The sequence below is a fragment of the Paraburkholderia sp. BR10923 genome, assembly GCF_040948765.1.
Classification (GTDB): domain Bacteria; phylum Pseudomonadota; class Gammaproteobacteria; order Burkholderiales; family Burkholderiaceae; genus Paraburkholderia; species Paraburkholderia youngii.
In genome coordinates this window covers 1-113170 of sequence record NZ_JBFPKO010000024.1, presented here as the reverse complement: position 1 = coordinate 113170, position 113170 = coordinate 1, and the positions used below count along the sequence as shown (strand labels likewise).

Below are 113170 nucleotides of genomic sequence, written 5' to 3'. Positions count from 1 at the left end.
CTTGTCGGCCGCGCCGGCGTAGAACTCGAAGTAGCGGGTGAGGGCGGCGGCGTCGGCGCGCGCCTGCTTGAGCGGCTTGCCGGTGTCGCGCGCTTCGAGCTGTGCGAGGTCTTCCTGGCGCGCGGCCACCAGCAGCGACAGCCGGTACAGCACACGGCCGCGCTCGGCGGCGGCGAGCGCGCCCCAGGCTCCGTCGAACGCGCGGCGCGCCGCGTGCACGGCGGTGTCGATATCGGCCTCGGTGCCGCGCGCGATGCGCGTGAACGGCTGGCCGTCCGAAGGATCGAGTACGGCGATCGATTCGCCTCCGGAAGCGGCGCACCACTCGCCGCCGATGAAATGCCGTGCTTCTTCCATGCATGCTCCTTGTTGACGTGCGGCCGGCGTGCGGCGGCGCGGGTTCGAAGGGGAGACACAAAACGGTAGAGACGCTAAGCGAGACTCGCCAGACGATTATCGCGCCGATCCGACCGCGGATGCCACCTGCCGATTGGCTATAATGGCGCATTCCGTACGGTCCGGTGCGCGGCCCCGTCGTTCGGGGCGAGAGGGCTTCAGGGCCTGGCGTTCGCGGTTCGCACGCAGTTCGCACCGCATCCGCAGCCCGCGCGCCGTTCGCCGCCTTCCGATTTCCATCCCCTTCAGAGAGCGCTCATGAGCTTCAATCACGTTCCCGCAGGCAAAGACCTTCCGCACGATTTCAACGTCATCATCGAAATCCCGGCGCAGAGCGACCCGGTGAAGTACGAAGCCGACAAGGAGCTGGGCCTGCTCGTCGTCGACCGTTTCATCGGTACCGGCATGCGCTATCCGGCCAACTACGGCTTCATTCCGCAGACGCTGTCGGGCGACGGCGATCCGGTCGATGTGCTGGTAATCACGCCGTTCCCGCTGCTGGCAGGCTCGGTCGTGCGTGCCCGCGCGCTCGGCATGCTGCAGATGACCGATGAATCGGGCGTCGACGCGAAGCTGATCGCCGTGCCGCACGACAAGATCTGCCCGATGACGGCGAACCTGAAGTCGGTCGACGACGTGCCTGCTTACCTGAAGGACCAGATCAAGCACTTCTTCGAGCAATACAAGGCGCTCGAGAAGGGCAAGTGGGTCAAGGTCGAAGGCTGGGCCGACGTCGATGCCGCCCACAAGGAAATCAGCGAAGGCGTGGCGAACTACAAGAAGTAAGCGCACCACGGTTCATCCGCTCGCTGCATGCAGTACGAAAACCGCGCCAGTCCGCAAGGACCGCGCGGTTTTTTTATGCGCTTTGCGGCGCGCATAACCTGAACGCATCGCTTCGATGAACGGAACGCATTTTTATATTTAGGTGTAAACCCTTATCATTCGCCGCACGAGCTCGCGCGCGAACTCACGGCATCCACGCGCGTTTCCATCACTTCAACGAGCACTATCCGGATGATGAACCGCAGCAAGTCCCACTCGACATCGCCGCGCTGGTCGACCCGGCTGAATTCGGTCGTCAGCGCGATCTATCGCAAGCGGCCGGTCTGGATGGTGTCGTTCGCGGCGAGCGAGGCGAATCTGTCGGAGGGCTTGAGGGCCGCGTGCGCATCGACGGCGATGCTCGCGCTCGGCAACGTGCTGCACGATCCGGTGTTCGCGTGGGCCGCAATTGGCGCGTTCTGGACCTGCCTCGCCGATGCGGCCGGCTCGAACCGCGCGCGCTTCATGTCGATGATGGGCTTCGCGCTGCTGTCGACGCTGTGCGGGGGCATCGCCGCGTTCGCATCCGCGTCGGGCACCGCGTGGGCCGCGCTCGCGGTGCTCGCGTTCACGACGCTCGGCGCGTTCGGCCGCATCTGGGGCGCGGCCACGTCGCAGGTGACGATCCTCGCGGCGACCGCTTGCGTCGTGATGGTCGATCGGCCGATGCATGACGCGCGAGCCGGTGTCGAGTTTCTCGGCGTCTATCTGCTCGGCTGTCTGTTCGCGATCGTGCTGAGCCTGACCGTGTGGCGCATCCATCCGTTCGGCGCGAGCCGCGCGTCGCTGCGCACGGTGTATCTGCGCCTCGCCGATATCGCGTTCGATAGCGCGCGGCTCGTCGGCGGACGAGCCGCGCCGCGCGAATGGGCCACGCATGCCGCGCGCTTTCGCGCCGATGCGCGCGCGTCGCTCGAACGCTCGCGCGATGCGCTCGCGAACGTGCCTGCATCGAAAGCGGGCGGCGCGGCCGTCTATGACACGCTGCTCGGCTTGCTGACCGATGGCGAAGCGTTGTTCGCTTATCTGATCGCGGTGTCGGGCGCGGGCGAGAAAGTGCCCGACGATCCGCGCCGCACGCAACGCGCGGTGCGCCTGCTCAATGCGATCGGCGAAGTGCTGAGCGACATCGGCAGCGCGACCGGCGACGCGCGCTGGGAACGTCTGGCGCAGCCGCAGGCGCGTCTGCGGCGTTTCGCGCATCGGCTCGAAAGCGCGCTGCTCGAACCGGTGAAGCTGCAATCCGGTTTCGAGCTCGTCGATTTCGCGCCGCGTGAGGTGCATGCCGAGCCGTGGAGCGCATGCGTCGCGCGTTATACGGCGCGCGCGTGGTCGGCGCTGAAGGCGAACCTGTCGTGGCAGTCGGTCGGCTTGCGCCATGCGGCGCGTGTCGGCGTGACGACGACCGCGGGCTTCGTCGTGATTCGGGCGCTCGGTCTGCCGTTCGGCTATTGGGCGACGATGGCCACTCTTCTGATCCTGCAGCCGTCGATCGCCGCGACCTGGCCGCGCAGCATCGAACGCGCGGCGGGCAGTATCGTCGGCGGCGTGCTCGCGGCGGCGATCGGCTACGCGATTCATTCGCCGCTCGGCATCTCGCTCGCGGTGTTCCCGCTCGTGATGGCGACGATGGCGCTGCGCCCCGTCAGCTACAGCCTGTTCGTGCTGTTCCTGACGCCGACCTTCGTGCTCGTCGCCGACTTCGCGACGCCGGGCGCCAACGAACTGTCGTTCGCGCTGACGCGGCTCGGCAACAACGTGCTCGGCTGCGTGCTCGCGCTCGTCGCGACCTTCCTTCTGTGGCCGACGCGCGAGAAGCTCGACCTGCGCGTCTATCTCGGCGACGCGGTGCGCGCGAATCTCGCGTATCTGCGCGCGTCGCTCGAAGCGCCGCGGCACAGCGGCAAGGAGATCGAGCAATTGCGCCGCGCCGCGGGTCTCACCAGCAACAACGCGGAAGAAGCGATCGGCCGCGTGCGGCTAGAAAAGCTCGAGGACTCGATGGCCGATACCGTCACGCTGACGGTGCTGAGTCTGCTGCGGCGGATGGCCGGCACCGCGACGCAGTTGCGCCTTACCGCGAACCGTCGCGACGTGCATAGCGAACTCGACGAATGGGTCGTGGCGATGAGCGCGGCGATCGAGGCCGCGCTGAACCGCACGTTGCGGCCAGTGCGGCTCGAGTTACCCGCGCGCGAGCGGTTGACGTCGCTGGAAGCGGATGTGGTGGGCGAGCTCGCGCGCGTGCATCGGCTGTTGACAGAGAGGATGCGGGAGGCGAGGGGGTAGCACGACTCAGCCGTCGGAGCTCGCGCCGTCGTCAGCGGCGTCGTTCACTGCCACCGCCGGCAACACCGACTGCAGCGTGAACACCCCGGCCGCGAGCGCCCGCTTATCGGCGGCCGTGAGCCGCTTGACCCAATACTCGGCGCTCGACGCGCTCGAGCGGTCCGCCAGCTCGAACGACGCCAGCACCCGCACCGGCTTGCGCGAGCGCGTATAACGCGCGCCCGTGCCGCTCACGTGTTTGTCGAAGCGGGCGGCGACATCGGTAGCGATGCCGGTATAGACGCTGCCGTCCGAGCATTCGAGCAGATAGAGAAACCACGCCATAACCGCGCTTCTAGCCTTTGAACGGATTGTGTTCGCGCAGCTCGTCCACGTATGCGTGAATGCTGTTCTTTTCGTTGTCGAGGAAATGGCCGACCGCATCGGCGAACGCCGGATGCGCGAGCCAATGCGTGGAGCGCGTGACCGTCGGCAGAAAGCCGCGCGCCATCTTGTGCTCGCCCTGCGCGCCGCCCTCGAATGCGCCGAGCTTTTCTTCGATGCAGAATTCGAGCGGCTGATAGTACGCGGTTTCGAAGTGCAAGCACGGCACGTGTTCGAGCGCGCCCCAGTAGCGGCCATACAAGGTGCCGCCGGTTTTGTCGTCGCGCTGATAGACGACGAGCGAGCTCGCGATCGGCTTGCCTTCATATTCGGCGATCACCAGCAGCAGATTCTCCGGCATCGACGCGCCGATCATCCGGAAGAAATCTAGGTTCAGATACGGACTCGAAAAATGCTCGCGATAGGTTTGCCGATAGCACTTGCTGAAGAAGCGCCAGTCGGCATCCTTGATGTCTTCGCCGCGGATGCGCCGCATCGTGATGCCGGCCTCGTGCACCTTGCGACGTTCGGCGCGAATGTTCTTGCGCTTCTTCTGTTCGAGCGTCGACAGGAAGTCGTCGAAGTCGCGGTAGCCGTCGTTGAGCCAGTGAAACTGCACGCCTTCGCGTTGCATCATGCCGATATCGGTGAGCGCGTCGGCTTCGCTCTGCGTCGGAAACAGCACATGCAGCGACGACACCTCGGCCTGCTCGGCGAACGCCATCAACGTGGCCGCGAGATGGCGCAACGCGTGCTCGTTCGCCGATAGCAGGCGGTTGCCCTGCACCGGCGTGAACGGCACCGCGCATAGCAGCTTGGGGTAGTAGGGCAGGCCGTTGCGCTTGTACGCGTCGGCCCAGGCCCAGTCGAACACGTACTCGCCGTAGGAGTGACCCTTCAGATAGACGGGGGCCGCCGCCGCGAGCTTGCCCGTGCGTGCGTCGGTCAGTGTGACGAATTGCGGCGCCCAACCGGTGTCGGGAACCGCGCATTGCGTCGCGTTCAGCGCACTCAGGAACTCGTGCCGCAAAAACGGCGTGGGCTGCGGCTGCGCGGCAAGGAGGGCGTTCCACTCGGCGGCGTCCACCTCGGAGGGCGATGCCAGAATGCCCGTGCGATAATCGATACGTTGCTGGTTCAATCTGAGTGACTGTTTGCAATGACCGGCGCGGCGCGATGAAGCTGAAGCTGCCACGTCGTTCGTTGAGTTCGTTTATCCGGTTTGTTCAATTCCGTCGAGCCATCGAGCCGCGGTACCGCGAGCCGTGAAGGCTTGCCTGTCGATCCTGCCATGAAGACCCGAATCGCTCTTGCTCAAATCAATGTCACCGTCGGCGACTTCGCCGGCAACGTCGCGAAGATCGTCGCCGCCGCGCGCGCCGCGCACAGGGATGGTGCGAAGCTGCTGGTCGCGCCTGAACTCGCGTTGTCGGGTTATCCGCCCGAAGACCTGCTGCTGCGCCCCGCGTTCTATACCGCGAGCGCGGCCGCGTTGGCCGATCTCGCCGCGCAGTTGAAGCCGTTCACCGGTCTGCATGTGATCGTCGGTCATCCGCTGCGCGACGGGTCGGACAACCTCGCGCACAAGCTCGTGCACAACGCGGCGAACGGCCATGTTAATGCAAACGCGCCGATCGAGCGCGGCGTGCCGCCGGTCGATACCTTCAACGCGGCGTCGCTGATCGTCGACGGCGAAGTGAAGGGCACCTATCGCAAGCAGGATCTGCCGAACACCGAGGTGTTCGACGAAAAGCGCTACTTCGCCGCGGACCCGCAGCCGTTCGTGTTCGAACTGGATGGGATCAAGTACGGCGTCGTGATCTGCGAGGACGCATGGCATGCGTCGGCCGCGCAGATGGCGAAGGCCGCGGGCGCGCAGGTGCTGCTGATTCCGAACGGCTCGCCATATCACCTGAACAAGGAAGCGGTGCGCTTCGACATCTTGCGCGCGCGCATTCGCGAGACGGGCATTCCGATGGTCTATGTGAATATGGTCGGCGGGCAGGACGAACTCGTGTTCGACGGCGGCTCGTTCGTGCTCGACGCGCAGGGCGCACTCGTCGCGAAGCTCGCGCAGTTCGAGGAAGCCACGGCGATCGTCGAGTTCGAGGACGGCAAGCCGTTGCCGGCCGCGATCGCGCCGGAGCAGTCGATCGAAGCGCAGGTGTACGCGGCGCTCGTGATGGGCGTGCGCGACTACATCGGCAAGAACGGTTTTCCGGGCGCGCTGATCGGTTTGTCGGGCGGCGTCGATTCGGCGCTCGTGCTGGCCGTTGCGTGCGACGCGCTCGGCGCCGACAAGGTGCGCGCGGTGATGATGCCGTCGCGCTACACGGCCGACATTTCCACGACCGACGCCGCCGAGATGGCGCGCCGCGTCGGCGTGCGTTACGACGAGATCGCGATCGCGCCAATGTTCGATGCGTTTCGCGCGTCGCTCGCCGAAGAGTTCGCGGGCCGCGCCGAAGACGCGACCGAAGAGAACATTCAGGCGCGCATTCGCGGCACGCTGCTGATGGCGCTGTCGAACAAATTCGGCTCGATCGTGCTGACCACCGGCAACAAGAGCGAGATGGCGGTCGGCTACTGCACGCTGTACGGCGACATGGCCGGCGGCTTCGCGGTGATCAAGGACATCGCGAAGACGCTCGTGTACCGGCTGTGCCGCTATCGCAACGCCGCCACGACGTTTGCAAAGCGCGACGTGATTCCCGAGCGGATCCTGACGCGTGCGCCGTCCGCCGAGCTGCGCGAGAACCAGACCGACCAGGACAGCCTGCCCGAATACGAAGTACTCGACGCGATCATGCGCATGTACATGGAGGAGGACCGTTCGCTCGCGGAAATCATCGCGGCTGGCTATCGGGTCGACGACGTGAAACGGGTCACGCGCCTGATCAAAATCAACGAGTACAAGCGCCGTCAGGCGCCGATCGGCATCCGCGTCACGCATCGCGCGTTCGGCCGCGACTGGCGCTATCCGATCACGTCGCGCTACACCGAACCGGTGGAGTGAAAGACGGCACCCGCGCGCGGATGCCGCAATGCATCCGGCGCGGCGTAGAATAAAAATCATCTTTTCCCTTTTCACTCTTCCCATCAAGAGACGAGGTCGCCATGAAGCGCATCACCGCAGTCATCAAACCGTTCAAACTCGACGAAGTGCGCGAGGCGCTCGCGGAAGTCGGCCTCACCGGCCTGACCGTTACCGAGGTCAAGGGGTTCGGCCGCCAGAAAGGGCATACCGAGCTGTATCGTGGCGCGGAGTACGTGGTCGACTTTCTGCCGAAAGTGAAGATCGAAGTCGTGGTCGCGGACAGCCAGTGCGATCAGGTCATCGACGCGATCATCGGCGCGGCGCGCACCGGCAAGATCGGCGACGGCAAGATCTTCGTCGCGGATGTCGAGCGCGTGATCCGCATCCGTACCGGCGAAGAGAACGAAGCGGCCGTCTAAAGCCGCGCAAGCACGCACCGGCCCGGTGCGCGCAAGAACTCAAATTCGGCCGCCGAAGAAAAAACGGTGCAATACCCTTGCGGATATTGCACCGATACGCGCCTCTCGCAGCAGCGTGAAAAAGATTCTCTTGAAGAAACCTGTGTTACACCCCGAGGTGTGACCCTCGGGGCGCACCGTTCGATTAGAACGAGTGCTGGATACCTGCGTACACGCCGGTTTGCTGGCGGCCTTGCAGCGGGTTGTCCGTTGCAGCGGCGAAGCCCGCATTGTTCGCGTTCAGACCGAAGTTAGCATTGCGGCTGTTGCGCACCGTTGCCGCCTGCAGGTCGAGCAGCGTGCGCTTCGACAGGTTGTACGAACCGCCAACCGTGTAGATCGTCGCATTGCCCGCGCCGTTGTTGCCGTTCACGTGATAGACCGCCGCGATCAGCGCTGCAGCCGGCGTTGCCTGCCACGTCACACCGCCCCATTCGTGATCCAGGGTGGTCGGCTGACCAGGAGCAACGTTCGTCGCACCTGCCGAGCGGACTGCCTGGTAAGCGGCCTGAATCTTGAACTGGCCGAGGAACACGTTCACCAGAGCTGAGTACTCGCGCGATGCCGCGAATACGCCGTTGCTCGTGTTAGCCGTGTTGATGCCGTTGTTGGCGACCGGGCCACCCCACAAACCGCCGGTCGTCGGGTTGCGAATTTCGTCGTACAGACCGCGGATCTGGAACAGCGAGGTCGTGTAGGTGACCTGCGCGCCAGCTTCGCGACCTTGCGGCGTCGTGCCGTTACCGTTCCAGCTCGTCGCGTTCGACAGCGCGTATTGACCGTAGAAGTCAAAGCCCGCGATCTTCGGCGACTGGTACGCGAAGTTGTTGCTCGACTGCGGCCAGTTGCGGCCACGCACGAGCGATGCCGACGACCAGTCGGACTGACCGAACGGGTCGAAGTCCCACACGCCGTTCGAGATGAAGAGCATGCGGCCCATCGTGAACGTACCGAACTGGTCGTTCGAAATGCCGACCGTTGCCCAGCGATTGAAGAGACCACCGCCGCCAGGACCCGCGCCCGTCATCGTGTTGAACGAGCCTTCCAACTGGAACAGAATCTTGTTGCCAGCGCCGATGTCCTCGACACCCTTCATGCCCCACAGGCTGGTGCCCCAGTCGCCGCTTTCCGCCTTGAAGCGGTTCGAGCTGGTGTTGGCCGCGCCGTTGGCGTTAGCGCCGGTCGGGACGCCCGACATGTACTCGAGACCTGCATCCAAACGGCCATACAGCGTGACGCTGCTCTGAGCGTGTGCAACAACGCCGGCCGACATCAGCGCAGCGACGAGCAAAGCTTTCTTCATCTTCTCCTCCATACCCTGTCAAAAAAAGAAACCCAGTACTGCGAGTGGTGTTCGGACGCGATCAGCGCCGAACAGAAAGCGGTACCAGGGGAGAGTGGCGGGTGGATAGGGGTGCTCCTGCCATGACATGTAGCGTCGAGCTATCTTTGCGTCATGCCGATCCCACGCCGACCGGTTCTCCTCTGTGTTTTGAAGTGAAACTACTTTTAATCAACTTTGTTTTGCTACTTTGGTTACCAATTTATCAAAAATAACTTTAACTGGGAGAAGAAATTAGTACCGTCCACAGGCGGTGTCGCCAAATTGCAATACGAATGTGCGGCGGAACCCGGAGGAACCCCTCGGAAAATGGCGCAGAGCCTTGTCCGGCAAGGGAAGCGCGGCTCAGAAGGGGACGCATTAAGGATTGTCACTATTGACGAGTCAAAAGTGGCAGGTTAGGGCGAAAACCAGGCCGGAATAGCCCGTTTTGTGGGATTTTCGGCGCTTTTCGTCGTTCGAATGGCCGGGGGAAGGGCGCGGTAGAAATGAAAAAGGCGCTCGTAAGCGCCTTGTAAAACTACATTGACTACATTTTCGATGTTATTCGCATCGTAAGTCGCGGGGCAATTTTTATTACTTGAGACTGCCCGACAGGAATTGCTTCAGACGCTCGCTTTTCGTGTTTTTGAACACTTCGTCGGGATGGCCTTCTTCCTCGACGCGGCCCTGGTGCAGGAACATCACATGGTTCGACACGTTGCGCGCGAAGCCCATTTCGTGTGTGACGACGATCATCGTGCGGCCTTCCTCGGCGAGCTTTTGCATCACCTTGAGCACTTCGCCGACGAGCTCCGGGTCGAGCGCCGAGGTCGGTTCGTCGAACAGCATCACATCCGGGTGCATCGCCAGCGCCCGCGCAATCGCCACGCGCTGCTGCTGGCCGCCCGACAGATGCGACGGATACTGCTTCTCGAGACGCGGCGCGAGGCCGACTTTCTCCAGATATTCGCGCGCGCGGTCCTCGGCTTCCTTGCGCTTCAGACCGAGTACATGCACCGGCGCCTCGATGATGTTCTCGAGTACGTTCATGTGCGACCACAGGTTGAAGTGCTGGAACACCATCGAAAGCTTGGTGCGCACGCGCTGCAACTGTTTCGGGTTCGACACGCGCAGCGCGCCGTCTTTGGCGGTCTGCGTGCGCACTTCCTCGCCGTCGACGAAAATGCGCCCCGCGTTCGGCTGTTCGAGAAAGTTGATGCAGCGAAGCATCGTGCTCTTGCCGGAGCCGGACGAACCGATCACGCTGATCACGTCGCCGGCATTGGCTTTCAGCGACACGCCCTTGAGGACTTCGTTGTCGCCGTACTTTTTGTGAAGCTCGTCGACGAAGAGCTTCTGCTTCTTGGAGTTCATCAGGATCCTTAACGAGCTTGCTTGTCTATGGACGCGCAGTTACTTGCCTTGCGGCCGCAGGTAAGCGAGCCAGCGACGCTCGGCGCGGCGGAACAGCCACACGAGCGCGAAAGAAATACACAGATACAGCAGCGCGGCGATGCCGAACGCGTTGAACGACTGATACGTCGCGGAGTTCACGTCGCGCGCGATCTTCAGGATGTCCGGCACCGTGGCCGTGAACGCGACCGTGGTCGCGTGCAACATCAGGATCACTTCGTTGCTGTAGTAGGGCAGTGCGCGGCGCAGCGCCGACGGCAGAATCACGCGCCGGTACAGCGTGAACGACGACATGCCGTACGCGCGCGCCGCTTCGATCTCGCCGTAAGGCGTCGCCTTGATCGCGCCCGCGAAGATTTCGGTCGTGTACGCGCAAGTGTTCAGCGTGAACGCGAGCAGCGTGCAGTGCATGCCGTCGCGGAAGAACGCGTTGGTCAGCTCGTTGTTGCGGATGATCTCGAGGCTGTAGAGACCCGTGTAGCACAGCAGCAGTTGCACATAGAGCGGCGTGCCGCGGAAGATATAGGTATAGAGCCACACGAGGCCCGCGAGCCATTTCTTCTTCGACACGCGCGCGACCGCGAGCGGCACCGACAGGCAGAAGCCGAGGCCGATCGACACGACCAGCAGCCACAACGTGATTGCGACACCGGTGAAGCGATAGCCATCGGTGAAAAGATAGTTGCGCCAGTATTGCTGAATGATCTCGATCATAGGTCCGCCTTTCGCACGCCGGTCGAGTAACGCTTTTCGAGGTACATCAGCACGAAGTTCGATACTGTGGTGATGACGAGATAGATCGCCCCCGCGAGCAGGGTGAAGAAGAAGAACCGCAGGGTGCCCTTGCCGGCGTCCTGCGAGGCCTTGACGACGTCGGCGAGACCGATGATCGACACGAGCGCGGTCGCCTTGACCATCACCTGCCAGTTGTTGCCGATGCCCGGCAGCGCGAAGCGCATCATCTGCGGGAACATCACGCGCGAGAACACCTGCCAGCTCGTCATGCCGTAGGCCGCGCCCGCTTCGAGCTGGCCGCGCGGCACCGCGAGAAACGCGCCGCGGAACGTCTCGGTGAAGTACGCGCCGTAGATGAAGCCGAGCACCGCGACGCCGGCCACGAACGGGTCGATGTCGATCTGGTCCCAGCCCATCGCGTCGGTCAGGTTGTTAAGCCAGATCTGGATGCTATAGAACAGCAGCAGCATCAGCACGAGATCGGGCACGCCGCGCACGAGCGTCGTGTAGACGGTGCCGATGCCGTTCGACAGGCGGTTCTTCGACAATTTCGCCGCCGCGCCGAGCAGGCCGAGCACGAACGCGAGCGCGAGCGAGAACACCGCCAGCTTGACGGTTTGCCAGGTGCCGCTGAGGAGTAGCGGGCCGTAGCCTTGAAGGAACATAGGAAGTCCTCGACGATGCGTTTCTCGCGCACCGCGAAAGACGCGGCCCGCGATGCGCCGCGTCGGGGTCGAGCGCCTGGCTCGCCGTGATCCGCGGCGCACAGCGTGCCGCTGTGCAAATCATGCCGCAGGAACGTTGGTGGCTCCTGCAGCGCGCTTTTGGGACTTTCGTCTCGGATTGTTTTGAATCTACTGCCTGGTATTGCCACCTTCGGTTGTCACCTTCGGTGCCACTTGCACGACGATGTCGCGATTAGGCGCCTTCGATTCGAATGGCGGATAACTGGCGTCGACCCCGATGCGCACCGTTTTCCATTCTTTCGCCATCGCGCCGGTGGCCATGACTGCCAGAGCCACGCACAGTGCGAACTTCTTCATGTTTCTCCTGAACCAATCTGATCGTCGTGATGACTCGACCCGACGAGCGCCGGCCGAGGGCCGACGGTCGCTATTCTAGGCGGTCAAAATTGCCGTGCCGCAGGGATTGTCGCCGCGTGCTCGTCGTTCTTGCGCGGGCGGTTCGTCCGACGTGGTGCGCTGTTCCGGTGCGTTCGGTGCTTGCCGGACGTGCCTCGCGCGGGTGTGGCGCCGAGTCGGAGCCCGTCGCGCACCGGTTGCGGCCGGCCCGGCGAGGCTTGCCCGCGCGGCCGCACGTCCCGCGGGACGTCCACGCGGCTTGAAAAGCGCGGTATTTTACCCGAAGAGCGGCAAGCTGCCAGTGCGGGGCGGCAGCGAGCGGCAAGACGCCGCGCAGCGCGTTGTGCGTGCGCGACGCCGGCGCGGTTTTGCGGGCGCCGGGCATCCGGGCGCCCGCCTTTCCGCGCGGTCAGCTCGCCGGCCGCGTCGTGCGTGCGATTGCATGCAGCGATGGAACGCTGCGGTGCGGTCGCGCACGATTGTTTAGTGGGCACGCAGCCCCTACATTCCTCGCATCGCTCTGATTGAGTACTTACCGGGAGACTTTCCATGATCGAGATTCGCCGCTCCGCAGAACGCGGTCACGCCAACCACGGCTGGCTCGACTCGTATCACAGCTTCTCGTTTGCCGATTACCGCGACCCCGAGCATGTGCACTTCGGACCGCTGCGCGTGATCAACGAAGACCGCATCGCCGGCGGCCAGGGTTTCGGCGCGCATGGGCATCGTGACATGGAGATCGTCACGTATGTGCTCGAGGGCGCGCTCGCGCATCGCGACAGCATGGGCAACGGCTCGACGATCCGTCCCGGCGACGTGCAGCGCATGAGTGCGGGCACCGGCGTGCAGCACAGCGAGTTCAACGCGTCGCGCGACGAACCCGCGCATCTGCTGCAGATCTGGATCATTCCGCGCCGCGCGGGCGATCAGCCCGGCTACGAGGAAAAGCGCTTCGACGCCGACAGCAAGCGCGGCCGCCTGCGCGTGATCGCGTCGCCCGACGGCCGCGACGGCTCGGTGACGATCCATGCGGACGCGTCGATCTACGCGGGACTGTTCGACGGCGCCGAACACGCGACCTTCGCAATACCGGCCGGGCGTCTCGCCTATCTGCACGTCGCGCGCGGCACGCTGAGCGTGAACGGCACGGTGCTCGAAGCGGGCGATGCCGCGAAGCTCAGTGATGTCGACACGGTGACGCTCGAAAAGGGCGACGACGCGGAAGTGCTGCTGTTCGATCTCGGCCAGTTGAACGGCTGATCCGAGCGGTCGATTCGCGCGGGCCCGCGGCCAGCGGATCGAGCCGCGAGCAGCGCCAAACGGCAACGCCACGGAAAACCTCTTCCGTGGCGTTTTTCTATTTGCGAGGCGCCTTCCCTGGCACGCCTCGCGGATGCAACGCGCCGCTTACTGATTAGCGGCCGGCGCCGACGCCGCGCCTTGGTGATGCTCCCAACGCTCGCGCATCTTCTCGTGACGCTGTTCCATCCGCGAGAAGCGCTGCTTGATCGCCGTGCTGACAGTGGTCTTCTGCTGGTCGTTCAGGCCGTTATAGAACTTGAGCCATGCGTCGGTGGTTTGCTGACGCAGTTGCGCGTCCTTCTGCTCGATCTGCTGATGCGTCGCGGCCATCGCGTTCAGATCGAGGATCGGCTGCTGCTGCGCGGCCTTGAACTGGTCGTGAGCCTGGTTGTGGTTCGCGCGCATCGCTTCATGATTCTGCTTCATCGTATCGAGCGCGCTTTGCCACAACTTTTCCTGATCCGCGTTCAGCTTCAGCTGATCGTGGAGTTGGGTGAGTTCCTTCATGAAGTGGCCGTGCCAGCCGCCAGGGCCGCCGTGCGCCTGCTCGGCGGGTTGAGCGGCGGGTTGAGCGGCGTAAGCGGCGCCCGCGCCGATGGCGAGAGCGGTGGCAGCAACGGCGAGAACGCGCGACATCTTTTTGGTGGACATATGAGGCTCCTTGTAATGGAATAGCCGACGATGCAACCGGTCTTTGGACTGCCTGCACTCGGTAAGGCACAGCGTAGAGAACCGCGTGCGCCGCTGTGTTACGCGCCAGGACGCCGCTATTACCAGCAATTACGCGCGGCTTTCACCGTAACACCCGGTAACCCTTCAGACCGTTTGGAAAACGAAATCCCTTTCTGCCGCGCGTTAAACTTCATTTCATGGCTACTCAAATCCTGGTCGTCGACGACGACGTCGAACTGCGCGATCTGCTGCGCGACTATCTGGCCCGTCAGGGCATCGAAGTTTCGGTGCTGCACGACGCGGGCTCACTCGAACGGCGCCTCGAGCGCGAGCGCCCCGACCTCATCGTGCTGGACCTGATGATGCCCGGCGTGGACGGCCTCACCGCGCTGCGCAAGCTGCGCGCATCGGGCGACGATATCCCTGTCATCATGCTGACCGCGCGCGCCGACGACGTCGACCGTATCGTCGGCCTCGAACTCGGCGCGGACGACTACCTCGGCAAGCCGTTCAATCCGCGCGAACTGCTCGCGCGCGTGCAGGCGGTGCTGCGGCGGCGCCGCACGCTGCCGTCGGCGGCCGCGCCCGAACAGCGCGAACCGTTCAGCTTCGGCCGCTTCACGCTGGATTTCCAGTCACGCACGCTGCATCTCGAAGACAAGCCGCTCACGCTGTCGGGCAGCGAGTTCGCTCTGCTGAAGATCTTCGTCAATCACCCCATGCGCACGCTCACGCGCGAGCGCCTGCTGGAACTGCTGCACGGTCCCGAGTACGACGGTACCGACCGCGGCATCGACGTGCAGGTGTGGCGCCTGCGTCGCATTCTCGAAACCGATCCATCCACACCGCGCTTCATCCAGACTGTGCGCGGCCGCGGTTACGTGTTCGTGCCGGACGGCGAGCAGCATGCGTCGGCCCATTGATTCGCTGTTCGGGCGGCTCGCACTGCTCGTCGTCGCGGTGCTGATGTTGTCGCATTTCGCGTGGTACGCGCTGATGCGGCTCGAACGTTCGCAACTGCAAACGCGCTACGCGGTCGAGGAAGCGACCTTCCTCGTCGACGCGGTGCGTCAGCACGTCGCCCGCACACCGGATCAACCGTTGCCGTCGCGCGTGAAGCTGGTCGACCCGGCCAGCCCGGATGTACCGGCAGCCAGCGCGAACATGCCGCCGCCGCTCGAGCGTTTCGTCGAGGACGTGCGCGACCGCATGCCGGCCGACACCCAGGTGCGCATCAGTCCGCCCGGCGGACCGCCCACGCTATGGGTGCGCGCCGCGACTGATCGAAACTGGATCGTCGTGCCGGTTCAACCGCTGCGCATGCCGCGCTCGCTCGACCGCACGGTGTCGTGGCTCGTCATTATTTTCTCGTTCGCGGTGATGGCAGCGCTGTTCGCCGCCTGGGCTCTCCAGCGGCCACTGCGCTTGCTCGCGCAGGCGGTCGCGCGCTTCGGCCGCGGGCTGCCGGTGCCGCCGGTGCCGGAGCGCGGGCCGCGCGAGTTGCGGCAACTCACACATGGCTTCAATCAGATGGTGCAGGAAGTCGCGCGCACCGAGAACGATCGCGCGGTGATGCTGGCCGGTGTCGCGCATGACCTGAAGACGCCGCTCGCGCGTCTGCGGCTGCGCGCCGAAATGATGGACGACGCGAAGACACGCGACGGCGTCGTGCGCGACGTCGATTCGATGACGCATATCGTCGAGCAGTTCCTGCTGTTCGCGCACGACGGAGCGGACCGCAGCGAACCCGTGGAAGTCGATGCACAGTGCGAGCGTGTCGTGCGCAGTTATCGGGCGGTGGCCAGCGGCGCGCCGATCGTACACACGGAGCTGAACGCCGGGCCGTCGTTTCAGCTGCCTGCCGCCACGCTCGACCGGATCCTGTCGAACCTGATCGACAACGCGCATGCGTATGGCGCGCCGCCGGTGGTCGTCGCGACTGCGCGCACACCGCAGGGTTTTACGCTATCCGTTAGCGACAACGGCAAGGGCATCGCCGCCCAGGATCTGATCAGCGCGAGCCGGCCGTTCGTGCGGCTCGATCCGGCGCGCGGCGGCAACGGCCACAGCGGGCTGGGCCTTGCGATCGTCGAGCGGCTGGTGCGGCGCGCGGGCGGTGAGTGGGAAATCGGCAATCACGACGGCCGCGGTTTGCGGGTGTTGATGAGCTTTCCGTTCGAAGTGCTGCCGCGGGTCGCGACGGCCTCGGAAAATGCGTGGTAGGAGCGGGGTATTGGAGTCGCGATGCGCGCGCGGGGCGTCGGCATCGCGAACGGCGAGAGGTCAGTCCGAAAACAGCGTATTCAACGCATTCGCCGTTTCGCTATCGACGGTATTCCACGTCACCGATTCCGCCTCGAAAATATAGTGCGTCGTATATTTGCCGAGCCGCGCGAGTATTTCCTCCTGAATCAATTCCGGCGCGACCTCCAGTTTCAGATACCACGCGGTCGACGACAGACGCGTCTGGAACGCGCCGTATTCGGCGAGCAGATGGTCGAATGCCTCAGCGTCCTGATCGCGACAGACGATCACCAGATTTCCCTTCATGCGAATCTCCCGTTAGTGCGGTAGTGACACTCCGATATCAGGATTGATGATACCTGCTTCGTTGCGGGAAGCTCGGCGTCGTTTTAGCGCGGGCAGGGTGTTGGCGTGGGTTGGCTAAGCGGAGAGGGCGATACCGTCGCGCTGAGTACTTCGGCTAGCGTCGGGCATTCACCATGCGTTCACCGCCGTGCGCGCAGGCGGTGCGGTATCGTCGGGCGGCAGCGCTTCGGTGCGGTCGCGCCCGCCGGTTTTCGCCGCGTACAGCGCGGTATCGGCCCGGCTCATCAGGCGCTCGGGCAGATCGTCGGGCGACAGCTCGGTGATGCCGATGCTCACGCTCAGCCCCGCCGCGGCCGGCAGCTTCGGCGAGGGTATCGCTTTCAGCCGCAGCCGCAGACGCTCGACCACCTCGCGCCCGCCTGCCAGATCGGTGGCCGGCAGCAGCAGGCCGAACTCTTCGCCGCCGAGCCGGCCGATCGCGTCGGAGCTGCGCAGCTCGGCGCGACACGTATCGACGAAATGTTCGAGCGCGCGGTCGCCGGCGGCGTGGCCGAAGCGGTCGTTGATCTGCTTGAAGTGGTCGAGATCGGCGATCGCCATGCACAGCGGCTCGCGGCCCGCGTGCGCGCGATCGATCTCGTGGCGCAGCAGGTCGAGGAAATAGCGCCGCGACAGCGCGCCGGTCAACGCATCGTGCCGCGCCTCGGCCGACAGCAGCGTATTGGCCGACTGCAACTGCTCGGCGAGATCGCGGGTCGCGCGATGGTGGCGCCGCTCGCGCACGTAGGACACGGTGATCACCCACGCGAGCGCGACGGTGCCGGACAGCGTCAGGAACACGAGCAGATGGTCGCGCTTGTGGTTGCGCAGCAGTTCCGGCCACGCGGCGAGCGGATCGACCAGATGCGCGGAGAGTCCGGAGTTCAGGCCACCGCGGTTCTGATAGAGCGCCGGGGCCGGCTGCTCGATCATGCCGAACAGCTGCGCGGCGACCGAGGCCGGCACCCACGGCGCCTGCTCACGCACTTGCGTGTCTTCGCGGATCAGCATGTCGGGGAACGTCTCGCGGCGGTAGATGATGCGCCGCTCGGCGGGGCTCATCTGCGTGACGCGCGAGTTCGGCAATGCGTGGCCTTCGAGCGCGCTGTTGTGCGCCATGATGATGACGCCGTTGTCGTCGGCGACGAAGGTGCCCGCGTGCGCGACCCAGTGGCGCAATCGCGCGATGCCGACCTTGGCCACCACCGCGCCGACCAGCAGCCCCTTCGAGTACACCGGCGCGGCAATGAAGATGCCTGGCTCGCCGCTCGCGCGACCGACGCCGTAGGCTTCAGCGAACGCGCCGAGCAGTGCGCTCGTCAGATAGCCGCGCGCGCGCATATCCATGCCGACGAACGATTGCTGCGCGCCCTCGGGGTTCGACATCGTGCTGCTGGAGGCGACGCAGATGCCGTTCGCATTGACGATCCAGACCTGGTCGAGCCCGGAGAAGCCTTGCGCTTCATGCAGGAATCTGCTGACCGCGGCCATCTGCGGGTCCTTCAGCAACGCGGCCCGCAAGGCGGGTTCCGCCGCCTCGCCGTTCACGGCATAATTCTGCGATTGCACGAGGGCACGCTGGACCACGTCCATTTCGGCCATGGTTGCGGGGATGGCGCGGGACATCGCGAGGTCGCTGGCAATCACTTCAGCCATGTTGTCGACGATCGACGTGGACATTTGCCGCTGCGTGTGCAACGCCGCGTCCAGCTCTTGCTGTACCATCCGGTCCGCGACCATGCCAGCCACGAACCAGCAGACGAGGACGATCAGCACGAAGCTGACCGGCCCGGCTACCTGGCGCAAGGTTGTCCTGTTCATCGACCCTCTGATCCGTCTGGCTGTGACATGCAACTTGCTTGTTGGTGGGCAGCGCGCTCTCAACGCTGTGTCGTTATCTGCGTCAGCTGCGGTTTCGCTCCGTCACGAGCGACGCGCGCTGCGCCGTCGCCATGCCCGGAATGAATCGCTGATAAACAGGTACGTCGTTTCCCGATTTTAACCGTCGCGAAGCACGTTGCCACCGTTATTGCTGGGATGCTGTCTGCATATGCCGCGCCGATCAGATTCTTAACGGCAGCCGCGCGCCATTCTTGATAGTTGCGCGGGCAGATGGAGCGAATGAGCGGCGGCGGCCGCGGCGACGCGCCCATGTGGCTTGCGCGCCACGCCGCGAGACAGCCTCGCGACGTGTCACGCCGAAGTACGCGCAAGCAGAGTACAGTGCGGCGCGGCGACGCGGGCCGGGGCTTGCTGAAGCCTTACGCCGCGCGTGCGACGCCGTCTCGCGATTTGCGGCGAAAGGTTGTGCCTGAAACATAGGATGGTGTAGTGTCGTGCCGTCCAAAACGAGGAAAGCCCGCCAGCCCTCGGGCGGCGCACGCGGCGACAGGAGTTCGGCGTGATGGTTGTGGTCGTGGGCGACGCGTCCACGTAACTGCCCATTGCCGGCCCATGTGTCTCCAACGCTAACGATTTACCACGCACGCGCGTTTTGCCATGCCTGATTTCCGCTTTCCGGACCGACCCATAGACCGCCGCGGAGCCGCGGCCTCCTTCGAGCGTTCGAATGCCTGTTTCAAGAGGGAGGGCATCTGATGGATTTCAGCTTTAACCTGAAGCGCACCGCCAATGCGTCGGCATGGCGGGTGTTGCCCAACCGCTGGGACTTCGTCGCGTTCCCGCTGATCATCTGCCTGATCGCGATGGCGTCGATCGGCTTTCACGAGACGCTCGCGCCGATGTCGACGCTAAAGACCCAGGCGATCTCGCTCGATCCGGCCAACCTGCCCGAGTACGCGATGCGCACCACGCTGCGCATGCTCGCGGCGATGGTCGCCTCGCTGATCTTCACGCTGGTCTACGGCACGCTGGCCGCCAAGAGCCGCCGCGCCGGCCTCGTGCTGGTGCCGATTCTCGACATCCTGCAGTCGGTGCCGGTGCTCGGCTACATCTCGTTTACGGTCACCTTCTTCCTCGCGATGTTCCCGGGCCGCGTGCTCGGCGCCGAGCTCGCCGCGATCTTCGCGATCTTCACGAGCCAGGCGTGGAACATGACGTTCAGCTTCTACCAGTCGCTGCGCACGGTGCCGCGCGACCTCGATGAGGTGTCGCGCGGCTTTCACCTGACTTCGTGGCAGCGCTTCTGGAAGCTCGAAGTGCCGTTCTCGATGCCGGGCCTGATCTGGAACATGATGATGTCGATGTCGGGCGGCTGGTTCTTCGTCGTGGCTTCCGAAGCGATCACGGTCGGCAACAACACGATTACGCTGCCGGGCATCGGCGCCTACCTCGCGCAGGCGATCAGCGACAAGAATCTGCACGCGATCGGCTGGGTCATCCTCGCGATGACGGTCGTGATCCTCGCCTATGACCAGCTGCTGTTCCGTCCGCTCGTCGCGTGGGCCGACAAGTTCCGCATGGAGTTCACCAGTTCGGGCGATGCGCCGGAATCGTGGCTGCTCGACCTGATCCGCCGCACGCGTCTGATTCACCGGCTGCTGGTGCCGCTCGGCTGGATGTTCGCGCGCGCGGCGCGCGTGCGTTTCCAGTTGCCGGCGTTCAGCGCACCGCGCTTTCACATCCCGCAGCGCGAGAAGAACTCGAAGCTCGGCGACATCATCTGGGCGGCGATCGTGCTGCTTGCCACGCTCTACGTGGTGTACCGCGTGTTTCTTTATGTGCGCACCGGCGTCACGCTCGACGAGATCGGCCACGTGTTCGTGCTCGGCCTGATCACGCTGCTGCGCGTGGTGGTGCTGATCGCGATCGCCTCCGTGATCTGGGTGCCGGTCGGCGTGCTGATCGGCCTGCGCCCGGCGCTCGCGGAAAAGGTGCAGCCGCTCGCGCAGTTCCTCGCGGCGTTCCCGGCGAACCTGCTGTTCCCGGTGTTCGTGATCGTCATCGTGCGCTTTCACCTGAATCCGGACATCTGGCTGTCGCCGCTGATCGTGCTCGGCACGCAGTGGTATATCCTGTTCAACGTGATTGCCGGTGCAAGCTCGTATCCGAACGACTACCGCGAGGCGGCCAAGAATTTTCACATTCGCGGCTGGCAGTGGTGGCGTCAGGCGATGCTGCCGGGCATTTTTCCGTACTACGTGACGGGCGCGATCACCGCGTCGGGCGGTGCGTGGAACGCGAGCATCGTCGCCGAGTTCGTGCAGTGGGGCGATACCAAGGTCGCCGCGCATGGCCTCGGCGCCTATATCGCGCAGACCACCGCGGCGGGCGACTATCCGAAGATCATCGTGGGCATCGCCGTGATGTCCCTGTTCGTGACCCTGTTCAACCGTCTGCTGTGGCGTCCGATGTACGCCTACGCCGAAGGCAAGCTCCGTCTAGATTGAGAAATGAAGGCTTAATGCGATGCAAAATCCTAAAGCTGCTATGACCGCCGCGCCGATCCAGACGCCGCCGAAGCCCCCGCGCCTCGGCGAGGAAATCCTGCGCGTCAAGGACGTGTGCCGCGGCTTCAACAAGACTCAGGGTGAACTGCTCGTCCTCGACGACGCGAATCTGTCGCTGCGCGAGGGCGAGATCGTCGGTCTGCTCGGCCGTTCGGGCTCGGGCAAGTCGACGCTGTTGCGTATCATCGCCGGCCTGATCGAGCCGACCGACGGCGAAGTCACGTACATGGGCAAGCCGCTCGAAGGCCCGGCCAAGGGCGTAGCGATGGTGTTCCAGACCTTCGCGCTGTTTCCGTGGCTGACCGTGCTGCAGAACGTGGAAGCGGGTCTCGAGGCACAAGGCGTCGGCGCGTCGGAGCGGCGCACTCGCGCGCTCGCGGCGATCGACCTGATCGGTCTCGACGGCTTCGAAAACGCGTATCCGCGCGAGCTGTCGGGCGGCATGCGTCAGCGCGTCGGCTTCGCGCGTGCGCTCGTCGTCGATCCGACACTGCTGCTGATGGACGAGCCGTTTTCCGCACTCGACGTGCTGACCGCCGAAACGCTGCGTACCGACCTGCTCGATCTGTGGACGCAGGGCCGCATGCCGATCAAGGCGGTGCTGATCGTCACGCACAACATCGAGGAAGCGGTGTTCATGTGCGACCGCATTCTGGTGCTGTCGTCGAACCCGGGCCGCGTGATCGCCGAGATCAAGGTGCCGTTCAAGCATCCGCGCAATCGTCTGGACCCGGCGTTCCGTCGTCTCGTCGACGAGATCTACGCGAAGATGACCGCGCGCCAGACCGACGAAAAGACCAAGAAGGGGCTCGAGCTCGGTAGCTGGCTGCCGCACGTGTCGACCAACCTGATGGCCGGTCTGATCGAGACACTCGCCGCCGCGCCGTATCACGGCCGCGCGGACATGCCGGAAATCGCGCGCTCGCTGCATCTGGAGGTCGACGATCTGTTTCCGATCGCCGAAGTGCTGCAGCACCTCGGTTTCGCCGACGTGCGCGAGGGCGACATTTTCCTGACGCCGCCGGCGCGCGTGTTCTCCGAGTTCGGTACCCAGGAACGGAAGATGATGTTCGCCGAGCATCTGCTGCGGCACGTGCCGCTCGCGGCGCGGATCAAGAAGGTGTTGAACGAGCGGCCGGGGCATCGCGCGCCGCGCGTGCGCTTCGAGCAGGAGCTGGAAGACTTCCTGTCGGACAGCGCGGCGGAAGAGACGCTCGACGCGGTCATCAACTGGGGCCGTTACGGCGAGATCTTTTCGTATAACGATCAGACGGAAATCTTCAGTCTGGAAGACGTGGAGTCTTGAGCCCGGGTTGCCGCGGAAACGACCGCGGTTCAGACAAAAAGGCGGCGAGGAAAACTTCGCCGCTTTTTTATTGCAGGTTGCCCCAGCGTGCGACCGCCGGCTCGGCCGTCGCCCACTTCCAGCCCTTGTCCTGCTGGCACGCGCTCGCCGTGAACCACCTCTCGGGCGCGTTCGGGCCGTCGCCGTCCTGCACCGAGAACACGAAGTCTTTGCACAGCGCGAGCGCCGAGTTGACCGCGCGCGTCACGCGCACCTGGCCGTGACCGTTTTCGATCGGCAACGTGTGTTTGACCGACCACGGTTTCGTTTCGCCGACCGCCATCGTCCCAACCAGCGCCGCCATCAGATCCTGCTGATCCTTGTGCATGCTGCGCATGTAGCGCGCGACCGCTTCGTCGGTGGCGGCCTGCACCGCCACGCCGACGCCGAGCGCGACGGCCGGATTGCTGGTCACGATGCCCGAAGCGACACCCGCCGCCGCGCCGCTCGCGGCGCCGATCGACGCGCAGCCGCTCGCCAGCAGGCTCGCGCCGACGCATAGCGCGCCGGCCGCGATGAGCCGTAGCCGATCACCCATCGGAACGCCAGGCGAACGCAATATCATTGCAGCGCACCCCAGCGCTCGGTGGCGGGTTCGGCCGATGCCCAACGCCAGTCCTTACCGTCACGGCAAACCGACGCAATGTAAAACGCGCTGCTAGCGGGCTTGTCGCGTGTTGCGTTCTGATCGACGGAAAAGACGATTTCCTTGCAGTCGAGCGCGCCGGTGCTGATCAGGCGGCTGACGGTCACGCGGCCGTGCTCGTCGTCTTCGATCGGGAAAGAGTGGGTGATGCTCCAGGGAGCGACCGCGCCGACATCGAGCGGACCGGCCGCCTGCGCGATGCTGTTCTGCGTATTCGTGTGGACCACGCGCTCCGAGTACTGCACGCCGGCCCGCGCGGCGGCGACAGCGCCAAGACCGATACCGGTCGCGACCGCCGCATTGCTGGTGACCTTGCCCGCGACCGCGGCACCCGCGATACCGGCGCCCGCGACCGCGCCTTCCGAGTACAACGAGCTACAGCCGCTCAATGCGGACGACACCGCCAGCGCCAGTGCGAGCAGCGCTGCTACGTGGGGGCGTTTGCCTACGACAACGGACTTCGCGTCGTCAGCCCACACCATGTTCTTTTGCATTTCTCCCGTCCCTGCCCGTACAGGTGCCTGCGTTCACGCGTCGCGCGTGTAAACGAAGGACACGTCGTTTATTACGCTGCCGCATTGTGCAGGATGCGTTTTGTAATTGGCAGCGAAAAAATGCAAGAAATTGCAAAACATCGTGCGTCGCGATGTTTTCTGCTGCATGGGCGGAATGGCTTGCCTGGCTCTGCCAGGTATTTGGGAGGCCGCCGCCAGCGGCGAACGGCCTACGTTGCAGCGTGCCTACGAGTCGGCTTCGTCTTCGCCGCTTTCGTCGCCGTATGCGCTCAGCCGGTTGTACAGCGTTTTGAGGCTCACGCCGAGTGCTTTGGCCGCGCGCCGCTTGTCGCCGCCGCAGTACTTGAGGGTGCCGAGAATGATCTGCTTCTGCGCGTCGGCGAGCGGCGTGCCGATCCACACGCTCATCGCGTCGCCTTGCGTGACCGCTTTCTTGACTCGCGACGCAAGATGCGGATGCGGCAATTCGACGGTCTTCTCCGCGAGAATGAACGCGCGATACACGGCGTTCTTCAACTCGCGCACGTTGCCCGGCCAGGACCACGAACGCAGCGTTTCGATCGAGCGTTTGCTGAAGCTCTTGTTGGTGGATTCCTGCTGATTCAACTGCGCGAGGAAGTATTGCGCAAGCAGCTCGCGATCGTTTTCGCGCTCGCGCAGCGGCGGCGCGCGCAGCGGAAACACCGCGAGCCGGTACATCAGATCCTCGCGCAAGCCGTTTTCCTTGACGGCCACCGCCGGGTCGCGATTGGTCGCGGCGATCACCCGCACGTTGCCGCTGATCAGCTCGTTGCCGCCAACCCGATAGAACGTGCCGGTTTCGAGCGCGCGCAGCAGCTTGACCTGGCGCACCGGCGCCATCTCGGTGATTTCGTCGAGAAACAGCGTGCCTCCGTTCGCATGTTCGAAGTAGCCGATGCGGCCTTGGACCGCGCCGGTGAAGCTGCCTTTTTCGTGGCCGAACAGCTCGGCTTCGATCAGCTCATCGGGAATCGCGCCGCAGTTCACGGCGACGAAAGCGCCGTCCTTGCGGCCGCTGCGCTCGTGGATGGTGCGGGCGATCAGCTCCTTGCCGGTGCCCGATTCGCCGATGATCAGCGCGGTAGCGTCGGTATCGGCGACGCGTTCGATCTGCTCGTACAGATCGAGCATCACCGGCGACGAGCCGTACAGCAGCCCGTACGATTTCAGTCCCGCGACGGCATCCCCGACGCGCTGCTTCGCTTGTGGCGAAGCATTGCCGCCGGCGGACACGGTGGGCGAGTCCAGATCGATTGACGCCATAAAAGGGGGAGTCCTGTGCAAATGAAGTTCGTGATGCGGCGCGCAGGCCTTGAATGCGAGAGACCGTACAGCCACTATCTCATAAAAGACGATTTAACCACTTCGACACGGATTCCGGCAATCGAACCGGCAGCCGCTGCGGCAGTCGTGCGCGCAATCGGTCGAAAGTGCTCGAAATTGGCCTTTTTCAGCACGTTGAAGCGGTAAATATACCGGGCACATGCATTGCATCATTGACCGTTTGACCGAGTCGTGCGAGCTTTTGACGGCTACGCCGCGGCGGCGCGGGTGAGCGTAGGGCGGCAACCCGGCAACCCGCATCGCGCGGCCACGAACGCCGAATCAGACGAGGAGTGAACGATGACCGACACCACGCAACAACTTGCACTCGGCGGACAGAAAATCGTCGAGGATCTTCGGGTGCTGCTGAGGGACTCGGAGGAAATGCTGCGGCTCGCCGCCAACGTGCCGGGCGAAAGCGTCGATGCGTTGCGCGACCGGCTCGGCACGCATGTTGAAACGCTGCAATCGACGCTCGGCGATGCGCAACGCAACGTGCATCGCCGCTATCGCGAGGCGGCGGTCAGCACCGAGCACTATGTGCGCCATAACCCGTGGCGCTCGCTCGCGCTCGCGGCGGGCGCCGGATTTCTGCTCGGCGTGCTGGTCGCACGATAGAGGCGGCGCGGCGAGCGACGTTCGCCTCGGCTCGCGGGCTCGTCTGGCACGGCCGGCACTCATCCGCATCACGATCCAAGGAGTTCATGATGACACGACCCACGATTGGTTTTTTTGGCGCATTGATGGCACTCGGCGGCTTTCTGGCGGTTCGCTACGTGCAACACAAACGCACCGGCCAGATTTCCCCGACCCGCGAGCTGAGCCGCTGGGAAAACGAGGGTGGTGCGGTCGCGGCGCCGGCAACCTCGTCGACCGAGCTCGCGCCCGCGTCCCGGAGCACCAACGGTTCAGGGCAGGCTGACGGCGAACACCGCGCATGGCCATTTCCGCGTGGCTGAAGCACGGCGCACGAATCCCAAGGTGGGCGGGGGTGCAGCCAGATCGGCGGTCGGCGCCTGGAAGCGATTGTTAAATGGATTCTATAAACCCGTATAATAGGCAAATAGACAACAATGATGCGGTAATCGGCCAGAATTTTGCCATCATTGTTGCGATTTTTCATTAAATGGTCGGCGGCGCGGAACACACGTCGAATCCGCGTGATGCAGCCGACCCGATCCAGCGGCATGCCCATGGGGATGATCCGCATATTTTCTGACCCACGCTTGCAGGCTTTCGAAACGCGATGCCACATGTACTGATTGTCGATGACGACGCAAGTACCCGCGAGGCGCTTTCCGCCATCATTGGGGAAGACGGGCTGACCACCGCCACCGCGGGCGATCTGCGCGAAGCGCGTATTCAACTGATCCGGCAGATGCCGGACGTCGTATTCACCGACCTGAAGCTGCCTGACGGCAGCGGGGTCGATCTGTTCGAAGATCTTGATCCGCGCTCCGGCGTCGAAGTGATCGTGATCACGGGTCACGCAACGGTCGAGTCGGCGGTCAGCGCGCTGAAAATGGGCGCGGCCGACTACCTCGTAAAACCGATCAACATGCAGCGCGTGAAGGCGATCCTCTCGCGCCTGCCGCGCCCCGGCGACCTGAAGGCCGAGATCGGCACGCTGCGCGGCGAGTTGCGCCGCATGGGCCGCTTCGGTTTGATGCTCGGCAATTCGCCGGCGATGCAGGAGGTCTACGACCAGATCAGCCGCGTCGCGCCGACGGCGGCCTCGGTGATGCTGGTCGGCGAATCGGGCACCGGCAAGGAAGTCGCCGCGCAGACGCTGCACGAGCTGAGCCTGCGCCGCAAGCACGCGTTCCTCGCGGTCAATTGCGGCGCGATTTCGCCGAATCTGATCGAGTCGGAAATGTTCGGCCATGAGCGCGGTTCGTTCACCGGCGCGGATCGGCAGCACAAGGGCTATTTCGAGCGCGCGAACGGCGGCACGCTGTTCCTCGACGAAATCACCGAGATGCCGATCGAGCTGCAGGTGAAGCTGCTGCGCGTGCTCGAGACCGGCATGTTCATGCGTGTCGGCACGACCAAGGAAATCGAAACCGATGTGCGTCTGATCGCGGCCACCAATCGCGATCCCGAGCAGGCGGTGCTCGAAGGCAAGCTGCGGCTGGACCTTTACCACCGGCTGAACGTGTTTCCGATCAGCCTGCCGCCGCTGCGCGATCGCGGCAAGGACGTGGAGCTGCTCGCGCAATCGTTCCTCGATGAGCTCAACGAGCGTCACGGCACGAAGAAGCATTTCCCGGTCGCGGTGAAGGAAATGCTGCTGTCGTATCCGTGGCCAGGCAATGTGCGCGAACTGAAGAACTACGTGCAGCGCGCGCACATCATGTCGAGCGCGGATTCGGATGCCACGGCGACCGTGCCGTTGCAGATCACGCTATCGAAGCCCGCGACCGGCACCGCGATCACGATCCCCTTCGGCACCTCGCTCGCGGAAGCCGACCGTCAGCTGATCCTGGCGACGCTCGAGCAATGCGGCGGCGTGAAGACGCGCGCCGCGGAAATTCTCGGCATCAGTCTGAAGACGCTGTACAACCGGCTCGTCGAGTACGGCAACGATACGCGCGACGACGGCGATCCCACCGACGAATCACGCGCGCTCGGCGGCGCGGACGCCTGATCCGCGCTCGTTCGCGCGTCGTCTGCATCATCAGCGATCGCCCGCCCGCGCTTGCGGGCGGCCGATCCGAACGGCACAGGCCTTGCTGCGCTCCAGTGGAACGCAAAACGAGGTCACCGACATGCCGCACCTGCCGCCGCACCTGCCGCATTACGCTGCCGTTTCCCCGCCGTCCGGGCCGTTGCACGCTCACCGGCCCGAACCGGTCGAGCCTCCCACCACCCCGCCGAACCCGGCCGAACCCGATACGATCCCCGGCCCGACCCCCGATCCGATCGAACCCGTGGAACCGGTCACGCCGCCGATCGGCGATCCGCCGCCGCAGCCAACGCAGACGCCTCAGGCCGCCGATCGTCGGTGGCGAGCGCTGCAATGCTGATGCGACCTTCGATGCCGTCATGCAGCTGCGCACTCGATGCAAACATCTCCGCACTGCAGCGGACCGCGGCCGCGGTCCGGTGCAGTGCATTGCTGTACTTGTTACAAAGCCGGCGCATGTTTTACCGGCAATTTACGGTTTCGCCCCCTAGACTGTAGGGATGCCGCAACAAGCGGCGGGCTTCCCCCGGAGGCACCATCATGAGACACCCCGCATTGCGACGTTCCGCGCGGCACTCCAAGCGCGGGCCACGGCCAGCCGATGTCCAGACTGAGCCGGCGGAGTCGCCGGACCCGGCCGCGCAGAACCGGATCGCCCCGCATACGCCGCCGGACGGCGAGCACAACCAGGGCGGGGTGCGTCAGGAAGGCCTCGAATACCAGCGCGATCTGGGCTCGGAACAGGACGCCTGACGCAGCGCAGTAACCGGGCGGGGCATACCGGCGACCGCGAGGCCGGTAAGAAAGACCTCCGCTTTGGTCAGATTAAACAGAAAAATTTTCTTCGCAATTGGCGATGATTGCGGGGATCAGCTCGTTTGTCACATTTTCATACAACTTTATTTCCGATATCTCAAATATCGGCACATTGCTTGCATGCACCGTTTTGGCGCAATTCCGCATACAACGAAACAATGGAGCACTAATGAGCAGATTGATCGTGGTATCGAATCGTGTCGCACCGATTCAGGAAGCGCGTCCGGCAGCGGGCGGGCTCGCGATCGGCGTGCTGGACGCACTGAAGGAGACTGGCGGCGTCTGGTTCGGCTGGAGCGGCGAAACGGTCAGTGAGCCATCCGCGCCCGTGATCGAGAAGCAGGGCAACGTCACCTACGCGACGGTGGGCCTCACCAAGCGCGATTACGACGAGTACTACCGCGGGTTTTCGAACACCACGTTGTGGCCGACCTTCCACTATCGCAACGACCTGTCCCGCTACGACCGCGAGGACTACGCGGGCTACCAGCGGGTCAACGCGACGCTCGCGAAGCAGTTGAAGGAACTGCTCAAGCCCAGCGACATCATCTGGGTGCACGACTACCATCTGCTGCCGTTCGCGCGTTGTCTGCGCGATCTCGGCGTGAAGAACCCGATCGGCTTCTTCCTGCACATTCCGTTTCCGGTGCCCGAGGTACTGCGGACGATTCCGCCGCACGAGGAGATCGTCAAGGCGATGTGCAGCTACGACGTGATCGGTTTTCAAACCGAAGCGGATCGCCAGTCGTTCGTCGACTATATCGAGCGCGGTCACCACGGCACGTCGAGCGAAGACGGCATGGTGCACGCGTACAACCGCTTCCTGAAGGTCGGCGCGTACCCGATCGGCATCTATCCCGATGCGATCGCCAAAGCCGCCGAGCAGTTCACCGACCGCAAGGCGGTGCGCAGCCTGCGCGACGGCATGCGCGGGCGCAAGCTGATCATGAGCGTCGACCGGCTGGATTATTCGAAGGGGCTGGTCGAGCGCTTCCAGGCATTCGAGCGGCTGTTGCAGAACGCGCCCGGCTGGCACGGCCGCGTGTCGCTCGTGCAGATCGCGCCGCCGACCCGCGCCGACGTGCAGACCTATCAGCGCATCCGGCAGACGCTCGAAGGCGAAGCGGGCCGCATCAACGGCCGGTTCGCGCAGCTCGACTGGACGCCGATCCAGTATCTGAACCGCAAGTACGAGCGCAATCTGCTGATGGCGCTATTCCGCCAGTCGCAGGTCGGCTATGTGACGCCGCTGCGCGACGGGATGAACCTGGTGGCCAAGGAGTACGTCGCGTCGCAGGACCCGGCCGATCCGGGCGTGCTCGTGCTATCGCAATTCGCGGGCGCGGCCGAGCAGCTGCCGGGCGCGCTCGTCGTCAATCCGTTCGATCTGTCGCAGATGGCCGAAGCGCTCGAACGCGCGCTGTCGATGCCGCTCGCCGAGCGTCAGGCGCGTCATGCGGACATGATGGAGCCGATGCGCGAGAACAATCTGTCGGTTTGGCGCGATACCTTCCTCGACGATCTGCGCCACGTCGCGACCGCCTCTTCGGTGACGGCCAAAGCGGTAAAGCTCGCTGACGTGACGGCATCGTCTTGAGCGGACAGTCGCGGCCCGCGCGGGCGGGCGACGCGCGGGCCGGTCACGTCGTGAATGAAGTGACAACGAAGATCGAAGCAAAAAGGGCGTGCATCGCGTCGTGCGATGCACGCCCTTTTTCGTGGATGCGTTGCACGTCCAACGGCCACATTCAGGCCACAACGCGGCCACCACCCTCAAGCCGGCTGCGTCGCCTTCTGCACGACCCGCATCGTGCTGACGACTGCCGCGACCGCCGAAAACCCCGCGGCCACATACAACGCGATGACCGTCCCGCTTTGCGGGGCGACGCCGAAGATCAGCGCGACCAGCGCCGCGCCGAGCGTTTGCCCGGTCAGGCGGGCGGTGCCGAGCATGCCGCTCGCGCCGCCGCTGCGTTCGCGCGGCGCGGATGACAGCATCGTGCGATTGTTCGGCGACTGGAAGATACCGAAGCCCGCGCCGCACAGCGCCATGCGCCACGAAATCTGCAGTGCGTCGGGGTGAGGCCCGAGCGTCGCGAGCAGCAGCAGGCCGACCGTCATCGCGGCGAGCCCGACGCCGCCGAGCCAGCCGGACGATATCCTGTCCGACAGGACCCCTGCGATCGGCGCCGCGATGATGATGATCGCGGGCCACGGCGTCATCAGAAGACCGGTTTCGACCTGCGACATACCGAGCGTTTCTTGCAGCAGGAACGGTAGCGACACGAACGCGAGCATCTGCGCGCAGAACGAGCAGACCGAGGTGCCGACCGACAGCGCGAACACCGGAATACGCAGCAGGTCGATCGGCAGCAGCGGGGCGGGCCGCGTCAGTTGCCGGCGCACGAAGAAGTAGCCGACCACCAGAGCGCCGAGTGCTTCGAGCGTCACGTAGCCGAAGCGCTGGCCATGGCCGAGGCCATCGACAGCGAAAATCAGCAAGCCGAATACGATCGCGTTCATGACCGCGCTCAGATAGTCATACGGCGATTCGTGGCCGGGGTTCATCGGCAGCGCCTTGAAGCCGCCGACGATCGCCGCGATCCCGATCGGCACGTTGATCGCGAACAGCCACGGCCACGTGGCGATCGCGAGCACGCCCGATGCGGCCGTCGGCCCGACCGCCGACGACACCGCCACCACCATCGCATTGATCGAGACGCCGCGCCCGAGCTGCGCCGGGGGATAGATCATGCGCACGATCGCGGTGTTCACGCTCATGATGCCGGCCGCGCCGAAGCCCTGGACCACGCGCGCGAGCGCGAGCGTCGCAAGCGAGTTCGACAGCGAGCAGCCGAGCGACGCGACCGTGAACAGGATCAGACCCGACAGATAAATGCGCCTATAGCCGATGCGGTCGCCGAGCGACGCCATTGGCAGCAGCGAGATCGTGATCGCGAGCTGATACGCGTTGACGACCCAGATCGACGCGGCGGCGCTCGCATTGAGGTTGCGCGCGATCGTCGGCAGCGCGACGTTGGCGATCGCGCTGTCGAGCACCGCGAGCGTCAGCGACAGCGCGATGACGAGCATCGCCCAATAGCGTTGCGGAACCGGCAGGCCCAGTTCCTTGCCTTCGAAGCGGGGAGTGGAGGGCGTCGGGCCATCCGTGCGCGGGGAGGGTGCGTGCATCGATTGTTCGATTTGTCGGAGATGTTGCCGCGCCTGTGCGCGGCTACGCGCTGGCCGCTGCGGGCGCATCGGTCGGCGCGGCGCCACCGTTGCCGGGACGCCGGCGCCGCGCTCGCGTCATTTGAGTTCGTAGAGGCCCGTGTGGGTCGTCGAGTCGATTTCGTTCAGATGCGTCAGGAAGCGCGCGACCGCGTTGGTGGTTTCCGCGCTGACCGGCAGATGCGGCACCTTCAGCGCATGCAGCCGGAAAATATAGCGATGCGTGCGATCGCCGCGCGGCGGCGCGGCGCCGCCGAAGCCGACCGTCCCGTAGTCGTTGCGCAGCTGGATCGCGCCCTGCGGCAGCAGCGTGCCGTCGGCCTTGCCGGCGTTGCGCGGCAGCGAGCGCGCGTCGGCAGGGATGTTGACGACGACCCAATGCCAGAAGCCGCTGCCGGTCGGCGCGTCGGGATCGTGAACGGTGAGCGCGAAGCTTTGCGTGTCCGCGGGCGGCGCTTCCCATTGCAGTGACGGCGAGATGTTTTCGCCGTCGCCGCCGAACGCCTTGTCGTTGTACTCGTGGTCTTTCGGCATGAAGCCGTTGGTGGGAAAGTCGTCGGACCAGAGACGGAAGTCAGCCATGATGTGCCTCCCTTGTTGATTGCTTCTGGGAACGTCGGAGTGCGCGATGTCCCGGCGGCGAGGCGCATCTCGCGGCATGCCGGAGCGCGTGAGGAAGTGCCGTGAGAGCGCCGGAAAAGCACCCGGAAAACGCCGCCGAAGCGTGCCTCGAAGGCATCTCGAAAGCACGCCGGGTGAGCCTTTCGAGTGTAGCACCAGCGGCCGCGAGACTCGCGCGAGCAGGGCAGCCCGCGCGTGGTTTCAGCCGCGTTCCTCGAACTCCGGCGCGTCGCTTCTGATCCACGCGACGAGCCGCTCGATCACGCCCGCGATATCGCGATTCGCACCCCGCAAAGCGCATTCCCACACGACCGCGACGCGCCAGCCGCTCGCGAGCAGCGCGGCGCGCACCTTGTCGTCGTTGCTGCGATTGCGGCCGATCTTGTCGCGCCAGAAGTCGGGCCGCGTCTGCGGCCATTTGAACAGATGACAGTCGTGGCCATGCCAGAAGCAGCCATGCACGAGCACCACCGCGCGATAGCGCGGCAGCACGATGTCGGGGCGGCCGGGCAGATCGCGCGCGTCGAGCCTGAAGCGCAGGCCCTGCCGATGCAGCAGGCTGCGGATCAGGACCTCCGGCCTGGTGTTGCGGCCGCGAATGCCGGACATCATCCGGCTGCGCGTCGCGCTATCGACGATATCGACCATCGTCAGCGGGCCAACGGGTCGCGCGGCCGCTCACGCGTAGAGCGGCAGGGAGTGTTTCGACGCATCGCGGGTCGGGTGGGCGAGCAGGGTTTGCACATGCGGCAGCATGATACGCGCCACTTCGCGCATCACCGGCATCACGACGCTGTTGCCGAACTGCCGGTAGGCCTGCGTATCGCTGACCGGAATCCTGAAGGTGTCGGGAAAGCCCATCAGCCGCGCGCATTCGCGTGGCGTCAGACGACGCGGGCGCAGCGCCTCGCCTTGATAGACGAGTATTTCGGAGCCGTCCTTGTGATAGCGCGCGGACAGGGTGCGCGTCACGCTGTCCGGATAGGCCATGCCGAAACCGAAGCCGTTGCCCGCCGCGCGATGCTTGGCCGCGTAGTTCTGCAGATACGCCCACAGCTTCGGGGTGAGCGTGTACTTCGGCTGCACACGGCGCGCGGCGTGATCGAAGAAACGGTCGTGGTCCCACGGCAGCACGGGTTCGGTACCGTCCGTGCGATGCAGGATCGCGCCGAGCCGCGGACCCTCGTCGGGCAGCCGCAGGTCGTCCCACGTGAACGCGGTCTTGCCGCGAAAGCCGACGATGATGATGCGCTCGCGATGCTGCGGCGTGAAATGCTGGCCATCGATCACGCGGTAGTGCACCTCGTAGCCGAGCTCGTCGCGCAGCGTTTGCAGGATCACGTCGAAGGTGCGGCCCTTGTCGTGCGACAGCAGGTTTTTCACGTTTTCGAGCAGGAACGCGGCGGGGCGCTTCGCGGCGATGATCCGCGCGACGTCGAAAAACAGCGTGCCCTGGGTCGTGCATTCGAAACCGTGCGGCCGCCCCAGCGCGTTTTTCTTGCTGACGCCGGCGATAGAAAACGGCTGGCACGGAAAGCCGCCGAGCAGCACGTCGTGGCTCGGCACGTCCTCGGCGGGAAACGTGACGATGTCGCCGATCAGCGCGTGCGCGCCGCCGCTCGCGGCGTTGTCGCCGTAGTTCTGACCATAGTTCTCGCGATAAGTCCGCGTCGAGAATTCGTTCCACTCGCTGGTGAACACGCATTCGCCGCCGTGCGCCTCGAAGCCCATGCGAATGCCGCCGATGCCCGCGAACAGATCGATGAAGCTAAAACGCGCCGCGTCGCCCGCCTGTTGCGCCTCACGCGCGCCTTGCCGCAGCAGATCGCGCAACGCGGGTTCGAGCATCGCGGGACAAGGCGTTTCACCTTTTTCCCAGCGACGCACCGTCTTGATGTCCTTGCCGACATGGGCTGCGATTTCGCGTTGGGTGAAACGGGCGCGCGCCTGCTTGAGCAGGTCGAACGGGGCGACGAGGGTCACGTGGCGTCCTGGCTGGGAATTTTTGCGGACATTATGACCTAAGGTCGTCCCCTTTCCCTATTTTTAGCGCCGATTGATCAGGATTTTTTCGCGATATGTCGCGCCGCTGCGTTTGTCTGCGGCGGGTGCGGAAGCGGTGAGGCGGCGTGCGGCTTGGCGAGTTCAGGCCGACTTCGCTTTCTTCGCCCGCTCAGCCGGTTCGAATCGCGAGGTCGGCGCGGGCGCGAAGCGTTCCCATTCGGGCAGCGGCGTCGAGGCGAGCCGATCGAGTTGCAGCAGCAGGCTGTCGACTTTGTCCAATTGGGCGGGAGAAAGCTGGCCGCTGTCGACCAGCGCGGTCAGCCGTTTGCGCCAATAGGTGGCTGGCAGGATCGGACCGCCGAAATCGCCACGCAGCGATACGTGCATCACGCGCGCGATGTGCGCGATGTCGTGGTCGATTAATGCGGCTTGCGATGATCCCGAAACCGTAGTGTCCGTATGGTCCATGACTCCTCCCTGAACGCATTTACGGCCGTGCGCGGCGAGACTTTAGGCCATATTTGATAAAAAGTTTGCCGATCGCGCATCGGCGTTCGTCGATGGCGCCGCGCGCGGAACGGCCCCGGGAACAGCCCTTGCTAAATCCCACATACCGGCGGAATACCGCGCCGGCATCTCTGTCGACTACGCATATGGGAGCCGAACATGAACAAGGATCAAGTGAAGGGCGTTGGCGAGCAGGTCAAGGGCAAGGTCAACGAGGCCGTCGGCAAGGCCACGAAGGACCCCGCGAAGGAACTCAAGGGCGACATGCAGCAGGGCGCCGGCAAGGTGCAGAAGGCCTATGGCGATGCGAAGGAAGACGCCAAGGACGATGCAAAGCGCGGTCATCACTAAACCCGTTCGGTGTAGGTTGCCGTAACGGCGAGGCGTCGCGACGGTCGCGGCGCCTTTGTTTTTTGTGCAGCGCAGAGCGGGGCGCGCCAGTCCGGTTTCACTGTCTGGGTCGCGGCTGACGCTGGCGCGCCAGCCGGCCTGGGAGTAACCCGTGATCGCGATGATCGGCATTCCGCACGCGCCGCCAGCCCTTTAGACTTGGCGCAAATCCCACGTGGAGGTCGCGCCAATGACACCCGAAAAGATACTTTCGATGTTCGAACGGCAGTACCTGGAAGGCAAGGCGCCGCCCGATCTCGAAGCGACCTGTGCGAGCTTCGCGACGTGGCTTGCGGCCGCGTGGGAACTGCTCGACGGCACCGAGAAGACGCTGCTGCTGACGGTCGGAGCGACGCTGTGGCGAGAGGGCTTCAACCTGCGCGCGGGCACGGCGACGAAGGACTTGTGGTGATCCGCCGATTGCGAACGGCGCTGTTGCCACGGCGTTTGTAAGGTCTTCGAGCGGCCTCCGCACGCGTTCTGGCGAGTCGGTTTATATTGGGCGGTCCTGCAATTTCTGTCCCTATGGCGACCCGAACCCATGACCGATTTATCCGCTTTCGCGATCACGAAAAAATGGCCGGCCGAGCATCCGGACCGGATTCAGCTCTATTCGCTGCCGACGCCCAATGGCGTAAAAATCTCGATCATGCTCGAGGAAACCGGCTTGCCTTACGAGCCGCATCTGGTGCGCTTCGATACCAACGATCAGATGACGCCGGCGTTTCTGTCGCTGAACCCGAACAACAAGATTCCCGCGATCCTCGATCCGCACGGCCCCGACGGCAAACCGCTGCCGCTGTTCGAATCGGGCGCGATCCTGATCTATCTGGCCGACAAAAGCGGCCAGCTGATCCCAAAGGACGCCGCCGGGCGCTACGAGACGATCCAGTGGGTGATGTTCCAGATGGGCGGCATCGGTCCGATGTTCGGCCAGGTCGGCTTCTTCCACAAATTCGCCGGCAAGGAGTACGAGGATAAGCGTCCGCGCGATCGCTACATCGCCGAATCGAAGCGGCTGCTCGGCGTGCTGGAGCAGCGCCTCGAAGGACGTGCCTGGGTGATGGGCGATCGGTATTCGATCGCCGATATCGCGATCTTCCCGTGGGTGCGCAATCTGGTCGGCTTTTATGAGGCCGGAGAGCTGGTCGGCATTCAGGACTTCCCGAACGTGCGGCGCGTGCTGGCTGCGTTCGTCGAGCGTCCGGCGGTGGCGCGCGGCCTGAATATTCCGCAGCGGCCGGCCTGATCGCCTGAGTGGCCTCGACGGTTTTTCGTGTCCTTGAAAATATTGCCGCTGACCGCGTATAACCTTTTTAGGTGAGTAAAGTTCTTACCGGCTTTTCGGGCGACCTTCGCGCGGCAGCGCCGTGATGCGATCGGACAAAAGGTGAAGCAATGAGCGCCGTTACATTGTTCGCATGGTCCGTTCCGGCGTATTTCCAGGGTTCCGTGGTCGATCACACCTGGGTCACGACTTACGACAGCCGCGTGAAGATATACCCGGCGCTGGCGGACGTCCTGCTCGCTGGCGAGCACTATTGGTACAGCTGGGGCGGCTTCCACGCCCGAGGTGGGACGCCCGTCAGTGCGGATGGTTTTCTGGCTTCCGGCGCGGCAAATCTGCTTTATGCTAGTTGCTTATGTAAGCCCGATGTGGACCCGAACATCGATCCGGCCGCCTGTGGAACGATCTTCAGCTATGGTCGCGATGGTGTATGCCATCAGCTGTCGAATCAGATTCTTTGGGCGACCGGCGGCGCTGGAGCGGCTCCGGCTACGGTTCGCACGTCCAGGGGCTACTGGTTGAGCAACGCGGTCTTCGGAACGTACGGCAAGCAGCATGCTGCATGGACGAGCAAAAAGATTCAGTGCTCGACACCAAGCGGGAGTAACGCCATGAAGCCAGCACATCAGGAATCCGATGTCGACGATTTTCAGGAGCATCTTCAGGCGACCTTGAAGGGTCCCGACGCGCAAGCGAAGATCAAGTCGTTGATGAATCATCGCCGCGCATTTATGGTGCGAGTCGAGCGTTTGCAATACGCCCCGCAGGGCAGCGATGCTCCGTCGGCCTCGGAGCTCAATCAGGCCTATTCCTCTTTTCTCCACGACGCTGCCGAGATTCTGGGCGCCGAGGACTTCGAGCGAGTATTCGGTGAACGCCCACAGGATCAGATGAACGTCGTCGATCCTTCGATATACGAGCAAAGTCTCCGTCGGCCGATGCAAAAATAACGGAGCCGTTGGACTGGCGTCGCCTCAGACGCGTTTCGCGATCACCGTCGTCGAACTCGCAATGTCGAGATTCTTTTTTGCGCTTAGCTGTTTCACGAACGATCGATCCAGCAGCGTCGGCGGGCCCTGCAGAATTTCATCGACCGTGAGCGCCTTGAATTCTTTCAGGGCATCTTCGTCGAGACCTTCGGCCCACTCGCTCATGATCCAGTAAATCGACCAGATGGCCGTTGTCGATTCCGGCACGTATACGCGTTCGGCTTTGATCTCGGACCCGAAGAGATTGAGAATCCCCTCGGCAGTCATGTTGTAGTAGTGATGCGGGTAGCCGTGAGTGGGTTGGGTGAGCGGAACCACTACCACAAGGTCGCCTCCCGGCTTCAACACGCGAAGAATTTCTTTGGCGGCGGTGAATGGATCCTTCACATGTTCGAGCACATTCAACGACAGAAGGCCATCGAACGATGCATCTTTGAATGGCAGAACTTCGCCGACACCTCGCACATCGGTGGAAGGATAGTTGGTGATGTCAAAATTGATCACGTTTTCGTAGATCGCGGGGCGGCTGCCTGCCCCACAATCCAGAATGATCCCCGACGGATGGCGCTCGATCATATTCAGCGCATCCTGATCGTACAGATTGCTTCCAGCCAGTTCCGAGTCGTAGATGTCGAACTGGGAGCGCAGCTCGGGCGACAAGAAATCGAAAAACTTCCCGTCGTCGCTATAGGGCATATCGGTGCGAAGGACCGACTCGATTCTTTTTCTGCGTGCCTGCCTGGATTGAGCGGCCACCCGTGCATCTTGCCTGCGATGACTTTCGGAGACTCCGAATACTTCGAAATGCGATCTTCCCGATCGTAATGCGCCGAGCCTGACCGCCTCAGCGACGTCCGGATTTGCTGCGAGATAGGCCTGCTCGCAAAAATTCAACGCAGTGACGCATTCAAGCGCTTGATCCATGTCGGTCCTCGGAAACGTTTCGAAGTCGGCTCGCAGATTATAGCGATCTGAGGTTTTCGGGCAGTGCTGGTTTGGCGATGTTGTCGAACGGCGCGCGAATGAATGTTATCGATTGTGTCGGTGCTGTCGCCCGGTCTCCCGCTTTGTGCTACGTATACCCGCTTCAGATCAATTGGAAGGCGCGATGTGCGTTGACGGAGTTATAGATAGATGGTGATTGACTTCAAAGTCGGAGCACATCGGCGCTGCACGCTCTACACGCGGCGGGAATATCGCGGCAACCCCTTGAGCGACGAGGCGCGCACTGGCCGGCAGCTCATTACCTCGGCCGCATCGTCGGAATTCGCACGCGACAGCCGCCAGCTAAGTCGGCTTCTCCAATTCATGCGCGACGCGCGCCTCGGCGCAGCCGCCAGCGGCGCTGCTCCAGAACAACTCGTGCGAGTCCTGCAAGCCGCCGTGGAGCGCGGCGATGTGATTGCAGTCGCGTCTAAGTCACGTGCCTCGAGCAGAAGAGGAGCGTCGATCGATCAGGAGATACGGCCGTATTACGAGACCGTCACGCCGTCGCAGCTGTTTCGGCGCGCGCTACCCGTTGTGCGTGCCAGGAATGCATTCCAACGGCCCGTACTTCCGCGACTGGCCGCTGACGATGATCTCGCCATCTGGTTCGCTCGCCCCGGTGACGTGCTGCCGGATGGAACCATCGCTACGCCGGTATCAACGCCGCTTGGCGATGCGCAGGCGTTCGACTACCAGTCCGAGATGCCGGGCGGCGCAGCAGATGAAGTTGCCGGGATGCCGTTCAAAGGCGCGCCGGGGACATGGATTTCCAGCATGCCGGGGACGATGCCACAGTTGCGTCAGTTCGGGCCGAATGGCACGCCGCTGACGGACTTTGACCTTGAAGCGCACCACGGCAATCCAAATCCACACGCGCACAATTGGGACGGCTACATCCGCGACGAGGGCGCGCCGGTCTCCTTGCTCCCGTGGTAAATCGATATGACAGAGGAAATATTGAAGGCTTGGGGCTATTTCCACGACTGGTTTCTGGACAGCGTGGTCATTGGCCCGAATACCGAGCCCCGGACGCTGACGCTTGGTCTGTACCTCGCCAATAGGCGCGCGGTGGTCACGTTCAACGGCGTGACTTGTGTTTCAGTTGAACATCTTGGCTTGCTGAATATCGTCTACGGCATTCACATCGTAGCTCCGGACGACGCTAAGCACGCGCGGGCTAGTGCCGTACTGGAAGCCGGCGAGCGACTTACCGACAAGAAGGCCGCACTTCTGGTCTTCGTTTATTCCACTCTCGGTGCCGAACTCGCGATTGAGTGTGACTCGCTTCGGGTCCATGAGACCGACGACGGAATATGTGGTCCTCGGCTGCCGTGATCGCAAAACGGAAGCGGGACCGCCTGGCTAAAGCGATGTGGGCGGTACGCCGGGACGAGCTTCCTGAACAGCTGTCCGGCGACGGCAACGAGGACGAACTATCAGAAGAACGGAGCGAGACGATGGAGATTCACATTCGCGACGACTCGTCAGTGCAGATGGGGCCCATGTTGTAATACTTTTGCGGGCAACGCCGGGAAGCTATCTGGTCCCCCTGACAGGAATCGAACCTGTATCTAGCGCTTAGGAGGCACTTGTTCTATCCATTGAACTACAGGGAGAGGACCGGGCCGGACAGATCGGCGAGGACTCGGTGAGTCCAGACTGACCGGCGAGCGCAGAGTATATCAAACCGGCGCGGGCAAAAGGAGAGCAAGCCAGCAACCGCCCGCGCGCCCCAAAAACCCCGGAAAAACAAACGGCCACGCAGACATCGCCTGCGGGGCCGTGCAAACCACCTGACCATCCGGCGAAGCGCACGCAACCGCGCCCATCGCCCGACGTCATTCCAACTTTAAAACTCGACTACCGCGAACTCCGCCTTGCCCACGTCGCACAGCGGGCAGCGCCAGTCTTCAGGGATGTCGGCGAAGCGCGTGCCCGGCGCGATGCCTTCTTCGGGCAGGCCGTCTTCCTCGTTGTAGATCCAGCCGCAAATCAGGCAGACCCAGCTCTTGTATTCCGTCACTTCGATTACTTCGCTCACGACACTCTCTCTCGTTCAATGCAATGGCCGGCTTGCTCTGCCCCTTTATGGGGCGGCGCGGCGACCCGCAATATTACCGGAATTGGTCAATCCAGCCGCAGACGACCGGTGCGGCGCCGTCGCAACGCATCCACCACGACGTGCCCAGGCTCGCGGCGACCGGCCCCGTCACACAAAGCGTGTACGCCTGGCTCTGCAAGCTATCTGATTCGACAGACGTGGCGCCCGCCTGGCATGGATTGCGACTATCGGTCTCAGACCGGGCCGCTGGCGGTATCGCGTGGACGAGTTTCGCTTCCAAAGGAGAAACCGATGTTTAAAAACAGACGGTTGGTCGGCATCGTGGCGGCAGGACTGCTCGGCGTGTCGGGCGTGGCGCAGGCGGAGGGCGTGACCTTCGTGCAACCGGCGGACGGCGCGACCGTCACCAATCCGGTCCACGTCGTGTTCGGCCTCGACGGCATGAAGATCGCCCCCGCGGGCACGATGACGGAGGGCACCGGGCATCATCATCTGCTGGTCGACGGCAAGCCGCTGCCGAAGGGCGAGGTCATCGCCGCGACCGACAAGTTGCTGCACTTCGGCAAAGGCCAGACCGAAACAGATCTGACGCTGCCGCCGGGCGACCATACGCTGACGCTGCAATTCGGCGACGGCGCGCATCGCTCCTATGGGCCGCAGATGAGCAAGACGATCACGGTGCACGTCAAGTAAGCCGTTGTTCGAAGGCCGGACCGGCGCACGCGTGTCGCCGGCCCGCACCGATTGCGTTGCACGCCGCCTTGCACGCATCTCCCGCCCGTCATCCCTGCGACCGGCCCCGCGCCCGGTACAATGAGCAGTTCCGACTCATCGCTGTCTTCTCCCATTCCCATGTCGCTTTACACCATTACCGGAGCCCAGCTCGCGTTCGGTCACGTCGCGCTGCTCGACCATGCGGATTTCTCGCTCGAAGCGGGCGAGCGCGTCGGGCTGATCGGGCGCAACGGCGCGGGCAAGTCGTCGCTGTTGAAGATCGTCGCCGATCTGGCCAAACCCGACGACGGCCTCGTCTCGCGTCAACAGCATCTAAGCACGGTCTACGTGCCGCAGGAGCCCGAGTTCGACGCCGACGACACCGTGTTCGACGCGGTCGCCGCCGGTCTCACCGAGGCGCGTGCGCTGCTCGACGAATACGACGCGGTCGCGCACCAGCTCGCCGACACGCCCGAAGGCGCCGAACATGACGCGCTGCTCGCGCGCATGAACACGCTGCAATCGTCGCTGGACGCCGCGGACGCCTGGAACTGGAGCACCCGCGTCGCGACCACGCTGCAGCAGATCGGCCTGAACGGCGAGGCGCGCGTCGGCTCGCTGTCGGGCGGCATGCAGAAGCGCGCGGCGCTCGCGCGCGCGCTCGTCGTGCAGCCCGACGTGCTGCTGCTCGACGAGCCGACCAACCATCTCGACTTCGACGGCATTCGCTGGCTCGAAGATCTGCTGGTGTCGCTGCGGGCGGGGCTGCTGTTCATCACGCACGATCGCGCGTTTCTCGACCGCGTCGCGACACGCATCGTCGAACTCGATCGCGGGCGGCTGCTGTCGTATCCGGGCAATTTCTCCGCGTACCAGACGCGCAAGGCGCAGCAGCTCGAAGTCGAGCGTATCGAAAACGAGAAGTTCGACAAGCTGCTCGCGCAGGAAGAAGTGTGGATTCGCAAGGGCGTCGAGGCACGCCGCACGCGCAGCGTCGGCCGCATCGCGCGTCTCGTGCAGATGCGCAACGAGCGCGCCGAACGCCGCAACGTGCAAGGCAACGTGAAGCTCGACGTCGGTCAGGGCGAGAAGTCCGGCAAGATCGTCGCGGAACTGACGGACGTGACGAAGCGCTACGGCGAGCGCACGGTGGTGGACCGCTTCACGGCCACGGTAATGCGCGGCGACAAGATCGGCTTCGTCGGTCCGAACGGCGCGGGCAAGACCACGCTGCTGAAGCTGATCCTCGGCGAACTCGCGCCAGATGAAGGCAATGTGCGCGTCGGCACCAATCTGCAGGTCGCCTATTTCGATCAGATGCGCGCGGCGCTCGATCTGGAAAAGAGTCTCGCGGACACGATCAGCCCCGGCAGCGAGTGGGTCGAAATCAACGGCCAGAAGAAGCACGTGATGAGCTACCTCGGCGACTTCCTGTTCGCGCCGGAGCGCGCGCGTTCGCCGGTCAAGTCGCTGTCGGGCGGCGAGCGCAACCGGCTGTTGCTTGCGCGTCTGTTCGCGCGTCCGGCCAACGTGCTGGTGCTCGACGAACCGACCAACGACCTCGACATTCCGACGCTCGAACTGCTCGAAGAACTGTTGATCGATTACGACGGCACGGTGCTGCTCGTCAGCCACGACCGCGCGTTTCTCGATAACGTGGTGACGTCGGTGATCGCATCGGAAGGCGGCGGCAAGTGGCGCGAATACGTCGGCGGCTTCACGGACTGGCAGACGCAGCGCGATCGCTCGGAGCAACTCGCGCTCGAAGCACAGAAGGAATCGGACAAGGAAGCCCCGAAAGAAGCGGCGCCGAAGGAAAGCGCCACGGGCCGCAATGCGCAGCGCAGCGCGAAGTTGTCGTTCAAGGAACAGCGCGAACTGGAGGCGCTGCCGAAAATGATTGCCGACCTCGAAGCCGAACAGAAGGCGATCGGCGCGCAGCTCGAAGACGGCTCGGTGTTCGCGAAGGATGCACGCGAAGGCGCGCGTCTGACCGAGCGCTATGCCGAGATCGACGAAGAGCTGATGCTCGCGCTCGAGCGTTGGGACGAGCTGGAAAACCGCGTCAAGTGACGCAACGTGGTTCGCGCGCCGCATGGCGCGCTTCCTCACGCATGAGCTGATGCAGCCTGCGCGGGCGGCACGAAAACAACAGCGAACGCCGCCGCGCATGCATTGAAGGTTATACGGGCGCACGCCCGTGCAGTCCGCCGATACCCGCGGCTAGCCATTGCGCCGTCGTCCCGCGAGGCGTCCATCCTCCGGCGCGTGTCCCCCAGCGCCCGCCGCGCCTTATCCAGTCGGCCAATTCAGCGCGACGTCAATTGCCGCCGTGATCGAAATCAGTACAATACCCCGCGAACAGGCTTCCCCGGCGGGCTGAGCGTCGTTGCCCGGCCTTCGAGCGCGCCAGCGGAAGCCGCGCAACAAAACAGCTTGCCCGCACTGCGGGCACCCCGCCTAACCCTGTTGTTTCGTTTCGCTTTTTTTGAAAACTCAACGCATTGTCCACGGCCCTGTCCACAGGACCTGTGGACAACGATGAACCGACGCACCGAGTCAATCATGTCTACGAAAAAGCCAAACGCCGCGTATAGCGAAGCGTCGATCAAGGTGTTGAAGGGTCTTGAGCCGGTCAAGCAACGACCCGGCATGTACACCCGCACCGAGAATCCGCTGCACATCATCCAGGAAGTCATCGACAACGCATCGGACGAAGCCCTCGGCGGCTACGGCCGGCAAATCACGGTCACGCTGCACGCGGACCATTCGGTCTCGGTCGACGACGACGGCCGCGGCATTCCGTTCGGCCTGCACCCCGACGAGGGCGTACCGGTCGTCGAAATCGTTTTCACGCGCCTGCATGCGGGCGGCAAATTCGACAAGGCCGCCGGCGGCGCTTATACGTTCTCGGGCGGTTTGCACGGCGTCGGCGTGTCGGTCACGAACGCGCTGTCCACGCGGCTCGACGTCACCGTGTGGCGCGACGGCAAGGTGGCCGAACTGAGCTTCGCGCACGGCGACGTCGCGAAGCCGCTCCAAGTGCGCGGCGCCACCAAGGCCGACAAGAAATCCGGCACGCGCGTGACCGCGTGGGCCGATCCGAAGTACTTCGATTCGCCGAACCTGCCGCTCGGCGAGTTGCAGCGTCTGTTGCGCTCGAAGGCGGTGCTGCTGCCGGGCGTCGAAGTCACGCTCGTCAACGAAAAGACCGGCGAGCAGCAAAGCTGGAAATACGAAGACGGCCTGCGCGGGTATCTGCTCGAAGGCATGAACGGCAGCGATCTGCTGATCCCGCTGTTCGAGGGCGAGCGCTACGCGGAAAGCTCGCGTTCGAGCGAAGAGACGTTCGCCGAGGGCGAGGGCGCGGCGTGGGTCGTCGCGTGGAGCGAGGAAGGGCCGCTCACGCGCGAGTCGTACGTGAACCTGATCCCGACACCCGCGGGCGGCACGCATGAGTCGGGTTTGCGCGACGGTCTCTATCAGGCGGTCAAGAGCTTCGTCGAGCTGCACAACCTGCAACCGAAGGGCGTGAAGCTGCTCGCCGAAGACGTGTTCGCGCGGGTGTCGTTCGTGCTGTCGGCGAAGGTGCTCGATCCGCAGTTTCAAGGGCAGATCAAGGAGCGCCTGAATAGCCGCGACGCGGTCAAGCTGGTGTCGTCGTTCGCGCGGCCGGCGCTCGAGCTGTGGTTGAACCAGCACGTCGAGCACGGCAAGAAACTCGCGGACCTCGTGATCAAGCAGGCCCAGGCGCGCACGCGCGCGGGCCAGAAGGTCGAGAAGCGCAAGAGCTCGGGGGTCGCGGTGCTGCCCGGCAAGCTGACCGATTGCGAATCGACGGAAATCGGACGCAACGAGCTGTTCCTCGTCGAGGGTGACTCGGCGGGCGGCTCCGCGAAGATGGGCCGCGACAAGGAGTATCAGGCCATTCTGCCGCTGCGCGGCAAGGTGCTGAATACGTGGGAAACCGAGCGCGATCGCCTGTTCGCGAACAACGAGGTGCACGACATTTCGGTGGCGATCGGCGTCGATCCGCATAATCCGGACGACAAGGTCGATCTGTCGAATTTGCGCTACGGCAAGATCTGCATTCTGTCGGATGCCGACGTCGACGGCTCGCACATCCAGGTGCTGCTGCTCACGCTGTTCTTCAAGCATTTCCCGCAGCTGATCGAGCGCGGCCATGTGTGCGTCGCGCGACCGCCGCTGTTTCGCGTCGATGCACCCGCGCGCGGCAAGAAGCCCGCGCAGAAGCTCTATGCGCTCGACGAAGGCGAACTCGAGGCGATTCTCGACAAGCTGCGCAAGGACGGTGTGCGTGACAACCAGTGGTCGATCAGCCGCTTCAAGGGGCTCGGCGAAATGAGTGCCGAGCAGCTGTGGGACACGACGATGAATCCCGACACGCGCCGCCTGCAACCGGTTGCGCTCGGTGAACTCGACTACGACGCGACCGTCGCGCGCATGACGATGCTGATGGGCAAGGGCGAAGCGGCGTCGCGCCGCAGCTGGCTCGAAGAGAAGGGCAACGAAGTGGAAGCGGACATCTGAGCGCCTTGCGCCTCGATGCGGCATACGACACTTCAAGCCAAACACGGACACGGAATCTAGATGGACGACGATAACACTCTCGACCTTTTCAACGAGCCGCCGTCGGACGGCGACGTGCTGACGCTCGGCAACTACGCGGAGCGCGCGTACCTCGAGTATGCGGTCAGCGTGGTCAAGGGCCGCGCGCTGCCGGACGTTTGCGACGGCCAGAAGCCGGTGCAGCGCCGCATCCTGTTCGCGATGAACGAGATGGGCCTCGGCGACAACGCGAAGCCGGTCAAATCGGCGCGCGTGGTCGGCGACGTGCTCGGTAAGTATCACCCGCACGGCGACCAGTCCGCGTACGACGCACTCGTGCGTCTCGCGCAGGACTTCTCGATGCGCTATCCGCTGATCGACGGCCAGGGCAACTTCGGCTCGCGCGATGGCGATGGCGCGGCGGCGATGCGATACACGGAAGCGCGTCTGACGCCGATCGCGAAGCTGCTGCTCAGTGAGATCGACCAGGGCACGGTCGACTTCATGCCGAACTACGACGGCTCGTTCGACGAGCCGAAGGTGCTGCCGGCGCGTCTGCCGTTCGTGCTGCTCAATGGCGCATCGGGCATCGCGGTCGGTCTCGCGACGGAAATTCCGTCGCACAACCTGCGCGAAGTCGCAAGCGCCGCGGTCGCGCTGATCCGCCATCCGAAGCTTTCGCACGCGGAGCTGATGCAGCATGTACCGGGTCCGGACTTCCCGGGCGGCGGCCAGATCATTTCGAGCGAGGCGGAAATCGCCGCCGCGTACGAAACCGGCCGCGGCAGCCTGAAGGTGCGCGCGCGCTGGAAGATCGAAGACCTCGCACGCGGCCAGTGGCAGCTCGTGATCACCGAACTGCCGCCGAACACGGCCGCGCAGAAGGTGCTCGAGGAAATCGAAGAACAGACCAACCCGAAGATCAAGCTCGGCAAAAAGGCGCTGACGCCCGAGCAGTTGCAGACCAAACAGACGCTGCTCGCGCTCGTCGACGCGGTGCGCGACGAATCGGGCAAGGACGCGCCGGTGCGTCTCGTGTTCGAGCCGAAGTCGAGCCGCATCGATCAGACCGAGTTCGTCAACACGCTGCTCGCGCATACGAGCCTCGAATCGAACGCGCCGCTGAACATGGTGATGGTGGGTGGCGACGGCCGGCCGCGTCAGAAGGGCTTGAGCGAAATCCTGCACGAGTGGATCGCGTTCCGTTTCGCGACGGTCACGCGCCGCACGCGGCATCGTCTGTCGAAGGTCGACGACCGCATCCATATTCTCGAAGGCCGGATGATCGTCTTCCTGAATATCGACGAAGTGATCCGCATCATTCGCGAATCGGATGAGCCGAAGGTCGCGCTGATGGCCGCGTTCGGACTCACGGACCGCCAGGCCGAAGACATCCTCGAAATCCGGCTGCGTCAGTTGGCCCGTCTCGAGAAGATCAAGATCGAGAAGGAGCTGGCCGAGCTGCGCGACGAGAAGGCCAAGCTCGAGGAACTGCTCGGCAGCGAACCGGCGATGAAGCGCCAGCTGATCAAGGAAATCGAAGCCGACGCGAAGCAGTACGGCGACGAGCGCCGTACGCTGATCCAGCAGGAAAAGCGCGCTACGTTCGAAGCGCGCGTGGTCGACGAACCGGTCACGGTGGTGGTGTCGCAGAAGGGCTGGGTGCGCGCGTTGAAGGGCCACGGGCTCGACGTCGCGGGCTTCAGCTTCAAGGCTGGCGACGGCCTCTACGCGGCGTTCCAGTGCCGCACGCCCGACATGCTGATCGCGTGGGGCAGCAACGGGCGCGTTTATTCGGTCGCGGTGGCGCAACTGCCGGGCGGGCGTGGTGACGGCGTGCCGGTCACGTCGTTGATCGAACTCGAATCGGGCAGCCATCTGATGCACTACTACGCGGCGTCGGCGGACCAGGCGCTGCTGCTCGCGTCGAGCAACGGCTTCGGCTTTATCGCGAAGGTCGGCGACATGGTGAGCCGCGTGAAGGCAGGCAAGTCGTTCATGACGATCGACGCCGGCGCCGCGCCGCTCGCGCCGATGCCGATGCTGCCGGGTGCGGTGCAGGTCGCGTGTCTGTCGTCGGGCGGGCGTCTGCTCGTGTTCGGCCTCGACGAGATGAAGACGCTGTCGGGCGGCGGCCGTGGCGTCACGCTCATGGCGCTCGACGACAAGGAGACGCTCGTGCAGGCGCTCGCAATCGACAAGGCGGGTGTGATGCTGATCGGCACACGCCGCGGCGGCCGCGTCGACGAGGAGAAGCTGGCGGGTGCCGAGCTTGCGGCGCATGTCGGCAAACGCGCGCGCAAGGGTCGCGCGCCTGACAGCAAGCTGAAGCTCGACGGCATGCGTCCGGTGCTGCCGGCTTAGTAGAGTCGATTTAACCAAGTTTGACGCTGGAAAGCCACGGGCGCCTGCTAGCATGCGGGGCGCTCGCGGTCCGGTCACAACAAGTCCGTCGCGCAAAGGGTGTGGAAGCAAACGGGGTGCGGCGGCGGCGCGGCCCGATGAAGGTGCCGCGATTACAACCACAAAATACGCTGCAATCGACGTCGATACCCGGAACTGCCTGTATCACGTATGGTCGAACGCGCTCAGTTGCTGCTGAGCGGGATTAAGTGTCCAAAACGGTGTGGCGTCGTCGGGAGAGGAAAACTACATGAACAAGGCTATCGAAGTCGCGCTTTTTCTGCATTTGCTCGGGGTGGCGGTGTGGGTTGGCGGTATGGTGTTCGCGCATTTCTGCCTGCGCCCGGCGCTCGGCGATCTGTCGCCGCAACTGCGCCTGCCGCTGTGGGAGTCGGTGTTCGGCCGCTTCTTCAACTGGGTCGGGGTGTCGGTGCTCGTGATCCTGATCAGCGGCGGCTTCCTGCTGATGCAGTTCGGTGGCGGTCATGCCACCTGGCCATTGCATGCGATGGCCGGCCTCGGCATCGTGATGATGCTGATCTTCGGGCATATCCGCTTCGCCGTGTATCCGCGCATTCGCCGCGCGGTGCAGGCGCAGAAGTGGCCCGATGGCGCGCGGGCGGTCGGTACGGTCCGCCGTCTCGTGCTGATCAATCTCGTGCTGGGCGTCGTGACGATCGGCGTCGCGGTGCTGTCGCGCGGATTCTGATCCGCCGATCGCCAACGGCGCAACGGGCTTCGTGCGGACCGCGACGCGTCACGTCGTGACGCCGTACGCGAGCCACAAACCGCACGCCACCGCCACCATTCCATACACGGCGTACACCGGCACCTTCAGCTTCGCGAAGCACATTGCGGAGAACGTCGCGGTCAACAGATAGATCGGTTCCAGCGGTACATGCGCGGCAATGCGCAGTACCGCGACCGCGAGAAACGCGGTCGTGACCGCGCGCAGAATCCTCATGCCGTGCTCGAAGCGCGGGTTCACCTTCAACAGATGCAGATGCCGCTGCGCGAGCACGACGAGGCAGCCAGACGGCACGAATAGCGCGAGCGTCGCGATCAGCGCGCCGAGCCAGCCATCGACGAGATAGCCGAAGAACGGCACCACGTTCAGCAAGGGTCCCGGAGACAACGGCGACAGCGTAAACGCGAGCGTGAAGTCGTTATCGGATACGCCGATCGCCGGCGTGACGAACAGCGTCTTCAGCACCGGCAACGCCGAGAAGCCGCCGCCGAACAGCGTCATGCCGGCGCCGGCGAGACGCGGCCACAGCAGCGCGAGGTCATAGCGATGCGGCAGCGGCAGCGCAAACAGCACGAGCAGGACGCCGAGCGCGGCCAGCAGCCGATAGTCGCCGCGCCGAAGCGACACGGCCAGCCGCGAGTCGTGCTCCGGGCTCGCGAACCAGCCGATGCCGAATGCTGCTCCCAGCATCACCACATACGCCGCGGCGCTATGCGCATAGAGCAGCGCGATGCTGCCGAGCAGCGCCGCCGTCCATTCGAGCTTGCCGCGCACCAGCGCGCGCGTCTGCTTGTACCAGGTGAGCGCGATCAATGTCGCAAGCACGACGCTGAAGTGATGTAGCAGCGTCTGCGACGCGATCGTATGCACGACGGGCGTGCGATAGAAGATCGCGAACAGCGTCATCAGTGTGAAGAAGGGCAGCACGCTCGCCACACCGGCGACCCATGCGCCCGCGCGTCCGCGCAGCGCGTGTCCGAGCTGCACGGCGACGTTGCAGCCGACGGGTCCCGGCACCATCCACGCGAGCGCGATCAGATCCGAGAACGCCACGCGCGAGAGTCGCCCCTCGCGTTCCACGTAGTGATGCTCGAGCTGCGCCATCAACGCGAGGCCGCCCCACGACAGCGCCGACAAGCCGCACACGACCCGGAACAGCGTCCATAGCGGTTCCCGTCGCCCGCGGCGGGCAGCCTCCTCACTCGTGATGGTCGGCATCGGCGCTGCGGGGGCCCGCGGTGCGGGCGCCCGTCCTTTAATTGCTGGTGCTGGATACGCTGCTTGCGCTGTCGGCCAGGTGCGCGACGCGGCGGCCGCTGGTGTTGTTCATGCCGCATACCCCGAAGCGCTCGAGCAGCGCCGGAATCGCCTCTGCCGGCACCGGACGCGAGAACAGGAAGCCCTGCGCCTCGATATGGCCGAGCGCGGCCAGCCACGCAATCTGCTCTTCGGTCTCCGTGCCTTCGACGACCACCGTGAGTCCGAGCGAGCGCGCGAGGTTGACGATCGCGGTGACCATCACGCAGACGCTGCGGTCGCCCGGAATCGCCTGGACGAACGAGCGGTCCACCTTCAGCGTATCGACGGCGAAGCGGTTCAGATAGGACAGCGATGAATAGCCGGTGCCGAAATCGTCGAGCGCGATGCGTACGCCGAGACGCTTCAGCGCGAAGATTTTTTCGGAAACGACTTCCGGAAATTCCATCATCGTCGTTTCGGTGATTTCGAGTTCGAGGCGGCGCGCGGAGATGCCGGTTTCCTCGATAGCGCGCGAAATCGTTTCGAACAGGTCGCCGCGCCAGAACTGCACCGCCGAAATATTCACAGCGAGCGACAGCGTGTCGTAGCCCTGCTGCTGCCACTGCGCGAGCTGACGGCATGCGGTCTCGATCACGAAGTCGCCGATCGGCACGATCAGCCCAGTGGACTCGGCCACGGGGATGAACTCGTTGGCCGGGATCAGCCCGTGCTGCGGGTGGTTCCAGCGCACGAGCGCTTCGAAGCCGGTGATGCAGCGACGCGCCAGATCGATCTTCGGCTGATAGGCGAGGAACAGTTGCCCTTCGGCCAGCGCGACGCGCAGCTGCTGTTCCCACTTCATCAAATGATCCGCGCGATGCGACAGATGCGGCGAATAGAACTGGTAGCAGTTCTTGCCGGCGTCCTTCGCGCTGTACATCGCGAGGTCGGCTTTCTTCAGCAGGTCGATCTCGCTTTCGTTGGCGACCGAGTACAGCGCGATGCCGATGCTCGCATGCAGCACGAACGAACTGCCGCGCACCTCGAACGGCTTCGAGAACGCTTCCCCGGCGGCTTCGGCGAGCGCGACCGCGCGCTTCTCGACATCGTCGCCCTTGATCACGACGACGAACTCGTCGCCGCCGATGCGGGAGAGCGTGCCTTCGTCGCCGACCGCGGTCGCGAGGCGCGAGGCCGTCATCTGCAGCACGATGTCGCCGGCGTTGTGACCGAGCGTGTCGTTGACGGTCTTGAAGTTGTCCAGGTCGATGAAAAGAATCGCGAGGCGGCCGAGATTGAACGGCTGCGCGACGTCGTGGCGCAGCGCCTGCAGCGTCGCGTAGCGATTGCGCAGGCCCGTCAACAGGTCGTATTCGACGAGATGCGTCATCTCGCGCTCGCGGCCGAGCAGCTTGCCGATCAGGCCGGTCGCTACGCCGAAGAAGCTGAGCATCGCGAGCGAGATGAAGCCTGCCATCAACAGATAGACGTTGCGCGTGTGGTTGTAGTCGGCGAATTCTTCGCCCTGCGAAAGACCGACGAGCACGCCGAGCGGATAGCCGTCGATGTGCCGGTACGACACGATACGCGTGACGTTGTCGATCGAATCGACGTAGGTGCCCGACACGTGCTCCGAAGTCGGATACGTGCCGCTCGCGGTGAACGTGCTGCTGGCTTTGTTGGCGTTGCCGGTGCGGCGCGCGAGCACGGTGCCGTTGTCGGAGATCACCGCGATCACGCCTTCGCGGCCGATCGCCGCGTTGTTGTAGAAGTCCGACGTGAAGTAGCTCGGGTCTTCGGAGACCACGACGACGCCCGCGAACGAGCCGTCAGGATGATTCAGGCGCCGCGTCATCTGCAGCGTCCAGTGACCCGAGATGCGGCCGAGCACTGGTTTGCTGATGTATAGCTGGTCGTCGTTCTCGTGCTCGTGGACCTTGAAGTGCTCGCGGTCGGACAGGTCGATGTGAGCGGGATTCAGTTCGGCCGTGTTGGCGATCAGTCTGCCGTGCTCGTCGATCAGCGACACCTGCACGAGCGTTTCGCTTTGCACGACGCCTTTTTCGACCGTGCTCGCGAGATCGAAATGATTCGGCGTCTTTTCGAACTCGTACTTGACGAAGCGCGTGATCTGATCGACCTGGTGAATCGCCTTAATGGTGTGCTGCTCGAGCGCCGAGGAAAGAATGGCGGAAGACGCCATCGCTTCGCGGTACGTCGCGTCTTTCTCGACCGATAGCCGCGCGAAGATCACGGTCCACAGCAGGATCAATACGAGTACGCCGAGTGCTGGAATAACGAGCAACGCGCGCCGGCGCGTGATCATCGGATCGCGTCGCGGCCTGGCTTCGCGCGGGTCGGAGAAGCGGGACTGAGTCATCGCGCGGCCCTTGGCTGGGGGTGGGTCGCTTGCAAACGCACGGGCATCGACTGCGCGAAATAAATGGATGGCTGCATGGTGACCAAGGTGCCAAAGCTGCTGCGCAGGAGGAGAGGGCGTGGCGCCGCGCCTGACCGTCCACAGGTCATCGGATTCGACCGCTATATACCGTTCGATATTACTGAATGCGACTCGATTAAGGAAGGGTCCGCGCATGGGGTATACGCGGGCGCGGCGAGCACCTCGGTCCGGCCGCTCATGAGCCCTGCATGGCCGGTTTCTGGCAAGGGTTTTGCCGTCCAGTCGCGATGAATTCGGACAACCAGGTATGGCGACGTCATAGTGATGCGGCTTTTTGTGGTGTGAAGCGGCGAGATGCGGCGTGTCGCGGTGCCTCGCGCGCGAGGCCGCGGTCCGCTTACGCGAGCCGGCACGTGCCGTCGATGATCGTTACCGCAGGCCCGCCGATCCAGATCTTGCCGCGTGCATCGTCATAGTGGACCGACACGTCGCCCGCGCGCCCGAGCGCGGTGCCCTGGCGCGCCGTGTAGCGCGTGCCGGGACGACGTTGCTGCAGGCTCAGCAGACCCGCGAGCGCGGCGTTGGCGCTGCCCGTCACCGGGTCTTCGCCGGTGCCGAAGCCGCCGCCCGCCATCAGGCAACGGACTTCGAACGTTGCCGGGCCGTCAGCGTCGTGCGGACCGTATACGGCGACGCCGTGCGTGTCGACCGAATGCACGAGCTCGGCTAGCGCCGCCGCATCGGGTTCGAGCGCGAGGCAGTCGCGGGCCGAATCGACCCGCACGACGAGCCACGGCGCGCCGTTATCCACCGCGCATGGCGGCGCGGTAAAGTCGATCGCCTGACTACGTAAAGCCGTAGACAGCGCCTCGTAACGATGCTCGGCGAGCGGCGTCACGCGCGCGGGTGGCGCGGCGAACGCCCATGCGCCGTGCGTAGCGTCGGTGCCATCGAGCGCTTCGAGTTCGACGAGACCCACGCCGCATTGCTGGATCAGCTTGCCAGCCTGCTTCGGCTGGTAGCCGCTTTCGCGTAAAGCATGCGCGGTGCCAAGCGTCGGATGACCGGCGAACGGCAACTCGCCGCCCGGCGTGAAGATGCGCACGCGATAGTCGGCGGCGGCATCGGTCGGCTTCAGCAGAAAGGTGGTTTCGGACAGATTGGTCCAGCAGGCGATGGCCTGCATCTGCGCGGTATCGAGCGCGTCGGCATCGAACACGACGGCAAGCGGATTGCCCTTGAACGGTGTCGACGTGAACACGTCGACCTGTTTGAAACGAACGGTGTGAGCGGACATCGACAGGCCCCGGCGCAATGGACGTTGAGGGAATTCGCGGATTCTATCCGGCTGCGCGGCGACGATCCACCGTCGCCATAAAACAAAAACGCGCCGCCGGTGCGTGACACCAGACAGCGCGTTCGCCTCGCGATGCCGCGTGAATTATTTGCGAATCTCACACGGCATCGCCTGCATCGTCATATCGCTTCGATGCTTATTCGACCTCGGCGATCAGTTCGATCTCGACGCACGCGCCGAGCGGAATCTGCGCGACGCCGAATGCCGAGCGCGCGTGCTTGCCGCGCTCGCCGAACACCTCGGCGATCAACTCGGACGCGCCGTTGGTGACCACATGCTGCTCGGTGAACTCGAGCGTCGAGTTCACGAGGCTCATCAGCTTGACGATGCGCGTGACGCGGTTCAGGTCGCCGACGTGCGCATGCAAGGTGGCGAGCAGATCGATTGCGATCGAGCGCGCGGCGGCCTTGCCTTCGTCGGTGCCGAGCGTCGCGCCGAGCTTGCCGACCCAGACCTTGCCGTCCTTCTTCGCGATGTGACCCGACAGGTACACCGTGTTGCCGCTTTGCGCGCTCATCACATAGGCCGCTGCCGGCGCACCCGCTGCCGGCAGTTCGATGCCGAGTTCCTTGAGCTTGTCGTACACATTCGATTGAGCCATGTCGTGTCCTCGTTACGGTGAGATTGCATGAATGCAGGCGGGGCGAAGTCCGCACGCAACGCGCGTGCAAACTTCGCCCCGGTGGCAGTGCGGCTAACGCCGTTTTAAATTTTCGCGCGCACGAGTGCGCCGAGACGCGCCACGCCTTCGTCGATTTTAGCGGGCGGCACGGTGACGAACGACAGACGCAGCGTATTGTGCTGCGCCTCGCTCGCGAAAAACGGAGCGCCCGGCACGAATGCGACGTTTTGCGCGACCGCTTCTTCGAGCAGCTTCATCGTGTCGATGCCCGCCGGCAGCTTGACCCAGATGAACATGCCGCCTTCCGGACGGTTCCAGCTGACGCCTTCGGGCATATAGCGTTCCAGCGCGGTGAGCATTGCGTCGCACTGGTTGCGATACAACTCGCGGATCGTCGGCACGTGCGTGTCGAGGAAGCCGTCCTTGACCACTTCGTGCACGATGCGCTGCGTGAAGCTCGGCGTGTGCAGGTCGGTGGCCTGCTTGGCCTGCACGAGTTTGAAGATCAGTTCCTCGGGCGCGATGATGAAGCCGACGCGCAGACCCGGCGCGAGCACCTTCGAGAACGAGCCCAGATAGACGATGTGATCGGGCGCCATCGACAGCATGGTCGGCAGCGGTTCGCCCGCGTAGTCGAGCGCGCCGTAGGGGTCGTCCTCGATCACCGGGAACGGCGAGCTTTTCGCGAACTCGGCGAGCGCGCGGCGGCGTTCGACCGGCAGACGACGGCCGGTCGGATTCTGGAAATTCGGCTGTGTGTACAAGAGACGCGCGCCTTTGATCAGTTCCGGCGTCAGGCCTTCCGGGATCAGGCCCTGTTCGTCGGTCGGAACCTGCACGTAGTGCGGCTCGTACATCGAGAACGATTGCAGTGCGCCAAGGTAGGTCGGCGTTTCGACCAGCACCGGGCTATCCGCGCAAACCAGCACCTTGCCGAGCAGGTCGAGCGCCTGTTGCGAGCCGGTCGTGATCAGCACCTGCGACGGGCGGATCTGCGCGCCGTTGATCGAGTAGCGTTGCGCGACCCATTCGCGCAGCGGCAGATAGCCTTCGGTCGCGCTGTACTGCAGCGCAGCGGCGGGCGAGTCGCGCAGGATGCGGTCGGATGCCTCGCGCATGCGCTCGGCCGGGAAGGTGGCCGGCGAGGGCAGGCCGCCGGCGAAGGAGATGACTTCGGGCCGTTCCGTGACCTTCAGGATTTCGCGAATCGCGGAACTGGTGAGCTTGCGCGCGCGTTCGGACAATTGCCACGTCGGGGCTTTCAGGTCGCTTTGGTCCATGATCTCCTCTGCTGGTATTTCTGGAACCGGTCAAAACTTCAATTATCGCGCGACTCGGCAAGCATTGCCGCCGGGGGCGCCCCGGGGTTGCCCCGGGGTTGCCCGAGGTTGCCCAATCGCGCGCTGCTTATCCGAGGGTTCGCGGACCCTCGGGTGTTTCAAATTCGGCGACGAGCGCCGCGGCGCCGTCGGTCGGCTGGACGTCGAGCAGGTGCGCGGCGCCGAGCCAGCGCAGTTGCTCGCCAATCAGCTCCGGCCGCGGATGCACGGCTTTCAGCGCTTTCAGCGCGAGGTTCGTCGGTGCCAGCGACTGCGACGGATGCCGCGTCGAGTCCCACTGGATCAGCGACGGCAGCACGCCGTCGCCAGCGCCTTGCCAGGCGGGGAACGAGCCGTCGTCGGGCACCGTCAGGCCCCACGTGAAATCGCCGCGCGTCATCGGCACGACCGGCGCGATGCGCTGCGGATACTGCGCCTGCCACGTCGCGAGACGCTTCGGCCGCTCGACGCGCGCGACCCAATGCGACAGATACGGCCCGTTTTCGAGTCGCGCCTGCGTCGCCGGGTCGTCGAGCGCGAACAGGCGCGGGCGCGGCGCGGTGCCACCGGTTATGTCGGCCGCGGCGCGCGGATCGATCGCGATCACTTCCAGGTAGACGCCGCCCCACACGCTGAGCAGGCGATTGTGGGTTCGCATCAGCGGATGCGCGCCGCCGCCGGCCGGGGCGACGCCGAGGGTATCGGCGACGTACTGGACGCCTTCATCCAGCGTGCGCGCGGAGACGACGAGGTGATCGAGACTGATGAGCGATGGGGCTGTCAGGGCTGTCATGGCGGATGGACGGAAAACGCTGTTCTGCGCAAGGGCCCGTTGCGCGCCACGCTTGAAGGCTGCGCTGCCGGGGCCGTAAGCATAACCGTTTGCCGGATCGGCGGGCCATGCGAATGGTTTCGTATGCCCTGACCACCCTTCGCTGGATTCAAATGTAACGGCCGCGACCTGCACAGTAACGGTACAATCGACTCGATACTGTTCGGTACAGTTGGAGCCCGTCATGTCCGTCCCGCTTGCCCAGATTCCCGCCCCGCACGATACCGCGTCGCTGACGCTGGTCGAACAGCTCGTCCAGTGGGCGCGGCGCCGCATCGAGGAGCGCGTGTTCCGCCCCGGCATGCGCATGCCGTCTATCCGCAAGCTCGCGCTCGACAAGGGCGTGTCGCGCTTCACGGTGGTCGAAGCGTACGAGCGGCTCGTCGCGCAGGGTTTCCTGGAGTCGCGGCGCGGCTCCGGCTTCTATGTACGCGAGCGCCAGGGCGGCGCAGCCACGGTCACCGAACTGCACCCGCGCGCCGAGACGCTGGCCGCGCCGGCCAATATCGACGTCGTCTGGCTGCTGCGCAACATGCTGCATACGGGCGCGCGGCCCGAGCGCAGTCCGGGGCTCGGCTATCTGCCGGCCCGCTGGCTCGACGGCGACCTGATCACCAACGCGCTGCGCACGCTCGGCCGGCAAAGCGGCATGCAGATGCTAGGCATCGGCACCGCGCAAGGTTTCCTGCCGCTGCGCCAGCAGTTGCAGACGCGGCTCGAGGAGCTGGAGATCGGCGCGTCGCCCGAGCAGATCGTGATGGTGTCCGGCATCACGCAGGCGATCGACCTGATTTCGCGCATCTACGTGAGGCCGGGCGACGCGGTGATCGTCGGCGATCCGGCGTGGTTCCAGATGTTCGGCTGCTTCGCGTCGCAGGGCGCCCGATTGGTCGGTATGCCGTACACCCCGGACGGTCCCGATCTCGACGCGCTCGAAGCGCTGGTTCAGGAATGGCGCCCCAAAATGCTGGTGATCAACTCGGTGCTGCAAAACCCGACCGGCACCTCGCTGACCGCCGCGCAGGCGTTCCGCATCCTGCGGCTTGCCGAGGCGTACGACTTCATCGTCGTCGAGGACGATATCTACGGCGACCTGTGCCCGCCCGGCTACCCGGGCACGCGGCTCGCGAGCCTCGATCAGTTGAAGCGCGTGATCTACCTCGGCAGCTTTTCGAAGACGCTCGCGCCGAATCTGCGCGTCGGTTTCATCGCGTGCGCGCCGGAAGTCGCTATGGTGGTCAGCAATCAGAAGATGCTGGTCGGCATGACGAGCCCCGAACTCAACGAGCGCGTGATCTACAAGATCCTGACCGAGGGCCACTACCGGCGGCACGTCGAGCGGATTCGCGCGCGGCTCGACGGCGTGCGCGAGAAGGCCGTGCGGATGATCGAGAAGGCCGGCATGAAGCTGTTCCTGACGCCGACGGCAGGCATGTTCCTGTGGGCCGACACCGGCGTCGATGCGGGCGCGCTCGCCGCGGCCGGTCACGAAGCTGGCTTCCTGCTCACGCCGGGCGGCCTGTTTTCGCCGCAGCAGTCGCCGAGCACGTGGATGCGCTTCAATATCGCCAATTGCGGCGATCCCGAGCTGCCGGCGTTTCTGAGCCGTTATCTCGACGGCGTCGCGCGCCGCGCCTCTTGAAACCGCGCCGGATCGTCCCCAATTGCGCGGACGATCCGGCGGTCCGGCGCTCCGGCCCGGCTGGCCTTGACAGGTTGCGCCGCCGCCCATCCCCCCATTCGCAACAGAGAGGAAGTCCGACCATGGCACAAGAAACCATGAGCTTTCAGGCAGAAGTGAAACAACTTCTGCAACTGATGATCCATTCGCTGTACAGCAACAAGGAAATCTTTCTGCGCGAGCTGATCTCGAACGCGTCCGACGCGGCCGACAAGCTGCGCTTCGAGGCGATCGAAAACAGCGCGCTGTACGAAAACGATCCGAATCTGCGGATTCGCGTGTCGTACGACAAGGCCGCGCGCACCGTCACGGTCGACGACAACGGCATCGGCATGAGCCGCGACGAAACGATCGCCCACCTCGGCACGATCGCGCGTTCGGGCACCAAGGAATTCTTCGGCAAGCTGTCGGGCGACCAGCAGAAGGACGCGGCGCTGATCGGCCAGTTCGGCGTGGGCTTCTACTCGGGCTTCATCGTCGCCGACAAGATCACCGTCGAGACGCGCCGCGGCGGCTTGCCGGCCGCCGAAGGCGTGCGCTGGGTCAGCGCGGGCGAGGGCGATTTCGCGGTGGAGACCATCGAGCGCGCCGCGCGCGGCACGACCATCACGCTGCATCTGCGTGCCGATGAGGACGAACTGCTGTCGTCGTATCGGCTGAAGTCGATCATTCAGAAGTACTCGGACCATGTCGCGCTGCCGATCCTGATGCAGAAGGAAGAGTGGGACGCGGAAAAGAGCGAGATGGTCACGAAGGACGAGGACGAGACCGTCAACCAGGCGAGCGCGCTGTGGACCCGTTCGAAGAACGACATCACCGAAGATCAATACAAGCAGTTCTACCAGCATATCTCGCACGATCATCAGGACCCGCTGACGTGGACGCATAACCGCGTCGAAGGCCGCAGCGAATACACCCAACTGCTGTACGTGCCGGCGCACGCGCCGTTCGATCTGTGGAACCGCGAGCAGCGCGGCGGGCTGAAGCTGTACGTGAAGCGCGTGTTCATCATGGACGACGCCGAGCAATTGCTGCCCACCTACCTGCGTTTCGTGAAGGGTGTGGTCGATTCGGCCGATCTGCCGCTCAACGTGTCGCGCGAAATCCTGCAGGAAAGCCGCGACGTGAAGGCGATCCGCGAAGGCGTGACGAAGCGCGCGCTGTCGATGCTCGAAGAACTGGCGAATTCGGACGAAGCCGCCGACAAGGAAAAGTATGCCAGCTTCTGGAAGGAATTCGGCCAGGTGCTGAAGGAAGGCATCGGCGAGGACTTCGCCAATCGCGAGCGCATCGCGAAGCTCCTGCGCTTTGCGACGACGCATACGGGCACGGCCGAGCAGACCGTGTCGCTGGCCGACTACGTCGCTCGCATGAAGCCCGAGCAGACGAAGATTTACTACGTAACCGCCGACACGTGGCAAGCCGCGTCGAACAGCCCGCATCTCGAAGTGTTCCGCAAGAAGGGCGTCGAAGTGCTGCTGCTGACCGATCGCGTCGATGAATGGATGCTGTCGTTCCTCAACGAATTCGACGGCAAGCCGCTGCAAAGCGTCGCGCGCGGCGATCTCGATCTTGGCGCACTGAACGACGAGGAAAAGCAGGCGCAGGAGAAAATCGGCGAAGAGTTCAAGCCGCTCGTCGAGAAGATGAAGGAAGCGCTGAAGGACAAGGCGAAGGACGTGCGTCTGACCTTCCGCCTGACCGACTCGCCGTCGTGCCTCGTTGCCGACGACGGCGAAATGAGCGGCTACCTGCAGCGCATGCTGAAGGCCGCGGGCCAGCAGGCGCCGGAGTTCCATCCGATTCTCGAAGTGAATCCGGAGCACGCGCTCGTCAAGGGTCTGCATGCCGATAGCGCGAATTTCGACGACTGGTGCCATCTGCTGTTCGATCAGGCACTGCTCGCCGAAGGCGGCGCGCTGGAAGATCCGGCGAGCTTCGTGAAGCGGACCAATGCGTTGCTGCTGTCGCGCGCGGGTTGAGTTTCAGTGAAGGCGAACCGGGAGCGTTGATGGCGTTGTTATTGGATTGACGCTCTGTGGTGGTTCGGCAATGCGCTGCTTCGGCAGCGCATTTTTTTTTGCCCGTCGGTTCGCGCCGGCTGCTTGCCTGGAGCGGCGCGCGATAAGCGCAAGCGTCGCTGCGAAAAATTGCCGTCGGAGCGCGCCGCTATAATCCGACACCATGCCTATCCGTTTCGATCCCGCCGACCCCCACTGGCGCGTCGCGCCTTTGCCCACTTTCAGCGCTGCCCAGAAAGACTGGCTGACCCGGGGCGGTTCGCTGACTGCGCATCTGCGCGCGCTCGGCGCGGTCGCGGTGCGGGTGACGCGCGAAGCGGTCGCGCTGCCGTGGCCCGACGAAGCCGCCGCGCTCGGACTCACGCCGCGCGCGCCCGTGTGGGTGCGCGAAGTGGTGCTGTCTGTCGATGGTGTGCCGTTCGTCGCCGCGCATAGCGTGACGCCACGCGCCGCGAGCGTCGGCATCTGGCAGGCGACGCGGCGGCTGCGCACGCGGCCGCTCGCCGAGTTGCTGTACAGCGATAGCAGCGTCGCGCGTTCGTCGCTGGTGAGCCGCAGGGTGGGGAAGCGGCATCCGTTGTATCGGCTGGCCGCGCGTGAGATCGGCGGTGGCGTCGTGGATGAGCCGCATGCGCTGGTCGCACGGCGCTCGGTGTTCGAGCGCCACGGCGCGCCTTTGATGGTGACCGAATGCATGCTGCCGGCATTGTGGGAGCATCTGGCCTGGTTCGAGCAGGCGGGGCGCCCGGGCGCCGCGACCGAGCGCGTTCCAGGCGCGCATGTCGCGCACGAGCGGATACGCGACCACGGCCGTCCGCTCGATCACACCACGTCGCGCGCGCATGCCGCGCCGCGCACGTCGGACGATCGGAGCCGCTGATGTTGCGCGGCTTTCCGCCGGTCGTCGCGGCCGACACGCACACGCTGATACTCGGCAGTTTTCCCGGCGAAGCGTCACTGGCCGCGGCGCAGTATTACGCGCATCCGCGCAACCAGTTCTGGCGCCTGCTCGGCACGGTGCTCGGCGAACCCGCGCTGCACGGGTTGCCGTATGAAGAGCGCCTCGCACGCGTGCTCGCGCATCGGATCGGCATCTGGGATGTGCTTGATGCATGCCATCGTCAAGGCAGTCTCGACTCGGCGATCCGCCATGCGCAGCCGAACGACTTCAAGTCGTTGCACGAGCACGCGCCGTTGCTTAACAAGGTTTGCTTCAACGGTAAGACGGCGGGGCGGTTCGCGCCGGTCATCGGTGCGGCAGGCTATCGAACGCTCGTGTTGCCGTCGTCGAGCCCGGCGAATGCGACGCTGTCGTTCGAACAGAAGCTCTCGTGTTGGCGGCAGATTCTTTCCTGACGAAATTCGGAGGAAGGGTATTTAGTTCGGCAGCAGCGAGCCGCTGCGAATAGGCTCGGCTCCAGCGACACACGCGACCTCCAGCCCCGCGGTGGCGAAGCGCGCGCGTTGCCGCGCATATAGCACGCCGGCGACGGAGTTCGTGATCGTGACGACGCGGCCGGTCAGCGGATCGACGATGTCGGCGATCGCCTCGCCGGGATCGACCCAGACACCGAGCGGCGCGCGGAACACGAGCACGCCGGAGATCGGTGCGACGAGCGGCTCGCTGCCGGAGAAAGGCGTGGCCTGGAACGCGAGCTCCGGCAACGGCGCGGGTGTGCCGTCGATGACGCCGCGAAACGTCAGGTATTCGACGATCGCATTCGCGTCGCGCTCGGCGAACGCGTAGCTCACGTCCGCCTGGCCGCGCAGCTCGATAGTTACCGAGATCGAGCCATTCGGAATCGGATAGCGCTCGCCGTAGCGGGCACGCAGCTCGGACCAGCTGAAGCTGTGAATCTCGTCGAACGGATTGCCAATCGAATTGAGCGCGAGCAGCGAAGTCTTCGCGTCGAGATAGCGCGCGAGTGGCTCGACGTCGGGCCACGTGTCGGGGTTCGTGAACAGATGCATCGCCGCTTCGAAGTCGCAGTGCAGGTCGAGCACGACGTCGGCATCGTATGACAGGCGCTGCAGCGCGAGGCGCTGCGATTCGAGCTCGGTGGTCGGCGTTTGCTCGGCGAGCGCCTCGCGCATTGCGGCGCGCACGGCGCGCAGGTTCCGTTGCGCGTCGCCGGTCAGGTGAGGCTCGATGCGCGGCATCACGAGCTCGGCCAGATTGTGGAAGTTGCGATTGAAGTTCGCCGCGGTGCCGCTTTCGAAGCGGCCAACCATGTGCCCGAGCACCCGCTGGTTGAGGCCGATCGGATTGGGTACCGGCACGATGACGATTTCGCCGCGCAACCTGCCCGCCGTCTCGAGGGCGGCGACGCGTTGGCGCAGTTCCCATGCGACCAGCATCCCCGGCAGCTCGTCGGCATGCAGCGACGACTGGATGTAGATCTTCTGTCCGCCCGTCGGGCCGTAGTGGAAGCTCGTCAGGTACCGCTCGGTGCCGAGCGACGGGGAAATCAACGGATGGGTTTGTGTTTGCATGATGGTGTGAATGTTGCCGGCCGCCGTGCGGGCGCGGGGGTTCCCGCGCCATTGCCTGTCAGCTGACGTATACGTCGAAGTTGAAGTGCCTGGCTTCGAGCTTCAGCTCAGTTGTATAGACAAGATAGAGAATTGAAGATGATGGCGGAAGTAGGGTTTTCGCTGACGATAGGCGGCGTGCCCTCATATAGGCGGGGGTTTCGCGTGAAACGAAAATTCGAAGGAGGAATCGAGGCGCGCGCTGTAGCAATAGATGTATATGCAACCCGCGTGCTATGGAGGAGGGTCCGAAGACGAGCGATGCCGCGCCGTCAAAGCTCGAGTGCAAGAAACCTCGTGCCCTCGACCGGATTTGCGTAGTAAGGCGCGATTTCCACGAACCCTAATCGCTCGTAGATGCGCTGCGCGAAAGCGGTTTTCGGCACCGAGTCGAGGACCAGCTTCGAGAAGCCCAACGATTTTGCTTTCCCGATCACCGACGTCACCAGCGTTTCGCCGAGACGCATCCCTCTGAATGCGTCGCGAACGAACAGGCGCTTGATTTCGGCGGTCCCCGCACTATGGCGCAGTAGCCCCGCGCAACCGGCGAGTTCGCCGCCGGCATCGGCGACGAAGAACATGCCGGATGGCAACGTGTAAACCGCTTCGAACGCGTCCATTTCGGCATCGAATCCACGGTACGACAGATCCAGATCCAGCCACTGGACATACTCTCGGATCACCGCGACGAGCTTGCGCGTATCGGCGGGGAAAACGGCTTCGCGAACAACCGGCAGCGGCGTTTGCATGGCGGTTCTCAGATCCATACGTCGTTTTCGGCCGTTCTTTCGTTGGTCGTATCGCCGGTGTTGACGACGCCGCGCGGTTCGATCAGCAGCAGCTTCACTTCGGAGCCGGCATACGGCTTGTGCTCGACTCCCTTTGGAACCACCGCCATTTCTCCGGCGAGCAGTTCGATCGAGCGATCGCGGAAGTCGATGCGCAAGCGCCCTTCGAGAACGATGAAAGTTTCGTCGGTGTCGGCATGCCGGTGCCAGACGAATTCACCGGCGATCTTCACGACCTTGAACTGATAGTCGTTCATTTCGGCAACGACGCGCGGCTGCCAGTGGTCGTCGATCTGACGGATCTTGTCGAGCAGATTGATCGTCTGGTACTGGCCGCGTTGCTCGGGTCCTGGCTGGGAATCGCTGTGCATGGTGGCTCCGTTAGGGTGATAGCTGGAACAGAGCTTAGGCCGGCCGCCGGCGGGTGTCTTGAACGATCGTGCAAGCCTGCGCTAGCCGGCGCGCCGATCGCTCGTCATCGCGAGCCAACGCGCGGGCGGGATCCCGTATGCGTGGCGAAAATGCCGGGTCATATGGCTCTGGTCGGCGAAGCCGGCCGCTGCCGCCGTGTCCACGAGGGAAACGCCGCGCAGCATCATCGCGCGCGCCGCTTCGAGCCGGCGCATGACCAGGTAGTGATAGGGGCTGGTGCCGTAAAAGGTTCGGAAATCGCGCGACAGGCTCCAGCGATCCTGTCCGCTGACGGCGGCAAGTTCATCCAGCGTGACGACGCGGCTGCTCGATGCGTGCAGATATTCCCGTGCCCGCTGCGCTGCCGCGAAATCCGCGGACCTGCGCGCAGCTCGGGTACCCGATACACTATCCAGCGCGAGCGCGAGGCCGGCGAGCGCGTCGTCGCGCTCGAGCGGCTCCGCGTCGCCGCGCATCTGGCGCAACGCTGTCTTCGTCGCTTCGAACAGCCGTGGATCGTTCGTGACCCCGCCTTCGACGAATGGCAGCGGCCGGCCTCCGAGGACCTCCTGGATGGCGGCCGGGTGCACGTAAATCATCTGATAACGGAATCCCTCCTGCGTACCGGCCTGACCATCGTGCGCTTCGTCGGGATGCAGCACCATCGTCTGGCCGGGCAGACTGGTGCGCAAGCCGCGCCGGTAGTGAAAGCATTGAACGCCGGCGAGCGTCAGGCCGATCGCGTAGGTGTCGTGCCGATGCAGGGAGTACGCATTGCCGTGGAAAAAGGCCTCGATGCGTTCGACTCCGTTGGTGGGCTCCGAACGGGAAATCCAGTCGGATTGGAGTTGGCTGATGTCGCCGTCCATCATACTCTCGGGCTTGTTTGGCGGGGCTGCGGGAAAATCGATGTCAGATGGCCTTCATATTAACCGTCCTGGGCAATTGCCTGCTCGCTCGCTAGCGACCCTCGTGCGACGCTGTGGGATTGCTCGCTCAGAAGACGCTGTATCTCGTCAAGGAAAGAGGCGGTCGTCTAGCCCCACCCCTCGAGACGGAACCCCCGCCAGAACTGTTTAAATGCGGTGTCCAGATCATGCTATTTCCTGAACGAGTCTCTCTCACGAATCAAACCCTGCTGTCTGTGAGAGTCATCTCTCTTGTAGCACGAGACAATCTCTGTAGCGGTTTCTCCGAAATACGATGTAACGATATCGTTCGGCATCCTGTTGCATGTCAATAGCGTCTTGGACTACTGAGTACTGGCGGCCCACAGCGCCGTCCGTCCGGCGGACGTACAAATCATCCTTCGCCCATAGCCGACCTGTGAAGTCGCCTGATAGCCTCAAAGTCGCGAAACGAACAGAGAGGATTTTTTGCATGTCACAGGCGAATGAGTCAGACGATTTTCGCGTTGTACTGAGCGCCCCGCAACTCGTGGCCGTCTTGGCCCGTCAATCGATTAACCAGACCGAAATGCTTTCCAATCGGCTATGGGGCGGCTTGCAGGTTGTCGGTGGCGTCCTGGAAATGGTCGGAGCGGCCGCACTATGCGTTCTGCCGGAGCCGACGATGGCGAGCAAAGCCGGGTGTGTCGTGTTCGGCGCGCATGGTTCTGATACGGCGGCGGCCGGTCTGCGTCAGGTCTGGACGGGGCGGGATACGGCTACGCTGACCCAGCAGGGTACGACGAAGCTGGCCGAGGCGATGAAAGCTAGTCCTGGCATGGCGAGCAGTATTGGCTTGTCGCTTGATATCGCCGTGCCGTTTGGCTTTGCTGGTTCGGTCAAGGCCGCGCGGGCTTCGCGGATCGTGATGGGCCGGATTGACCTGATGAAGCACGAAGCGAAGCTGGGCAGTCGGATCGGAGGCCACACAGTCGAGAAACATGTGGGCCGCACTGAAGCACAGTTGCGCGAGCGATTAACTCGCGAACCAAAGCGGCAAACGGTTTCGTCGTTCACGAATATCGAGTCTGCGGAATGGGCGATCTCGGAGGTGATGCGGGTTGACGCACTTCGGATCAAAACATGGGCGCAATCTTCGAGGCGAGCCAAGCCGCTCGAATTGGAAAAGGACGTAGGGAGGACCGTCGGCTATGGAATATCCAGGAAAACAGATAGCTTAACGGGCATGAGCGTTGTACACCTCGTTCTTAAATACGAAACGTACAACGGAATGCCATACTATGTTCTCACGGCCTACCTATACTGAGTTCTAGCAATGAGAGAAACTTCATACCCCGAACTGAATCAATTGTTCGGCGTTTACTTGAACCAGGATTTCGACATATGGGGTGAGACCATTCCCGATATTGTTGCCTGTTACAAAAGGGATAGCCCGGTGGCTGACCATCAATCAATGCTCGCAGAGATAGAAAGATTCGAGAAAGAACACCAGCATGATCTCGATGTCGCGTTCGATCAGATGTACGGGCACGAGTTCTCTCCTGTCCCATGGGGACACACGACCGCATCATTTCTTGGGGAATTGAAGCGGCTGTTGAGTGAATAGCCAAGTCGCGATCGCCGCCTACGAGCGCGCTTTTGCATCGTTTGCCCCCCCGTATCCGCGGGGTTCTTGTTGGCTAGTGAGACGGGGCGCCATATAGGGTGCGGCCTGATTCGGAAAGCCGGACAGATGGCACCGCCTAATCCATGCGTGCTCCGTTGCGCGTCGATGTTCAGTCGCAAATGCTACTGAGGTGAGGGCTAGTGGCTTTCCGGTCGTTCACGTTCCGATTCTCCCCGCAGCCCAAAAATGAGGCAGAATCCACACGTGCGACCCGCTGCGCGACGCAGTCCGCCGTGTTCGCTTAATCGTTCCGCTTTGGCGTTCCAGGGCCCCGCATCGCCATCCGCCGCGCACAGCGTTTGTGTCCTCGTGTTGTCGTTTTCCTGATCGACGCTTGCGCATCCTGCCGGTATCACGCGCGAGATGCCTCTCAACCGCCCGCCCAGAGCCTAGCAATGACGACCCAGCAACCGACCATCATCTACACCCTCACCGACGAGGCCCCGCTGCTCGCGACAGCGGCGTTCCTGCCGATCATCCGGACCTTCACGAGGCCGGCCGGCATCGAGGTCGAGACCAGCGACATCTCGGTCGCGGGCCGCATCCTCGGTGAGTTCCCCGAATTTCTGACCGAAGCGCAGCGGGTGCCCGACAACCTCGCTGAACTGGGTCGCCTGACCTCGTTGCCCGACACCAACATCATCAAGCTGCCCAACATCAGCGCATCGGTGCCGCAACTGACGAGCGCGATCAAGGAGCTGCAGGCGAAGGGCTATAAGGTGCCCGACTATCCCGAAGATCCGAAGACCGACGCAGAGAAGGCGATCCGTCAGCGCTACTCGAAGTGTCTCGGCAGCGCGGTCAATCCGGTGCTGCGCGAGGGCAACTCGGACCGTCGCGCGCCGGCCGCGGTGAAGAACTACGCGCGCAAGCATCCGCACAGCATGACCGAATGGAGCATGGCGTCGCGCACGCACGTCGCCACCATGCGACATGGCGACTTCTATCACGGCGAAAAATCGATGACGCTCGATCGCGCGCGCGACGTGAAGATGGAACTCGTCACGAAAAACGGCAAGACGATCGTGCTGAAACCGAAGGTCGCGCTAGAGGCCGGCGAGATCATCGACAGCATGTTCATGAGCAAAAAGGCGCTGCTCGCGTTCTATGAAGACCAGATGGAAGACGCGCGCAAGACCGGCATGATGCTGTCGCTGCACGTGAAGGCGACGATGATGAAGATCTCGCATCCGATCGTCTTCGGCCACGCGGTGAAGGTGTTCTACAAGGACGCGTTCGCGAAGCACGGCAAGCTGTTCGACGAGCTCGGCGTGAACGTCAACAACGGCCTCGTCAATCTGTACGAGAAGATCGAGGCGTTGCCGGAATCGCAGCGCGAGGAAGTGATCCGCGACCTGCACGCGTGCCACGAGCATCGTCCGGAACTGGCGATGGTCGATTCGGCGAAGGGCATCTCGAACCTGCACGCGCCGAACGACGTGATCGTCGATGCGTCGATGCCGGCGATGATTCGCGCCGGCGGCAAGATGTGGGGCGCCGACGGTCGTCCGAAAGACACCAAGGCGGTGATCCCGGAGAGCACGTTCGCGCGCATCTACCAGGAGATCATCAACTTCTGCAAGACCAACGGCGCGTTCGATCCGGTCACGATGGGCACCGTGCCGAACGTCGGCCTGATGGCGCAGAAGGCGGAAGAATACGGCTCGCACGACAAGACCTTCGAAGTGCCGGAAGACGGCGAGGCGCGCATCGTCGATCTCACGAGCGGCGAGGTGCTGCTTACGCAGAACGTCGAGCAGGGCGACATCTGGCGCATGTGCGAGGTGAAAGATGCGGCGATCCGCGACTGGGTCAAACTCGCGGTCACGCGCGTGCGCAATTCGCGCACGCCCGCGGTGTTCTGGCTCGATCCGTATCGCCCGCACGAGGCGGAACTGATCAAGAAGGTCGAGGCCTACCTCAAGGATTACGACACCACCGGCCTCGACATCCAGATCATGTCGCAGGTGCGCGCGATGCGTTACACGCTGGAGCGCGTCGTGCGCGGGCTCGATACGATCTCGGTCACCGGCAACATCCTGCGCGATTATCTGACCGACCTGTTCCCGATCATGGAGCTGGGCACGAGCGCGAAGATGCTGTCGATCGTGCCGTTGATGGCGGGCGGCGGCATGTACGAGACCGGCGCGGGCGGTTCGGCGCCGAAGCACGTGAAGCAGCTCGTCGAAGAGAACCACCTGCGCTGGGACTCGCTCGGCGAATTCCTCGCGCTCGCGGTATCGCTCGAAGAGCTGGGCATCAAGACCGGCAACAACCGGGCGAAGATCCTCGCGAAGACGCTCGACACCGCAACCGGCAAGCTGCTCGACAATAACCGCAGCCCGAGCCCGAAGACGGGCGAGCTCGACAATCGCGGCAGCCAGTTCTATCTGGCGATGTACTGGGCGCAGGAGCTGGCCGCGCAAACGGACGATGCCGCGCTGGCCGTGCAGTTCGCGCCGCTCGCGACGCAGCTGACCGCCAACGAGCAGGTGATCGTGGCGGAGCTCGCGTCGGTGCAGGGCGCGCCGGCGGACATCGGCGGCTATTACAAGCCGGACCTGAACAAGCTCGAAGAGGTGATGCGGCCGAGCCGCACGCTGAACGAGGCGCTCAAGGCGGTACGCGTCGAGTGACGTGCTGGGTCTGAAGTGAGGTGATGTGCACACGGGCCGCCGGCGGGCGGCTCTGCGTAATCGTGCGCGCCGCGAATGCTATGCTCTCGGTCGACCAAAAATCATGCGCCCGCGGCGCGACATCCACACATGACGAAACTGATCAAGCGCGCTTCGGCCGAGGCGCGCGCTTTCCGTAACCGGGACGCCGAAGCCATCGGCGGCAAGCAGAAAATCGCGCCCAGACAGGCGCCAAAAACCGCACGCAACGCGAACCGCGCCGTCGACCACGAGCTTCATGACGCGCAGCAAATCGAAACGCCGCGCAAGCCGCGCTTTGCGCCGGTGACGTTCTCCGAAGAGGGCGGCGTGCGCTACCTGCATTTCGGCACGGAATGGGTGCAAGGCGCGATGCGTCTGCGCAAGCCCGATCACATCGAACTCGAATACGCGCAGCAGATGATGGCCTGGCTGCTGTTTCTCGAAACGCCGAAGCGCATCGTGCAGCTGGGGCTCGGCGCGGCGGCGCTGACCAAGTTCGCGCACCGCTTCCTGAAGAGCGCAAAGGTCGAGGCCGTCGAACTGAATCCGGCGGTCGTGGTTGCCGCGCGCACGATGTTCGAACTGCCGCCCGACGATGCGCGTCTGACGGTGCACGAAACCGACGCATGGGACTTCGTCAACGAGAGCGCGAACCACGGCACCATCGGCGCGCTGCAGATCGACGTCTACGACGCGACCGCGCGCGGCCCGGTGCTCGACAGCGTCGGCTTTTACCGGGCGGCGCGCGCATGTCTGACCGACGCGGGCATCGTCACGGTGAATCTGTTCGGCGATCATCCGAGCTTCGTGCGCAACATGAAGCGCCTGAACGAAGCCTTCGACGGTCGCGTCGTCGCGCTGCCCGAAGTGCACGACGGCAACCGCATCGCGATCGCGTTCTCGGGCCCCGCGCTCGACGTGCCGTTCGCCGCGCTCGACGCGCGCGCGAAGCTGATCGAAGCCGAGCTCGGCTTGCCGGCGCGCAAGTGGATCAAGGGCCTGCGCGAATCGACGGGTCAGACGGGCGCATCGTTTGCCATCTGAGCGCTGAATTCCGATCAGCGCGCGAAGAATGAGGCGGCCGTGCCGGCGTATCAGTCGGCACGGCCGTTTTGCTTCCGGTATTTTTTTCACGTCGATGCTGCAGCGTGATCCAGTCTGCATCGTTGGACGCCAATGTGCCTCGGGGTCGCCCCGGCTTGACCGGGCGTTCGCCACTCCTATACTCTTGCGAGGCTTTCGGGGAGCCCGTGGCGGACCGCGGGACGACCACCCGCTGAGTTCCTCCTCCCGTCGACCACGGGCAGATAAATTCAAAATAGGAAAAACAGGAGACGTCATGGCTCACGACGCCGACGTGAACAAAGCCAGCAAGCACTGGCTCTGGCTATTGCTGCTACCGTGGATCGCGATGATCTGGGTGCCGTCCTACAACCGGATCGAGCCGCAGCTGTTCGATTTCCCGTTCTTCTACTGGTATCAGCTGCTGTGGGTGCTGATCAGCGCGGTCATCACCGCGTTCGTCTATGTGAAGACCAAGTCCCGCTATACGGGTCGCCCGAACGGGGGCGCACAACGATGAACCCCATTGCAACCTTTGTCTTCGTTCTGTTTTTCATCGGCGTCACGATTCTTGGCTTCGTCGCGGCACACTGGCGGCGCGGCGATCTCGCGCATCTGGAAGAGTGGGGTCTGGGCGGGCGGCGCTTCGGCACGATCGTCACGTGGTTCCTGCTCGGCGGCGACCTGTACACCGCCTACACCTTCATCGCGGTGCCGGCGCTCGTGTTCGGCGCGGGCGCAACCGGCTTCTTCGCGCTGCCGTACACGATCCTGATCTATCCGTTCGCCTTCGTCGTGTTCCCGAAGCTGTGGAGCATCGCGAAGCGCCACGGCTACGTGACCTCGGCGGACTTCGTGTCGGCCCGCTACGGCAGCCGAATGCTCGCGCTCGCTGTCGCCGTGACCGGCATCGTCGCGACGATGCCGTACATCGCGCTGCAACTGGTCGGTATCGAAGTGGTGATCGGCGCGCTCGGTTTCGACACCACCGGCTTCGTCGGGGATCTGCCGCTGATCATCGCGTTCGCGATCCTCGCGGCCTACACGTACACGTCGGGCCTGCGCGCGCCGGCGATGATCGCGGTGGTCAAGGACATCCTGATCTACGTGACGATCTTCGCCGCGATCATCGTGATTCCGCCGCAGCTGGGCGGCTTCGGCCATATCTTCGGCGCGGTCCCGCCGGCCAAGCTGCTGCTGAAGTCGCCGGACGTGTCGAGCCTGAACGGCTATAGCGCGTACGCGACGCTCGCCGTGGGTTCGGCGCTTGCGCTGTTCCTGTATCCGCACTCGATCACCGCGGTGCTGTCTTCGAAGTCGGGCAACACGATCCGCCGCAATATGGCCTTGCTGCCGGCGTATTCGCTGGTGCTCGGCCTGCTCGCGCTGCTCGGCTTCATGGCGCTCGCGGCCGGCGTGAAGGACATGCCCGAGTTCGCGCCGTACTTCAAGGCCTTCGGCCCGAACTTCGCGGTGCCGGCGTTGTTCCTGCACTTCTTCCCGTCGTGGTTCGTCGGCGTCGCGTTCGCGGCGATCGGTATCGGCGCGCTGGTGCCGGCGGCGATCATGTCGATCGCGGCGGCGAACCTGTACACGCGCAACGTGCACAAGGAGTTCATCAACCGCAACATGACGCACGAGCAGGAGACCAACGTCGCGAAGCTGGTGTCGCTGATCGTCAAGGTCGGCGCGGTCGCGTTCATTCTCGGTCTGCCGCTCACGTACGCGATCCAGCTGCAGCTGCTCGGCGGGATCTGGATCATCCAGACGCTGCCGGCCATCGTGCTCGGTCTCTACACGCGTGTGCTCGACTATCGGGGTCTGCTGCTCGGCTGGGCGGCAGGTATCGCGACCGGCACGTGGATGGCGATTTCGTTGAACCTCGCGAGCTCGATCTTCACGATTCATCTGTTCGGCATCGCGATTCCGGGCTATGCGGCGGTGTGGTCGCTGATCGTGAACCTCGTGGTGTCGGTGGTCGTGAGCCTGATCGTGCGCGCGGTGGGCATGCAGCGCGCCGAGGACCGCACCCGTCCGGAAGACTACCTGGACATCGTCGAAGGCTGATTCCGGCTGCGACTTCACGCTCCGAAACACGCAACGCCCGCCGACGCAAGTTGGCGGGCGTTTGTGTTTGCGGGGCACTCCAGGGCAGGATAGCGGAACCGTCCTTTCACGCGTTCGCCGCGCGCCGCCATGGCTGCTGCCGATACTCCCACCGTGATCTCCCGCCGCGCGGCGCTGAGCCGGATGGTGCGCGCGGTCACGTCGCCGTATTACCGCTACCGCCACGCGAAGGTGCTGCATAGCCTGCGCGTCGGCCTCGCGATGCTGGTGTCGATTCTGGCGACGACCGGCATCGATATCCCGCACGGCATCTGGTCGTCGGTGACGCTGCTGGTCGTGATCGGCGGCTTGCAGCATCACGGCAATATCCGCAAGAAAGCGGCCGAACGCGCGGCCGGCACGCTGCTCGGCGCGTCGATCGGCCTGTTGCTGATCGTGCAGCAGAACTTCATCGGCTCTCTGCCGCTCACCTATGTGCTGGAGGCGATCATCGCGTCGATCTGCGCGTGGTTCGCGATCGGCTCGTCCGGCTATATCGGGCTTCTGACCGCGATCACGATGTGCATCGTCGCGGGCCACGGCGACAACCTGATCGACGTCGGCCTGTGGCGCACGTTGAACGTGCTGATCGGCATCGTGATCGCGCTGGCGTTTTCGTTCGCGTTTCCACTGCACGCGACGTATTCGTGGCGCTACGGGCTCGCCGCCAATCTGCGCGAATGCGCGGGCATCTACGCGCGGCTGCTCGACGGCGAGACGATCACCGAGGAGGAGCAGGTCAAGCGCTTCCTGCGGATCAACAAGCGGCTCGTGCAACTGCGTTCGCTGATGCCGTCGGTCGCCAAGGAAATCGACGTGCCGCAGACGCGGCTCGAGGAGATCCAGCGGCTGCATCGCTCGGTGCTCAGCTCGCTCGAACTGCTGGCCACCGGGCCGCTGATGAACGCCACCGCCGCCGCGCGCAGCGCCTATGCAGCGCAATGCGGCGCCGAGGTGCGCGCCGTGCGCGCGATCCTGTTGTCCACCGCGCGCGGGCTGCGTTTCGGCCGTCCGTCGCGCTTCGGCATTCCGGCCGCGGCGCCGCTCGACAAGGGGCATGGCGACGTGGCCACCGCGTTGCCGCCGGACTGGCAAGGGCCGTACTGGCTCGGTCAGCGGCTCGCGGAGCAGGTGGACCGGCTGCGCGCGCTATTGCTGGAGACCGAGCCGAACTGGAACATCGAGCGGCACGAGCGGGTGACGCGTGGCGGGTAGGTGGTCGAATGGCCGAACCCAAAGGCTCGGCCGCTAAGCCTCAAACCTGCGGCGGCAGCGTGACCATCCACATCATGCCGAAGCGGTCCACCACCATTCCGAAGCCCTTGCTCCAGAACGTTGGCTGGAACGGCATCACGACCTGGCCGCCATCGGCGAGCGCGTTGAAGCATTTTTCCGCCGACGCGCTGTCTTCGACGGTCAGCGACAGGCTGAAGCCATTGAACGGGCCGGCCGCCGGATCGCAGTTGCCATCGGAAGCCATCCACGTGCTCGAGCCCAGCTGCACGTTCGCGTGCATGATCTTGTCGGCGAGTTCGGGGCGTGGCGGGTTTTGCGCGTCGGGTGGCGCGTCCTTGAACAGCATCTTGAAGGTTACCTGGGCGCCGAGTTTGTCGGTGTAGTAGTCGAGCGCTTCCTGGCAACGGCCGTTGAAGAACACGTAGGGCTGAACATACATGATCGTCTCCCTGGTCAGGCGTTGGGCGGGCGCCCTCGTTCCTCGCCAGCTCAGGCGGGGAGGGGCGTGCAGTCGATTGTAGTCGCAGCGTAAACGAGGAGCGGCGCCGAACCGTGAGATTCGGCGCCGCTCGTCATGGATCGCTTTCGAGCGGAGCGGGCGCAGCGCGGCGAGCGTGAACGTGAGCGTCACGCAGCCAGCCACGTCCGCTGCCCGCGGCACCTCAGCGCAGCGTATCGATCAGTTTTTCCAGCTTGATTGCGTCCGCGGCGAACGTACGGATGCCTTCGGCGAGCTTCTCGGTCGCCATCGCGTCGTCGTTGACGAGGAAGCGGAACGACTTTTCGTCGACCGGCACGCGCTCGATGTCCGCGTCCTGCGACGCCTCCGGCGACAGCTTGCGCTCGATCTTGTCGGTGCTGTCGTGCAGCTTTTGCAGCAGGTCGGGGCTGATCGTCAGCAGATCGCAGCCGGCCAGTTCCAGGATCTGCGAGGTTGTGCGGAAGCTCGCGCCCATCACTTCGGTTTTGTAGCCGAACTTTTTGTAATACCCATAGATGCGGCGCACCGACTTGACGCCCGGGTCGTTGGCGCCGCCGTCTTTCGCTTCGTCCCACGCGCTGCCGGCGCTCTTCTTGTACCAGTCGTAGATGCGGCCGACGAACGGCGAGATCAGCTGCGCGCCAGCTTCTGCACAGGCCGCCGCCTGCGGGAGCGAGAACAGCAGCGTCATGTTGCAACTGATGCCTTCCTTCTGCAGCACCTCGGCCGCGCGCACGCCTTCCCACGTCGACGCGAGCTTTATCAGCACGCGGTCGCGTTCGACGCCGTGCTCCTTGTACAGCGCGATCAGCTCATGGGCTTTCTTGATCGAGCCTTCGATGTCGAACGACAGGCGCGCGTCGACTTCGGTCGACACCCGCCCGGGGATGATCTTCAGGATTTCGGTGCCGAACGCGATCAGCAACTGGTCGATGATCGCACCGACCGGTTTCGACGCATGCGCCTTCACGGTCTTTTCGAGCAGCGGCCGGTAGTCGTCTTTCTGCACGGCCTTCAGAATCAGCGACGGATTGGTGGTCGCATCGCGCGGCTTGTACTGCGCGAGCTGCTGGAAGTCGCCAGTGTCGGCCACCACGGTGGTGTATTGCTTGAGTTGGTCGAGTGCGGTTGTCATGTTCGGGCCTTCAGGGCGCGTGTGCGCCGTGGTTCAGGAGAAATGAGGACGCCGCCGCGCCGGCTGGACGAAACAGAGCAATCAGCCGGCGCCGGCGGCCGCGGGTCAAGCCGCAGCGCGTCCCGCGATGGCGCCGGGAAACGCTGCCGGATACATCTATTCTATGGCGGATCGCCGACGACGGCATGAACACCGGGTACGGACAGCCGGGCATGGCGATTCGTTCACACGCGCCGCGCGTTCAGCACGACTTGCGTGATCACGCCGGCGACGAGCCCCCAGAATGCCGAGCCGATCGACAGCAGCGTGAGCCCCGAGGCGGTCACCATGAACGTAACGAGCGCCGCCTCGCGCTGCCGCGTATCCTGCATCGCATTGGCGAGGCCGCTCATGATCGAGCCAAATAGTGCGAGCGCCGCGACGGAGACGACCAGTTCCTTCGGAAACGCCGCGAACAGCGCGGCGATCGTCGCGCCGAACACCCCCGCGAGCAGATAGAAAATGCCGCCCCATACGGCCGCCGTGTAGCGCCTCGCGGGGTTTTCGTGCGCTTCGGGGCCGGTGCAGATCGCCGCCGTGATCGCCGCAAGATTGATGCCGTGCGAGCCGAACGGCGCGAGCAGCAGCGACGCGACGCCGGTCGTCGCGATCAGCGGCGCGGACGGGGTCGTATAGCCGTCGGCGCGCAGCACCGCGATGCCGGGCACGTTCTGCGAGGCCATCGCGACCACGAACAGCGGAATGCCGATGCTCACGCACGCCGCCACCGAAAACGACGGCATCGTCAGCACCGGATGCGCGAGCGCGACGTGAAAGTGGCTGAAGTCGAGCAGCCCGAGGCCGCCGGCCGCGGCCGTGCCGACCACCAGCGTGGTCGGAATCGCGTAACGCGGCACGAACCGTTTGACGATCAGGTAGGTGAAGAACATCGTCAGCACGAGCGCGGTCTGGTACTGCGCGGCACGGAAAATCTCGATGCCGATCTCGAACAGGATGCCCGCGAGGAGCGCCGCCGCGAGGCCGGACGGAATCCGCTTCATCAGCGCGTCGAACCAGCCGGTGACGCCGACCAGCGTCAGCAGCGCCGCGCAGAAGATGAACGCGCCGATGGCCTGCGCATACTCGACATGCGGCAGCGACGCCACCAGCAGCGCCGCGCCCGGCGTCGACCACGCGATCACGATCGGCGCGCGAAAGCGCAGCGACAGGCCGATCGTGCAGAGGCCCATGCCGATCGACAGCGCCCAGATCCAGGACGAAATCTGCGCGTCGCTCAGATGCGCGGCCTGGCCCGCCTGGAACATCAGCACGAGCGAGCTCGTGTAGCCGGTCATCGCCGCGACGAAGCCCGCGACGATCGTCGACAGCGACGTATCGGCGAGCGGGTTGAAGCGCCTCTGCGGCGCGGCGGGGGACAGCTGGGGCGACGGGGACGAACTCATGCGAGGGCTTTCTTGTTGTGGAAATTAAAGCGTCAAGACGGGGATGTTGGAACGGCGGCGTTATCTGGTCACTTGCTCAGCACCCGCATGGCCGTCTCCAGGCCCGCGAGCGTCAGCGGATACATGCGGTGGCCCAGCACTTCGCGGATCGCGCTGACCGACTGCCGATATGGCCACAGCGCTTCCGGTTCCGGGTTCAGCCACGCGAAGTGCGGGAAATGATCGGCGAGCCGGCGCAGCCACACCGCGCCGGCCTCGGCGTTGTTGTACTCGACCGAGCCGCCCGGCTGCAACACTTCGTACGGGCTCATCGTCGCGTCGCCGACGAAGATCAGCTTGTAGTCCGGCGTGAACTTGTGCAGCACGTCCCACGTCGGCGTGCGCTCGGCGTGGCGGCGGCGGTTGTTCTTCCACAGGAAGTCGTACACGCAGTTGTGGAAGTAATAGAACTCGAGGTGCTTGAACTCGGCCTTCGCGGCGGAGAACAGCTCCTCGGTGCGCTTCACGTGATCGTCCATCGAGCCGCCGACATCGAGCAGCATCAGCACCTTCACGTTGTTGTGCCGCTCGGGCACCATCTTCAGATCGAGCCAGCCGGCGTTCGCGGCGGTGCTGCGGATGGTGTCGGGCAGGTCGAGCTCTTCCGCGGCGCCCTCGCGGGCGAAGCGGCGCAAGCGCCGCAGCGCGACCTTGATGTTGCGCGTGCCGATCTCGACCTGGTCGTCGTAGTCGCGGTACGCGCGCGCTTCCCAGACCTTGACGGCGGTGCGATTGCCGGTCGCGTCGCCGCCGATGCGCACACCCTCGGGGTTATAGCCGCCGTTGCCGAACGGCGACGTGCCGCCCGTGCCGATCCATTTGTTGCCGCCCTCGTGGCGCTCCTTCTGCTCGTCGAACAGTTCCTTCAGGCGCTCCATCAGCTTGTCGATGCCGCCCATCGCCTCGATCTGCGCCTTTTCCTCGGGCGACAGATCGCGTTGCAGCTTCTTCTTCAGCCAGTCGAGCGGAATCTCGAACGCGAGCTCCGAGCTTGCCGCGACCCCGTTGAAAAAGGCGCCGAACGCCTGGTCGAACTTGTCGAAGTACTGCTCGTCCTTCACGAGCGTGATGCGCGACAGGTAGTAGAACTCGTCGAGCGACGGCGCGATCACGTTGGCCTTCAGCGCTTCGAGCAGCGTCAGGTATTCCTTCACCGAGACCGGCAGTTTGGCGGCGCGCAGCGAGTAGAAGAAGTCGATCAGCATGCTGGATGTCCTGCGGCGCGGTGCCCGCTCAACGGTTGTTGCGGTTCATGAACAGCAGCCGCTCGAACAGGCCCACGTCCTGTTCGTTCTTCAGCAGCGCGCCGTGCAGCGGCGGCACGATCTGCTTGTGGTCGGCCGAGCGCAGCGCTTCGGGCGGAATGTCTTCGGCGAGCAGCAGCTTGAGCCAGTCGAGCAGTTCGGAGGTGGACGGCTTCTTCTTCAGCCCCGCGACGTTGCGCAGCTCGAAGAAGCTCTGCAGTGCGGCGGCGAGCAGGTCCTTCTTGATGCCGGGGTAGTGCACGTCGACGATCTGCTGCATCGTCGTCGCGTCCGGAAACTTGATGTAGTGGAAGAAGCAGCGGCGCAGGAACGCGTCGGGCAATTCCTTCTCGTTGTTCGACGTGATGATCACGAGCGGGCGATGCTTCGCGCGCACCAGCTCGCGCGTCTCGTACACGTAGAACTCCATGCGGTCGAGTTCGCGCAGCAGGTCGTTCGGGAATTCGATGTCGGCCTTGTCGATCTCGTCGATCAGCAGCACGCTCTGCTCGTCCGATTCGAACGCCTGCCACAGCACACCCTTGACGATGTAGTTGCGGATGTCCTTCACGCGTTCGTCGCCGAGCTGCGAATCGCGCAGTCGCGACACGGCGTCGTATTCGTACAAGCCCTGCTGGGCCTTGGTGGTCGACTTGATGTGCCATTGCAAGAGCGGCATGCCGAGCGCGGCGGCGACTTCCTCGGCGAGCATGGTCTTGCCGGTGCCGGGTTCGCCCTTGATCAGGAGCGGACGCTTGAGCGTCATCGCGGCGTTGACCGCGAGCTTGAGGTCGTCGGTGGCGACGTACTGCGATGAGCCTTCGAAACGCATGGCGAGATGCTCTTGTGCGGGAAAAAACCCAGTATAAGTCAGAAGGCCTGTTGGCCCGAAACCGGCTCACGTATGTTGTCAGCCGTGCCGGGGTAGACGCGCCGGCGCCGCTGTGGCGTCATCGCGAAGCCGCCGCGAGCATGGCGCGCGGCCCGTCCAGACGGGCGTTGCGCGGCTCCCGCGTGTTGTGGACGTTCGGCGCGGCGTCGCGGTACAATGGGCCCGATTTTTTTGGCCTGCGTGGCCACCTCATAAGAAGAACGGCCGGACCGCTGCCTTTGTGGGCACCCGTTTCCCCTCAAGCCAGGTTACATCTATGAATAAATTCGTCGGCAAACACGTCGTGATCGCAGCGCTGTCGGTGCTCGCGGGGTACGCGGTCAGTGCGCAGGCAGCGGATGTCGTAGGCAACGCCAAGGCGGGCCAGGACAAGGTCGCGATGTGTATCGGCTGCCACGGCATCCCTGAATATCGTACGGCTTATCCAGAGGTTTTCCGCGTGCCGAAGCTCGGCGGGCAAAATCAGGCCTACCTCGAGATCGCGCTGCGCGCCTACAAGAAGGGCGACCGCCATTTCGACACGATGCATGCAATCGCAACGTCGCTGTCGGATCAGGACATTGCCGACATCGCCGCCTACTACGCAGCGCAAACTGCCGCTTCGAAAAACAATCCCGACAAGTGATCGGCGTCGGTCACCAGTACATCCAATTCGCGGGATAGGAGATTTCATGATCAAGCCCCAACAGGCACTCCACACGGTATTCAAGGCGGTCGGCGCGGCGGCGGTAATCGGTCTGGCCGTGGCGAACGTCGCTCACGCGGCTGACGCGGGCAACGGCAAGGTGCTCGCCGACAGTCACAACTGCGCGGCCTGCCACGGTCCCGGCCTGAACAAGCCGGTGAGCCCGGAGTATCCGAAGCTGGCCGGTCAGCACTCCGACTATGTGTACTGGGCGCTGCGTCAGTACCAGATGGGCACCGGCAATCCGCACCTCGGCCGCAACAACGCGATCATGCAGGCACAGGTGCAGAGCCTGTCGCTAGGCGACATGAAGGACATCGCCGCTTACGTCGAATCGCTGGAAGGCGACCTCGTGCAGAAGAAGTGAGCGTAGGGCGCGGATTTCGCGCCGCGGCTTCAAAAGCAAAACACCCCGCCTTGGCGGGGTGTTTTGCTTTGAGGGCATCGAGCCGGGGTTTGCGGTCGCTTCAGTCGCGCGTCGCGCGCCGTTCGATGCGCTGCAAATACGCGTCCGTGTCCGGCGGCGTGCCGGTGCGCTGCGCTTCCCAGATGGTTTCGCCGAGGCAGTCCATGATTGCGTGCTGCGCCTCGTGCGTCGAGCCGAGGCGTGCGGCGAGCCGCTCGTGCGCGGCGCGAATGCCGGGCGGCTGATCGATCGACAGCTGTTCGGAGATCGCCAGATGCATCGACAGGTGCAGGAACGGATTGGTCTGGCCGCGCTCCGGCGAATAGTCCTGCGCCTGCGCAGCGGGGGCGTCGGTGAGGTCGGCGTGATATTCCGGATGCTCGACGATCCAGTCGGCGGCGATCGCCTCGAGCGGCGTCAGAATCTCGCCTTGGCGCTGTTTGCGCCAGGTGTCGGTGAAAAAGAGGCGAACTTCGTCGCGGCTGGGATTGAACATCGTGGAACCGGTGCGTGGGAGTGGGGCGCGACGGCGTGTGTACGGGGGGCGCACTGCGTGTAAAGCATCATTTTACGCGGCGGCCGTTCGGGCTGCAGGCGCGCCGCGCGGTCTGGGGTTTCGAGTTGGGCTGCCCTTAAAGATCGGGCGGCGGGGTCTTCGGCCGGAACTCGCACAGCGGCTCGATCACGCAATGCCAGCATTCGGGGCGGCGCGCCTTGCACACGTAGCGTCCATGCAGGATCAGCCAGTGGTGCGCGTCCTTCCTGAATTCGGCTGGCGTGAATTTTTCGAGCGCTGCTTCGACCGCGCGCACGTCCTTGCCGGGCGCGAGGCCGGTGCGGTTGGCGACGCGGAATATGTGCGTGTCGACCGCGATGGTCGGATGGCCGAACGCGGTGTTCAGAATCACGTTGGCCGTTTTGCGGCCGACACCCGGCAGCCCTTCGAGCGCCTCGCGATCCTCGGGCACCTCGCCGCCGTACTGGTCGAGCAGAATGCGACAGGTCGCGATCACGTTCTTCGCCTTCGTGCGATACAGGCCGATCGTCTTGATATAGCTCGCGACACCTTCCTCGCCGAGGTCGAACACCTTCTGCGGTGTGTTCGCTACGGGGAACATCCTGCGCATCGCCTTGTTGACCGACACGTCGGTCGCTTGCGCCGACAGCAGCACCGCGATCAGCAGTTCGAACGGCGTCGTGTACTCGAGTTCGGTGGTCGGGTGCGGATTCAGGCTCTGAAGCGTTTCGTAGATCGCGCGGCGTTTGTTCGCGTTCATTCGGAGCGGGTCCGTGTGAGTGAGAAGGGTTGCGCGGGCGAGGTCAGCGCGCGGTCGGCGGCGAGCTGGACGGCGGCTTTGACTCGTCGGACTCGTTGGACGACGGCTCCGAGCCGTGTGTACCCTCGCCGCTGGCAAGACCGAGACGGCGGCGGCGCGCTTCGGCTGCATCGATCTGTGCCTGCACGTCGGCGCTGACGTTCTCGGTGTTCAGCGGCCCCTGGCCTTTCGCGGCCATCTCCTCTTTCTTCTTGCGCGCGCGTTCGAGCGCGGCCTGGATGATCGCGCGTTTTTTCGCTTCGGCGTCGTCCGCACTCGGGGTAGCCGGGGCCTCGGACGGCGTTGTCGCGCCGCTCGCGGGAACCGCGCCCGACGCAGCCGCCGCCGGCGCGCTCGCACTCGCGGCTCGCCGCGCCGCAGCACGCGCTTCGGCGGCGTTGCGCTCGCGCGCGAGACGGCCCTCGTGGCGGTTATGACGCGCCCGCGCCGCGTCTGCCTCGCTCTGGCTCCATGCATCCCAGCCGGTGGCCTCGCCGGTGACGGGTAGCATCGCGATGCAGTCGACCGGGCAGGGCGGCACGCACAGGTCGCAGCCGGTGCAGAGCTCGGCGATCACGGTGTGCATCTGTTTCGGTGCGCCAACTATCGCGTCGACCGGACATGCCTGCATGCACAGCGTGCAGCCGATGCACACCTGTTCGTCGATAACCGCCAAGGGGCGCGGACGTTCGACGCCATTGGCGGAATTGAGCGGAATCACCGGTTTGCCGAGTAGCGCGGCGAGGCGCGCGATGCCCTCGGCACCGCCGGGCGGGCACTGGTTATAGTTCGCCTCGCCGCTGGCGATGGCTTCGGCATACGGACGGCATGCGGGATAACCGCACTTCGTGCATTGCGTTTGGGGCAGCAGATCTTCGATGCGATCCGCGAGTGTTTTGACGTCTGTCACGGTTACGGCGCGGGGGTTTGCCGTGCGAGCGCACGACCTGAACTAAATAGCACATTATCGCCGATTTCCCGGATTGCCATTCGCAATCCATGTGCCATAATCGAAGCGCTTCATTCGAAAGTCCGCAGAAAAGGGTGTGTTTCCCAACCACGACGCGCCCGCTAAACGCCGCCAACAAAAAGGCTCGAGGAGAGGCCGGCGGCGCGATCCGGATAACGCGGCTCACGAAGACGATGCCACCATGAATCAGCCGAAAATCAAAAGAGATCCTGAAGGCACGAGGCGCCGCATCTTGCTTGCGGCGGCGGAAGAGTTTGCAAATGGAGGACTGTTCGGCGCACGAGTCGATCAGATCGCTCGCCGCGCCGAAACCAATGAACGCATGCTCTATTACTACTTCGGTAGCAAGGAGCAGCTATTCACCGCGGTACTCGAGCACGCGTTCAGCGCACTCAACGAAGCGGAACGCACGCTCGAACTCAACGGAGTCGCGCCCGTCGAGGCGGTTACACGTCTCGCACATTTCGTGTGGGACTACTACCGCGATCATCCCGAGTTATTGCGACTCATCAACAACGAGAATCTGCATGAAGCACGCTATATGCAGAAGTCGACACGCATACGCGAAATGATCTCGCCGATCGTCGCCACGCTTGGCGGCATCCTCGAACGCGGGCAACGCGCGGGACTGTTTCGCACCAACATCGACCCACTGCGTTTTTACGTGACGCTTTCGGGCATGGGCTACTACATCGTGTCGAACCGCTTCACGCTCGAAGCGACGCTCGGGCGCGATTTCAGCAGCGCCGCCGAACGCAGCGAGGTGATTCAGATGAATACCGAACTGCTGCTCGCGTATCTGTTGAGAAAGTAACGGCCCGTGCTGCGGTGATCGCCGCCGCGGCAGAACATCAGTATCACGAATGAAGCGCGATAAAAAAGCCAACGGCCTCGAAGGAGACCGTTGGCTTTTTATATGCTATTGCAGGTTTAATGCTCAGGCTTCGACTTTTTCTTTCGCCGTTTTTGCAGTCTTGTTGTGCTCGAGAATGAAGTCGCGCAATTGCGGGTAAATGATCGTGCGCCAGCGGCGGCCCGAGAAAATGCCGTAGTGGCCGCATTTTTCCGCGGTGAAGTGACGCTTGTTCTTCGCCGCAATGCCGCTGCACAGGTCGTGGGCCGCGTACGTTTGGCCGTCGCCGGAAATATCGTCGAGCTCGCCTTCGATCGTAAACAGCGCGGTCGTCGTGATGTCCTGAGGCCGCACCGGTTCGCCGTTGACGACCCACGTGCCTTCGGCAAGACGGAATTCCTGGAACACGACGCGGATCGTGTCGAGGTAATAGTCGGCATCCATGTCGAGCACCGCGTTGTACTCGTCGTAGAAGCGGCGATGCGCTTCGGCGTCGTCCTCGTCGCCGCGCAGCAGGCTCTGGTAGAAATCCCAGTGCGATGCCGCGTGACGCTCCGGATTCATCGCGACGAAGCCCGTGTGCTGCAGGAAGCCCGGATAGACCTTGCGGCCCGTGCCCGGATAGTTCGGCGGTACCGTGAAGATCACGTTGTTCTCGAACCACTCGTATGAGTGCTGCGTGGCGAGCGAATTGACCGAGGTCGGGCTCTTTCGCGCGTCGATTGGGCCGCCCATCATCGTCATCGTGCGCGGCGTGTCCTCGCCGCGGCTCGCCATCAGCGAAATGGCGGCGAGCACCGGCACGGTCGGCTGGCACACCGAGATCACGTGCAGATTCTTCGCGCCGATATGGCGAATGAATTCCTGGATATACGCGATGTAGTCGTTCAGACCGAACCAGCCGGCCTCGAGCGGCACCATGCGCGCGTCGATCCAGTCGGTGATGTAGACCTTGTGGTCTTGCAGCAACGTGCGCACGGTGTCCCGCAGCAGCGTGGCGTGGTGTCCTGACAACGGTGCGCAGACCAGCACGACCGGCTCGTCTTTCAGTTGGCTGACAGCTTCGCTGTCGTCCGCGAAGCGCTTGAAGCGCATCAGACGGCAGAACGGCTTTTCGATGATCGTCTGCTCGACGATCGGAATGTTATGTCCGTCTTTAACAATCTGATGAATGTTGAACTCGGGCTTTTCGTAATCCTTGCCGAGCCGGTAAAGCAGTTCGTAGCCGGCGGACAGGCGTGTGGCGCCCGGCACATAGGCTAACGGACTGGCCGGATTCGCAAATGATTTCGATGCGGCCTGGGCCCAGGCGGTGAGGGGGCTCAACATCGCCCGGCTGAATTCGTGCAGTTGATAGAGCATGTTTGCTCCGTTTTAAGCGGTTCGCATTGGGCTTCGCAAACACGCGTGAAGCGTTGCGGCGGGCCATTGTGGTTGTGGGCACATTGTTGTTGGCCGACAGTCGGATCGATAATATCGAACAAAGCAATCTTGTGCAATGCAACAATTTTCGCATTCAGTGTACGCAAACTGTCACGGCGTCATGCTAGTGGCGATGCTGCCCCGCCGCTATAAGGGCTTGCCTGAACCTCAAGCTCTGTGGAGCGCATGCCGTTATGCGCGGGATGGCCGGTCGCCTGCGCCATTTCCTGCTCATGCTTCATCAGGTTCAGTCCGGTGTGCACGAGCGCCACGTGCGAGAACGCCTGCGGAAAATTGCCGACCAGACGTTTTTCGACCGGATCGTACTCCTCGGACAGCAGGCCCACGTCGTTGCACAGCGCGAGCAGCCGCTCGTACATCTCGATCGCTTCCCGCACGCGCCCCTGCAGCGCGAGGTTATCCACCATCCAGAACGAACACGCAAGAAAGGTGCCTTCTCCGGGCGGCAGGCCGTCATCGTATTCGGTCGTGCGGTAGCGCATCACGAAGCCGCCGTGCATCAGATCTCGCTCGATCGCCTCGACGGTGCCCTTGATGCGCGGGTCCTGCGGCGGCAGGAAGGCGACCAGCGGCATCAGCAGCACGCTCGCGTCGAGCTGGTCGCTGCCGTAGGACTGCGAGAACGCGTTCAGCTTCGGATTCCACGCCTTCTCGCAGACCTCGGCGTGGATCGTGTCGCGCGTCGCGCGCCATTCGTCGAGCGGGCCGTCGAGCTTGAACATTTCGGCCGAGCGGATCGCGCGATCGAACGCGACCCACGCCATCACCTTCGAGAACGTGAAATGCTCGCGGCCGCCGCGCGTCTCCCAGATGCCTTCGTCGGGTTCGCGCCAGATGGTGGTCAGATGCGCGAGCATCGCGCGCTGCACGCTCCACGCGGTGACGTCCGCCTGCAGGCCGCCCACGCGCGCGAGATGCAGCGCATTCATCACTTCGCCGTAGACGTCGAGCTGAAGCTGCCCGACCGCGTTGTTGCCGATGCGCACCGGTTTCGCGCCCTCGTAGCCGGGCAGCCAGTCGATTTCGAATTCGGGCAGGCGTCGCTCGCCGCCGATGCCGTACATGATCTGCAACTGGTCCGGCGCGCCCGCCATCACGCGGCCGAGCCAGCTGCGCCAGGCGCGCGCCTCGTCGTAGTAGCCGCCGCGCATCATCGCGAGCAGCGTGATGGTCGCGTCGCGCAGCCAGCAGTATCGATAGTCCCAGTTGCGCGTGCCGCCGAGCTTCTCCGGCAGCGACGTGGTAGGCGCCGCGACAATGCCGCCGGTCGGCTCGTAGGCGAGCGCGCGCAGTGTGATAAGCGAACGGCGGATCGGCTCGGCCCAGCGTCCTTCGACAGTCCCCCGCGCCGCCCATTCGAGCCAGTGGTTCTCGGTGCGCGCGAGTGACGTGTGCGGGTCGCGCGCGGGCGGAATGCGCAGATGCGACGCCGCATACGCGAGCGAGAACGGCACGCGCTCGCCCGCGGTCACCGTAAATTCCGCGACGGTCTTCATATCTTCGCCGTGCAGTTCGACCGGCGTGCGCAACACCGCGGTGTCGGGGCCGACGATCGCCTTGATGCCGCTGTCGTGCTTGAGCTTGTCGACCCATGGGATCGAGAAGCCGTAGTCGAAGCGCAGCACGAGTTCCATCTTCATGCGCACGGTGCCGCGCTTGCCGACGACGATGCGGATCAGCTCCGACCAGCCGTTGCCTGGCGGCATGAAATCGATCAGCGTGACGGCGCCGTCGGGCGTTTCGAAGTCGGTTTCGAGGATCAGCGTTTCACCGCGATAGCGCCGCGTAATGGTCGGCGCGCCGTGCTCCCCCCGGGTGGCGGGGGCGATCTGCCAGCGACCGTTGTCGGGCGTGCCGAGCAGCGCGGCGAAGCAGGCGCCCGAGTCGAAACGCGGCCAGCAGAGCCAGTCGACGGACCCCTCGCGGGAGATGAGCGCGGCGGTATGGCCGTCGCCGATGAGTGCGTAGTCTTCGAGGTGTGCAGGCATGGAAAGCGTGTCGAAAAACGAGTCGTTATTACGGATGGCGACAGCAGCCGCGCTTCGAGTGGGTGTTAATTACCGGACCACGATCGGCAGTGTTTGGTTCACCGCATAGTGCGGCAAAACGCGGGTTGGAAAATTGTCAATTCCATGCATAAAATCAGATTTCATGCCGATGTCCGGTGACCTGCCGGACTGCGAATCGGCCTTGCTCATGGCGCATGCAGACGCCGTTTCCGAGGACGAAAGCCATGCTGAACCCTTCGAAATCCGATTGCATCACGATTCTCTCGGCCGCCAGCCAGCTTGCCGGCGACTCCATGCTGCCACTCGATCATGGCCGGCTCGGATTGAGCCGCAACGGCATGCTGGCTGCCGCATCCTTCCTGGTCGAGCGGGACTGCTTCCGGCGCTATCAGCAGAATGCCGATCATTATGCGGTCGGCGCGCTGTCGTTGCAGGGGCGCTTGCGCCTCGAACAACTGGCAAACGGTTGAGCGGCCGCACCGAGCGTTCGTAGCGCGGGCTGCTGCTCGCGTATCCGCATCTTCGCGCCACGTCACGTCGATTGTTCGCGTGGCGCGATGCCCGCTTTCCGCCTATGTCACCGCGTGACCCAGGCCGCGCTTTCATGCGTGCGAGTGCCGCTGGCACTGCGCGAACCCTCTTTTCTCGCAAATTGATCTCGATAGCGGGCGCAAATACCGCGCCCGGGTATCGCGTCGCCTGTCGCTTACAGATGCGACGAGCCCACGCCGAAGATTCCGATGATGCCGATGATGATCAGGTAAAGCGCGACGATGTAGTTCAACAGGCGCGGCATGATCAGGATCAGGATGCCGGCGATCAGCGAAACGAGCGGGCCCAGGCTGAGAGTGACGTTCATGGAGACTCCGTGGTTGACACGCGTGATGCGCGATTGAGAAAACTCTTGAAAAACCGCCCCGGCTTGCGGGAGCAAAGCCGCTGGCGCAGCCCGCGCGTCAGCGGTGGATTCACTGCATGATCCGACCTAACGCTCTTATACTGACTTCGACAACAACAACGCGGAACGACGCTCGATTCGCGGCGCGGCAGACCAGACACCGTTATAACCGCTCGTACCCCGGCTCATACGCGAGCCCGTACAGACAACCGATGTCGAGGAGGACTCATGCTTCACCGTCGCCGTGCCGCCGGGTGTGTCGCCGCGCGCCCAGTTCCGGCTTCCGCTTTTACTTCTGTTCTTGCCAGTGTTGCCGTACAGGGTTCCGGTCCGCGTGGCGCGGACCGCGTCGCCCGTTCGATGATAAAAGGTTTCCTGCTCATGGTTTCGATGCTTGCTTCGCACGCGTATGCGCAAGATTCTGGCCCGGTCCCCGGGGACGGCGTCTATACGATGCTGGTCGGCACTTACACCAGCGGCAAGAGCGAGGGCATCTACGTGTTTCGCTTCGACACGAAGACCGGCGCGGCGACCCAGGTGTCGGTCGCGCAGACGGTCAATCCATCGTTTCTGGTCGTGAGCCGTGACCGCCGCTTCGTCTATTCGGTCAACGAACTGCCCGGCGACAATGGCCCGGCCACGCAGCGCGGCAACATCAGCGCGTTCGGCTTCGATGCCGCGCGCGGCCAACTGACGTTTCTGAACAAGGTGTCGTCCGATGGCAATGACCCCTGCTATCTGAGCATCTCGCCGGACGGCAAGTATCTGCTGACCGCGAACTATTCGGTCGCGCCCGACCCGGGCGGCAGCTTCGCGGTGTTTCCGCTGCAGGCGAACGGCCAGGTGGGCGCCTCGGTGCAGACCGTGCATCACGAGGGCGGCGGGCCGGTGAAAGGGCGGCAGGATAACTCGCACGTGCATTCGACCGTGTTCTCGCCTGACGGCCACTATCTGTTCGCGCAGGATCTCGGCGCCGACAAGCTGTACTCGTACCGTTACGCGCCGCAGAGCAGCGCCGGCGCGGGCCCGTTCGTCGTGACGGACTGGGGCTACGCGCAGCAGAAAGCCGGCACGGGTCCACGCCATCTGATCTTCAGCGCCAACGGCAGGCACGCCTATCTGACGAGCGAACTCGCGGCGACCGTCAGCACGTTCGACTACCAGGACGGCAGACTGAAGCTCGTGCAGACGTTGCCATTGAGCGAGCCCGGCTTCAAGGGGCAGGTGGCCGCGGCGGCGATCCACATGTCGCCGGACGGACGCTTCGTGTATGCGTCCAATCGCGGCGACGCGAACGAGATCGTGATGTTCTCGGTCGATCCCGCCAATGGGCATCTGAAGCAGATCGGCCGGCAATCGAGCCTCGGCAAATCGCCGCGCGAGTTCACCATCGATCCGACCGGCAACTGGCTGATCGTCGGCAATCAGTTGAGCGACACGGTCTACGTGTTCAAGCGCGATCAGCAGACGGGGCTGCTCGATCCGAATCCGAAGCAGCATTTCGAGCTCGGCTCGCCGGTCGATTTCAAGCTGGTGTCGCCGTCATGACGCACGGCGCGCGCGGGTAAAGAAAAACGGACAGCTCACATCGTGAGGCTGTCCGCTTTTTTCGCCCGTGTCGTTGCCGACCCGGCCTGGCGATTCACCGGCCGCTCATTCCGCCGGCCCCGGCGCCAGCACTTCGCGGCTGCCGTTGATGCTCATCGCCGACACGAGCCCGGCCGTCTCCATCTGTTCGACGAGCCGCGCCGCGCGGTTATAGCCGATGCGCAATTGCCGCTGCACCGACGAGATCGACGCGCGCCGCGTGCGCACGACGAACGCGACCGCTTCGTCATACAGCGGATCGGCTTCCGCATCCGGCGCTTCGCCGAACAGGTCCTGGGCCGCGCCGCCATCGGTGGCCGGGCCGTCGAGAATGCCTTCTTCGTATTGCGGCTCGCCGAACTGCTTCAGATACTCGACGATCGCATGCACTTCCTCGTCGGCGACGAACGCGCCGTGCACGCGCTGCGGGTAGCCCGTGCCCGGCGGCAGGAACAGCATGTCACCCTGGCCGAGCAGCGACTCGGCGCCCATCTGGTCGAGAATCGTGCGCGAGTCGATCTTCGACGACACCTGGAACGCGACGCGGGTCGGAATGTTCGCCTTGATGAGACCGGTAATTACGTCGACGGACGGCCGCTGCGTCGCGAGGATCAGGTGGATGCCGGCCGCGCGCGCCTTCTGCGCGAGCCGCGCGATCAGTTCCTCGATCTTTTTGCCGGCGACCATCATCAGGTCGGCGAGCTCGTCGATGACGACGACGATCAGCGGCAGCGGCGCGAGCGGCTCGGGTGCATCGGGCGTGAGCGAGAACGGGTTGCCGAGCTTCTTGCCCTTCGCCTCGGTGTCGCGGATCTTCTGGTTGAAGCCCGCGAGATTGCGCACGCCGACCGCCGACATCAGCCGGTAGCGCTTCTCCATTTCGCCGACGCACCAGTTCAGCGCATTGGCCGCGAGCTTCATGTCGGTGACGACCGGCGCGAGCAGATGCGGAATCCCTTCGTAGACCGAAAGCTCGAGCATCTTCGGGTCGATCATGATCAGACGTACTTCCTCGGGCGTCGCCTTGAACAGCAGCGAGCAGATCATCGCGTTGATCGCGACCGACTTGCCCGAACCGGTCGTGCCCGCCACTAGCATGTGCGGCGCCTTCGCGAGATCGGCGACGACCGGATGGCCGGTGATGTCCTTGCCCATCGCAAGCGTCAGTTGCGAGTGCGAGTTCTGGTAGACGCTCGCTTCGAGGATTTCGGAGAGCCGGATCGTCTGCCGCTTCGCGTTTGGCAGTTCGAGGCCCATGCAGGTCTTGCCTGGAATCGTTTCGACCACGCGGATCGACGTGAGACCGAGACCGCGCGACAGGTCCTTCATCAGACCGACGATCTGGCTGCCGCGCACGCCGAGCGCCGGTTCGACTTCGAAGCGCGTGATGACCGGACCCGCCGATGCGCCGACTACCGTCACCGGCACCTTGAATTCCTGCAGGCGCTGCTCGATCAGCTGGCCGGTTTCGCGGAGCTTTTCGTCCGAGATCGGCTCGACGTCGGCGTCGGCGGGGGCGAGCAGATCGAGCGTCGGCAGTTCGACCATCGATGCAGCCGGCGCATGGAACTCGAAGCCGTTGACCGGCGCGTGGCCGCGCAGCGGCGCGCGGGCGGCGGGCTCGGTGGCGGGTTGGGTCAGCGGTTGCGGTGTGGGCGCGGAAGCAGGCGACGGAGTGGGTGACGGTTCGGCTGCCGGTGTGTTCGTGACATACGTCGCGTTTGCGTCGAGCGAAGGCTCGATGCTGGTCGCCGGCGCGGCAACGCCAGGGAAACGGACCACGTTCGAGACGACGGCTGGGGCGGTTGCCGGTGTAGCCAGGTTCGCCGCGCTCGTTGAAGTCGACGACGGCGAGGCGTTCGTGGGGTCGATCGCGGGCTCGGTCGCAGCGGGCAGGGCAGGGGCGAGCGACGTCGCATGCGTCGGCGGCGTTGCTGGCTCACCTGGCCGCGCGCCTTCGTTCGCGGTCGGGCCGAGTTTGCTCTCCCAAGGCACGAGCGTTTTGTCGATGACGATTTCGGCGACAGGGGCCGGCTCTTGCTTCGGTGTCGCGGTGTCGGCGGTCGCAGGTTCGACGGTTCGCGCGGATTCTTCCCCCTGCGATGACGGGACGCTGGGGTTTGTCGTCGTCCGGTCTTCGATCGCCGGTACGTCTTCGTGCGTAGCGTCGTCCTGCAAGCTGGCTGCAAAGCGCTGGAACGGCGTCGCCCTCGCCGCCTCGTGTTGCGGCGCGCTTGCAGCAGGTTCCGCGGCGGCAGGCTCAGCCGCAGCGGATGCCGACGGCTCGACAACCGCGGGCGTGCCGGTGACAGCGTCCGCGCACACGGGATCGGCCGGCGTCTCTGCGACAGACGCGGGCTCTGCAATCGCGGATTCGACAGCCACAGCCGCAGCCGCCACGCCGGCCACCGGCTCGATCGCAGGCGTCGTCAGCGGCGCGGCCGTGAGCGGCGGATGAATGACCGGCGGTTCGGTCGGCCATTGCGCAACCGCTTCGTTGGCGCTCTCGACCGACGTGTCGGACTCGACCACCTCATGCTCAGCCGGCAACTCCACAGGTGACGCTTCTTGCTGCGACTGCGCCGGCGACACCGTCTCGCCGTTTTCGACAGGCAGCACGTCCGGCAGCGCCGGCGGCACGTCGAACGTTGTCAACATACGTTCCACGTCGCCAATCTTTGCGCCATCGCCGCCACGGCTGCGCGCGAGGCTCACGCCGGCCATGTCGGTCCAGCGCGCGGTGTTTTCCGCGATGCTGCGCAGCGTTTCCTCGACGCTCGCCGGCGGCGCGACCGTCGACGCGTTCGCCATCGTTCGCGTGAAGTCCGGTGTAGGGCGGCGCACGGTCGACGGCAATGTGACACCGTTGGCGCGCTGAGCCGCCGGGAACGGCTGACGCGGAGTCGCGCCGCGATTGAGCGGCGCGCTGCCGTCTGCTGGACGTGGCAGCGGCGACGGACGGCTGCCGCGGCCCGCGGCATTCATGGATCCCGCCGTCATGCCGATCCCGGCGCCCGACGTGGCGGACCGGCCCGCCATGGCCTGTGCCGCTCGCGCCGACACGCCGGCCGCATTGGCGGCCGTCGCCGCCAATGCGGCGCTGGAGCCGAACGGCGCGGCCACGCGCTGTTCGCCGACCGAGCGCCGACCGGCCTGCGCAGCGCTATCATGAACCGACATGCCCGATGAAGCCGATGCACCCGGCGATCCCGCCGCGGTCGCCGCGCGCGGCTCCGTCGTGCGCAGCCAACCCGCCGGCGCGACCGGCTCGGTCGGCACGAATGGTGCCGTGGACCTGTCCGGAGCTTTGTCCACCGGTGGCGCCTGCGTTGCCATCGACGCTCCCGGACGCAGCGGCGCGCTCGACCCCGTGCGCAACACCGGCTCGATCTGCCTGGCCGGCCCACGCGCCGCGCCAGCGGCCGCATCGGCGCGCCACTTTGCGCCGGCGCCACGGGCGGCAGCCTCCTTGCTACCCGCGACGCCAGCCGCGGCACTGCCCGCAGCGGCGGCGCCCACGCCGCGCCCGCTCGCGGGCGGACGCCACACCGTCGGCCGCGCGTAGCGACCCTTGCTGTTGCGCGGCGCCATCGTGTTGGTAGCGGGCGAAACGTGCGACGGCGCGCCGTCGTCGACGGTGCGGTGGCGGCGCGCATCCTCGTCTCGCTTCGCGAGTCCGCGCGACAACCCGAGGCCGAACGCGCCGTCGGCCCAGGCGGCGACCTCGCTCCAGCGGAAGTCGATGAGCCAGGGCAGGCTGATCAGGAGCAGCGCGAGCGCCGCGAGCGGCGTGCCGATATGGCCGAGCAGACGCCCAAGCCCGGCGGCCAGCGCATGACCGAAACCATTGACGCCGGCAATGCCGATCAGCGAGCCCTCGAGCGTGCAACTCGCGATCAGCACGCAGACGAAGCCGAGCCACAGCCGGATCGTGCCGGGGCCGCGCAGACCCGCACCGCCCGGCAGCATCGACTTCACGAGGCGCCACAAAAGAGGAATGAACCAGACGGCCGACCCGCCGAACCAGCCGAAAACTACCGTGTGCATACCAGACATCTACGAATGACGGAGCGCGCGAGAAGCGCAATCCGTCGAGTTTAAACGGCGCAGCGCGCGGCTTCGAAGGCCGGCGCGAGTCCCGAACGCGGCGCAAACTCGCATCACTTGTCGCTGCGATCGAACATCAGCGTGTCGCCGTTCTCGAGGATCAGCTGCATCTGCTGTGGCGCGCGCATCTGCACGCCGGTGCGAGCGATGCGTTCGAGCGCTTCGAGGAACGGCTTTTCGATGTCGCCGCCCGGCGACACGCACGCCTTGCGCGTGCCGGCGAGGGTGCCGAAGCTGAGCTTGCCGTCCTTCAGCAGGTATGAACCCATGAAGCGGTTGCAGCCGGAAAAGCCGCTCGCATGGCGTCGGCCGCCTTCGGTCGACAACGTGAGCGTGAGCGGCTCCTGATCCTTCGACGGCACCGCGCGCGCCGTGCCGTCGGCGTTCTTCCACGAGCTCAGCACCCAGCTGCTGTCGTCGAGCAGTTGCACGGCGGCGGGATTGAATGGATCGGGCGGCGGCGCCGACGAATCCGGATGCTTCGGGATCGCGCAGGCCCCGAGCAGCGCGGCGATGCTCAACGCGGCGACGGCCGTGCGCAGGCACGGAGTGATGCGCGCAAGACGTCGCGGGCGGGAGCGGATGAGCATGGCGTCGTTCCTGTTCAAACTGGCGAAGGCGTAAGGGTAACGTACTAAGCTTGTCGTGCGCGAGCGATGCGCGCGGTGGCGCGGTCGCGGCTGCGAACGTCGACGAGGCGGCACGCTTGCGCCCGACCGCCACGGCCTCGCGAGCGGACTCAGAGCGCACCCTGAACGCACCCTGAGCGCCGCGCGGCAAGGGGGCCGCATGTTAACATCGCGGTCTATCCAATCCCACCCTCATCCCGACTTTTATCTGGAGTTCCCATGCAGATCGGCCAACGGATCGGCACCCCCCTTTCTGAATCCGCGACGCGCGTGATGCTGCTCGGCGCCGGCGAGCTCGGCAAGGAAGTGATCATCGCGCTGCAACGGCTGGGCGTCGAAGTGATCGCCGTCGACCGTTACCCGAACGCGCCGGGCCATCAGGTCGCGCATCGCGCGCACGTGATCGACATGACCGACCGCGCCGCGCTGCGCGCGCTGGTCCAGCAGGAGCGCCCGCATCTGATCGTCCCCGAAATCGAGGCGATCGCCACCGACGAGCTCGCCGCGATCGAAACCGAGGCGCTCGCCGAGGTGATCCCGACCGCCCGCGCCACCCAGCTGACGATGAACCGCGAAGGCATCCGCCGCCTCGCCGCCGAGGAGCTCGGCCTCGCGACCTCGCCGTACGCATTCGCCGATTCGCTCGACGAGCTGCGCGCGGGCATCGCGAAGGTTGGCTATCCGTGCGTCGTGAAGCCGGTGATGTCGTCGTCGGGCAAGGGGCAGTCCGTATTGCGCCGCGACGCCGACGTCGAACCCGCGTGGCAGTACGCGATGGCGGGCGGCCGCGTGAATTTCGGGCGCGTGATCGTCGAGGGTTTCATCGACTTCGAATATGAAATCACGCAGCTCACCGTGCGCGCGATCGACCCGGCTAGCGGCGCGGTCAGCACGTATTTCTGCGACCCGATCGGCCACGTGCAGGTCGCGGGCGACTATGTCGAATCGTGGCAGCCGCAGCCGATGAGCCCGCTCGCGCTCGAGCGTTCGCGCGAGATCGCGCACAAGGTCACGGCGGCGCTCGGCGGCCGCGGCCTCTTTGGCGTGGAACTTTTCGTGCGCGGCGACGACGTATGGTTTTCGGAAGTCAGCCCGCGTCCGCACGACACGGGGCTCGTCACGCTGTGCTCGCAGCGCTTCTCGGAGTTCGAACTGCATGCGCGCGCGATCCTCGGCTTGCCGGTCGACACGTCGCTGCGTGCGCCGGGTGCGTCGGCGGTGATCTACGGTGGACGCGACGAGACCGGCATCGCGTTCGAAGGCGTCGCGGCGGCACTCGCGGTGCCCAACTCGGACCTGCGCCTGTTCGGCAAGCCGGAGAGCTTCGTCAAACGCCGCATGGGCGTCGCGCTCGCGACCGGCGCGAACATCGACGAAGCGCGCTCGCGTGCGAAGCACGCCGCTGCGGCGGTTCGGCCGGTGTCGGCGAAGTAACGAGCAGGGGCAGGCGGCGACGCGCGGCGTGGGCCGCAATCGTTGCTGGCTTATCGCAGCAAAGAGATCGGAGTAGGGGATCGTATGGCGCTTGAATCGCGCAGCAATCCGTGGCGTGGCGCGCTTCGCCGGGTCGGCGCACTCGGCGTGGCGTTCGCGCTGTGTGCCGGGATCAGCGGCTGCGGGCTCGCGGCGGCGCCGTGCCGGATCGCTTCGGCGGGACTGAAGATCGTGCCGGTCGTCGGGCACGTCGCCGCCGCGCCGACCGATGCGTGTGCCGAGGTGATCGATCCTTGAAACGTCGTCGAACTGTCCGTGAATTGCCCACGAGCTTCCTGTAACCCGCCTGTGACCCGTCTGTGACCGGCGTGGCGGCCGGTATGCCTTCCCTGCCTGACCCCCCGCAACAATCGAGGTGTTCGATGAAGACATGGCGTGTTGCATTCCTCACCGCAGCATCGATGGTGGCCTCGCTGGCGGCATCTTCTGGCGGCGCCTCGGCCGCGCCGTTGCAGTTCAAGCACATCGAAGGCAAGAACCACCAGACGCGCAAATACACGTGCGCGACCGGCAAGATCCTGCAGGTTACCTACTGGAACGCGCAGAACGGCCAGAGCTTCGCCGTGCTGCCGGTGAAAGGCACCTCGATGCTGTTCGTCAACACGGTCTCGGCGTCCGGCGCGAAATACCAGGCCGGCAGCTATACGTGGTGGACCAAGGGACCGCGCGCCAATCTTTATGACCTGACGAGCGGCGAGAACGCGCCGCCGATTCTCTCCGACTGCGTAACGGTGATTCGCTGATTCATTGATCGGCGCGCACCTGCACGTCATGCGGCGGGTTCATCCTCTGCCGCCGCCTGCTTCCTCTCGCGCCCGGCTTCCTGCCCCTCGCGCGCATCGTTTCCATTCGAGTAGTAAGCTGTCCAGCATGGTGTTCGCCATGCCGTTTGCCATGCCGCGCGCGCGATGCGGTGTTTCGCGCGCAGCCGTCGTTGTCGTCTTCGATTGTCCGTCCCCCGAGTCATCAAGCGAGACCCTCAATGAAAGCATCGGACCTGTTCGTCAAATCGCTGGAAGCCGAAGGTGTCGAGTACGTGTTCGGCATCCCCGGTGAAGAAAATCTCGATCTGCTCGAGTCGCTGCGCCGCTCGAAAATCCGTCTGATCCTCACGCGCCACGAGCAGGCGGCCGGCTTCATGGCCGCCACCTACGGGCGGCTCACCGGCCGCACGGGAGTATGTCTGGCGACGCTCGGCCCCGGCGCGACCAACTTCGTGACTGCGGCCGCCTACGCGCAACTGGGCGGCATGCCGATGCTGATGGTCACCGGCCAGAAGCCGATCAAGTCGAGCAAGCAGGGGCACTTCCAGATCGTCGACGTGGTGCGGATGATGGAGCCGCTCACCAAGTACACGCGGCAGATCGTGTCGATCGGCAATATTCCGGCGGCGGTGCGCGAGGCGGTGCGCCGCGCCGAGGAGGAGCGCCCGGGCGCCGCGCACCTCGAATTGCCCGAGGACGTCGCGCACGAGGAGGGCGACGGCAAGCCGATTCCGAAGAGCTACAGCCGCCGTCCGGTCGCCGAGGAGAAGGCGGTCTCGCGCGCGGTCGAGGCGATCACCGCCGCGAAGCATCCGCTCCTGATGATCGGCGCGGGCGGCAACCGCAAGACCACGACGAAGATGCTGCGCGAGTTCGTCGATCAGATCGGCATTCCGTTCTTCACGACGCAGATGGGCAAGGGCGTGATCGACGAATCGCATCCGATGTGGCTCGGCAACGCGACGCTCTCCGACGGCGACTTCGTGCATCGCGCGATCGAGCACGCGGATTGCATCATCAACGTCGGTCACGACGTGATCGAAAAGCCGCCGTTTTTCATGCGCAGCGGCGAGGCGGGCGAGAAGACCGTGATCCACGTGAACTTCCTCGGCGCCGAAGTCGATCCGGTGTATTTCCCGCAGATCGAAGTGGTCGGCGACATCGCGAATGCGGTGTGGCAGCTGAAGGAGAGCCTGAAGACGCGTCAGGAGCATTGGGACTTCACGCGCTTCAAGGAGATCAAGGAGCACTTCGAGGCGCATCTGGTGAAGGGCCAGCACGACGACCGCTTCCCGATGTACCCGGTGCGGATCGTCAGCGACGTGTACGAGACCACGCCGGTCGACGGCATCGTGTGTCTGGATAACGGCATGTACAAGATCTGGTTCGCGCGCTACTACCGCGCGCACGAGCCGAATTCGCTGCTGCTCGACAACGCGCTGGCGTCGATGGGCGCGGGGCTGCCGTCGGCGATCGCAAGCAAGATCGTGCATCCGGAGCGCAAAGTGATCGCCGTGTGCGGCGACGGCGGCTTCATGATGAACTCGCAGGAGCTCGAAACGGCGGTGCGCCTGAAGCTCGACCTGGTGATCCTGATCCTGCGCGACGACGCGTTCGGCATGATCCGCTGGAAGCAGGAGAACATGAACTTCCCGGACTACGGCATGACGCTTGCGAACCCGGATTTCGTCGCCTATGCGCAGAGCTATGGAGCTCAGGGGCATCGGGTCGAGGCCGCCGAACAGTTCGCGCCGCTGTTGCGCGAGTGCTTCGTGACGCCCGGCGTGCACGTGATCGACGTGCCGATCGACTATTCCGACAACGAGCGCGTGCTCAATCGCGAGATCAAGCGGCTGTCCGCGCGGCTTTGAGCCTCTGTGCATCGACGCTTTGATTCGATTCAAGGAGAACGCGACATGTTGCAGAAAACCTATCCGTACTACCTCGCGAATGAGCCGGTGGCCGCCAACACCGATCTCGAAGTCACCGACAAATTCAGTGGCGAAGTCGCCACCCGCGTCGCGATGGCCGACGCGGCCGCGATCGACAAGGCGATCGGCCTCGCGGTCGATGCGATGCCGGCGCTGCGCACCTACCCGCCGTTCAAGCGCCAGGCGGTGCTCGAACACTGCGTGAAGCGCTTTCGCGAGCGCTACGACGAGCTCGCGCTCGCGCTGTGCATCGAGGCGGGCAAGCCGATCAACGATTCGAAGGGCGAGGTCACTCGCCTGATCGATACGTTCAAAGTCGCCGCCGAGGAAAGCGTGCGAATCGACGGCGAGATCATCAATCTGGAGATTTCGCCGCGCGCGAACGGTTACCACGCGTACGTGAAGCGCGTGCCGATCGGGCCGTGCTCGTTCATCTCGCCGTTCAATTTTCCGTTGAACCTCACTGCGCACAAGGTCGCGCCGGCGATCGCGGCGGGCGTGCCGTTCGTGCTGAAGCCGGCGAGCCGCACGCCGGTCGGCGCGCTGATCATGGGCGAAATTCTTGCGGAAACCGATCTGCCGAAGGGCGCGTTTTCGATTTTGCCCGCGCACCGCGACGGCGCCGACCTGTTTACGACGGACGAGCGCTTCAAGCTGCTGTCGTTCACCGGGTCGCCGGCGGTCGGCTGGGAGCTGAAACGCAAAGCCGGCAAGAAGAAGGTGATTCTGGAACTGGGCGGCAACGCGGCGGCGATCGTCGACGGCGATCAGGGCGGCAAGCTCGACTACGTGGTCGAGCGGCTCGCGTTCGGCGCGTTCTATCAGTCGGGGCAGAGCTGCATCGGCGTGCAGCGGATTCTTGCGCACGCGAGCGTCTACGATGCGCTGCGCGAGAAGCTGATCGCGAAGACGAAGTCGCTGGTGATGGGCGATCCGAAGAACGAGAAGACCTTCGTCGGGCCAATGATCTCCGAATCGGAGGCCAAGCGGCTCGCCGGCTGGATGGAGGGGGCGGTGCAGGCGGGCGCGCAGATCGTCGCGGGGGGCAAGGTCGACGGCGCGATGTTCGAGGCGACGCTGCTCGAAGGCGTGAAGCGCGACACCGATCTGTATCGCAAGGAGGCGTTCGGGCCGGTCGCGATCCTGGAGCGCTTCAACGATTTCGAGGCGGCGCTCGCGCAGGTCAACGACAGCGACTTCGGCCTGCAGGCCGGCGTGTTCACCGATTCGCTCGCGCATGCGCATCGCGCCTGGGATGCGCTCGAAGTGGGCGGCGTCGTGATCAACGACGTGCCGTCGTTCCGCGTCGACAACATGCCGTATGGCGGCGTCAAGGATTCGGGGCTGGGGCGCGAGGGCGTGCGCTACGCGATCGAGGATATGACCGAGCTGCGGCTGATGGTGATGCGCGAGACGTGGTGAGCGGTCGCTCTGACGCGGGCAGGGCGCGCGCGGGACGGCTGACGAACGCCGCGCGCCGCCCGCCCAGGCGCCCGGCTGTCATGCCACTGTCGTTTGTGCGCACTACGCTGCGACCGAAGCAACGGCCGCGAGCGGCCGGCCAGCCGGCCGTCGCGAGCGTTTTTGCTGAAGTGCTACAATACTGGGCTTTCGGCGGGTGTTTCCGCCAACCGGAGCCGGCCGCATTAACCGAACTCAGACGGGTCTCGCGCGGAACGACGTGGCTCCGCCTTCATCCTGATGCCCTCCGCGGCCCCGACCGCTGCCGCGCGCATCCGCGCCACGCGCCTTTTTAGCGAAAGCCACCATGTCCGACACAGCCGTCACGCCCAGCACTGAGACTTTTGATCAATTCGGCCTCGCGCCCGACATCCTGAAGGCCATCAAGGAATCGGGCTACACGTCGCCCACGCCGATCCAGGCGAAGGCGATCCCGGTCGTGCTGGCGGGCCGTGACGTGATGGGCGCCGCGCAGACCGGTACCGGCAAGACCGCGAGCTTCTCGCTGCCGATCATCCAGCGTCTGCTGCCGCAAGCCAATACGAGCGCGTCGCCGGCTCGCCATCCGGTGCGCGCGCTGATCCTCACGCCGACCCGCGAACTCGCCGACCAGGTGGCCGCGAACGTGCAGGCCTACGCGAAGCACACGGCGCTGCGCAGCGCGGTCGTGTTCGGCGGCGTCGATATGAATCCGCAGTCCGACCAACTGCGCCGCGGCGTCGAAATCCTGATCGCGACGCCGGGCCGTCTGCTCGATCACGTGCAGCAGAAAACCGCCAACCTGGGCCAGGTGCAGATGCTCGTGCTCGACGAAGCCGACCGCATGCTCGACATGGGCTTCCTGCCCGACCTGCAGCGCATCCTGAACCTGCTGCCGAAAGAGCGCCAGACGCTGCTCTTTTCCGCGACGTTCTCGGGCGAAATCAAGAAGCTCGCCGCAACCTATCTGCGCAATCCGCAGACCATCGAAGTCGCGCGCAGCAACTCGACCGCGACCAATGTCACGCAGGTCGTCTACGAAGTGGCCGAGGGCGACAAGACCGGCGCGGTCGTGCAACTGATCCGCGAGCGCGGCCTGAAGCAGGTGATCGTGTTCTGCAACAGCAAGATCGGCGCAAGCCGGCTCGCGCGCAGCCTCGAACGCGACGGCGTGGTCGCGACCGCGATTCACGGTGACCGCTCGCAAAGCGAGCGCATGCAGGCGCTCGACGCGTTCAAGCGCGGCGAGGTCGAGGCGCTGGTCGCGACCGATGTCGCCGCGCGCGGTCTCGATATCGCCGAACTGCCGGCGGTGATCAACTTCGACCTGCCGTTCAACGCCGAAGACTACGTGCACCGGATCGGCCGGACGGGCCGCGCGGGCGCATCGGGCGACGCGCTGTCGCTGTGCAGCCCGAATGAGCGCAAGCAACTGGCCGACATCGAGAAGCTGATCAAGCGTCCGCTCGACTTGCAGCGCCTGACCGTCGAGGCGCCGGTGCGCCATCATCACGATGATCGTTCGCTGCGCCGTGAGCGCAGTGAATCGCGCGACGAGCGCAGCCGCCGTCGCACGGGCGGGGCATCGGGTTCGTATGACCGTCCGCATCATCATCGCGCGCAACCGATCGACGATTTCTTCCTGAAGCCGTACGAGCCGTCGCCGGCATCGGTGCACAAGGTCGAGGAGACGGCCGCGCCGCAAAAGGCAGCGCCGAAGCGGCAACTGGCCGCGTTGCTCGGTGGCTTCGGAATGCCGAGGAAGACGCCTTCGTCGTCGTAAGACGGGCTGTCGGGTTCGGAGCTCGGGGTGCAACGCCCCGAGCGTAAAGCGGTGGAGCCCCGTTCCGATGTTTCGGAAAGCGCAGCAGACTCCACGCATGCGCATCATCTGGATGGGCGAATGTTCATCCGTTTTGCCCAGGCCGCGGTCGCGGCGCTGTAGAACTGCTCGAGCGTCGCGGGCGGCTCGCTTCCCAGTTCGAGTCCCAGATGCCGTGCCGCCGCGCCTAATGCTTCGAGCGGCTTGTCGCTATCGAGCGCGGTCGCGCCGGTCTGTTTGCTCAGCTTCTCGCCGTGCTCGTTCGTGACGACCGGCACATGCAGATATTCGGGCGTCGCCACGCCCAGACAACGTTGCAGATAAATCTGCCGCGCCGTCGAATCCATCAGATCCGCGCCGCGCACGATGTGCGTAATGCCCGCGTCCGCATCGTCCACCACGACCGCCAGCTGATACGCCCATTGATCGTCCGCGCGGCGCAGCACGAAATCGCCGACCTCGGTCGCGAGGTTTTGCGTCTGCGGACCCTGCCAGCGGTCGTCGAACGTGATCACGGCCGAGTCGCCGTCGGGCACACGCAGGCGCCACGCGCGCGCGGGCTTGCCGTGCAGACCGGTGCGGCAGGTGCCGGGGTAGGCGAGCGTGGTGTTGCGCGCGTGCGCGTGCAATAGCGAATCGGCGATTTCCTTGCGCGTGCAGCCGCACGGATAGACGAGACCGGTCGATTTCAACCGCTCCAGCGCCTGCTGATAGTGCGCGATGCGCTGGCTTTGCCAGAGCGGCGTTTCGTCGGCGCGCATGCCGAAGCGTTCGAGAGTCGCGAGGATGTCCTCGGCGGCACCGGGCACCGTGCGCGGTCCGTCGATATCTTCGACGCGCACGAGCCACGCGCCGCGCTGCGCGCGCGCGTCGAGCCAGCTCGCGAGCGCGCTGACCAGCGAACCGAAATGCAGCGGGCCGGTTGGCGACGGTGCGAAGCGTCCGCGATAGGTCATGGTGTGGGGAGGTCAGGCGAGGCGCCCGCGCCGCGAGGCACCCCGGCTGACATTACGCGGCGCACGCGGCCTTGCTGTCCGGATGGCACGCCGGGCAGGTCTTGCCCGCGACGTACATCGGCGATTGCTGTTGCTCGGGCGTGACCACCGCGCGGCAGCCGAAGCATTGCGCGGTCGCGGTCGGTTCGAGTTGCGGATTCAGTGCGGTGCGATAGTCGAACACGAAGCAGTCGCCGTGATAATGCGCGCCGCCCACTTCCTCGAAGTATTTGAGGATGCCGCCTTCGAGCTGGTACACGTTCTCGATGCCGACTTCTTTCATATGGATCGCGGCCTTCTCGCAGCGGATGCCGCCCGTGCAGAACGACACCACCGTCTTGCCTTCGAGATCGGTGCGGTTGCTCTCGATCACCTCGGGGAATTCGCTGAACTTCGTGATGCGATAGTCGAGCGCGTTGTCGAACGTGCCGACGTCGACTTCGAACGCGTTGCGCGTGTCGAGCATCACGACCGGACGGCCTTCGTCGTCGTGACCGCGGTCGAGCCAGGTCTTCAGCGTGGGCGCGTCGACGAACGGTGCGCGGCCGAGCTCGGGGCGGATCGCTGGCTTTTTCATCGTGATGATTTCGCGCTTGAGCTTGACCAGCATGCGCGTGAACGGCTGCTTGTCCGACAGGCTTTCCTTGAACTGCAGATTCGCGAACTTGCCTTCGAACAGCGCGTCGTGGCGGATGTAGTCGATGAACGCGTCGGTGTTCTCGCGCGTGCCGGCGAGGAACAGGTTGATGCCTTCCGGCGCGAGCAGGATAGTGCCGCGCAGGCCGAGCGCATTGCAGCGTTCGGTGACGAATGGGCGCCAGGCGGCGGTGTCTTCGATGGTCGCGAATTGATACGCGGCGAGATTGACGATACTCATGTGTGTTCTGCGGTAAAGATGGCCGGCGTGGCGAAGGGCGGCGGGCCGTGCCGCCGCTGTTGCGCCCCCGTATAAGACCCGGGTTTCGCGCGCGGTTTCGCGCGCGTTTGCCGTGCGCGTTTGCCGTGCATTTGCCAGTTGAATGGCCAGGCCGAAACAGGCGAAACCTCTATTATCCCTCAACCGGGGATTTTCCCCGGCCTGGCCGAATGGCTAACGGGTTGCGCTAGCGCAAACAACCCTCTCGCCGACCTCGTCCTGGCCGGATGGCCAACGCGCCGTTTAGAACTGAAATCTGCGGAAGGGTGGGGTTACAATGTCGCCCATGTCAGATCCCCGCTTCGTCCATCTCCGCGTTCACTCCGAATTCTCGATTGCCGACGGCATCGTGCGTCTCGACGACATCGTCGCGGCGGCGGCCAAAGACGGTCAGGGCGCGCTTGCGCTCACCGACCTCGGCAACGCGTTCGGCCTCGTCCGTTTCTACAAGGAAGCGCGTGGCAAAGGAGTCAAACCCATTGCCGGCTGCGACGTCTGGATCACCAATCCGGACGACCGCGACAAGCCTTCCCGTCTGCTGCTGCTGGTCAAGGACCGCCGCGGTTACCTCAACCTTTGCGAATTGCTCAGCAAGGCCTCGCTGACGAACCAGTATCGCGGCCGCGCGGAAATCGAAGCCGGCTGGCTCGAAACCGGTTTGGGCGAAGGGCTGCTCGCGCTGTCGGGCGCGCAGCAGGGCGACATCGGTCTTGCGTTGGCGGCGGGCAATGAAGAGGCGGCGAAGCGCAATGCACGGCATTGGGCGAAGGTGTTTCCGGGCGGCTTTTATATCGAGCTGCAGCGCTACGGTCAGCCTGGCGGCGAGCAGTACGTGCAGCAGGCGGTCGCGCTCGCGGCATCGCTGAAACTGCCGGTCGTCGCGACGCACCCGATGCAGTTCATGACGCCGGACGACTTCACCGCGCACGAAGCGCGCGTGTGTATTTCCGAAGGCGATATTCTCGCGAATCCGCGTCGCCAGAAGCGCTTCACGTCCGAGCAGTATTTCCGCACGCAACAGGAAATGGCCACGCTGTTCGCGGACATTCCTTCGGCGCTCGCGAACACGGTGCAGATCGCCAAGCGCTGCAATCTGAAGCTCGAACTCGGCAAGCCGAAGCTGCCGCTCTTTCCGACGCCCGACGGCATGTCGCTCGACGACTACCTGGTGCAGCTGTCGAAAGAGGGCCTCGAAAAGCGGCTCGAACAGCTGTATCCGGACGAGGCCGAGCGCGACGCGCAACGCCCGACCTACTACCAGCGCCTCGAATTCGAGTGCGGCACGATCATCAAGATGGGCTTTCCAGGCTACTTCCTGATCGTTGCGGACTTCATCAACTGGGCGAAGAACAACGGCGTGCCGGTCGGTCCTGGCCGCGGTTCGGGCGCCGGTTCGCTGGTCGCCTATGCGCTCGGCGTGACCGATCTCGATCCGCTGCGCTACAACCTGCTGTTCGAACGTTTCCTGAATCCGGAGCGGGTGTCGATGCCCGACTTCGATATCGACTTCTGCCAGCACGGCCGCGATCGCGTGATCCAGTACGTGAAGGAAAAGTACGGCGCGAACGCGGTGTCGCAGATCGCGACGTTCGGCACGATGGCGGCAAAGGCGGCCGTGCGCGACATCGGCCGCGTGCTCGATCTCGGCTACATGTTCACGGACGGCGTCGCGAAGCTGATCCCGTTCAAGCCGGGCAAGCACGTGACGATCGCCGACGCGATGAAGGAAGAGCCGCTATTGCAGGAGCGCTTCGACAACGAAGACGAAGTGCACCAGCTGCTCGAACTCGCGCAGCGCGTAGAGGGCTTGACACGTAACGTCGGTATGCACGCGGGCGGCGTGCTGATCGCGCCCGGCAAGCTGACCGATTTCTGCCCGCTCTATACGCAGGGCGACGACAGCGGCGTCGTCAGCCAGTACGACAAGGACGACGTCGAGGCGGTCGGCCTCGTGAAGTTCGACTTTCTGGGCCTGACCACGCTGACCATTCTGGATTGGGCCGAGCGCTACATCCGCCGCCTCGATCCGTCGAAGCAGGACTGGTCGCTCGGCCAGGTGCCGCTCGACGACCCCGCGTCGTTCTCGATCCTGAAGAAAGCGAACACGGTCGCCGTGTTCCAGCTGGAAAGCCGCGGCATGCAGGGCATGCTGAAGGACGCGCAGCCCGATCGCTTCGAGGACATCATCGCGCTCGTCGCGTTGTACCGCCCGGGTCCGATGGACCTGATCCCGAGCTTCTGCGCACGTAAGCACGGCCGCGAGGTGGTGGAATATCCGGACCCGCGCGTCGAACCTGTTCTGAAAGAGACCTACGGCATCATGGTCTACCAGGAGCAGGTGATGCAGATGGCGCAGATCATCGGCGGTTACTCGCTGGGCGGCGCCGACCTGCTGCGTCGCGCGATGGGTAAGAAAAAGCCCGAGGAGATGGCCCAGCACCGCGAGATTTTCGCGGAAGGCGCGGCCAGGAACGGCCTCACGCGCGAGAAGTCCGACGAAATCTTCGACCTGATGGAGAAGTTCGCGGGCTACGGCTTCAACAAGTCGCACGCGGCTGCGTATGCGCTGCTCGCCTACTACACCGCGTGGCTGAAGGCGCACCATCCGGCCGAATTCATGGCGGCCAACATGTCGCTCGCGATGGACGACACGGACAAGGTCAAGATCCTGTTCGAAGACTGCCTCGCGAACAAGATGGCCGTGCTGCCGCCGGACGTGAACCTGTCGGCGTATCGCTTCGAGCCGGTCGCCGAGGCCGACGGCAAGCGCTCGCGCACGATCCGTTATGGTCTCGGCGCAATCAAGGGCAGCGGCCAGAACGCGATCGAAGAAATCCTGCGCGCGCGCGAGGACGGCCGCTTCATCGACATCTTCGATTTCTGCAATCGCGTCGACCGGCGCATCGTCAATCGACGCACGATCGAAGCGCTGATTCGCGCCGGCGCGTTCGACACGCTGCATGCGAACCGCGCGCAGCTGATCGCATCGGTGTCGCTCGCGATGGAAGCGGCCGAGCAGGCGGCGGCCAATGCGCTGCAGGCGGGTCTGTTCGACATGGGCGACGCGCCGTCGCAAGGCCACGAACTCGTCGACGAACCGGAGTGGCCGGAAAAGCGCAAGCTGCAGGAAGAAAAGGCCGCGCTCGGTTTCTACCTGTCGGGCCATCTGTTCGATGCATACAAGGACGAAGTGCGCCGGTTCGTGCGCCAGAAGATCGGCGAGCTGAAGGAAGGGCGCGACAAGCTCGTTGCGGGCGTGATCGTATCGCTGCGCACGCAGATGACCCAGCGCGGCAAGATGCTGATCGCGCTGCTCGACGACGGCACCGGTCAGTGCGAAGTGACAGTCTTCAACGAGGTCTTCGAAGAACACAAGCAGCTGTTCAAGGAAGACGAACTGCTGGTCGTGCAGGGCCAGGCGCGTAACGACGCGTTCACGGGCGGCATCCGCTTCACCGTCGAAACGGTGATGGATCTCGGCCGCGCGCGCTGCCGCTACGCGGACTCGCTGAAGGTGCAGATGAACGGCAACGCTGACGCGCAGGCATTGCGCCGGGTGCTCGAAGCGCACACCGCCGGCAAGGAAGAGCCGGCCGGGGCAGCCGCGTCGGCGGCCGCCACTCGTGGCAACGGCGGTGGCAACGGCGGCGGCCGTGGCGGCTTCGGCGGCGATGGCGGTCGTCAGCGTCAGGCGGTGCAGATTCCGAATGGACTCGCGGTGCAGGTGGTTTATCGCAGCGAGCATGCGCAAGGCGAAATGCGTCTGGGCGACGCGTGGCGCGTGAAGCCGACCGACGAACTGCTCGCCGCGCTGCGCGGCGAATTTGCGGGAAGCTCGATCGAGATCGTGTATTGAGCGAGGTAGGCGGTGTGGATCGGCCGGTGCCGCGTGTACCGGCTAATCTGAGCTCAGCTTATCGCCCGCCCGTTTTTTCCAGCCGCGCCAGCTTCAGAAACCGGTAGTACACCGTCTCCGCATTGAACAGCGCGATCATCAGCCCGGTGCGGCCATCCAGAAAACCGCGCCGCAGCAGATAAGTCCGTACGAACGCCCACAGGCCGCGCCCGATCGCAAGACGAATGCTGCCTTTCTGCCCGGCCTCGTAACGCTGCCGCGCGCCGGCCGTCGAATACGCGTCGAGCTTGCGCAGCACGCCCTCGTAGTCCTCGTACGAGTAGTGCATCAGCTTGCCGGTCAGGCGTTGCGCGGGCGTGGCGAACACGAGGCGCTCGTGCACGAGATCGTCGGAGAAACGCGCGGTGCCGCGTTTGAAAAGGCGCGGAATCCAGTCCGGATACCAGCCGCTGTGATGAACCCATTGGCCGCAGAAGCTCGACAGACGGTCCACCGCGTAGACGTCGGCGGCGGGCGCGGCGAGCGCCGCGCGAATCGATGCGGCAAGTTCCGGCGTGACGATTTCGTCGGCGTCGAGCGACAGGACCCAGCTGGTGGTCAGTGCATCGACCGCACGGTTCTTTTGCGGGCCGAAGCCCGGCCAGTCCGTTTGCTCGATGACACGCGCGCCGTGCGCGCGGGCGATGTCGGCGGTGCCGTCGGTGCTGCCGCCGTCGATCACGACGATCTGATCGGCGAAGGCCACGGCCTGCAGGCATTCGGCGAGCCGCGCCGCCGCGTTCCGGGTGATGATGGCAACGCCAAGAGTGGTTTCTTGCATACCTGAGTTGCGTGGAGGACGAAGTGACGGAGCGGGGCCCCGCGACCCGGCAATCGAGCAGCGAGTATACACATCCCATCCGGCCCTGCACCACAGCGTGTATCGGCCAAGGTGTTGCGCGCATGCCGTCGTGCGCCGAGCGCCGGCCGTCATCTGCAACCGATTACAATGCTCTTTTTTGATATTCCACGCGGCCACCCAACCCTGCGCCGCGTGCTCGCCGTTCCGCATTTCCAGAGGATTCCTTGAGCGCGAAGCCAACGTTAAGCAAACCCATGGGTTCAGGCGATGCGTCGTCGCCGGCCGTCGTCCTGCGGCGCCTGTGGCCATTCATCAAGCCGCTGCTGTGGGTCGTGCTCGGCGCGATCGTCGCGATGGCAGTGAGCGCCGGCACCGACGCCGCCATTCCCGCGCTGCTCAAGCCACTGCTCGACAAGGGCTTCGGCTCGCACGCGGTCGACAAGACCAAGTGGCTCGTGCCGATCGCGGTGATCGGCCTCGCGCTGATTCGCGGCGTGTCGCAGTATGCGTCCGGCTATCTGCTCGCGTACGTGTCGAACAAGATCCTGCTCGAGCTGCGTCTGAAGATGTTCGACCGCATGATCCACACGAGCGTCGCGTTCTTCCAGCGCGAAACCGCGAGCACGGTGATCAACGCGATCGTCTTCGAGGTCAACCAGATTCTGAACGTGCTGCTGAGCGTGATGGTCACGCTCGTGCGCGACTCGCTGACGGTGATCTTCCTGCTCGGCTATCTGTTCTATCTGAACTGGCGCCTGACGTTGATCGTCGCGGTGCTGCTGCCGGGCATCGGCTGGCTGGTCGGCAAGATCAATCGCCGGCTGCGGCGCCTGAACCGCGAGCATCAGCTGCTCACCAACGAGCTGTCGTACATCGTCGAGGAGACGGTGGGCGGCTACAAGGTCGTCAAGGTGCATAACGGCGAGCAGTACGAGATGGACCGCTTCAACTCGATGAGCCGGCGCCTGCGCGGCTACGCGATGCGCATGACGGTGTCCGGCGGCCTCGCGCAGCCGTTGACGCAGTTCCTCGCGTCGATCGCGCTCGCGGTCGTGATCACGATCGCGGTGGTGCAGTCGTCATCGGATCAGACGACGGTCGGCGGCTTCGTCGCGTTCGTCACGTCGATGCTGCTCATCATCTCGCCGCTCAAGCATCTGATGGACGTGAACCAGCCGTTGCAGCGTGGTATGACCGCGGCCGAGCTGATCTTCGGTCTGATCGACGAGCCCGCCGAGCCGAAGGGCGGCGGTAGGCCCCTTGCTCGCGCGCGCGGCGAGGTCGAGTTCCGCGACGTGTCGTTCAACTACGGCACCAGCTCCACGCACAACCGTCACACGCTCGACCAGGTGTCGTTCAAGGTCGCCCCGGGCGAGATGGTCGCGCTTGCGGGTCCGTCGGGCAGCGGCAAGACCACACTCGTGAACCTGCTGCCGCGCTTCTTCGATCCGACCGGCGGCGCGATCCTGGTCGACGGCGTCGCGCTGCCCGAGTACGACCTGCACGCGCTGCGCAGCCAGATCGCGATGGTGAGCCAGGACGTCGTGCTGTTCAACGACACGATCGCGCACAACGTCGCGTACGGTCAGGAGGTCGATGCGGAGAAGGTCAAGGCGGCGTTGCGTGCGGCGAACCTGTGGGACACCGTGCAGGCGATGCCGCAGGGCATCGAGACGCTCGTCGGCGACAACGGCATGATGCTGTCGGGCGGCCAGCGCCAGCGTCTCGCGATCGCGCGCGCGATCTACAAGGACGCGCCGATTCTGATTCTCGACGAAGCGACGTCGGCGCTCGATTCAGAGTCCGAGCGCCACGTGCAGGCGGCGCTCGAAACGCTGATGAAGGGCCGCACGACGCTCGTGATCGCGCACCGGCTGTCGACCATCGAGCGCGCCGACCGCATCCTCGTGATGGAAGCGGGCCGGATCGTCGAGCGTGGCAGCCATCGCGAGCTGCTCGAGCACGACGGCCTGTACGCGCATCTGCATCGGATCCAGTTCCAGCAAAGCCCGGTTTGATCCGGCACATTGCGGCCCCAACCGCTAATCGCCTATCCGGCCCATTATCTGGGCCGGTGTTGCGTTTAAGTCTCAATTGGTTGCGCATTTTCGGCGCTCATCGCATGCTGGCGGGCAATCACGGTCCGCCTGGCGGAAATCGACTGCCTATGTTTGACGACGATCCGAGCAAGCCGCTCGTCTCCATCGCGCTCGCGACGTACAACGGCCGCACTTATCTGCCCGAGCTGCTGGCTTCGCTCGAAGCGCAGAGCTGGCCGCATCTCGAAGTCGTGGTATCCGACGACGCATCCTGCGACGGCACCCGCGAACTGCTCGCGTCGTATACGGGACGCGTGCCGGTGCGGCTCGTCGGCGATGGCACACGGGCGGGCATCGTCGGCAATTTCGAGCGCGCGCTCGCCGGCTGCCGCGGCGACTACATCGCGCTTGCCGACCAGGACGACGTCTGGGCGCCCGAGAAAGTCGCCGATCTGATGCGGGAGGTGCGGCGCGCGGAAAGCGCGGGCGACGGCGCCGCCACGCCGGCGCTCGCGTTCTGCGACATCGAGCTCGTCGACTCGACGCTGTGCCGTCTGTCGCGCTCGCTGTTCGATATCACCGCGAAGTCGCGCTGCGCGACGCGCTTGCGCGATTTTCTGCTGAGCAACCATGTGCCCGGCTGCGCGATGCTCGTCAACCGCGCGGCGCTCGATCGCGCACTGCCGTTCCCGCCCGGCATCGTGATGCACGACTGGTGGCTCGCGATGGTGGTTGCGTCGTTCGGCGAGATTCGCCACGTCGCGGCGCCGCATCTGAAGTATCGGCAGCATGACGGCAACGCGGTCGGCGCGAGCGCGACCAACGAGCGCGCGGTGCGTGACGAATGCGGCGCCGAGGCGGCACGGCGGCGCGGCGCGAGCCGGCGGCGGCAGATCGAAGCCATCGCGGATCAGGTGCGGGTGTTCACGCGCCGCTTCGGCGCCGAGCTGCCCGTCGATGCGCGTCATGACATGTACGCGTTTTCGCGCGGTGTCGCGAGCTGGCGCGGCGCGTTCGAGTTCGTGATGATCAGTCACACCGGCGAGACCTTCGTGCGCTCGGTGAAGATGCTGCGGCGCTTGCGCGCGAGTGTGCTGAGCTTCGGCGTCGAACTGCGAAGGCCGGGTCTCGCGCGACGCTTGCGGCAGCGGCGGGGCGCGTCGCGCTGAGTTTCGTGAGCCGCGCCGCATCGAGTCGCAAAGCGCGGTCAGACCTTACTGTCGTCTTCAGGCCTTTCCGCCCCGCACGAGCCGCTTGAGCCAGATGCCCGGTGCATAGACCACCGGGCAACTCGCATACAGAAACATCCGAATCCGCAGCCCGAGCTTCACGCCGGCGCTGCGCGTCACGAGACCAATGCGTTCGCCAAGACTGCCCGCTTCGAACATCGCATGGATGAACTGCTCGCGCGCGAGCTTCGGCGCCATCGCCGCGCGCATGCGTTCGCCGACGCCGGCGATCTGAGCATCGCGCTGCAGCTGCGCAAGTTCCGCGAGTCCGTAGCGATTGCTCTGCCGCATCCGCGCGATCAGCTCGTCGACCGACTGGTAGCGACGCTTGCGCGAGAGTCCGCCGCGCCGGTAGCGCACCAGCGGCTCGCGCAGACTGATCGCGCCGCCCGATAGGATCGCGCGCAGCACCATGATCTGATCCTCGGCCGCGGCGCCCGGCAGCATCGGCCCGAAGCGCTCGATCAGGCGTCGCGACCACGTATGCGCGGCGCCGATCAGCCACGGACGCTCGACGAGCCAGTCGTCGAAGCTGCGATAGCGGTCGAGCTCGGTCGGGCTCACGCGCTCGTGCACGTGACCCGTTTCGTCCATGTCGGCGAGATCGGTCGCGATCAGGTCGGGGCGGCGCCCATGCGCGAGCCAGCAGTCGACGACGCGCTCGCAGCGCTCGGGCGCCGACATGTCGTCGCCGGCTGCGACGAACAGCAACTCGCCCTGCGCCAACTGCGCGAGTTGCGACAGGTGCGCGCTGATGCCCTGGTTCACCAGATTGCGCCGCGCGATCACGCGATGCGGCCCGCTGTAGCCGGCGAGCGCCGCTTCGATCGCGGCGTAGGTCGCGTCGCGGGACGCGTCGTCGGAGACGATGATTTCGAGCGGCTCGTAGGTTTGCGCGAGCGCGCTGCGCACGGCGTCGCCGATCTGCTCTGCCTGGTTGTAGGCGATCACGAGCATCGAGACGAGGGGGCGGGCGGTGTCTGCGGTTGCAGGGGGTGCGAGGTGCGCCAGGCTATCGGTCATGGAGTCGGGGAGAAAGCGATTGGCCTAGATTCTAGCCGCTGACGGCCGCGCCGCGCGACGCGCACGGCAAACCCGAGCCCCCGCGAGCTGAACCCGGCGAAATCCATCCTTTACAATTGCCGCTGCCCCGAAACTGCGCACCCGCGGACTCGTCCGCGCGTGCGCCTCACCGAGACCGATCCTTGTCAGAGCCGACCCTCGACCCGAACCAGCGGCCCCTCACCGACATCGCGCTGACCGCCCAGGCGCTGAAGAACAGCGGCGGCGCCGAGCGCTACACGCGCGACGTGATCGCCGGCCTGCATCGGCTCGGTCTGCGCCCGACGCTGTTCGCGCGCGAGATCGACGAGGCGCTTCCCGAGGCCGCGTGGATCGATGCCCAGCCGCTCAACGTGCGCTGGGCGCCGCGCAAGCTGCGCAACCTCGCGTTCGACTGGCGTCTGAAGCAGCGTTTGAAGCGGCATCGTCCGGCGTGCGTGTTCTCGATCAATCACTCGACGCATGCCGACGTCGCATTGTGCGGCGGAACGCATCCGGGTTCGCTCGAAGCCGCGGGCCGCACCGCGCGCCGCAGCGACGAATGGCAAATCGAGCTCGAGCGGCGCGTCTACACGCGGGCGCGCGCGATCGTCGCGCATTCGCAATTGATGAGCCGCGAGTTGCAGCGTTTCTATCACGTGCCGGCAGCGCGCATCGACGTGCTTTATCCGCCCGTCGACACCGCCCGCTTCAAGCCGCTCGACGCCGCCGCGCGCGCGGCCGTGCGCCGCCAGCTCGGCGTGCCCGACGATCGCGTGATGTTCGTGTTCTCGTCGACGAGTCACGAGCGCAAGGGCTATCCGTTGCTCGAAGCGTTTTTCTCGGGCACGACGCTGCCGGTCTGTCTCGTCGTCGCGGGCCGCCCGGTGCCCAAAACTGGCGACACAATTCGTTACGCGGGTTACAGCAAAGAGATCGAAAAGCTGTTCGCGGCCGCCGATTTCACGGTCGTCGCGTCAGCGTACGAGCCGTTCGGGCTCGTCGGTGTCGAGTCGGTGATGTGCGGCACGCCGCTCGTGATCGCCGACAACGTCGGCTCGGCGGAGAC

The 113170-nt window shown here is 64.6% G+C and carries 100 protein-coding genes, 1 tRNA gene and 1 pseudogene (1 of these 102 cut by a window edge); 52 read left to right on the top strand and 50 right to left on the bottom strand.

Annotated elements, in window-relative coordinates; translation table 11 throughout:
* A protein-coding gene (locus AB3X94_RS32850; protein WP_176121201.1) for an aldehyde dehydrogenase family protein crosses the window boundary here: on the bottom strand, positions 1-357 show its beginning. It extends 1083 nt beyond the left edge of the window; the window shows 357 of its 1440 coding nt (coding positions 1-357); the start codon lies at positions 355-357; its stop codon lies beyond the left edge, outside the window.
* 297 nt (positions 358-654) lie between these two features.
* Between AB3X94_RS32850 and ppa the strand changes: the two genes are divergently transcribed.
* Positions 655-1182, top strand: coding sequence for an inorganic diphosphatase (gene ppa, locus AB3X94_RS32845; protein ID WP_013088778.1), 528 nt, complete (start codon positions 655-657; stop codon positions 1180-1182).
* 231 nt (positions 1183-1413) lie between these two features.
* Entirely contained in the window at positions 1414-3510 is a 2097-nt protein-coding gene (locus tag AB3X94_RS32840; RefSeq protein WP_368613688.1) for an FUSC family protein, read from the top strand.
* A 6-nt stretch (positions 3511-3516) separates the two neighbouring features.
* Here the strand turns inward: AB3X94_RS32840 and AB3X94_RS32835 are convergent, their stop codons facing one another.
* Together AB3X94_RS32835 and AB3X94_RS32830 are read right to left on the bottom strand one after the other, a co-directional pair.
* Positions 3517-3834, bottom strand: a complete 318-nt coding sequence (locus AB3X94_RS32835; protein WP_176121203.1) for a GIY-YIG nuclease family protein — start codon at positions 3832-3834, stop codon at positions 3517-3519.
* Positions 3835-3844: 10 nt separating this feature from the next.
* A complete protein-coding gene (locus AB3X94_RS32830; RefSeq protein ID WP_176109254.1) occupies positions 3845-5014 on the bottom strand; it encodes a GNAT family N-acetyltransferase in 1170 nt (389 codons plus the stop codon).
* Between the two features lie 150 nt (positions 5015-5164).
* Between AB3X94_RS32830 and AB3X94_RS32825 the strand changes: the two genes are divergently transcribed.
* Positions 5165-6889 carry an NAD+ synthase gene (locus AB3X94_RS32825; protein WP_176121204.1) on the top strand — a complete coding sequence of 575 codons (1725 nt, stop codon included), beginning with the start codon at positions 5165-5167 and terminating at the stop codon, positions 6887-6889.
* A 101-nt stretch (positions 6890-6990) separates the two neighbouring features.
* The gene (gene glnK, locus AB3X94_RS32820) at positions 6991-7329 is read left to right on the top strand and encodes a P-II family nitrogen regulator (protein WP_013088783.1); all 339 of its coding nucleotides are present in this window, start codon (positions 6991-6993) and stop codon (positions 7327-7329) included.
* A 184-nt stretch (positions 7330-7513) separates the two neighbouring features.
* Here the strand turns inward: glnK and AB3X94_RS32815 are convergent, their stop codons facing one another.
* The 5 genes and pseudogenes from AB3X94_RS32815 to AB3X94_RS32795 form a co-directional block, all read right to left on the bottom strand.
* Complete coding sequence (locus AB3X94_RS32815) at positions 7514-8671, bottom strand: porin (protein WP_176109252.1); 1158 nt, start codon at positions 8669-8671, stop codon at positions 7514-7516.
* Between the two features lie 615 nt (positions 8672-9286).
* The gene (locus tag AB3X94_RS32810) at positions 9287-10066 is read right to left on the bottom strand and encodes an ABC transporter ATP-binding protein (RefSeq protein WP_176109251.1); all 780 of its coding nucleotides are present in this window, start codon (positions 10064-10066) and stop codon (positions 9287-9289) included.
* Between the two features lie 39 nt (positions 10067-10105).
* Complete coding sequence (locus AB3X94_RS32805) at positions 10106-10819, bottom strand: ABC transporter permease (protein WP_018419774.1); 714 nt, start codon at positions 10817-10819, stop codon at positions 10106-10108.
* Positions 10816-11505: an ABC transporter permease gene (locus AB3X94_RS32800; protein WP_176109249.1), complete on the bottom strand. Its 690-nt coding sequence runs from the start codon at positions 11503-11505 to the stop codon at positions 10816-10818. The genes AB3X94_RS32805 and AB3X94_RS32800 overlap by 4 nt, the downstream gene beginning before the upstream one ends.
* A gap of 240 nt (positions 11506-11745) precedes the next feature.
* A pseudogene (locus AB3X94_RS32795) lies at positions 11746-11883 on the bottom strand (ABC transporter substrate-binding protein); the annotation flags it as partial.
* A gap of 588 nt (positions 11884-12471) precedes the next feature.
* On the opposite strand from AB3X94_RS32795, the gene AB3X94_RS32790 reads away from it, so the two are divergent.
* Positions 12472-13182, top strand: coding sequence for a pirin family protein (locus tag AB3X94_RS32790; protein WP_176109248.1), 711 nt, complete (start codon positions 12472-12474; stop codon positions 13180-13182).
* A gap of 147 nt (positions 13183-13329) precedes the next feature.
* On the opposite strand, the gene AB3X94_RS32785 is transcribed toward AB3X94_RS32790, so the two are convergent.
* Positions 13330-13875, bottom strand: coding sequence for a periplasmic heavy metal sensor (locus AB3X94_RS32785; protein WP_368613687.1), 546 nt, complete (start codon positions 13873-13875; stop codon positions 13330-13332).
* Between the two features lie 218 nt (positions 13876-14093).
* Between AB3X94_RS32785 and AB3X94_RS32780 the strand changes: the two genes are divergently transcribed.
* Both AB3X94_RS32780 and AB3X94_RS32775 read left to right on the top strand, forming a co-directional pair.
* Entirely contained in the window at positions 14094-14819 is a 726-nt protein-coding gene (locus AB3X94_RS32780; protein WP_018419780.1) for a response regulator, read from the top strand.
* Positions 14803-16119 (top strand): ATP-binding protein, encoded by a 1317-nt coding sequence (locus AB3X94_RS32775; protein ID WP_176109246.1) that lies wholly within the window; start codon positions 14803-14805, stop codon positions 16117-16119. Before AB3X94_RS32780 ends, AB3X94_RS32775 begins: the two co-directional genes overlap by 17 nt.
* 60 nt (positions 16120-16179) lie before the next feature.
* On the opposite strand, the gene AB3X94_RS32770 is transcribed toward AB3X94_RS32775, so the two are convergent.
* Entirely contained in the window at positions 16180-16446 is a 267-nt protein-coding gene (locus AB3X94_RS32770) for a hypothetical protein (protein WP_013088792.1), read from the bottom strand.
* A gap of 168 nt (positions 16447-16614) precedes the next feature.
* A complete protein-coding gene (locus tag AB3X94_RS32765) occupies positions 16615-18306 on the bottom strand; it encodes a sensor domain-containing diguanylate cyclase (RefSeq protein ID WP_176109245.1) in 1692 nt (563 codons plus the stop codon).
* A gap of 776 nt (positions 18307-19082) precedes the next feature.
* Here AB3X94_RS32765 and AB3X94_RS32760 point away from each other — a divergent pair.
* Both AB3X94_RS32760 and AB3X94_RS32755 read left to right on the top strand, forming a co-directional pair.
* Positions 19083-20834: an ABC transporter permease subunit gene (locus AB3X94_RS32760; protein WP_176109244.1), complete on the top strand. Its 1752-nt coding sequence runs from the start codon at positions 19083-19085 to the stop codon at positions 20832-20834.
* Between the two features lie 19 nt (positions 20835-20853).
* Entirely contained in the window at positions 20854-22200 is a 1347-nt protein-coding gene (locus AB3X94_RS32755; RefSeq protein ID WP_176109243.1) for an AAA-associated domain-containing protein, read from the top strand.
* A gap of 67 nt (positions 22201-22267) precedes the next feature.
* Here AB3X94_RS32755 and AB3X94_RS32750 read toward each other — a convergent pair whose 3' ends face one another.
* From AB3X94_RS32750 to AB3X94_RS32740, 3 genes are all read right to left on the bottom strand, one after another.
* Positions 22268-22777, bottom strand: coding sequence for a hypothetical protein (locus AB3X94_RS32750; protein ID WP_255209158.1), 510 nt, complete (start codon positions 22775-22777; stop codon positions 22268-22270).
* Positions 22778-22800: 23 nt separating this feature from the next.
* The gene (locus AB3X94_RS32745; protein ID WP_368613686.1) at positions 22801-23379 is read right to left on the bottom strand and encodes a hypothetical protein; all 579 of its coding nucleotides are present in this window, start codon (positions 23377-23379) and stop codon (positions 22801-22803) included.
* A 246-nt stretch (positions 23380-23625) separates the two neighbouring features.
* A complete protein-coding gene (locus AB3X94_RS32740) occupies positions 23626-24684 on the bottom strand; it encodes a sigma-54-dependent Fis family transcriptional regulator (protein WP_176109240.1) in 1059 nt (352 codons plus the stop codon).
* Between the two features lie 360 nt (positions 24685-25044).
* Here AB3X94_RS32740 and AB3X94_RS32735 point away from each other — a divergent pair, with 360 nt between their 5' ends.
* The 6 genes from AB3X94_RS32735 to otsA all read left to right on the top strand — a co-directional run bounded on the left by AB3X94_RS32735 (position 25045) and on the right by otsA (position 29843).
* Entirely contained in the window at positions 25045-25362 is a 318-nt protein-coding gene (locus AB3X94_RS32735) for a YqjD family protein (protein ID WP_176109239.1), read from the top strand.
* Between the two features lie 89 nt (positions 25363-25451).
* Entirely contained in the window at positions 25452-25703 is a 252-nt protein-coding gene (locus tag AB3X94_RS32730) for a hypothetical protein (protein WP_176109238.1), read from the top strand.
* A 287-nt stretch (positions 25704-25990) separates the two neighbouring features.
* Positions 25991-27391, top strand: a complete 1401-nt coding sequence (locus AB3X94_RS32725) for a sigma-54 dependent transcriptional regulator (protein ID WP_176109237.1) — start codon at positions 25991-25993, stop codon at positions 27389-27391.
* A gap of 121 nt (positions 27392-27512) precedes the next feature.
* Complete coding sequence (locus tag AB3X94_RS32720) at positions 27513-27770, top strand: hypothetical protein (protein WP_368613694.1); 258 nt, start codon at positions 27513-27515, stop codon at positions 27768-27770.
* A 200-nt stretch (positions 27771-27970) separates the two neighbouring features.
* A complete protein-coding gene (locus tag AB3X94_RS32715) occupies positions 27971-28183 on the top strand; it encodes a hypothetical protein (RefSeq protein WP_169499220.1) in 213 nt (70 codons plus the stop codon).
* 232 nt (positions 28184-28415) lie between these two features.
* Positions 28416-29843, top strand: coding sequence for an alpha,alpha-trehalose-phosphate synthase (UDP-forming) (gene otsA, locus AB3X94_RS32710; protein ID WP_176109236.1), 1428 nt, complete (start codon positions 28416-28418; stop codon positions 29841-29843).
* Between the two features lie 176 nt (positions 29844-30019).
* Here otsA and AB3X94_RS32705 read toward each other — a convergent pair whose 3' ends face one another.
* From AB3X94_RS32705 to AB3X94_RS32685, 5 genes are all read right to left on the bottom strand, one after another.
* Positions 30020-31438, bottom strand: coding sequence for an MFS transporter (locus AB3X94_RS32705; protein WP_368613685.1), 1419 nt, complete (start codon positions 31436-31438; stop codon positions 30020-30022).
* A 117-nt stretch (positions 31439-31555) separates the two neighbouring features.
* A complete protein-coding gene (locus tag AB3X94_RS32700; protein ID WP_368613684.1) occupies positions 31556-32059 on the bottom strand; it encodes a YbhB/YbcL family Raf kinase inhibitor-like protein in 504 nt (167 codons plus the stop codon).
* Between the two features lie 240 nt (positions 32060-32299).
* Positions 32300-32746: a very short patch repair endonuclease gene (locus tag AB3X94_RS32695; protein ID WP_176109234.1), complete on the bottom strand. Its 447-nt coding sequence runs from the start codon at positions 32744-32746 to the stop codon at positions 32300-32302.
* A 30-nt stretch (positions 32747-32776) separates the two neighbouring features.
* Positions 32777-34081 carry a DNA (cytosine-5-)-methyltransferase gene (dcm, locus tag AB3X94_RS32690; protein WP_368613683.1) on the bottom strand — a complete coding sequence of 435 codons (1305 nt, stop codon included), beginning with the start codon at positions 34079-34081 and terminating at the stop codon, positions 32777-32779.
* Positions 34082-34243: 162 nt separating this feature from the next.
* On the bottom strand, positions 34244-34570 hold the full coding sequence (locus tag AB3X94_RS32685; protein WP_176109232.1) for a hypothetical protein: 327 nt from the start codon (positions 34568-34570) through the stop codon (positions 34244-34246).
* A 198-nt stretch (positions 34571-34768) separates the two neighbouring features.
* Between AB3X94_RS32685 and AB3X94_RS32680 the strand changes: the two genes are divergently transcribed.
* The 4 genes from AB3X94_RS32680 (at position 34769) to AB3X94_RS32665 (ending at position 37237) form a co-directional block, all read left to right on the top strand.
* Positions 34769-34960, top strand: coding sequence for a CsbD family protein (locus tag AB3X94_RS32680; protein ID WP_176109231.1), 192 nt, complete (start codon positions 34769-34771; stop codon positions 34958-34960).
* A gap of 229 nt (positions 34961-35189) precedes the next feature.
* Complete coding sequence (locus AB3X94_RS32675) at positions 35190-35411, top strand: hypothetical protein (protein ID WP_013088811.1); 222 nt, start codon at positions 35190-35192, stop codon at positions 35409-35411.
* Between the two features lie 129 nt (positions 35412-35540).
* Complete coding sequence (locus tag AB3X94_RS32670; RefSeq protein ID WP_176109229.1) at positions 35541-36248, top strand: glutathione binding-like protein; 708 nt, start codon at positions 35541-35543, stop codon at positions 36246-36248.
* Between the two features lie 149 nt (positions 36249-36397).
* A complete protein-coding gene (locus AB3X94_RS32665) occupies positions 36398-37237 on the top strand; it encodes a hypothetical protein (RefSeq protein WP_176109228.1) in 840 nt (279 codons plus the stop codon).
* 24 nt (positions 37238-37261) lie between these two features.
* Here the strand turns inward: AB3X94_RS32665 and AB3X94_RS32660 are convergent, their stop codons facing one another.
* Positions 37262-38200, bottom strand: coding sequence for a methyltransferase domain-containing protein (locus tag AB3X94_RS32660; protein WP_368613682.1), 939 nt, complete (start codon positions 38198-38200; stop codon positions 37262-37264).
* Positions 38201-38410: 210 nt separating this feature from the next.
* Here AB3X94_RS32660 and AB3X94_RS32655 point away from each other — a divergent pair, with 210 nt between their 5' ends.
* The gene (locus AB3X94_RS32655) at positions 38411-39199 is read left to right on the top strand and encodes a hypothetical protein (protein WP_176109226.1); all 789 of its coding nucleotides are present in this window, start codon (positions 38411-38413) and stop codon (positions 39197-39199) included.
* Positions 39200-39205: 6 nt separating this feature from the next.
* The gene (locus AB3X94_RS32650; protein ID WP_368613681.1) at positions 39206-39598 is read left to right on the top strand and encodes a hypothetical protein; all 393 of its coding nucleotides are present in this window, start codon (positions 39206-39208) and stop codon (positions 39596-39598) included.
* A 206-nt stretch (positions 39599-39804) separates the two neighbouring features.
* Here AB3X94_RS32650 and AB3X94_RS32645 read toward each other — a convergent pair.
* Both AB3X94_RS32645 and AB3X94_RS32640 read right to left on the bottom strand, forming a co-directional pair.
* Positions 39805-39879: transfer RNA gene (locus AB3X94_RS32645), tRNA-Arg, on the bottom strand.
* 233 nt (positions 39880-40112) lie between these two features.
* The gene (locus tag AB3X94_RS32640) at positions 40113-40304 is read right to left on the bottom strand and encodes a rubredoxin (protein WP_013088815.1); all 192 of its coding nucleotides are present in this window, start codon (positions 40302-40304) and stop codon (positions 40113-40115) included.
* A gap of 312 nt (positions 40305-40616) precedes the next feature.
* Here AB3X94_RS32640 and AB3X94_RS32635 point away from each other — a divergent pair, with 312 nt between their 5' ends.
* From AB3X94_RS32635 to AB3X94_RS32615, 5 genes are all read left to right on the top strand, one after another.
* On the top strand, positions 40617-41018 hold the full coding sequence (locus AB3X94_RS32635) for a DUF4399 domain-containing protein (RefSeq protein ID WP_368613680.1): 402 nt from the start codon (positions 40617-40619) through the stop codon (positions 41016-41018).
* A 159-nt stretch (positions 41019-41177) separates the two neighbouring features.
* Positions 41178-43112, top strand: coding sequence for an ATP-binding cassette domain-containing protein (locus AB3X94_RS32630; RefSeq protein WP_368613693.1), 1935 nt, complete (start codon positions 41178-41180; stop codon positions 43110-43112).
* A gap of 492 nt (positions 43113-43604) precedes the next feature.
* Positions 43605-45590, top strand: a complete 1986-nt coding sequence (locus AB3X94_RS32625) for a DNA topoisomerase IV subunit B (RefSeq protein WP_368613679.1) — start codon at positions 43605-43607, stop codon at positions 45588-45590.
* Between the two features lie 60 nt (positions 45591-45650).
* Positions 45651-47972 (top strand): DNA topoisomerase IV subunit A, encoded by a 2322-nt coding sequence (parC, locus tag AB3X94_RS32620; RefSeq protein ID WP_176109224.1) that lies wholly within the window; start codon positions 45651-45653, stop codon positions 47970-47972.
* Between the two features lie 289 nt (positions 47973-48261).
* On the top strand, positions 48262-48720 hold the full coding sequence (locus tag AB3X94_RS32615; protein WP_013088820.1) for a CopD family protein: 459 nt from the start codon (positions 48262-48264) through the stop codon (positions 48718-48720).
* A gap of 48 nt (positions 48721-48768) precedes the next feature.
* On the opposite strand, the gene AB3X94_RS32610 is transcribed toward AB3X94_RS32615, so the two are convergent.
* From AB3X94_RS32610 to AB3X94_RS32585, 6 genes are all read right to left on the bottom strand, one after another.
* Positions 48769-49977, bottom strand: a complete 1209-nt coding sequence (locus AB3X94_RS32610) for a chromate transporter (RefSeq protein WP_176109223.1) — start codon at positions 49975-49977, stop codon at positions 48769-48771.
* 37 nt (positions 49978-50014) lie between these two features.
* On the bottom strand, positions 50015-52378 hold the full coding sequence (locus tag AB3X94_RS32605) for an EAL domain-containing protein (RefSeq protein ID WP_368613678.1): 2364 nt from the start codon (positions 52376-52378) through the stop codon (positions 50015-50017).
* A gap of 418 nt (positions 52379-52796) precedes the next feature.
* The gene (locus AB3X94_RS32600; protein ID WP_368613677.1) at positions 52797-53696 is read right to left on the bottom strand and encodes a PhzF family phenazine biosynthesis protein; all 900 of its coding nucleotides are present in this window, start codon (positions 53694-53696) and stop codon (positions 52797-52799) included.
* Between the two features lie 196 nt (positions 53697-53892).
* Positions 53893-54357, bottom strand: a complete 465-nt coding sequence (locus AB3X94_RS32595; RefSeq protein ID WP_368613676.1) for a RidA family protein — start codon at positions 54355-54357, stop codon at positions 53893-53895.
* 104 nt (positions 54358-54461) lie between these two features.
* Positions 54462-55658 (bottom strand): PLP-dependent aminotransferase family protein, encoded by a 1197-nt coding sequence (locus AB3X94_RS32590; protein WP_368613675.1) that lies wholly within the window; start codon positions 55656-55658, stop codon positions 54462-54464.
* Positions 55659-55785: 127 nt separating this feature from the next.
* Positions 55786-56481 (bottom strand): VOC family protein, encoded by a 696-nt coding sequence (locus tag AB3X94_RS32585; RefSeq protein ID WP_368613692.1) that lies wholly within the window; start codon positions 56479-56481, stop codon positions 55786-55788.
* A gap of 232 nt (positions 56482-56713) precedes the next feature.
* Between AB3X94_RS32585 and AB3X94_RS32580 the strand changes: the two genes are divergently transcribed.
* From AB3X94_RS32580 to AB3X94_RS32565, 4 genes are all read left to right on the top strand, one after another.
* Positions 56714-58171 carry a PLP-dependent aminotransferase family protein gene (locus AB3X94_RS32580; protein WP_368613674.1) on the top strand — a complete coding sequence of 486 codons (1458 nt, stop codon included), beginning with the start codon at positions 56714-56716 and terminating at the stop codon, positions 58169-58171.
* Positions 58172-58293: 122 nt separating this feature from the next.
* Complete coding sequence (htpG, locus tag AB3X94_RS32575) at positions 58294-60192, top strand: molecular chaperone HtpG (protein ID WP_176109218.1); 1899 nt, start codon at positions 58294-58296, stop codon at positions 60190-60192.
* A 202-nt stretch (positions 60193-60394) separates the two neighbouring features.
* On the top strand, positions 60395-61111 hold the full coding sequence (locus AB3X94_RS32570; protein ID WP_368613673.1) for a chorismate lyase: 717 nt from the start codon (positions 60395-60397) through the stop codon (positions 61109-61111).
* Complete coding sequence (locus AB3X94_RS32565; RefSeq protein ID WP_176109216.1) at positions 61111-61587, top strand: DNA-deoxyinosine glycosylase; 477 nt, start codon at positions 61111-61113, stop codon at positions 61585-61587. The genes AB3X94_RS32570 and AB3X94_RS32565 overlap by 1 nt, the downstream gene beginning before the upstream one ends.
* Before the next feature lie 21 nt (positions 61588-61608).
* Here the strand turns inward: AB3X94_RS32565 and AB3X94_RS32560 are convergent, their stop codons facing one another.
* The 4 genes from AB3X94_RS32560 to AB3X94_RS32545 form a co-directional block, all read right to left on the bottom strand.
* A complete protein-coding gene (locus tag AB3X94_RS32560; protein WP_176109215.1) occupies positions 61609-62724 on the bottom strand; it encodes a succinylglutamate desuccinylase/aspartoacylase family protein in 1116 nt (371 codons plus the stop codon).
* Between the two features lie 311 nt (positions 62725-63035).
* Positions 63036-63512, bottom strand: coding sequence for a GNAT family N-acetyltransferase (locus AB3X94_RS32555; protein ID WP_176110625.1), 477 nt, complete (start codon positions 63510-63512; stop codon positions 63036-63038).
* Positions 63513-63520: 8 nt separating this feature from the next.
* Positions 63521-63922: a cupin domain-containing protein gene (locus AB3X94_RS32550; RefSeq protein WP_368613672.1), complete on the bottom strand. Its 402-nt coding sequence runs from the start codon at positions 63920-63922 to the stop codon at positions 63521-63523.
* A gap of 81 nt (positions 63923-64003) precedes the next feature.
* Positions 64004-64831, bottom strand: coding sequence for an AraC family transcriptional regulator (locus AB3X94_RS32545; RefSeq protein WP_368613671.1), 828 nt, complete (start codon positions 64829-64831; stop codon positions 64004-64006).
* 511 nt (positions 64832-65342) lie between these two features.
* On the opposite strand from AB3X94_RS32545, the gene AB3X94_RS32540 reads away from it, so the two are divergent.
* From AB3X94_RS32540 to AB3X94_RS32510, 7 genes are all read left to right on the top strand, one after another.
* A complete protein-coding gene (locus AB3X94_RS32540; protein WP_184227675.1) occupies positions 65343-66176 on the top strand; it encodes an RNase A-like domain-containing protein in 834 nt (277 codons plus the stop codon).
* 9 nt (positions 66177-66185) lie between these two features.
* Entirely contained in the window at positions 66186-66476 is a 291-nt protein-coding gene (locus AB3X94_RS32535; RefSeq protein WP_176121239.1) for a contact-dependent growth inhibition system immunity protein, read from the top strand.
* A gap of 455 nt (positions 66477-66931) precedes the next feature.
* Positions 66932-69172: an NADP-dependent isocitrate dehydrogenase gene (locus tag AB3X94_RS32530; protein WP_368613670.1), complete on the top strand. Its 2241-nt coding sequence runs from the start codon at positions 66932-66934 to the stop codon at positions 69170-69172.
* Positions 69173-69301: 129 nt separating this feature from the next.
* Positions 69302-70237 carry a spermidine synthase gene (locus AB3X94_RS32525; protein ID WP_176109211.1) on the top strand — a complete coding sequence of 312 codons (936 nt, stop codon included), beginning with the start codon at positions 69302-69304 and terminating at the stop codon, positions 70235-70237.
* Between the two features lie 295 nt (positions 70238-70532).
* Complete coding sequence (locus AB3X94_RS32520) at positions 70533-70775, top strand: DUF3311 domain-containing protein (RefSeq protein ID WP_176109210.1); 243 nt, start codon at positions 70533-70535, stop codon at positions 70773-70775.
* On the top strand, positions 70772-72322 hold the full coding sequence (mctP, locus tag AB3X94_RS32515) for a monocarboxylate uptake permease MctP (protein WP_176109209.1): 1551 nt from the start codon (positions 70772-70774) through the stop codon (positions 72320-72322). Before AB3X94_RS32520 ends, mctP begins: the two co-directional genes overlap by 4 nt.
* A gap of 129 nt (positions 72323-72451) precedes the next feature.
* Complete coding sequence (locus AB3X94_RS32510; RefSeq protein WP_368613669.1) at positions 72452-73576, top strand: FUSC family protein; 1125 nt, start codon at positions 72452-72454, stop codon at positions 73574-73576.
* Between the two features lie 40 nt (positions 73577-73616).
* Here AB3X94_RS32510 and AB3X94_RS32505 read toward each other — a convergent pair whose 3' ends face one another.
* The 5 genes from AB3X94_RS32505 to AB3X94_RS32485 all read right to left on the bottom strand — a co-directional run bounded on the left by AB3X94_RS32505 (position 73617) and on the right by AB3X94_RS32485 (position 78770).
* The gene (locus AB3X94_RS32505; RefSeq protein WP_176109207.1) at positions 73617-74036 is read right to left on the bottom strand and encodes a VOC family protein; all 420 of its coding nucleotides are present in this window, start codon (positions 74034-74036) and stop codon (positions 73617-73619) included.
* A gap of 223 nt (positions 74037-74259) precedes the next feature.
* Entirely contained in the window at positions 74260-75213 is a 954-nt protein-coding gene (tal, locus tag AB3X94_RS32500) for a transaldolase (RefSeq protein ID WP_176109206.1), read from the bottom strand.
* A gap of 224 nt (positions 75214-75437) precedes the next feature.
* The gene (locus tag AB3X94_RS32495) at positions 75438-76655 is read right to left on the bottom strand and encodes a benzoate/H(+) symporter BenE family transporter (RefSeq protein WP_176109205.1); all 1218 of its coding nucleotides are present in this window, start codon (positions 76653-76655) and stop codon (positions 75438-75440) included.
* Between the two features lie 68 nt (positions 76656-76723).
* Positions 76724-77899 carry a VWA domain-containing protein gene (locus AB3X94_RS32490; RefSeq protein ID WP_176109204.1) on the bottom strand — a complete coding sequence of 392 codons (1176 nt, stop codon included), beginning with the start codon at positions 77897-77899 and terminating at the stop codon, positions 76724-76726.
* 28 nt (positions 77900-77927) lie between these two features.
* Entirely contained in the window at positions 77928-78770 is an 843-nt protein-coding gene (locus AB3X94_RS32485) for a MoxR family ATPase (RefSeq protein ID WP_176109203.1), read from the bottom strand.
* A 316-nt stretch (positions 78771-79086) separates the two neighbouring features.
* Between AB3X94_RS32485 and AB3X94_RS32480 the strand changes: the two genes are divergently transcribed.
* A complete protein-coding gene (locus AB3X94_RS32480; RefSeq protein WP_013088844.1) occupies positions 79087-79455 on the top strand; it encodes a c-type cytochrome in 369 nt (122 codons plus the stop codon).
* A 46-nt stretch (positions 79456-79501) separates the two neighbouring features.
* Positions 79502-79882: a c-type cytochrome gene (locus tag AB3X94_RS32475; RefSeq protein ID WP_176109202.1), complete on the top strand. Its 381-nt coding sequence runs from the start codon at positions 79502-79504 to the stop codon at positions 79880-79882.
* A gap of 100 nt (positions 79883-79982) precedes the next feature.
* On the opposite strand, the gene AB3X94_RS32470 is transcribed toward AB3X94_RS32475, so the two are convergent.
* The 3 genes from AB3X94_RS32470 to rsxB all read right to left on the bottom strand — a co-directional run bounded on the left by AB3X94_RS32470 (position 79983) and on the right by rsxB (position 82147).
* Positions 79983-80417, bottom strand: a complete 435-nt coding sequence (locus AB3X94_RS32470) for a DUF1841 family protein (RefSeq protein WP_176109201.1) — start codon at positions 80415-80417, stop codon at positions 79983-79985.
* A 136-nt stretch (positions 80418-80553) separates the two neighbouring features.
* A complete protein-coding gene (gene nth / locus AB3X94_RS32465) occupies positions 80554-81198 on the bottom strand; it encodes an endonuclease III (protein ID WP_176109200.1) in 645 nt (214 codons plus the stop codon).
* 43 nt (positions 81199-81241) lie between these two features.
* Entirely contained in the window at positions 81242-82147 is a 906-nt protein-coding gene (rsxB, locus tag AB3X94_RS32460) for an electron transport complex subunit RsxB (RefSeq protein ID WP_176109199.1), read from the bottom strand.
* Between the two features lie 241 nt (positions 82148-82388).
* On the opposite strand from rsxB, the gene AB3X94_RS32455 reads away from it, so the two are divergent.
* Positions 82389-83021 carry a TetR family transcriptional regulator gene (locus AB3X94_RS32455; RefSeq protein ID WP_176109198.1) on the top strand — a complete coding sequence of 211 codons (633 nt, stop codon included), beginning with the start codon at positions 82389-82391 and terminating at the stop codon, positions 83019-83021.
* A 123-nt stretch (positions 83022-83144) separates the two neighbouring features.
* On the opposite strand, the gene AB3X94_RS32450 is transcribed toward AB3X94_RS32455, so the two are convergent.
* From AB3X94_RS32450 to AB3X94_RS32440, 3 genes are all read right to left on the bottom strand, one after another.
* Positions 83145-84422, bottom strand: a complete 1278-nt coding sequence (locus AB3X94_RS32450; protein WP_176109197.1) for a polyhydroxyalkanoate depolymerase — start codon at positions 84420-84422, stop codon at positions 83145-83147.
* A gap of 179 nt (positions 84423-84601) precedes the next feature.
* A complete protein-coding gene (locus tag AB3X94_RS32445) occupies positions 84602-86491 on the bottom strand; it encodes a glycoside hydrolase family 15 protein (protein WP_176109196.1) in 1890 nt (629 codons plus the stop codon).
* 69 nt (positions 86492-86560) lie between these two features.
* Positions 86561-86701: a hypothetical protein gene (locus tag AB3X94_RS32440; RefSeq protein ID WP_368598222.1), complete on the bottom strand. Its 141-nt coding sequence runs from the start codon at positions 86699-86701 to the stop codon at positions 86561-86563.
* Between the two features lie 35 nt (positions 86702-86736).
* Between AB3X94_RS32440 and AB3X94_RS32435 the strand changes: the two genes are divergently transcribed.
* The gene (locus AB3X94_RS32435) at positions 86737-86982 is read left to right on the top strand and encodes a hypothetical protein (protein ID WP_176121351.1); all 246 of its coding nucleotides are present in this window, start codon (positions 86737-86739) and stop codon (positions 86980-86982) included.
* A 236-nt stretch (positions 86983-87218) separates the two neighbouring features.
* Here the strand turns inward: AB3X94_RS32435 and AB3X94_RS32430 are convergent, their stop codons facing one another.
* Positions 87219-87371, bottom strand: a complete 153-nt coding sequence (locus tag AB3X94_RS32430; RefSeq protein WP_013088853.1) for a DUF3096 domain-containing protein — start codon at positions 87369-87371, stop codon at positions 87219-87221.
* A gap of 267 nt (positions 87372-87638) precedes the next feature.
* Between AB3X94_RS32430 and AB3X94_RS32425 the strand changes: the two genes are divergently transcribed.
* Positions 87639-88958, top strand: a complete 1320-nt coding sequence (locus AB3X94_RS32425) for a lactonase family protein (RefSeq protein WP_368613668.1) — start codon at positions 87639-87641, stop codon at positions 88956-88958.
* Positions 88959-89063: 105 nt separating this feature from the next.
* On the opposite strand, the gene AB3X94_RS32420 is transcribed toward AB3X94_RS32425, so the two are convergent.
* Both AB3X94_RS32420 and AB3X94_RS32415 read right to left on the bottom strand, forming a co-directional pair.
* On the bottom strand, positions 89064-93044 hold the full coding sequence (locus AB3X94_RS32420) for a DNA translocase FtsK (RefSeq protein ID WP_176109192.1): 3981 nt from the start codon (positions 93042-93044) through the stop codon (positions 89064-89066).
* A 113-nt stretch (positions 93045-93157) separates the two neighbouring features.
* A complete protein-coding gene (locus AB3X94_RS32415) occupies positions 93158-93694 on the bottom strand; it encodes an META domain-containing protein (RefSeq protein WP_176109191.1) in 537 nt (178 codons plus the stop codon).
* 258 nt (positions 93695-93952) lie between these two features.
* Here AB3X94_RS32415 and purT point away from each other — a divergent pair, with 258 nt between their 5' ends.
* From purT to AB3X94_RS32385, 6 genes are all read left to right on the top strand, one after another.
* A complete protein-coding gene (gene purT, locus AB3X94_RS32410) occupies positions 93953-95167 on the top strand; it encodes a formate-dependent phosphoribosylglycinamide formyltransferase (RefSeq protein WP_176109190.1) in 1215 nt (404 codons plus the stop codon).
* Between the two features lie 84 nt (positions 95168-95251).
* Positions 95252-95464: a DUF6726 family protein gene (locus AB3X94_RS32405; protein ID WP_176109189.1), complete on the top strand. Its 213-nt coding sequence runs from the start codon at positions 95252-95254 to the stop codon at positions 95462-95464.
* 125 nt (positions 95465-95589) lie between these two features.
* The gene (locus AB3X94_RS32400; RefSeq protein WP_176109188.1) at positions 95590-95970 is read left to right on the top strand and encodes an MliC family protein; all 381 of its coding nucleotides are present in this window, start codon (positions 95590-95592) and stop codon (positions 95968-95970) included.
* 239 nt (positions 95971-96209) lie between these two features.
* Positions 96210-97862 (top strand): acetolactate synthase large subunit, encoded by a 1653-nt coding sequence (locus tag AB3X94_RS32395; RefSeq protein WP_368613667.1) that lies wholly within the window; start codon positions 96210-96212, stop codon positions 97860-97862.
* A gap of 45 nt (positions 97863-97907) precedes the next feature.
* A complete protein-coding gene (locus AB3X94_RS32390; protein ID WP_368613666.1) occupies positions 97908-99344 on the top strand; it encodes an aldehyde dehydrogenase family protein in 1437 nt (478 codons plus the stop codon).
* A gap of 346 nt (positions 99345-99690) precedes the next feature.
* A complete protein-coding gene (locus tag AB3X94_RS32385) occupies positions 99691-101145 on the top strand; it encodes a DEAD/DEAH box helicase (RefSeq protein ID WP_176121260.1) in 1455 nt (484 codons plus the stop codon).
* Between the two features lie 104 nt (positions 101146-101249).
* Here AB3X94_RS32385 and gluQRS read toward each other — a convergent pair whose 3' ends face one another.
* Both gluQRS and AB3X94_RS32375 read right to left on the bottom strand, forming a co-directional pair.
* Complete coding sequence (gluQRS, locus tag AB3X94_RS32380) at positions 101250-102140, bottom strand: tRNA glutamyl-Q(34) synthetase GluQRS (RefSeq protein WP_368613665.1); 891 nt, start codon at positions 102138-102140, stop codon at positions 101250-101252.
* 52 nt (positions 102141-102192) lie between these two features.
* Positions 102193-103056, bottom strand: coding sequence for a sulfurtransferase (locus AB3X94_RS32375; RefSeq protein ID WP_368613664.1), 864 nt, complete (start codon positions 103054-103056; stop codon positions 102193-102195).
* A 316-nt stretch (positions 103057-103372) separates the two neighbouring features.
* Between AB3X94_RS32375 and dnaE the strand changes: the two genes are divergently transcribed.
* The gene (dnaE, locus tag AB3X94_RS32370) at positions 103373-106951 is read left to right on the top strand and encodes a DNA polymerase III subunit alpha (RefSeq protein ID WP_368613663.1); all 3579 of its coding nucleotides are present in this window, start codon (positions 103373-103375) and stop codon (positions 106949-106951) included.
* A gap of 58 nt (positions 106952-107009) precedes the next feature.
* Here dnaE and AB3X94_RS32365 read toward each other — a convergent pair whose 3' ends face one another.
* Entirely contained in the window at positions 107010-107771 is a 762-nt protein-coding gene (locus AB3X94_RS32365; RefSeq protein WP_368613662.1) for a glycosyltransferase family 2 protein, read from the bottom strand.
* Between the two features lie 245 nt (positions 107772-108016).
* Here AB3X94_RS32365 and msbA point away from each other — a divergent pair, with 245 nt between their 5' ends.
* Together msbA and AB3X94_RS32355 are read left to right on the top strand one after the other, a co-directional pair.
* Entirely contained in the window at positions 108017-109810 is a 1794-nt protein-coding gene (gene msbA / locus AB3X94_RS32360) for a lipid A export permease/ATP-binding protein MsbA (RefSeq protein WP_176109180.1), read from the top strand.
* A gap of 149 nt (positions 109811-109959) precedes the next feature.
* Positions 109960-111000, top strand: a complete 1041-nt coding sequence (locus AB3X94_RS32355) for a glycosyltransferase family 2 protein (RefSeq protein ID WP_176109179.1) — start codon at positions 109960-109962, stop codon at positions 110998-111000.
* Between the two features lie 57 nt (positions 111001-111057).
* Here the strand turns inward: AB3X94_RS32355 and AB3X94_RS32350 are convergent, their stop codons facing one another.
* Positions 111058-112083: a glycosyltransferase family 2 protein gene (locus AB3X94_RS32350; protein WP_176109178.1), complete on the bottom strand. Its 1026-nt coding sequence runs from the start codon at positions 112081-112083 to the stop codon at positions 111058-111060.
* Between the two features lie 182 nt (positions 112084-112265).
* Between AB3X94_RS32350 and AB3X94_RS32345 the strand changes: the two genes are divergently transcribed.
* Positions 112266-113170 (top strand): glycosyltransferase family 4 protein (locus AB3X94_RS32345; RefSeq protein ID WP_368613661.1); only part of this gene is annotated, 905 nt, incomplete at its 3' end.

Bases quoted from the DNA above. Each gene is read 5' to 3' on its own strand.
- AB3X94_RS32365 (WP_368613662.1), bottom strand. From the start codon at position 107,771: ATGCAAGAAACCACTCTTGGCGTTGCCATCATCACCCGGAACGCGGCG.
- AB3X94_RS32445 (WP_176109196.1), bottom strand. From the start codon at position 86,491: ATGCCTGCACACCTCGAAGACTACGCACTCATCGGCGACGGCCATACC.
- AB3X94_RS32440 (WP_368598222.1), bottom strand. From the start codon at position 86,701: ATGAGCAAGGCCGATTCGCAGTCCGGCAGGTCACCGGACATCGGCATG.
- AB3X94_RS32430 (WP_013088853.1), bottom strand. From the start codon at position 87,371: ATGAACGTCACTCTCAGCCTGGGCCCGCTCGTTTCGCTGATCGCCGGC.
- AB3X94_RS32615 (WP_013088820.1), top strand. From the start codon at position 48,262: ATGAACAAGGCTATCGAAGTCGCGCTTTTTCTGCATTTGCTCGGGGTG.
- AB3X94_RS32355 (WP_176109179.1), top strand. From the start codon at position 109,960: ATGTTTGACGACGATCCGAGCAAGCCGCTCGTCTCCATCGCGCTCGCG.
- AB3X94_RS32740 (WP_176109240.1), bottom strand. From the start codon at position 24,684: ATGGCGTCAATCGATCTGGACTCGCCCACCGTGTCCGCCGGCGGCAAT.
- gluQRS (WP_368613665.1), bottom strand. From the start codon at position 102,140: ATGACCTATCGCGGACGCTTCGCACCGTCGCCAACCGGCCCGCTGCAT.
- htpG (WP_176109218.1), top strand. From the start codon at position 58,294: ATGGCACAAGAAACCATGAGCTTTCAGGCAGAAGTGAAACAACTTCTG.
- AB3X94_RS32540 (WP_184227675.1), top strand. From the start codon at position 65,343: ATGTCACAGGCGAATGAGTCAGACGATTTTCGCGTTGTACTGAGCGCC.
- AB3X94_RS32495 (WP_176109205.1), bottom strand. From the start codon at position 76,655: ATGAGTTCGTCCCCGTCGCCCCAGCTGTCCCCCGCCGCGCCGCAGAGG.
- AB3X94_RS32390 (WP_368613666.1), top strand. From the start codon at position 97,908: ATGTTGCAGAAAACCTATCCGTACTACCTCGCGAATGAGCCGGTGGCC.
- AB3X94_RS32475 (WP_176109202.1), top strand. From the start codon at position 79,502: ATGATCAAGCCCCAACAGGCACTCCACACGGTATTCAAGGCGGTCGGC.
- ppa (WP_013088778.1), top strand. From the start codon at position 655: ATGAGCTTCAATCACGTTCCCGCAGGCAAAGACCTTCCGCACGATTTC.
- AB3X94_RS32815 (WP_176109252.1), bottom strand. From the start codon at position 8,671: ATGAAGAAAGCTTTGCTCGTCGCTGCGCTGATGTCGGCCGGCGTTGTT.
- AB3X94_RS32745 (WP_368613686.1), bottom strand. From the start codon at position 23,379: ATGCAAAAGAACATGGTGTGGGCTGACGACGCGAAGTCCGTTGTCGTA.
- AB3X94_RS32650 (WP_368613681.1), top strand. From the start codon at position 39,206: ATGACAGAGGAAATATTGAAGGCTTGGGGCTATTTCCACGACTGGTTT.
- AB3X94_RS32555 (WP_176110625.1), bottom strand. From the start codon at position 63,512: ATGCAAACGCCGCTGCCGGTTGTTCGCGAAGCCGTTTTCCCCGCCGAT.
- AB3X94_RS32680 (WP_176109231.1), top strand. From the start codon at position 34,769: ATGAACAAGGATCAAGTGAAGGGCGTTGGCGAGCAGGTCAAGGGCAAG.
- AB3X94_RS32545 (WP_368613671.1), bottom strand. From the start codon at position 64,831: ATGGACGGCGACATCAGCCAACTCCAATCCGACTGGATTTCCCGTTCG.
- AB3X94_RS32590 (WP_368613675.1), bottom strand. From the start codon at position 55,658: ATGGACCAAAGCGACCTGAAAGCCCCGACGTGGCAATTGTCCGAACGC.
- glnK (WP_013088783.1), top strand. From the start codon at position 6,991: ATGAAGCGCATCACCGCAGTCATCAAACCGTTCAAACTCGACGAAGTG.
- AB3X94_RS32610 (WP_176109223.1), bottom strand. From the start codon at position 49,977: ATGCCGACCATCACGAGTGAGGAGGCTGCCCGCCGCGGGCGACGGGAA.
- AB3X94_RS32605 (WP_368613678.1), bottom strand. From the start codon at position 52,378: ATGACTCAGTCCCGCTTCTCCGACCCGCGCGAAGCCAGGCCGCGACGC.
- AB3X94_RS32595 (WP_368613676.1), bottom strand. From the start codon at position 54,357: ATGGCTCAATCGAATGTGTACGACAAGCTCAAGGAACTCGGCATCGAA.
- AB3X94_RS32630 (WP_368613693.1), top strand. From the start codon at position 41,178: ATGTCGCTTTACACCATTACCGGAGCCCAGCTCGCGTTCGGTCACGTC.
- AB3X94_RS32755 (WP_176109243.1), top strand. From the start codon at position 20,854: ATGCAAAATCCTAAAGCTGCTATGACCGCCGCGCCGATCCAGACGCCG.
- mctP (WP_176109209.1), top strand. From the start codon at position 70,772: ATGAACCCCATTGCAACCTTTGTCTTCGTTCTGTTTTTCATCGGCGTC.
- AB3X94_RS32505 (WP_176109207.1), bottom strand. From the start codon at position 74,036: ATGTATGTTCAGCCCTACGTGTTCTTCAACGGCCGTTGCCAGGAAGCG.
- AB3X94_RS32625 (WP_368613679.1), top strand. From the start codon at position 43,605: ATGTCTACGAAAAAGCCAAACGCCGCGTATAGCGAAGCGTCGATCAAG.
- AB3X94_RS32520 (WP_176109210.1), top strand. From the start codon at position 70,533: ATGGCTCACGACGCCGACGTGAACAAAGCCAGCAAGCACTGGCTCTGG.
- AB3X94_RS32425 (WP_368613668.1), top strand. From the start codon at position 87,639: ATGCTTCACCGTCGCCGTGCCGCCGGGTGTGTCGCCGCGCGCCCAGTT.
- AB3X94_RS32600 (WP_368613677.1), bottom strand. From the start codon at position 53,696: ATGTCCGCTCACACCGTTCGTTTCAAACAGGTCGACGTGTTCACGTCG.
- AB3X94_RS32840 (WP_368613688.1), top strand. From the start codon at position 1,414: ATGATGAACCGCAGCAAGTCCCACTCGACATCGCCGCGCTGGTCGACC.
- AB3X94_RS32450 (WP_176109197.1), bottom strand. From the start codon at position 84,422: ATGCTCTATCAACTGCACGAATTCAGCCGGGCGATGTTGAGCCCCCTC.
- AB3X94_RS32385 (WP_176121260.1), top strand. From the start codon at position 99,691: ATGTCCGACACAGCCGTCACGCCCAGCACTGAGACTTTTGATCAATTC.
- AB3X94_RS32700 (WP_368613684.1), bottom strand. From the start codon at position 32,059: ATGGCTGACTTCCGTCTCTGGTCCGACGACTTTCCCACCAACGGCTTC.
- AB3X94_RS32375 (WP_368613664.1), bottom strand. From the start codon at position 103,056: ATGAGTATCGTCAATCTCGCCGCGTATCAATTCGCGACCATCGAAGAC.
- purT (WP_176109190.1), top strand. From the start codon at position 93,953: ATGCAGATCGGCCAACGGATCGGCACCCCCCTTTCTGAATCCGCGACG.
- AB3X94_RS32735 (WP_176109239.1), top strand. From the start codon at position 25,045: ATGACCGACACCACGCAACAACTTGCACTCGGCGGACAGAAAATCGTC.
- AB3X94_RS32770 (WP_013088792.1), bottom strand. From the start codon at position 16,446: ATGAAGGGAAATCTGGTGATCGTCTGTCGCGATCAGGACGCTGAGGCA.
- AB3X94_RS32760 (WP_176109244.1), top strand. From the start codon at position 19,083: ATGGATTTCAGCTTTAACCTGAAGCGCACCGCCAATGCGTCGGCATGG.
- AB3X94_RS32725 (WP_176109237.1), top strand. From the start codon at position 25,991: ATGCCACATGTACTGATTGTCGATGACGACGCAAGTACCCGCGAGGCG.
- AB3X94_RS32695 (WP_176109234.1), bottom strand. From the start codon at position 32,746: ATGGTCGATATCGTCGATAGCGCGACGCGCAGCCGGATGATGTCCGGC.
- AB3X94_RS32775 (WP_176109246.1), top strand. From the start codon at position 14,803: ATGCGTCGGCCCATTGATTCGCTGTTCGGGCGGCTCGCACTGCTCGTC.
- AB3X94_RS32455 (WP_176109198.1), top strand. From the start codon at position 82,389: ATGAATCAGCCGAAAATCAAAAGAGATCCTGAAGGCACGAGGCGCCGC.
- AB3X94_RS32510 (WP_368613669.1), top strand. From the start codon at position 72,452: ATGGCTGCTGCCGATACTCCCACCGTGATCTCCCGCCGCGCGGCGCTG.
- AB3X94_RS32565 (WP_176109216.1), top strand. From the start codon at position 61,111: ATGTTGCGCGGCTTTCCGCCGGTCGTCGCGGCCGACACGCACACGCTG.
- AB3X94_RS32665 (WP_176109228.1), top strand. From the start codon at position 36,398: ATGAGCGCCGTTACATTGTTCGCATGGTCCGTTCCGGCGTATTTCCAG.
- AB3X94_RS32400 (WP_176109188.1), top strand. From the start codon at position 95,590: ATGAAGACATGGCGTGTTGCATTCCTCACCGCAGCATCGATGGTGGCC.
- AB3X94_RS32750 (WP_255209158.1), bottom strand. From the start codon at position 22,777: ATGGGTGATCGGCTACGGCTCATCGCGGCCGGCGCGCTATGCGTCGGC.
- AB3X94_RS32800 (WP_176109249.1), bottom strand. From the start codon at position 11,505: ATGTTCCTTCAAGGCTACGGCCCGCTACTCCTCAGCGGCACCTGGCAA.
- tal (WP_176109206.1), bottom strand. From the start codon at position 75,213: ATGACAACCGCACTCGACCAACTCAAGCAATACACCACCGTGGTGGCC.
- AB3X94_RS32405 (WP_176109189.1), top strand. From the start codon at position 95,252: ATGGCGCTTGAATCGCGCAGCAATCCGTGGCGTGGCGCGCTTCGCCGG.
- AB3X94_RS32685 (WP_176109232.1), bottom strand. From the start codon at position 34,570: ATGGACCATACGGACACTACGGTTTCGGGATCATCGCAAGCCGCATTA.
- nth (WP_176109200.1), bottom strand. From the start codon at position 81,198: ATGAACGCGAACAAACGCCGCGCGATCTACGAAACGCTTCAGAGCCTG.
- AB3X94_RS32580 (WP_368613674.1), top strand. From the start codon at position 56,714: ATGTCCGTCCCGCTTGCCCAGATTCCCGCCCCGCACGATACCGCGTCG.
- AB3X94_RS32810 (WP_176109251.1), bottom strand. From the start codon at position 10,066: ATGAACTCCAAGAAGCAGAAGCTCTTCGTCGACGAGCTTCACAAAAAG.
- AB3X94_RS32550 (WP_368613672.1), bottom strand. From the start codon at position 63,922: ATGCACAGCGATTCCCAGCCAGGACCCGAGCAACGCGGCCAGTACCAG.
- dnaE (WP_368613663.1), top strand. From the start codon at position 103,373: ATGTCGCCCATGTCAGATCCCCGCTTCGTCCATCTCCGCGTTCACTCC.
- AB3X94_RS32655 (WP_176109226.1), top strand. From the start codon at position 38,411: ATGGTGATTGACTTCAAAGTCGGAGCACATCGGCGCTGCACGCTCTAC.
- AB3X94_RS32535 (WP_176121239.1), top strand. From the start codon at position 66,186: ATGAGAGAAACTTCATACCCCGAACTGAATCAATTGTTCGGCGTTTAC.
- parC (WP_176109224.1), top strand. From the start codon at position 45,651: ATGGACGACGATAACACTCTCGACCTTTTCAACGAGCCGCCGTCGGAC.
- AB3X94_RS32835 (WP_176121203.1), bottom strand. From the start codon at position 3,834: ATGGCGTGGTTTCTCTATCTGCTCGAATGCTCGGACGGCAGCGTCTAT.
- AB3X94_RS32660 (WP_368613682.1), bottom strand. From the start codon at position 38,200: ATGGATCAAGCGCTTGAATGCGTCACTGCGTTGAATTTTTGCGAGCAG.
- AB3X94_RS32675 (WP_013088811.1), top strand. From the start codon at position 35,190: ATGACACCCGAAAAGATACTTTCGATGTTCGAACGGCAGTACCTGGAA.
- AB3X94_RS32435 (WP_176121351.1), top strand. From the start codon at position 86,737: ATGCTGAACCCTTCGAAATCCGATTGCATCACGATTCTCTCGGCCGCC.
- AB3X94_RS32790 (WP_176109248.1), top strand. From the start codon at position 12,472: ATGATCGAGATTCGCCGCTCCGCAGAACGCGGTCACGCCAACCACGGC.
- AB3X94_RS32470 (WP_176109201.1), bottom strand. From the start codon at position 80,417: ATGTTCAATCCCAGCCGCGACGAAGTTCGCCTCTTTTTCACCGACACC.
- AB3X94_RS32805 (WP_018419774.1), bottom strand. From the start codon at position 10,819: ATGATCGAGATCATTCAGCAATACTGGCGCAACTATCTTTTCACCGAT.
- otsA (WP_176109236.1), top strand. From the start codon at position 28,416: ATGAGCAGATTGATCGTGGTATCGAATCGTGTCGCACCGATTCAGGAA.
- AB3X94_RS32715 (WP_169499220.1), top strand. From the start codon at position 27,971: ATGAGACACCCCGCATTGCGACGTTCCGCGCGGCACTCCAAGCGCGGG.
- AB3X94_RS32765 (WP_176109245.1), bottom strand. From the start codon at position 18,306: ATGAACAGGACAACCTTGCGCCAGGTAGCCGGGCCGGTCAGCTTCGTG.
- AB3X94_RS32480 (WP_013088844.1), top strand. From the start codon at position 79,087: ATGAATAAATTCGTCGGCAAACACGTCGTGATCGCAGCGCTGTCGGTG.
- AB3X94_RS32785 (WP_368613687.1), bottom strand. From the start codon at position 13,875: ATGTCCACCAAAAAGATGTCGCGCGTTCTCGCCGTTGCTGCCACCGCT.
- AB3X94_RS32570 (WP_368613673.1), top strand. From the start codon at position 60,395: ATGCCTATCCGTTTCGATCCCGCCGACCCCCACTGGCGCGTCGCGCCT.
- AB3X94_RS32350 (WP_176109178.1), bottom strand. From the start codon at position 112,083: ATGACCGATAGCCTGGCGCACCTCGCACCCCCTGCAACCGCAGACACC.
- AB3X94_RS32730 (WP_176109238.1), top strand. From the start codon at position 25,452: ATGACACGACCCACGATTGGTTTTTTTGGCGCATTGATGGCACTCGGC.
- AB3X94_RS32670 (WP_176109229.1), top strand. From the start codon at position 35,541: ATGACCGATTTATCCGCTTTCGCGATCACGAAAAAATGGCCGGCCGAG.
- AB3X94_RS32530 (WP_368613670.1), top strand. From the start codon at position 66,932: ATGACGACCCAGCAACCGACCATCATCTACACCCTCACCGACGAGGCC.
- AB3X94_RS32525 (WP_176109211.1), top strand. From the start codon at position 69,302: ATGACGAAACTGATCAAGCGCGCTTCGGCCGAGGCGCGCGCTTTCCGT.
- AB3X94_RS32395 (WP_368613667.1), top strand. From the start codon at position 96,210: ATGAAAGCATCGGACCTGTTCGTCAAATCGCTGGAAGCCGAAGGTGTC.
- AB3X94_RS32420 (WP_176109192.1), bottom strand. From the start codon at position 93,044: ATGCACACGGTAGTTTTCGGCTGGTTCGGCGGGTCGGCCGTCTGGTTC.
- AB3X94_RS32705 (WP_368613685.1), bottom strand. From the start codon at position 31,438: ATGCACGCACCCTCCCCGCGCACGGATGGCCCGACGCCCTCCACTCCC.
- AB3X94_RS32560 (WP_176109215.1), bottom strand. From the start codon at position 62,724: ATGCAAACACAAACCCATCCGTTGATTTCCCCGTCGCTCGGCACCGAG.
- AB3X94_RS32635 (WP_368613680.1), top strand. From the start codon at position 40,617: ATGTTTAAAAACAGACGGTTGGTCGGCATCGTGGCGGCAGGACTGCTC.
- AB3X94_RS32490 (WP_176109204.1), bottom strand. From the start codon at position 77,899: ATGCTGATCGACTTCTTCTACTCGCTGCGCGCCGCCAAACTGCCGGTC.
- AB3X94_RS32780 (WP_018419780.1), top strand. From the start codon at position 14,094: ATGGCTACTCAAATCCTGGTCGTCGACGACGACGTCGAACTGCGCGAT.
- AB3X94_RS32720 (WP_368613694.1), top strand. From the start codon at position 27,513: ATGCCGCACCTGCCGCCGCACCTGCCGCATTACGCTGCCGTTTCCCCG.
- AB3X94_RS32485 (WP_176109203.1), bottom strand. From the start codon at position 78,770: ATGCGTTTCGAAGGCTCATCGCAGTACGTCGCCACCGACGACCTCAAG.
- AB3X94_RS32825 (WP_176121204.1), top strand. From the start codon at position 5,165: ATGAAGACCCGAATCGCTCTTGCTCAAATCAATGTCACCGTCGGCGAC.
- AB3X94_RS32415 (WP_176109191.1), bottom strand. From the start codon at position 93,694: ATGCTCATCCGCTCCCGCCCGCGACGTCTTGCGCGCATCACTCCGTGC.